This is a genomic window from Pseudomonas sp. MF4836, from assembly GCF_002018875.1.
Classification (GTDB): Bacteria; Pseudomonadota; Gammaproteobacteria; order Pseudomonadales; family Pseudomonadaceae; genus Aquipseudomonas.
In genome coordinates, this window is record NZ_MVOL01000010.1 from 170,323 (window position 1) to 283,785 (window position 113,463).

Sequence of the window (113,463 nt, forward strand, 5' to 3'; positions counted from 1 at the left end):
CCTGTCTGACGCGGCTTATCAGCCCGGGCGTACCCATTGCCTAACGCGGCATCCCGTCCTCAATCACGATTCCCTGCGCCTGCATCGCCTTGATCAGCCCGGACCGGGTGTCGGGCAGGTTAAGGATGGAGACGCTGCGGATCGCGCTGACTTCTTCGGCAGTGTAGGGCTGGACCTGTTGCGGCAGGCTGTCACCGGCCATGCCGTCGCGGGTCAGCAGCCAGTTCAGCATGTCTGCCAGTTGCACGTTGTTGAGGGCGGATTGGGAGATGCCGGGGACCCGGACCAGAAACTCCCGGCCGCCGGCGACTTTGAGAAAGTTGCCGACAAAGCCGCGCATGCGCGGCGTGTCATTGGCCGGGGAGCCCTGGCCGCTGGCCTGGTGGCAGCCGGCGCATTGCAACTGATAGTTGACCGCTGTGCTGTAGCCAGCTTCGGCGATGGGCACCTGGGGCCGTTCGTTGCCGGGCGCCGGCCGTTGCTGCGGGTCGGGAATGGCCCGGGCCAGGGCCAGCGGGGCGGCGATCAGGCACAGCAGTCCGAGCAGCAACCGGGTGCGCAAGGCGCCGCCCACCTTAGACCGCCACGCCGCGGATGACCGCGATGGTGCAGTTGTAGACGTGGGACTTGGCGCCCAGGCACCAGTTCACGTCGTTGTTGTTGAACGGGCGGTACAGCGGTTCCTCGCTGTCGTTGCGGGTGCAGGCGCACTGGGCGCAGCTGTGTTTTCCGCAGCAATCGTTGTAGGAAATGATGTAGTCCTTGCCATCCCCCGGGTTGCGGCAGGTGCCGATCCAGGTGATTTGCGAGACTTCGGCCCCCGGCGGGCAGGCGGTCACGGTGCCGCCACAGCAACTGCAGAGAAAGCCGTCGATCGAGCAGTAGCGCCAGTAGTCGCAACTGGTGGGGTCGCCCGGGTCGCCGGCTTTCGGTGCTTCGGCGGCCAGGGCCTTGGAGGTGCGGTCGATCGGCAGAAGCAGGGGCAGGGCGGCGCCCACCACCATCAGCGAGCCCAGGCGCGACAGCAGCTTGCGCCGTGAAGTGGTGTCGGCGACCCGCCGGGTGGAGCGCTCGAACAGAAGGTCGAGTAATTTCATGGGGGACTCCTTGGCTTATTGTTGTGGCGCGTGCGTGTGGACGTGGTCGCGGTGCAGGTAGTCCTGCAGTGTCGCGCTGCCCAGATGCTCGACTTCGAACAGGCTGTCCAGGTGCTCGCGGGAGTTGACCAGGCCCTTGGCGCGCAAGGTGCCGCTGCTGTCGATCAGGGCCGCGTAGGGCAACTTGCCGATCTGGTAGGTCATGCCGACTTCCGGGCCGACCACATAGCGCGCGCCTTCGAGCTTGAACTCGGTGATCAGCTTGCGCTGGGCCTCCAGGTCGCCATCGCTGACATAGATCACCTCCAGGCGCTCGGCCTGTTCCCTGGCAATGGATTTGATGGCCGGCAGCAGCGACTTGCAGATCGGGCAGGTCGGCGACAGGAAAAACAGCAGTTGGCCCTTGTCGCCGGCATAACCGAAGTTCACCGGACGCCCGTCACGGTCGGCGGCGGTGACTTTCGGCGCCGGTTCGTTGACCGCCACGCCCTTGTCCAGCATCAAGGCACCGGCCGGCGCGATGCGGCCATGCAGAATACCGATCTGCCGCACCAGCCCCATCACGGCGAACGCCAGGGCAATCAGCAGGCACCAGAGCAATACGTTGGAAACAATCAGAGCTTGCATCATTCACCTTCCAATCAATTTGAGAAGACCTGGGCTGTTGGCCAGAAGGCCATCGGCTGCGGCATAAATCAGTAACGCCACCGCGCTGGCGGCGAGCACCACGAAGGCGTCGAACAGGCCCAGCGCACGGCTCTCGGGCTGCCAGGCGGCAAGCAGTGCCACGGCGACCAGCAGGCCGTTGCGGATCAGCAGCAGCGGGCGGATCGGCTGGCGCTGGTGCGGCCCGGCGCAGCCGCAATCGATGTCCTTGCGCCCGCGCCAGAGGTTGATGGCCATCGCAGTGGCGTACAGCGCCAGCAAGGCCGCCGCCGCCATTGCGGCGCCAGTGCGGCTGAGCGGCAGCAGCAGGGCGAAGGCCAGGGCCAGTTCCAGCCATGGCAGACCGCGGGCAACCGGGCGCACCAGGGCACTGGGCAGCAGTTGATAGGCTTGCAGTTGGGCACTGAAGCGGGCCGGTGCACGGACTTTATGGGTCGCGGCGCTGGCCAGAATCACTGCCGTGCACAGGGCCCCGGTCAAGGTGAAAAGTGGATCAGGTTGCATGGGGAGCCTCCTGGAGTGGAACGCGGGTTAGTGGCTCAGGACCTGGATCGGGGTCTTGGCGATCTTGTCCATCGTCCCGTTGAACTTGCCGCTCTTGAGGTCGAAGATTTCCAGGCCGCCGCTGACGTTGGTGCCGATCAGCAGGGGCTTTTCATCCTGGGTGGCGTGCAGGCTCCAGACCGGGTTCGGTGCTTCGAGGGTGCCGATCTTCTTGCCGGTCTTCAGGTCGAACACCCAGATATAGGGGCTCGGGTCTTCCCACTTCATGGCCTGGTGATCGGCATGCATGATCGCGTACAGACGATTGAGCCTGGGCGCCACTGCCAGCAGCTGCCAGCCGCCAGGTGCCCAGCCGGCCTGTTGTTCCTTGGCGTCCACCAGGGACCAGGCGGGAAGGAACTTGGGCGTGTCGCCGGAAAAGTCCACGCCGCGCACGGTGCCGGTGGTGCTGGTGAAGTAATAGATGTCGCCTACGGCGATCCCGCGTTCGTTGAGCTTCTCTTTATTGGGGTCGAAAAACGGCGTCTGGCTGCGGGAGGCTTCCTGGCCTTGCTCATTGAGCTTGACCACCTGCAACTGCCCATCGCCACACAACGAGGCGAAGCTGCGTTTGCCCACCGGGTAGCTGAGCACACAACCGCTGATGGCGATTTCGCTGGCCACGCTCCTGCTTTGGGTGTCGACCACGGTGACCGAGGTTGCAGGGGTGAAGTTATAGACGTAGGCAAAGCGGCTATCGGAACTGACCCCAAGGGCATAGCGCTGGGTCAGGATCGACGCGCGCTTGGAGGGGATCACCACTTCCCAGTCGGGGGACAGGGTCGAGGTGTTCCAGGCCGTCAATACGTCGGTGCGGGTGCCGCGGGTGCCGCGTGAGTAGAAGGCGTCGGCGCTGTAGAGGTATTTCTGGTCCGGGCTCAGGGTGGCCGGGGCGGCAAAGCCGGTGCTGACCATGCCGAGCATGCGCTTGGCGTCCGCGTCGATCACCGTGACCCGGCCGGTGACGAAGTTTTCGAACTCCACATCCACCACGTAGGCTCGGTGCGGCTCGGGTGGCACCGCCAGGGTGACCTGGCCGATGGTGTCGGCGGGCAAATCGGCCCAGGCGGGCAACCCGCCCAGGCAGATGCCCAGGGCCAGGGTTGAGTGAAAGAGGATCCTGTTTATTCGCATCGGGGGGCTCCCTGAATTATTAGGCTGCGGATCGTGCATGCAGGGGCAGGGGTCTGCAGGCCCAGTCTGCCTTAGCCGTTCAGGGAGAGAGTTGTTGTGGCTGCCAATCACTTGTGTGCCAGTGCCACGCTGAATGGCGGGAGAAAACAGGCGAGGTTGTCGCGGAATCGGCAAACACAATATGCGGACTGAATCGCCTTTGGCGTGCTTGGCGCCGAACATCAGAAGGGCTGACAGAAAAAAGCCCGCGAGGCCGTAGCTTCGCGGGCATGAGCAGGCTGGTTGCCGAGCGCAGCCCGGGTGCGCTGTTAAGCGCAGGCGCTAATGCGGGCGACGGCGACGTCGATACAGCACGACAGATACCAGCCCCAGCAGCATCAGAGCCCCGATCAACAGCAGCGCGAGATAGGGCTGGACCCTGGCCAGTAACGGTGGTGCTCCACCGGCGCGGATCAGGGCGACTTGCTCGGCGCTGATTTGCAGGGTCGGGTCGCCAAACTCCCGGGACACGTGGTTGGCGATCAACGCGATCTGTTGATCGCTCAGGGCATTGACCGCTGACTGCGTCCCGAACCCGGGCATGAATACCTGGGTACCGCCCACGTTACGATCAACGCCAAACAGGATGGTCGCCACCAGGTTATTGGCTTCACCGTTGTGACTGCCTCCGGTAGTGCTGGAGTTGAACAGCGGCGGAAAGGCCTGGTTGTTGCTTCCACGGCCATCGGGTTGGTGGCAGCTGGAGCAGTTGCTGCTGAACAACGCGGCGCCGTTGTTGAGGCTGTCACTGGCATTGATGGCTGACAGGCCGCGTAACGTCGCCTCACTGCTGCTGGGCTGGCCGAAGCTGAAGGCGCTTTTGCGGTCCTGGGCCGAGCGGATGGGCGGGATGGTGCGCAGGTAAGACACGATGGCACTGATGTCCTCTGTCTTGAGGTATTGCAGGCTGTCTTCCACCACCTCGGCCATGCCGCCGCCGGCGCGGGCCTTGCCTTGGGCGACGCCCGTCTGCAAATAGCTCACCAGTTCGGCATCGCTCCAACCGCCAATGCCGCTGACAGGGTCGGAGGTAATGTTGGGCGCGTGCCAGCCAGCCAACGCCGCCCCGGTAAAGAGTTTGTCGTCTTGTTCGGCCATCAGCACATTGCGCGGGGTGTGACACACGCTGCAATGCGCCAGGGTCTGGCTCAGGTACGCGCCACGATTGATCGCCTCGCTATGGTCCGGGTTATCGATGAAGGGCCCTTTCTTGAGAAACAGCAGGTTCCACCCCAGCATTGAACTGCGGATATTGAAGGGAAAGGGCAATGCGGTCTGCGGCGGCACATTGTCAACCGCCACCACCCCGTGCATGAAGTAGAGGTACAGCGAGTGGATGTCCTCATCTTTTAGCTGGCTGTATGAGGTGTAGGGCATGGCCGGGTACAGATGCGCTCCATCGGCGCGGATGCCGTTGCGCAAGGCATTGGCAAACTGGGCTTCGCTGTAGTTGCCGATGCCGGCGATTTTGGAGGGGGTGATGTTGCTCGAGTAGATGACGCCCAGCGGCGAGATGATGGGGTAGCCCCCGGCAAACTCGAGGTTGCTCCCGGGGCGGGTATGACAAGCCGTGCAGTCGGCAGCCCGGGCCAGATAGTGGCCCTCTTCAATTTTTTCCGACAAGGCGAGAGCCGAGGCATCCTTGGCCTGGGCTGCGGGGAGCATGAGCCCCAGCAGCAGGAGCAGCGCGGTGCTGTTTACCCGTCGGCACAATCGCCGCAGGTCATTCGATGAGCGTATAAGGCCGGTCATCATCAGTTACCCGCCAAGGAGCTGGAAATCGAATCCGCAGCCTTCAGTCCTAAAGCCACCATGGTCAAGGTGCTGTTGACCACGCTTCCCGAAGGCATTGCAGAGCCGCCCGGCAACCAGAGGTTGGCATGGTCATGGGCACGACAGTCACCGTCGACCACCGAGGTTTTCGGGTCGTCGCCCATGATGGTCGACCCCATCAGGTGGTTGTTGCCGTTGAAGGGGCTGGTGTGAAATTCGACTCCGTTAAACAACCCGCTCAGATGCCGCAGCCGCTCACGTGCCGCCACCGCGCCGCGGCGGACATAGTCGCCGGTGTCGTAGTGGATGTCCGGGCAGGCCAGACCCAGCCCATCAAAACGGGTATTGCTCAGGGTCAGGCGGTTATTGGCGTCAGGCAGGGGCTCCATCATCACCGTGATGTAGATGCCGAATGCCACGCGCCGGCGGATTTCTTCATCCAGCTCGACGCCGACCAACCCCATGTCCAGGGCTTGCTGGGTGGCATTGGGCACCCGTGAGCGGTTATCGAAAATAAAGCTGAAGCTGGAGTGATCCGCGCGCGTCGGACTATCGCGCATGCCGACCATGCTGCTGTTTTGCTGGGGGCCGCGACCGCCCCAGATCGGTTTGTCGGCCAGGAACGAACAGTAGAACCCGGTGTGGTCCATCATGTTGCGGCCCACCTGGTCCGAGGAGTTGGCGATGCCATTGGGGTTGGCCGGGTTGGCTGCCTGTAGCAGCAGGCGAGGTGTCTCTATCGCATTGCAGGCCAGTACGAACACCGTGCCGCTGGCGCGATGTGACTGGCGCTTGGCGTCGTACCAATGCACCGCCGTGACCTTGTTGTTCTGATCGGTATCGATTTTGTAGGCCACCGACTCGGCCAGCACCAGGGCGCCATTTCGTTCGGCTTTCTGCACATGCTGAATACCGGCGTACATGGCGCCGATCGGGCAAATCGGCTGGCAGTTGTTACTGCCACAACAGGCCGGACGCCCCTCCCAGGGCGTGACACTGCGTGCTTGGGGTACGGGAACAAAGTGATAGCCGTGGGGGTTCACCACACTGGCCACATAATTGTCGGCGTAGCCCCTGGGTATCATGTCGAACAGATAGGGACGACTGCGCTGCGAGGGGGATTGCAGGGCAGGATCGTGAGGCCCCGATATTCCCATCTCTTCTTCGGCGCGACAGTAATAGGGTTCGAGTTCATCGTAGGAAATCGGCCAGTCGCGACCCACGCCGTAGGTGCTGTTCAAGACAAAGTCCACCGGCAGATGGCGCCAGTTCGAACCGGCCCAATGCCAAGTCGTGCCGCCTACGGCACGCAAGTAATATTGCTTGAAGCTATTGCTGTCGGGACCACTCAGGCTGATGTAGTTGTTGTCCGGAAAATATAAGGGCGCGAGTGCATAGGGCGTTTGCGGATAAATAGTCTGGTAGTCGGGTTTGTCAATCAGGCGGTGATCGAAGGGCAGGTTGCGAAAGTTCTCCACGACTTGAGCTCGTTCAATAATGGGGCCGGCTTCCAGGATCAATACTGAATGTCCTTGTCGTGCCAGTTGATCGGCGATCATGGCTCCCACTACTCCGGAGCCCACAATAACCACATCGGCCTCAATATCGCCGTTGGTTTTTTTAATAGGACTGTTCATTAGGCTATTTGCTCACGGCGCGTGCATAAAAGAAGGGGCAATCAGACCGGTGCTGAAACACCAACGGCCGGTGGCGGGTGAACCCAGCCCTGGGGGCCGTGCTGGCAATAACTGGGTACGTTGCAGGCATCCAGGGTGGGCCGAAACATCAAGGCGTCGTAAAAAGACACGCTGACCGCTTGCGCGTCCCGGCCGATAGTCCCGGTGTACCAGGCTGTGACAATCGTCAGCGCTGGGACGCGCAATCCCGCATCGCTGGCCGTCACCAGCAATTGCTGGGCGGATTGGTCCGGGCGCAGCAGGTTGCTCAGCGCGCCGACATGATGCTCGAAGTGGCTGTCCTGATTTTCCAGCGCAGCCAGGATCCGGGCGCTGGTGATGGGATTGAGGTCGGCATGTCCGGTCAGCGCTCGTGAAAGCTCCAAAAAGCCATTCAAGGCTGTTGCTGTGGTTCTCAGCCCGGCGGCCTGCGCGATACCTGTCGGCAAAAAGAGTGGGGCGCTGACTAACAAGCAGGCTGAACTTGCGAGCATAAAACGGCGTCGAGTAAAGGACATAGAGAGCCCGTTGAGTGATGTCAGTTAAAAGATAGTGTTGGCGTGATAGGCCTTGGTTTTTAACACGAATAAACTGCGCGTGTTGTTAAAACTACTAAAGGTTCAAATAAGAGCTTGTTTATATGTTTTGACCTTGACGTGGTCTTGCTGCATTAATGATCGTCGCCAGCGCTGTTGGATTTTTATGGTTTTGAGTTTTTGTAGGAGGATAAATGTTAGTTTGATGTCACTTGTATTTTGAGTGTGACTATATAAGTGGTGACTTGCTGGTTGCTCGTGATTTTATATGGATTAAAAGATGGCGTTATGCGGTCGGTGAGTGACGGGGAAGTTGTTAGGTGCAGTCGTTGCTGTGAAAGTATTTATAAACCTATGTGTGCTATCGCACAGACTGACTGCGTCTGTGTAGGTGTCTGTGTTCCTCAATACAACTAAAGTTTGAATAAGCGGGTCGCCGATCTGCCCAATGCTGAAGGAGGTTTAATCACGTCTCTGGAACCGAGGTGCTGGGAAGGGCTAAAACCTGCGCATAAAAAAACCGCGAAGTGACGAACTCGCGGTTTTTTGGGGTGTGGTTTGTTGGCTGCGATTCAGGTTGCTGCCAACGTCAACCGAGCTTACTTGGGCATGGCCCAGGACTGCAGTGTGTAACCTTCCTGGCTCAACTCGGCGCGGGCTTGTTTGAGCAGGTTTTCCAGTTGTGCCGGATCGGAATAGGCACTGCTGGGGATCTGTTTGCGACCAATGCGGGTATTGGTGCGGTCGATGACGGTCAGGCTCAGTTCGCCATTACCGTCTTGTGGGGCCCAGGCTACGCATTGAAATGGTTGGAATGCGCGGTCGGCGATCAAGAGTGCTTCGTTGATACGGAGCGGGGCGTTCATGGGGTCTTCTCTCTTAAGGTGCCCAATCAAATGATGTGCCGTCGGTTGGGCTTACCGTTCGGCTGGTACTTGTACTGATGCCCCACTGTGAAGACGGGTCACACATTTAATCGATAAATTTCGTGTTTCTTTCAAACAAGGGGCCCAAGTCAATAAAGTTGAAAGTTAACCGAAAGGTTGGGGATTAAGCCGAGCACACAAACCGATAAAAGCGCAGCTGGTTAGTCGGTTTGGCTATTAGCGCTATAAACAAACGGTACAAGACGCTGTCAAGTTCTTGCTAACGTTACACCCAGGTTTGCCAAAGTGTTGTTTCTAATAACTTTTCCTCTATTTGGCGCCAAGGATCAGTCATGCTCGAAGCCCCTGTGCAACGTCGACTGTTGGTGGTTGATCCGTGTGACGATTGTCATCGTCTGCTGCCCGGCTTGCGCTCTGTTGGCTGGAACGTCGACAGCTGTGGCCTGGAGGCGGCCGCCGACCGTTCCTGCGATGTTGGTCTGCTGCGGCTGCAACCCTTTCACCTGGAACGCCCCGAAGCGGTCAAGGACCTGATCAGCCGCAGCGGCACCGAGTGGATCGCGGTGCTGAGCCCCGATGTGTTGCGGTTGCAGAAGGTCGGGGACTTTGTCTGCGAGTGGTTTTTTGACTTTCACACCCTGCCGTTCGATGTCTCGCGGGTCCAGGTCACCCTGGGTCGGGCCTTCGGCATGGCGCGTCTGCGCGGGCAGGGCGCCATCCATATCGAGCAGCCCGAACATGAACTGCTGGGCGACAGCCGGCCGATCCGCGATCTGCGCAAACTCTTGAGCAAGCTGGCGCCCACCGAGTCACCGGTACTGATCCGCGGCGAAAGCGGGACCGGCAAGGAGCTGGTGGCCCGGACCCTGCACCGGCAATCCCAGCGGCACAGCAAACCCTTCGTGGCGATCAACTGCGGGGCGATTCCCGAGCACCTGATCCAGTCCGAATTGTTCGGCCATGAAAAGGGCGCCTTCACCGGGGCCCACCAGCGCAAGGTCGGGCGTATCGAGGCGGCGCACGGCGGCACGCTGTTTCTGGATGAAATCGGTGACCTGCCCCTGGAACTGCAAGCCAACCTGCTGCGCTTTCTCCAGGAAAAGCACATCGAACGGGTCGGTGGCAGCCAGCCGATCCCGGTGGATGTGCGGGTGTTGGCCGCAACCCACGTCGACCTGGAGTCGGCAATTGGCAAGGGCCGTTTTCGCGAGGACCTGTATTACCGGCTCAATGTCCTGCAAGTGGTCACCGCGCCGTTGCGCGAACGCCACGGCGACCTGGGCATGCTGGCCAACCACTTTTCCCACTTCTACAGCCAGGAAACCGGGCGCCGCCCGCGCAGCTTCAGCGAGGACGCCCTGGTGGCCATGGGCAAACATGATTGGCCGGGCAATGTCCGCGAGCTGGCCAACCGGGTGCGGCGTGGCCTGGTGTTGGCCGAGGGGCGGCAGATCGAGGCGCGGGACCTGGGCCTGCTCAGCCAGCAAGCCATCAGCGCGCCCATGGGCACCCTCGAAGACTACAAGCATCGCGCCGAGCGCCAGGCGTTGTGCGATGTGCTCAACCGCCACAGTGACAACCTCAGTGTCGCCGCCCGGGTCCTGGGCGTGTCGCGCCCGACCTTCTACCGCCTGCTGCACAAGCATCAGATTCGCTAATCACCCGCGCACTAAAAAAGCCCGCTGCGATTGATCTCGCAGCGGGCTTTTTTTTGTAGCTGGGGGGCCGTCAGAAGTAGTACGGGAATTTGAGGCTGAAGGTGAAGTCCGGGGCGTCTTCGGTCATGCCGATGGACAGGTTGGGCACGATGGTCAGGTTGTCGGTGGCAGCAATGGTCATGCCGACGTTGAAGTAGCCGGCGTTGGCATCGCTGGAGACCACCGATTGCCAGTCGCCGCCATCCTGCTTGAGCTTGCTCTTGCGTTGGATCAGGTCCGAGACCGAGAACGACATACTCATGCGTTCGTTGAGGGCAAAGGCGACACCGGCACCGATCTGGAAGCTGTCACCCAGGCTGACTTTGCCCGGAATCTTGGAGTTCATATCGGAACTGATATCGCTGAAAGACTCTTCCAGGTTGTGGGTGTAGGACAAGCTGCCGAAAAGCACCGCCGGGTCGAAGGTCTTGACCAGGGAGATGCCCGGTGTGACGGACCATACGCCGTTACCGGTCGGTAGGCTTTCAGGCACCACTAGGCTGTTGCTCTTGGGGGACTGGACGAACTTGATGCCGAAAGGGTCCTTGCCGGTAGGCGCCTTGACTCGCAGGCTGACGACCGCATCGGGCATGTAGTCGGACTCGTCGAGGAATTTGTACGCGACGCCAAAGTTGACGTCACCCAGGGTTGGGTCTCGGGTAACCGTTTGTTCCGCGGTGCCCTGTGCGTTGCCGCCATTAGCCCCACCCGACTGATAGGTGGACTCGCGGTAGACCACGGGGGCGTTGATATCGAACTGCCAACGGTTGTTCAGGTTGTAGCGGGCGGTCAGGTCCAGGGTCCAGTTATCGGATTTGATCCGATCCAGGTTGACGGTACCCAGCAGGATCGAGTCCAGGGCCAGGAAGCCATTGAGGGTCAATTGCCGCGCATCGTAGCGTGAGTAGCTGATGCCGGTTTCGACGCTGAACTTGCCGCCGCCAAAGAAGCCGCTGGCCTCATCGTAGAGGTTGCTCACGCTTTGTGCCGGTGCCGAATCATCCTTGAGTGACTGACCATAGGAACTGCCCCCGCCGGCAGCGCCTCCGGAGGCCGCGCCCGCGCCGGTGCCGGCGACCTGCTGATTGCCCTTGAGATCGGCCGGCGACTTGGCCAGGCGCTTGGGCGGTGCTGCTGCGGGCTGATCCTCGACCTGGCGGACCCTTTGCTCCAGTACGGCAAGGGCCTTCTGTTGTACTTCGTAACGTTGCTTCAACTCCAGAAGTTCTTGTTTCAGGGCCGCTACATCCGCATCTGGGGCCGCCTGCAAGGCCGCCGCAGGGAGGAGCGTGCTAAGACAAACGACTGCGCGCAATGAAACTGATCGATACATGAAAAAACCGTCCCTTGTGAACCCCAATGGTCGAGAGGAGCGTAGTTCAAGATCAGAAGTTGCGTAGGCCGTTGAGCGTACTCAAATTACAGTCCAGGGCGCCGCTGCTCGGGCCGTTGTTTCTGAGGACGACGTTGAGTTGGGTCAGGTTGTTGACCATGTTGCTGTCACCCAGCAGCCGGGTGTTTTGCAGCAGGTTGCCCTGAGCCACTTGCTGCAGGGTATTGCCCTGGTTGCTGTTGGCCAGGATGGCCATCTGAATACCGCCATTGGCGGCGGAAACCGAGACTGTGCCGGCGGCATTACTGCCGGTAATGGTTTGTCCGCTGATCAGTACCTGGCCTTGTCCGGGCACCAGGGCCGGGGCTTGGTTGGCTTCGGTGACATTGATGCTGACGTTGTTGTAGGCGCTGTTGCCGTCGCCGGCGGCGCGCACGGTCTGCGTCACGCCCTGGCCGGTGCCCAGGCCAGCGCCGCCGATCACGTTGCCGGTGCCTGAAGTGGGGGTGCTGCCGTTGCCGGTCTGGCTGATGGTGGTCACATAGAACTGGGGCGTTACCGTGGATTGCTGGATCTGCAGGGTGCTGGTGGCACCGATCAGGTCGCCACTGGCGTTGCGCCAGGTACTGCTCATGACCACGCCGAAGCTGATGATTCGCCCCGGCATCACATAGCGGCCGCGCATTTGCGACAGTTCCGAATCCTGAATTTCGATGGGCGTGAAACCAGCATGTGCTGGAAGAGCTGCTGCCAGGCAGGCGGCTGCCAGCCAGTATGAAGTTTTCATCTGCTGCTCCCGGAGCGTCCTGCCCCCTTTTTATCGTTGTGTGCGCTTCTCTAGAAGAAGTCGCTTTGTATAAAGCCGAAATCCATCAACTCCGCGTCTCGGACCGGGTAGAAACCATCGAGTTTGTTTTTCGCGGTCAGGGGGGCGGGGGGATCGAGCAAGGCGTTGGTCTTGTCGTAGCCCGGGCCGATGATGGCGAACACGATGCCATTCCAGCCTTTGACGAAGTCTTCATGGGAGTAGCGTTTGTGGCCCAGTACCGGGTCACCGATATAGACCCAGTCCTTCTGGGCCCGCTGCATCACCACGAAGTGCTTGTAGCCTCGAATTTCCATCAGTACCACCACCGGAATGGTCACCGCTTCGAGCTTTTCGGGAGGAATCCGATAGCCCCGGGCGCGCATGCCGATACTTTCCGCGTAGCGTTTCATGTCGAGCATCGAGAAGCCCTGGGTCTGGACCAGCTTCTGGTCCGAATTGACCAGCATGCCCTTGATGACTTCATCTTCGGAGACATCCATCCAGTAGGCCTGGCGCAGAATCGTCGCCAGTGCGGCGGCGCCGCAGCTGAAGTCGGTCTTCTGTTCGACGATGTCGCTGAACTTGCGCTCACGAATGCTCTGTACCTGCTTGAAAATCAGGCTGCCGCCGGGAAGCCCGGGAACCGCCATCTGTGCTGCAAACACAGGGCCGCAAAGGCACAGCAAGAGAGTGAGGATCGCAGTTCGCATGATCGTTACGCCTTGTGAGACTGTGGAAAAGCCCCGTTGCCGGGGCTTTCTTTTTCGATCGCGACTACATGCAGGCTTTGCAGCCAGCAGCGATGGACAGCGAGTTGCTTTGTTGGTTGCCCACACCTGCCGAGACGTTGGCGCCGCCGTTGCCGGAGAAGCCGTTCATCGAGCCGGTCATGCTGGCGTTGTTGACCACTGGGTTTTTCCAGCCGTCTTTGGTCAGCACTTGCTGGGTCCAGTAGCCAGCCAGTTCGATCGTGCCTTGTTCTTTGAAGGTGAGTTTTTGATCGTCGTTGCCATGGCCTTTGTTGTCGCCGTAGCCATGACCGCTGCCATGACCGTCGTCGCCTTCGATTTTGCCGCTGCCGGTACCTTTGTAGGTGCCCGAGGCTACGAAGCCACCAGTGAGGGTGTCTTTTTTGTAGGCCTGTACGCCTTTGTTATCCACGACCAGGTTGGTCGACTGCTGGTTGGCCGAAGCAGCCGCAGTCGCTACGCGACCACCGGATACGGCGATGGCCAGGTTGTTTTTCTGTTGGTTGAAGTCGCCGGCGGTGACGTTGATGCCCAGGTTGCCCGAGCCGTTGTTGCCGGAGTTGTTGAGGATTGCGTTGTTTTGAGTCGACGAGTTTTTAACGTAGTTATTGTTGTTGTACTGAGTGGCGCTGGACGCGGCCACGGCGCTGCCGAAGATGAAGTTTTCATCGGCAGTGGCCAGGGCGGCAGCGTTGTCTTGTTGGTTGCCGTCGCCGGCTGCAACGTTGGCGCCCATGTTGCCGTTGGAGTTGTTGAGCGAGTTGTCAGCCTTGCCGGTGTTCAGGGTGCCCTGGTTTTTCACCACGTTGGTGTTGCTGTTTTGCACGTCGATCACTGCCGCCCCGGCCCCGGCGGTGATTTGCAGCAGGGTGTTCAGATCCGGACCCTGATTGTGATCGTCATGGCCATTGCCATGCCCATTGCCGTTGCCTTGCCCGCCTGCTTGAGCGGCCATTGCCATAACTGCAGCCAGTGCGAAAACCAGTGGTTTGAGAGCCATTGTAGGTTTCATGGTGTTTCTCCGGTGCTTATTAGTTGGTTAAGTGTTGGTACTTTCTAATTGCACTGCGTTTGGGTCAGTCAGCGACCCGGATGCTCAGGGTGTTAGCCATTCGGTTCCCCACCCCGGCACTCTGGTTCACCTGAGTCACTCCACGGCTGCCGGTGAAGGCCTGGTCGCTGGTAACGACCTGGCGGCTGCCTTGATGAGCGTCAGTTGCTCCTGAGCTTGGTAACAGCGCCACGTTCTGTTGGGACAGGACGCTGTCGTCGATGCCTTGCGGATTGGCACTGATGCTGATCCGCATGGCGTTGACCATTTGGTTATTGGCGCCGGAGGACTGGTTGACGCCCAGTGCTCCGCTGCCATTACTGAAAGAGTTGCCGCCGATGGTGCTGCTGGCATTGATCGAGCGATCGGCTGGCGTGGTGAGTTTCTGATTGACGCTGGTGCTGGCGCTGGCATTGGTGCCGATGGCGATGGCCCGCACGTTGGTTTGTTGTTGCTGGTCGCCGGCGGCCTGGTTGATATTGAGATTGCCGGTGTAGCCCGCGCCGGAGTTCTGGATGGTCGAGGTGCTGGTCACCTGGCTGGCCGAGTCGGCCATGGCGCTTGTGCAGGTGAGCAGGGCGATAAGCAGCAGGGACCGGTTCATCTCACTGCCCTCCGATATTGCTCAAGGGCGCCATGCCGGCGCTGATCGAGCGATTGATCGAGTTGGAGATGGAGGCGCCCGAGCCGCCGCCGTGGCCGGCGGACATGCCTGGCAGGCCGTTGGGGTTGGTCACCACATTCAGCCCTGGAACGTGTCCACCGCTGGGCATGATGGTGTTGCGAATCAGCGCGCCGCTGTTGACGCCGGCAAAATCGCCGTCGGTCATTTCACTGCCACCGATGATCCCGTTGATCCGCGCCGAAGGGTTGGCGTTGACGGTGGTGGGGTACGGGTCCGGTTGCAGCGACTGGCGACCGATGGGTTGAGGGTGCACGGTGCGCTCGAGCACAATCACGCCGTCGCCGGCTGCCTGTACGGGAAGGCAATACGCCGCGCTGACGGCACAACCGATCAGCAAGAGGCGGGTCAAACCTTGATTGATATTCCCCACGGCGGCATTCCTTCTTCTGAGCGCTGGCCCTAACCAGAGCGTTGACAGGAAGAGAGCAGGAGCTGTGCCGCTTTTTAATTCTTTCGAGAATTCAAGGCCTTGGATTTTTTTGCCGAGGGTGGCGATCGCGAGTGTTTCAACCCTGAGACAGGTGGCACGACCGGCACATGGCCATAGGCGGGCCGATGCTCTAGATCAGGGGTTCGCAAGAGGCTGTATCAGTGGCTTAACAGATCCGCGGGCAATCGCGGCGAGCCTTGGCGCAGGCTGATATGGGGGCGGGCACCTGTTTCAGGAATGGACACTTGGGCCCTGTTCGGCGGGAAAATGCGCGGGTCAGGGCTTCAACCGGCGAGCAATTGGCCGACCTCAGCCAGGGCCAGTTGCCGACGTTGCTCCCAATCACCGCCCACCACCGTAAACGGCTGGCGATGTTGCACCAGCCAGTCCCGCGAAGCCTGGAAAAAGCCCAGCCGCTGCTCCAACTGCGGCTGGCAGCGCTGGCCGTCGTCAACCCAGCCCACCTGCTCCGGTGACAGCAGCAGGTGCAGGTCGTAGCGTCGGGCCAGCAGTTCCGGTTCGAGCCAGGGCGGGCAGTCGCCAAACAGGGTCTGGCTCCAGAGCATGTTGCTCAGCAAATGAGTGTCGAGGATCAACAGTTCAGGGTTGCGCGCCCGGGCGGCGTCTTCCCAGTCCAGTTGGCCCCTGGCGATCTGCGGAATATCTGCGAAGCAAGTGTCGCGGCCTTGCTGGTCGATGAAATGGCGCACGTACTCGCCGACCTGGATGCCCCCCAGGCGCGCCTGCAGCTCGTTGGCCAGCCAGCTCTTGCCGCTGGACTCGGGGCCGGTCAGCACCACCACCTTCATGCTCGGCAGACCGCAGTAGCGCACCCATCTCCCCGCCAGCTGGCGTTGGCCCTGAGCCAGGCGGCAACGGCGCCGAGCGCAACGGCAAACAGTTCAAGCCCGGGCATGGACATTCCTTGGGAAAATGGAGGAGGGCGCGGATTGTAACCAGAGTGCGGCGCTGCGCGTTAGTCCGAGCGAGGCGAAGGTGGCGGGCAGGGCCCGCCACCGCCGGGACCTAGACGCGGAACTGGCGCAACAGACCGTTGAGCTGCTCGCTGAGCTCCTTGAGGTGGCGACTGGCGGCGCTGGACTGCTCGGCCGCCATCGCCGTGCTGTGGGACAGGCCTGCGGCTTGGGTCACGTTCTGGTTGATGTCTTCGACCACATGGGCCTGCTGCAGGGTGGCACTGGCGATAGAGGCGTTGAGCCCATTGAGGTTACGCAGTGCCTGACCGATGGCATTCAGACTCTGGCCGGCCAGACCGGCCTGTTCGATGGTCATCTGCGAGGCACGGCTGCTGTCGCCAATCACCTTGACCGCGGCTTCGGAATGGTTCTGCAGGCGCTCGATCATCGACTGGATCTCGGCCGTGGATTTCTGCGTGCGTTGTGCCAGCAACCGCACCTCATCAGCCACTACCGCAAAGCCGCGACCCTGTTCGCCGGCGCGGGCCGCCTCGATGGCCGCATTCAACGCCAGCAGGTTGGTCTGCTCGGCGATCGAGCGAATCACCTCCAGCACACTGCCGATCTGAGTGCTTTCCGCGGCCAGGGTGCGAATCACCTCAACCGCCTGGTCGATGGTGCTCGACAGCCGGTCGATCTGTTGCAGGCTGCCGTCGATATTGACCTGGCCCTGTTGCGCCTGGGCCTCGGCATCGCGCATTTCACTGGCGGCATGCTCGGCGTTTTTCGCCACATCCTGCACGCCGTAGGTCACCTCGTTGATGGCGGTGGCCACCAGCTCCATCTGCTGCGATTGCTGCTGGCTGCGTTCCTGGGCCTGGCTGGCGTTGCTGCCCAGGTCTGCCGAGGACTGCTCCAGGGCACCGGCGGACACCTGCAACTGGCTGACCACCAGGCGCAACTTGGCGGTAAAGCCGTTGAAATGCCGCGCCAGTTCCGTGACCTCATCCTGGCCGTGGGTATCGAGGGTGCGGGTCAGGTCGCTTTCGCCGCTGGCGATATTGGCCATGGCATGCACCGTTTCCTGGAGGGGGCGCACGATGCTGCGGGCGATCAGCGCCACCAGCAGGCCCATCAGCAGCGCAATGCCCAGGCCGATAAACGACGCCTGACGGACCTGGGTGTAGAACTCGGCCTGCATGTCATCGATATACACCCCCGAGCCGATGATCCAGCCCCAGGGCTGGAACAACTGGACATAGGAGGTTTTCTGCACCGGCGCATCCGCCCCGGGCTTCGGCCAGCGGTAGTCGACCATGCCGGCGCCCTTGGTCTTGGCGATGTTGACCATCTCGTTGAACAGGGCAAAGCCATCCGGGTCCTTGATCGCCGAGAGGTTCTGGCCTTCAAGTTTGGGGTTGGCCGGGTGCATGACCATCACCGGCGTCAGGTCGTTGATCCAGAAGTAGTCATTCTGGTCGTAGCGCAAGCCGCGAATCACGCTCAGGGCCTGTTTCTGCGCAGCCTCGCGGCTCAGGGTTCCGGCGGTTTCGAGGCTTTGGTAATACGCCAGCACACCGTTGGCGGTCTGCACCACATGTTGGGTTTTCTGCGCCTTGGCCTGATACAGATCGTTGTGGATCTGCTTGAGCATCAACATGCCCAGGGTCAATAGCATGAGCACCGCGACTATCAGGATCAGCCACAGCCGGCGGCTGATCGATACATTGCGCAAGCTATTCATCATTGCGTCACTCCGATTTGTTGTTCTTGTCATCAATAGTCGCGAGTATTCGGGCACCTTGTCGGCCCGGGGCGCCGAGCCTGTCGGCCAGACAAGGTCGAAGCGTTATTCATGCATGTCTGATAGGATTTCGGCCCCGCAGCGGAAAACCTGAATCCGGCTTGATTTTTCACGGATTTTTCATCGGTTGTTGTTAATCCTATTGCGCGCGCACCACCGCTACGCTCATCGCAGTGAACACTAAAAAAACGATCAGGGCCTGCTGCAGCACGGCCTTATGGGGGATTGATGGATCTTTGGACCGCCGCTCAGGCGTTGATACTTGGGGTTGTCGAGGGGCTGACAGAGTTTTTGCCCATCAGCAGCACCGGCCACCAGATTATTGTGGCGGACCTGCTCGACTTTGGCGGTGAGCGCGCCATGGCGTTCAACATCATCATCCAGCTCGGGGCGATCCTGGCCGTGGTCTGGGAGTTTCGGCGCAAGATCTTCGACGTGGTGGTGGGCCTGCCCAGGCAACGCAACGCCCAGCGGTTTACCGTCAACCTGCTGATCGCGTTTTTCCCGGCCGTGGTGCTGGGGGTTATTTTTGCCGACCTGATCCATCAATACCTGTTCAACCCGATCACGGTGGCCACGGCCCTGGTGGTCGGCGGGGTGATCATGCTCTGGGCCGAGCGCCGCGAGCATGAGGTACATGCCCACAGCGTTGATGACATCACCTGGCAGGACGCGCTGAAAGTCGGTTTCGCCCAATGCCTGGCGATGATTCCCGGCACGTCGCGCTCCGGCTCGACCATCATCGGCGGCCTGCTGTTCGGCCTGTCGCGCAAGACCGCTACCGAGTTTTCGTTCTTCCTGGCCATGCCGACCATGGTCGGAGCGGCGGTGTATTCCGGCTACAAGTACCGTCATCTGTTCCAGCCCGATGACATGCCGGTGTTCGCCATCGGCTTCGTGACCGCGTTTATCTTCGCCATGATCGCGGTCAAGGGCCTGCTCAAGTTCATCGCCAGCCACAGCTACGCCGCGTTTGCCTGGTACCGGATCGTGTTCGGCCTGCTGATCCTCGCCACCTGGCAGTTTGGCTGGGTGGACTGGGCGGCGGCCAAGCCTTGAGCGAGCCACGGAGCAGTGGTCGTCCCGGGCGCAACAGCGGGACGACGGTCGCGCACCCACGCCTGAAGTGGCTGGCGTTCGCCTTGCTGTGCGGGCTGCCGTTGTTCGGCTCGCTGTCCCTATGGCAGCAGGGGGTATCGCTGCTACCCCTGGTCGGTTATGGGGTCGTCAGCGGCCTGACCTTTGCGCTCTACGGGTACGACAAGCGCCAGGCCCGCAACAACGGCCGGCGCACGCCGGAAAAGGTCCTGCACGCCCTGGAGCTGGCCGGTGGCTGGCCCGGCGCGTTGCTGGCGCAGCAAGTGTTCCGGCACAAGACGCGCAAGGTCTCGTACCAGGCGCTGTTCTGGCTGATCGTGGCGGTGCACCAAGTGTTCTGGATCGACCGGCTGTTTCTCGACGCCGGGCTGTCGAACCTGCTCTAGAGCAGCAGCCCGACCTGCAGCCGTTTCGGCAATTTGGCCACCACCAATTGATGGGAGCGCCGCAGCAGCTCTTGCAGCTCGCCGGCGACCAGCGGATAGGGCGTGTCCATGATCACCCAATGGGCTCGCGCCAAGTAAGGTGCGGGATGGATCCCCGGGCGGTCGACATGGCCGAGGAACAGCTCCTTGTCGACCTTGAACGCCAGGGAGTCGCCCCGCAGGCCTTGCAGGGCGAACATCTTGTTGCCGGCAATGGAAAACACCCGCACGCCGCCCCACTTGTAGTCTTCCCGGGCGCCGGGCAAGGCCAGGCAGAATTGCGCCACGTCGTCTTCGCTCATGGGTTTGGCTTTCACAGGGTTCGGTCTCCGCAACTCTTGAATGATTCGGTCAGGTGGTCGATCCAGGACCGTACGGCCGGCAATAACCCGCGGCGATGGGGATAAACCGCCTGCAGCCAGCCGCCCGGCAGCGACCACTGGGGCAGCAGTTGCACCAGTTGTCCAGTTTGCAGTTCTTCCTCGCAGTACATCATCGGCAGAACGGTGAAGCCCAGTCCGGACAGGGTGCAGGCCTTGCGCACGATAAAGTCGTCGATGCCCAGCCGTGCCTCCAGCGCCAAATCAAACTGGGTGCCCTGTTCGTCGAACATGCGCAAATGCACCTGGCGATCGGCTTCCAGGGCGCCGAGCACCGGTACCTGGTGCAGGTCTTGCGGGTGGCTGATGCTGCGCTCGCGCAGAAAGTCGGGGCTGGCGACCATCACCGTCTGTGCCTGGCGCAGGCGGCGAGTAACCAGCAGCGGGTCTTCATCCCCCAGTTCGCGCACACGCAGGGCCACGTCGATGCCCTCGGTCACCAGGTCGACGCGGCGATTGAGCAGCATCATTTCCAGCTGAACATGGGGGTGTTTGCCGAGGAAGGTGCTGATGACCTGTGGCAGGAACTGGTGCGCCAGGCCCACCGGGCAGGACACCCGCAAGCGCCCACGGGGCTCACTGGACATGCTGGCCACGGCTTCGTCGGCCATTTCCGCCTCCAGCAGCATGGCCTGGCAATGGCGCAAATAGCGCTCGCCGACCGCGGTCAGCTTCAATTGCCGCGTGGTGCGTTGCAGCAGGCGCGCATTGAGGCGTTCTTCAAGCTGGGCAATGCGCCTCGACAGGCGGGACTTGGGGATGCCCAGCAGGCGTCCGGCGGCGGCAAAACCACCGGCTTCCACCACCTTGGCGAAGTAATAAAGATCGTTGAGGTCTTGCATGACGGGCTCGACTGTTCCACTGATGAGACGAACTATCGCATTTATGCCGACTAATCAGCTATTGGTTTCATCTGTAGGATCACCCCCACTTGATCGCCCGGTGGCGATCCTCACTTGGAGATCCCACATGAAACTGTTGCATATCGATTCGAGCATCCTTGGCGACCACTCGGCCTCCCGTCAGTTGAGCCACAACGTGGTGGCCGCCTGGCAAGCCGCTGATCCATCGGTGGTGGTCACCTACCGCGACCTGGCCAGCGATGCCATCAGCCACTTTTCCGCCGCCACGTTGCTTGCCGCCGGCACCTCGGCCGAATTGCGCGACGCCGCGCTGCAGCACGAAGCCGAGCTTAGCGCTTCGACCCTGGCCGAGTTCCTGGCGGCTGACGCCGTAGTAATTGCTGCGCCGATGTACAACTTCAGTATTCCGACCCAGCTCAAGGCCTGGATCGACCGCATTGCAGTGGCCGGCCAGACGTTCCGTTACACCGAAGCCGGCCCTGAAGGCCTTTGCGGCAACAAGAAAGTTGTGGTGGTTTCCACCTCCGGCGGCCTGCATGTGGGCCAGGCAACCGGCGTCGGTCATGAAGATTACCTCAAGGTCATGCTGGGTTTTATCGGCATCACCGACCTGGAATTCGTTCGCGCCCACGGCCTGGCGTACGGTGAAGAAGTGCGCAGCAAGGCCTTGAGCGACGCCCAGGCGCAGATCGAAGAGCAATTCGCCGCCGCGTAATACTTGTGTAAAGACTTAATCCGAGTGCGGTAACGCGCACTAAACTCTGTATTCTGATCAGTGTCGAAAATGATCAGAGTACGGAGTTTTTTTGTTTTTGCCTTTCACGCCTTCTGGCCCAGGTTATGCAGATAGAAGTTCATCGGTCTTTTGCCTGTTCCCCTGCCAGCGTTCGCCAGATGTGTTGCAAGGCCTTGGCTGCAAGGGAGGGCAGGGGCAAAGGGTTTCTCGATCCAGCCGCAAAGGTGGGCGTCCCATGAAACGTCTCAGTGCACTGTTACTGATCTGCCTGCTCAGCAGCCTGATTTCGGTGCAGGCCGCGCCTGCACCGCACCCGCACTGGAGCGTCGGTTATCACGAGATGACCTTTCTCGACCCGCTCGACCTGCAACCCATGCGCGCCATCGCTTTTTACCCATCCACCGGTTACGAGCACAACAGCACGCTTGAGGGATACCAAGTGGCGGCGACCCAGGATGCCAAGGTCGCCATTGGTCGCTTCCCGATGCTGATGCTGTCCCATGGCAATACCGGCACCCCGCTGGCACTGCACGATCTGGCCACCTCCCTGGCCCGCAAGGGGTTCGTGGTAGTGGCGGTGATCCACCCCGGTGACAACTCCAAGGACCACAGCCGCCTCGGCACCTTGAGTAACCTCTATGGGCGGCCGATCCAGATTTCCGAAGCCATTACCGCGACCCTGGCCGACCCGATGCTGTCACCTTTCGTCAATGCCGATCAGGTGGGGGTGATCGGTTATTCCGCCGGTGGTGAAACCGCGCTGATTCTCTCGGGAGCCACCCCGGACCTGGATCGCCTGCGGCGCTATTGCCAGGAGCGTCCCGATGATCGGGATGCCTGCAATACCCAGGGTGAACTGATCGTCGATCGCGATGATTTGCAGCCGGTGGCGGATGCCCGGGTGCATGCCTTGATGCTGATGGCGCCGCTGAGCCTCAAGTTCGGTCGCCATACCCTGGCGGGCGTGCATGTACCGGTGCTGCTCTACAGTGGCGACGGCGACAAACTGGTGGCGCTGGACAAGAACGCCGCGGCCCTGGCACGCAAGCTGCCGGTGGCACCGGACTTCAAGCTGCTGGCCGGCGCCGGGCATTTCGTGTTCATGGCCCCGTGCAGCGAAGCGCAATTGGCAGCGATGCCAGCGCTGTGCACCGATGCCGATGGCGTCGACCGCGAGGACATTCACCGCAACCTGATTGCCGAGGCCGGCAAATTCTTCGCCCACACCCTGGGCAAATCCAGCCGCGCCGGGATGCAGACCGCGGATCAGTGAGTCAGGCGTTGGACCGGCGCTGCAACAGCAGCGTCAGGCCCAGCGCGGTGACGGACAGCAGCGCCGCGCAGAAGAAGATCCACGAATACCCCAGGTTCAGCGCCACCGCCCCCATCAACGGCCCGGCAATTGCCAGCGCCAGATCGAAAAACACCGCATACGCACTCAGGCCCGCACCGCGACTGCTGTTGGGCACCTGCCTGATCGCCTCGACGCCCAGCGCCGGGTACACCAGTGACAAGCCAAAACCGGTCAGCCCGGCGCCGATCAGGGCGTAGGCGGTGGAGGGCGCGAGCCACAGCAGGACCAGGCCCAGGGTCTCGATGCTCATGCAGGCGATAGCGGCCCTGAAGCCGCCGAAGCGGCTGATGGCGGAGATGAACAACAGTCGCGACACGATGAAGCACACGCCAAATACGGTCAGACAGTAGGCGGCGCCGGTCCAGCCGCGATTCAGATAAAACAGGGTAATAAAGGTGGTCAGGGTGCCGTAGCCGATGGAGGCCAGGCTCAGGCTGGCGCCATAGGGTGCGATGCGCCCGAACACCGCCCAGAACGGCAGGCGCTCGCCACGCACCACCGGCACAGAGGCTTTGTTGCGGATCAGTACCAGAGCCAGGGCTGCCAACAGTGACAAGGCGATGCCAAGGCTGGCGAAACCGTACTGGTCGACCATCACCACCCCCAGCGGTGCCCCAATCGCAATCGCCCCATAGGAGGCAATGCCGTTCCACGAGATCGAGCGAGCGGTGTGTTCGGCGCCTACCTGGCCCATGCACCAGCTGATGGTGCCAACCCCGATCAGGCCCTGGGCCACGCCCAGCAGCAGGCGCCCGCCGAGCAGGATGGTCAGGCTCAGCAGCGGCAGGCTTTGCAGCAGGGTCGAGAGCAGTGTCAGGCCACCGCTCAGGAGGATCCCGATCAACCCGTACACAATGGCGCGCTTGGTGCCGACGCTGTCCGACATGCGCCCGGCCATGGGCCGGCTGAGCAGGGTCGCCAGGTATTGCGAACCAATGGTCAGCCCGGCCACCACGGCGCTGAAGCCCAACTGTTCGTGGACATAACCCGGCAACACGGCAATCGGCAGGCCGATGCAGAGGAAGGCAATAAAGGTATAGAAAACGATGGAGACGATCTGCAGGGTGATCGTCATGGAGCTGGGAGCAGGCGGCTGTTGCGCAGACATGAGGGCTCGTTCGCGGGCGGGCGGTTGGAGAACCGCATCATGGCGTGGCTGGATAATAAAAGAAAGCAGGCTATCTATTGCTTCGAGCTGGCGTACCACCTTGCGGGAAAAACAAAAAGCCCCGTCACCAGGACAGGGCTTTTTCTTGCAGCTTGCCGCTTATCGAGGCTCTTGCCTTAGATCGCTACACCCTGGCTACGCAGGTAGTCGTCGTAGGTGCCGCTGAAGTCGGTCACACCGCTTGGGCTGAGTTCGATGATGCGGGTGGCCAGGGACGAGACGAACTCACGGTCGTGGCTGACGAAAATCAGCGTGCCCGGGTAGTTTTCCAGCGCCAGGTTCAGCGCCTCGATGGATTCCATGTCCAAGTGGTTGGTCGGTTCGTCCATGATCAGCACGTTCGGCTTTTGCAGAATCAGCTTGCCGAACAGCATGCGACCTTGCTCGCCACCGGAGATGACCTTGACCGACTTGAGGATCTCATCGTTGGAGAACAGCATGCGGCCCAGGGTGCCACGAACCATTTGTTCGCCTTCCTTGGTCCAGCGGCCCATCCAGTCGAACAGGTTGGATTCGTCTTCGAAGTCCGACGCGTGGTCCTGGGCGTAGTAGCCCAGCTCAGCGGCTTCGGTCCATTTCACGGTGCCGGCGTCCGGGGTCAGTTCGTTGACCAGGGTACGCAGCAGGGTGGTCTTGCCGATACCGTTCGGGCCGATGATCGCGACGCGCTCGCCGGCTTCGACCTGGAAGCTGAAGTCCTTGAACAGGGTTTTGCCATCGAAGCCTTTGGCCATGCGCTCGACAATCACTGCTTGGCGGTGCAGCTTTTTGGTTTGTTCGAAGCGGATGAACGGGCTCACGCGGCTCGAAGGCTTGACCTCGGCCAGTTGGATCTTGTCGATCGCCTTGGCGCGGGAAGTGGCCTGCTTGGCTTTCGAGGCGTTGGCCGAGAAGCGGCTGACGAACGATTGCAGTTCGGAAATCTGCGCTTTCTTCTTGGCGTTGTCCGACAGCAGTTGCTCGCGGGACTGGGTCGCCACGGTCATGTATTCGTCGTAGTTGCCCGGGAACAGACGCAGCTCGCCGTAGTCCAGGTCAGCCATGTGGGTGCACACGCTGTTCAGGAAGTGACGGTCGTGGGAGATGATGATCATCAGGCTGTTGCGCTGGGTCAGGATGTTTTCCAGCCAGCGGATGGTGTTGATGTCCAGGTGGTTGGTCGGTTCGTCGAGCAACAGCACTTCAGGATCGGAGAACAGCGCCTGGGCCAGCAATACCCGTAGTTTCCAGCCTGGGGAGACTTCGCTCATCGGGCCATTGTGCTGCTCGATGCCGATACCCAGGCCCAGCAGCAGTTCGCCGGCGCGGGATTCGGCGGTGTAGCCGTCCATTTCGGCGAAGTCGGTTTCCAGCTCGGCCACGGCCATGCCGTCTTCTTCGGTCATTTCCGGCAGCGAGTAGATGCGATCGCGCTCAGCCTTGACTTTCCACAGCTCTTCGTGACCCATGATCACGGTGTCGATCACGGTGAATTCTTCGTAGGCGAACTGATCCTGGCGCAGCTTACCCAGACGCACGTTCGGTTCCAGCATCACCTGGCCGCCGGATGGATCCAGGTCGCCGCCGAGGATCTTCATGAAGGTCGACTTGCCGCAACCGTTGGCACCGATCAGGCCATAACGGTTGCCGGCGCCGAATTTGACCGAAACGTTTTCGAACAACGGCTTGGCGCCGAATTGCATCGTGATGTTAGCTGTGGAGATCAATTACTTTACCTATCAATAGCTTAGAGTGCGCTTGTTTCGGCTGGGACCAATTTGGGACCGATATGGAGCGATTCGATTTCGCTCCAACCCGTACGTTGAGTTGATCCATCGCGCATAAGTCGAGAGCAGCATCTGCACGTTATGGCCGAGCTGCTGGGAGATGAATGCGGGGGTTCATGCCAGACATGGCGCGCATTGTCGCATAGGTGTGACGACAGTTGTATGGCGGTCTGCACCCTCCAGTCTCTTGACCACCCCCTGGGCCCATGAAAGCATCCGCCGTCTTTGAGCTACTACCTATCGCCACGGAACGGACTGCCAGCCATGAAAATCACCTCCCTCGCCATGACCCTGGCTGCACTCCTGCTGAGTGCGAACTTGCAAACGGCCCACGCGGCATCGGAACTGATCGGCAAGCGGGTGCAGAACACCTATGACGTGACGCTTTACCTTGACCCGGAAAAAGGCCTGGCCTACGCGATGAAGGACTGGAAGTTCCTGCGCTATCACTACAACCCCCGGCAACTGAAAATCAGCTACGCGATGCAGAACGTGGAGGCGCAGGCAACCTCCACGCCGGCGGAGCCGGTGGTGATCGAGATGGCCGTCAAGAGCGACCGTGAGCTGGCCAAGCTGAAGCTGAGTGAAGAAGACCAGTGCTACGAAGCCTTCACCGAAGTGCTGGGGCGCCTGGTCGACGCTGCGGCCGAGGCCAAGAATCTGCAGGATAAGCAGTACTTCCACCTCGCCGAGGTGATCACCCTGGACGACAAGAAGGTGCCCGGCGCACCGGGTGTGATCACCTGCAAGATCCCCGACCACGGTTCCATCTATATGTACGCCCGAGGTCAGGTCAGCGTTAAGTGACGGACCAGGCTGTGCGGCCCCTCAGGAACGGCCCCGATAAAGGAAGATGCACATGGATATTGGATTGGCCCATGAGATCGAGGCCGCAGAACGGCAGTACTTGTGTGCTCGGGTCGAGAATCTGCTGAGGATCGAGGGCAACCCCTACGGGGCAAGGGTTTTCTCCAACGGCGCCGCGGCGTGCTTTTACGTGCAGGCCACGCCGAGCCCGATGTTCAATCGCATCTACGGCGACAATCCGGGGGAGCCTCAGGCCGTGTTGAGTTTGCTCAAGGCATCGGCAGCCTATTCGACCGTCACCCCGCTGATCGGAAAAGCCCCCGCGATGCAGCCATACGCCGAGCTGGCCGGCGCATCCCTGGAGAAGTTGAAGGGCTGGACGCATTTGCAATTTGCCTGCGCCATCGACCACGGGGTCGCAAACCGTCACCCCTTTGAGATCGAAGAGGTCACGCCGCAGACGCTGGCCGAATTCGCCGAGGTTCATGCCGGCGGTTTTCGCACCAAACCGGAGCTGCGAGAGCTGTCTCAAGCCTCTTTTGCGGGGCATGGGCCGGATAAGCGCATGAAAATCTACGTGCTCAAAGCCCAAGGCCAGGTCGTGGCGGGTGCCTTGATGTACCTGGCCGACCATGGCGTGGCCTACCTGGGGACGGCCGCCACCCGCAAAACCGCCAGGGGCGCAGGCTATCACGGCGCCCTGATCTCCCATCGGATAGAGCAGGCCAGGGCCCATGGTTGCCGTGTCGTCGCCGCGACAGCGCTGGCCAACTCGCAAAGCCGGCGCAATCTGCAACGCGCCGGTCTGATGCCGTCCCATGCCCAAGCGCTGTACCGCCTGGCTGATACCTGAGGCCGGCCGCGAGTTGAAGTGGAGGGGGGCGACCGCTATTCAAGGCCTTGTCATCCCCCAGGGTCCACTCAGTGGTTGCTGATGTATTCCCTTTTCTGGCCGTCGTAGACATAGGTCACGTTGTCGGCGGCAGCCAGGGGGCGGGTGCTGTTCGGGCCATCGAAGGTGGTGCCGCTGAGCATGACCTTCACCTGCGGCATCGGGCCCTGGCCGTCGACAAAACTCAGTTCGCCCTTGCTGAAGGTGCAAGGCATCACGGCGCCCTCATCGCACGCGGCCGAGTTGTCCTCGCCGGTGCGCACCTGGCCGATAAAGGTCCAGATCCAGCCGTTGTCATCCTCGTTTTTCTTCGGATTGAACACGAACAGCGTGTAGCCGTTGAAGATGACGCCGCTGTCGAAGGTCGAGGTCGGCACGGCCAACAGCAGGCGGCCATCGGCTGTGCGGTGTTCCAGGGCAGGGCGAGCGGGGTCGACGTCCTCGGGCTTTTCCCGGGCTCCAAAGAAACCGATCTTGCGTTCGATGTAACGCAAGGTATAGGCCTGAGTCTGGCCCGGGTGAGTGCGCTCGAATGTCGCCTCTGCCAGCCTGACCTGGACCTCGGGTGCGGCGAAGTCCTCGCCCTGGCGGGCGGCGCTGTCCCGGGTATGCCAGACGAACGCGGTGTAGTAGTGCTTGCCGTCGAGGTCGAGCTCATGGCCGTACCAGAAAGTCGCAACGGCACCGTCCTCCAGTTCCCCGGTGTCGGCCTGATCTTCGAACTGGATGTTTTCCATCACGCTGAGCACTGCACCAGGGGGAATCGGCGCGTCCTTGGCCTGGACCAGTGCAGGCGCTGCCAGGGTCATTGCGGCCAAGACCCAACCGGCCACTATCTGACCCAGGCCAGCGTCCTTGCGCGACTGTGGCGCCATCTTGATTTTCATCGTTTCAACATCCTTGTAGAGCCTGTGAAAAGCCTGGGCAGCATCAGTCCCTGGACCAAAGCCGGTGCCTATTGGGTGAGGCGCGATCATATAGGCAGGGTTTTATAACCGACAAGATGCTGGCAAATGGCAATTGTGCGGTTGCTGCGGGCTGACAGGGTAGGGGCTCTAGCGGTTATCATGGAGCTAGCTAAGCAAGTTAGTTATATGCTAATTTGCTGGCCCGTTACTCTCGACCGTTGATTTCATCATGCCTATCTCGCCACGCTCATCTGCGCCATTGACCACCGAGGACCCACTCGGCCTTCGGATTGCCAGTGATCCGGTCGGGCAACAGCTGCAACAGATCGCCATCCTCACGCGCAAGGCGGCCGGCCATTTGGGCACGTCGTTGGGCATCAACCAGACCGACGTAGCGGCACTGGAGCACCTGATAACCGACGGCCCCTTGCCACCGACCGAGCTTGCAACGCGCCTTTCAGTGACCACTGCCGGCATCACCCAGGTCATCGACCGGCTGGAGCGCGCCGGACATGTGATCCGTGAGCGCCAGCTCAACGACAAGCGCCGGGTACTGGTGCGTCCGGTACCGGCCTCGGTGGCGCAGACCTATCGGCATCTCGCGCCAATGCTCGACGGCCTGGGCACGGTGCTGGGCGCGCTGGAAGGCCAGGACCGTGCAGTGGTCGAGGCGTTTCTGGGGCGAGTGATCGAGGTCTACCGCAGCACCTTGCCGGGCACTGCCCAGCCAACCCTCGATCCCCGGGAGCCGTGATGAAACCGCAAAAAATTCTTGTCACCGGTGCAAGCATCGCCGGGCCGGCATTGGCCTATTGGTTGTCCCGGCAGGGCATGGACGTCACCGTTGTCGAAAGGGCGCCGGCATTTCGCGACGGTGGGCAGACCGTCGATGTGCGTGGCGCCGGGCGCGTGGTCGTCCAGCGCATGGGCCTGGAGGATCTGATTCGGGCGAACACGACTCATGAGCAAGGCATCGCCTTCGTTGACCAGGGCAACCGGACCAAGGCATTTATTGGGGTGAACGCCTTCGACGGCGAGGGGCCGATAGCTGAGCTGGAAATTCTTCGTGGCGAACTGGCCAAGCTATTGATCCAGCGCAGCGAGGACCGGGTCAGGTACCGATTCGGCGACAGTATTCAAAGCATCGAGGACGATGGCCGACAGGTTCATGTGCGCTTCGAGCAGGGCGATGAGCAGGTTTACGATCTGGTCATCGTGGCCGAGGGCATTGGTTCAGCGACGCGCAATCGGGTGTTCGGCGATGAGGTCCGGCGCCGGCCACTGGATGTGTATACCGCCTATTTCACCGTGCCCCGGCAGCCAAGCGACGGTCAGGTCATGCGCTGGCACAACATTCCAGGTGGCCGCTGTGTCTGTTTGCGCCCGGATAACCTGGGCACCACGCGGGCTTTTCTGTCCTTTCAGCATGCCCCGAACGGGTACGAGAAACTTGCCCAGGACCAGCAGATAGCCTTGCTCAAGCAAAAGTTTGCCGACGCGGGCTGGGAGACGCCTCGCGTGCTGGCAGCACTGGATGAAACAACCGACCTTTACCTGGAAGCGGTCGGCCAAGTCAGGATGCCCCGTTGGTCCAAGGGGCGCATCGCGCTGGTGGGGGACGCGGCCTATTGCGCCTCGCCCATCAGCGGCATGGGCACCAGCCTGGGGCTGTGCGGCGCCTATGTATTGGCCGGGGAGCTGGCTCGCCACGTCGACCACACCCAGGCGTTCGCCGCCTATGAACAACGGATGCGGCCTTACGTCGCCCAGGCGCAAAGTGTGCCCAAATTCGCCCCCAGGTTGGCGTCGCCCCATTCACGGCTTGGCATCGGACTCGGCCATGCCGTGCTGAGGCTGGCAACCGCGCCTGGATTCAAGACATTGCTCGGCAAGTTCCTTTCACCCAAGGCGGACGCCATCGACTTGCCAAACTATGACGTGCAACAGCAAACATAAGTCCTTTGGTCAGCCTCGGGCCGGCCGGTGCTGCAACTGGATTGACCTCTATGCCTGATAGGTAGCAATCGATGATTGATGAAGTGTTGATAGTGGATCTCTTTGAAGCCGGCGACGCCCTGATTAACGGCGATACAGGTGCAATGGAGCGCTTGCTACCACGTCTGAAAAGAAGCGAGTCATATAACGATGTGCCCATGTTGTTTTATGTGGCTGACTCTATCGAGAGCCTTGAGTTTCTGGCGGCGAATGACGTTGATCTGTTTCAAAAAAGTGATCTGGGAGGAGGCAATCTGCTGCATCGAGTGGCGTTGGAACATGACGATCCGGTGTTTGAATGGGTACTGGCCTGGTACAGAAAACACAACAGGGTCGATCAAGCGGATGACCATGGAATAACCGTGCTCTCCATGCTTCTGAAGTTCGGCCACATCGAGCGTGTAAAACGATTGATCGACAATGGGGCCAGTCTTTCATCTGCCGCCCGCAACGGGCTGACCCCTGCACGACAAGCTGTTATTTGCATGGAGCAAGAGCGGGATGCAATGGCGGGCCTTGAATTGATCCTGAGCCATGGACTCATCCTGGGCAGTGAAGAATTGGAATATTTAGCGCAAACCGCGCGAGCTATCAGTCGGCCCACACTGGCGCGGTGGATTGAAGAAGATCTACTTCCAGCGGCGGCGCTTCAATTGCGCAAGTAGCGAGTGGAACATGCCCGAATACAGTCCTCTAATGCACCTTCGGTACTACGACTATTTGCCCGGGTGCACGCTCTTTGGTCTCGTTCGGCCTGAATACAATGGACGTCGTTAGTTGCGGCTGTAATTCTGCGATTCTACCCTTCGGGGGTGATCTTCAACGATAAGGAATCTCGGAATGCTCGGTTATTACGCGCAATACAGTCAGCATTACATCACCACCCTGATGATCGTCACTACGCTGTTTTTTGCCCTGCCGATCTTTATCGCGCCCATTGCCTGGGCCCGGGCGATGCGCTGGACCATTCCTGAACACCAGCATCTGGCCATTTATTTTGGCCGCTGCCTGGGGGCTTTTATTCTGGTGGTGGAAGTTGCCATGCTGCGTTCCGCGACCACTGGCACCAGTTTCAGTTATGCCTTCGATATTCTGTTTGTGGTCTTCGCCTTGATGTTTGTGGTGCATGTCTACGGCGCGGTGAAACGCATCCAGCCTATTACCGAAACCCTGGAAATCGGTTTCTGGATGATTCTTTTCGTGCTTAACACGCTGTTCTATCCGGCGACCTCCATTACCCTTTGAGAACCGCTGATCAAGCGTGCCTAATCGATCCGTAAGAGCAGGGGGGCACCCATCGATTTTCAGCGGTTGATACTTCAGTCCAGCGCACTTTCAACCGATTCGGTGCGTCGGCAGAACAGTTCGAAGCTGGGGGCCAGACAGCGTGCGTCCTCGAAACCCAGATTGCCCGCAGAGGCCACGAGTACAGGGTATTCGGCGTGGGGAGCGGGTTCGCGCACATCCAGCACTGCAAAGTTGCCGGCCCCATCCAGCCCCAGGGGGATCGCCTGGGGCATGTACTCGGGGAACTGGTAAGCCAGCAGGAACTCGCGAACCTCTCGGGTTCCAAAAAAACAGAATTCCATTTCGCCCTGGGTGACCAGCCCGCCATTGGACCATGCCAGAAACGCCAGCCAACTCGTTGTCGGAGACGCGCCGGGCATCGGCCAGGCGCTGGGGTCTATCGGCGTCCAGCTTGAGTGCAGGCCGTGACTCACGGGCCAGGGGTTACGCTGCGCGCCAAGGATTGAACGGCGCTCGTCGGCCTGGATCGGTCGCGCCAAGTCGGCCAGCAACTGGTCGATCTCGTCCCGCGTGGCTGCGGGCTCGCGCTTGATGTTGGGCAATAGCGAGTGCCAATTGATGTCCATCGCGAAAACTCCTGGGGGCGGCCTGGGAATTGGCCAGTCACTGAATCCGTCTGCGGCACCGCCCGTCGAGCGTACCCATCGGAGCGAATGAATCCGGGTATTGAACATGACAACCCACCGAAAGTTCGCGGCGCTATCGTCGGCGGCTGGTTTCCGTGGCTGATCCGTGAGCAGCACCAGAGCCTGATGGCGGCTGAGGAGGGGGAGAGCGCTCAACCCGCAGCGGGGAGCAGGGCCTGGGCCTTCTTTTCAACCAGGCCAGCGCCCATGACCAGCATCTGGGGGAGATCGAGCTGGTCCTGTGCTGATGCGGGTCCCAGATGCTCATCCCCCTGCCACAACTCGGTGGCAACGATTCTGCGATCCAGGCCGCGTTGGGTGGCGGTGAGTACCTGGTTGCCGACCTGCAGCCAACGCTGGGTCCGGATGGGGGCTTTGGAGGTGTACAGGGTCAGGCCGAAGCCGTCCGGCAGGTCCGCGGGCATCTGTGCTGCGCTGAGGGTCGTGGCGTAAAGCCCAAGCAGGATGGTGTCTTTATAGCGCTGCGACACATACAGGACTTTGGCCGGCCGAAAGCCCTGAGCCAGGGGAATCAAGACAATGTCACCGACTGCGGTTTTTCCGGGCTTCATCAAGCAATCTCTTCAAGCAGGTGGCGCAATGGGCGGGTTCAGGACACCGATTGCAGAAAGCGCGTCAGGTGCTGCGCCGCTGGGTCCGGGGCAGCCTGCAACAGGCAATGGGGGCCGTCGAGGGTCACGATCTGCGCATCCGGCCGCAGGCTTGCCACCGTTTCGCTGGCGCTGGCCGGCACCAGAAAATCCTGGCTGGCCCGCAGGTACAGCACAGGGACGCGACTGGCAGCCAGTGCCTGACTGACATCCACCGCCACCACCGCCCTGAGCCGGGCCTGCATCACCCGCGGCGTGACCTGGGCGACTGCCTGGGACAGCGCCTGATGCAGGGCCGGCGTCGCGTAGCTGCCGAGCAGAACTCTGCTGATCGGCCCCAGCGGTGCCCGGGCCAACGGCAGCAGCTTGAGCAGGAAACTCAGGCGTCCCAGGCGCGGCCTTGGGTTGCGCACGAAGGTGCAGCACAGCACCAGGCCCTTGAGCAGTGGCGTGTTCGTGGCGGCAATGGCCACGGCGATCGGGCCGGAAAACGACTCGCCGAGCACTACAAACGGTCGCGTCTGGGGCAGGGCCTGGCGCACCAGGGATTCGAGGGCCGGGTAGTCCAGGGGCTGATCACTCGGATAGCGCAGCACGATCAGCTCGAAGCGCCCACCCAGGGCGGCAATCAGCGGCTGAAAAAGCTCTCCGGTGCCGTCCATGCCGGGCAGCAGGATCAGCGCCGGCGCGAGGGGGTCAGTCATGGGTATCGCGGTCCTTTGCGGGCGGTCGTTGCGGGCGCTCGCGGGTAGGCGTCGAGCGCGCGCAGCATAACAGGCTGAAAACCTCCTCGGGCAAGGCGCGCGCTATGCATCGACGATCGCGCCCGGAGCCTTGGGGACGCTGCACAAGCGGGTGACCGATGGGGTGGCGGCAAGCGCAGTTTTTCACAATTTTGAGTTAACTTTTGGTTACAGAATGTGGCTAAATTGCCAACCAATGGCCAGATGCCAATGAGTGAGGCGGTTCAGTAACCTGCCTGCAGACTGCGCTTTTTTTAATTCAGACGCTGCAATTTGCCCTTCAACCATCGGTTTGCAGGGGCGCGGCATATTCTTTTCTGACGTGTGACGATTTCTCGTGAAACTCATTATTGCTGCTGTTTATGTTCTCTCTATCGCCTACGTCCACCTGCGCGGTCGTGTGCGCCATAAGCTGGGCCGCCAACTGAGTGATCACTCAAGCTTCCTGGCTCCGATCAACTGCTTCCTCTACCTGTTTTCGAAGAACCCCAACCGTCCCTACCTGGACCCGGCCCAATTCCCCGAATTACAGCCGTTGCAGGAGCACTGGGAAGAAATTCGCGCCGAAGGTCAGAACCTGCTCAGGGCAGGGGAGATCAAGCGCTCGGACACTTATAACGACCTGGGCTTCAACTCCTTTTTCAAAAGTGGCTGGAAGCGCTTCTACCTCAAGTGGTATGGCGACAGTCACCCGTCGGCGATGAAACTCTGCCCGCGCACCACCGAACTGGTACAAGGCATCGGCTCGATCAAGGCAGCGATGTTTGCCGAGTTGCCGCCAGGCTCCAAGCTGGTGCGCCACCGCGACCCCTACGCCGGTTCCTATCGTTACCACTTGGGCCTGGACACGCCGAACGATGATGGCTGCTACATCAATGTGGACGGCGAGAGCTATTCCTGGCGTGACGGCGAAGCGGTGGTGTTCGACGAGACCTACATCCACTACGCGGAAAACACCACCCCGCACAATCGCATCATCCTGTTCTGTGACGTCGAGCGGCCGATGAAGTACCGCTGGGTTGCGGCCTTCAATGCCTGGTTCAGCCGCACGGTGATGGCCGCTGCCGGTTCGCCCAACGATGCCGGGGACAAGACCGGTGGCCTGAATCGCGCCTTCAACAAGCTGTACAAGATCCGCTTGCGCGGCAAAGAGTTGAAGAAGCGCAACCGTACGCGTTATTACCTGGAAAAGTGGGCCATCTTCGGCGGCCTGCTGTTGCTGTTCATCCTGATCTGACCCCGCCCCCGGGCGCCTGCACCCTCGCTGCAGGCGCCGCTGCCGCCCCTCGTCTCAGGGTGGACTGGCCCCCAGTTGCTGCCACATTTTTGCGCTGATCCGCTGCCGATGGGCATAGCCGGTCCAGGGGTCGCCCTTGAGGGTTTCCAGGCGTTGCCAGAGGGTGCGGATGTCCCATTGCTGGGCGCTGCGCAACCCTGGCAGTTCATCGCGGCTGATGGGCACCGACACCGGCAGGCCAGGCCTGGCCCTGACCGAATAGGCCGCCACGGTGCTGGCGCCACGGGCATTACGCAGGTAGTCGACGAATATTTTCCCGACGCGGTTCTTCGGGCCCATGGTGGCGCTGATCCGCTCCGGCAACTGCTGCGCCATAAAGTGCGCGATGGCCTTGGCGAAGGCCTTGACCGTGGTCCAGTCATGGACCCGTGCCAGCGGCACGATCAGGTGCATGCCCTTGCCGCCACTGGTTTTCAGAAACGCCTGCAGCCCCAGTTCGTCGAGCACTGAAAGGGTCAGCTGGGTCGCTTCGAGCATGGTTTTCCAGGGCAGGGCCGGGTCCGGGTCGAGGTCCAGGACAAACTGGTCCGGGGTGTCGATGTGCTCGGTGGTGGCGCCCCAGGTGTGCAACTCGACCGTGCCCATCTGCGCCGCGCCGATCAGCGCCGGCAGGCTGTCGATTTCCATCAGGCGTGCATGGCCGGGGTCCAGGGCCGGGTCCAGGTGCTTGATGTGGGGGATGGCCAGGTGCTCGGCGTGTTTCTGGAAGAATTGCTCGCCCTCGACCCCTTCGGGCGCGCGCAGCAAGGACACCGGGCGCCGACGCAGGTGGGGCAGGATCCAGTCGCCGATGCTTTGGTAGAACTGGGCCAGCTCAAGCTTGGTGGTGCCACTGCGGGCATCGATGACCCGTTCCGGGTGACTGATGCGCACCCCGGCGACACTGTCCGGGGGCTGGCTCGGGCTGTGTTTCTCCGCTGGCGTTTGATGCTCCCTGGGCGCTGGTGCCTGCTCGCGAACCACCTGGGTCGCCGGTTTGTCGCTGCGCAGGGCAATAAAGGCGGCCTGACGCACCAGGTCTTCACGGGTCCACTCGGCAAACTCCACTTCGCCCACCAACTGCGGTTCGATCCAGTGCACGCCCCGGGCCTGGGCCGTCGTCAGTGGCTTGGCCAGGGGCGAGGCGGGGCGTTCCAGTGGCTGCATCTGGCCATGCAGCTGTTTCAGCATGGCCTGGTTGAACCCGGTGCCCACGCGCCCGGCGTAGACCAGCCCGGACGTGGCGTACACCCCCAGCAGCAACGCACCAAAGCCGCTGCGCGAGCCTTGCGGTCGGGTGTAGCCGATGATCACGAACTCCTGGCGCAGGCGGCATTTGAGCTTGATCCAGTCCGGGCTGCGCCGCGACACATAGGGGCTGCCGGCGCGCTTGCCGATCACGCCTTCCAGGGACAGGGCGCAGGCGCTCTCGAAAATATCCTGATGGTGGGCGGCGAAGGCCTCGGAGAAGCGCAGCACCTTGCTGTTCTTGCGCCCCAGGGCCTGCTTGAGCAGGGCTCGGCGCTCTTCCAGCGGCGTCTGGCGCAGGTCGGCGCCTTGCAGGAACGGGGCGTCGAACAGGTAGTAAATGATGTCCAGGCTGCGGCCGATGTCGAAGGCGCTCTGCAAGGCCTGGAAGTCTGGCAGGCCCTTGTCGTTGAGCACCACCACCTCGCCATCCAGCCAGCTGTCGCGCAACTTCAGCGCCGCCAGGGCCTTGGCCTGCAACGGCAGGCGCGGGGTCCAGTCATGGCCGTTGCGGGTCAGCAGGCGCACCTGGCCTTTTTCGATCCGGGCCATGATTCGGTAGCCGTCGAATTTGATCTCGTAGCGCCAGTCACCGTTGGGCGGCTGTTCGGCCAGGGTCGCCAACTGCGGTGCCAGGCGTTCTGGCAGGGCCGTGGCGGCTGCTGTGGCGCGCGTGGACTTTTTGTCTTTGGGCGGGGATTTTGGCTTACTCCGGCCGGCACCGACCGTGGCCTGGCTGATCACGCTTTTAGGCAGGTCTTCGAGGACGTCGTATTCATCGGCGGAACGGGCTTGCGGGTCGTTTTCCTTGATCAACAGCCACTGCTGCTTGTCGCCACTGCCGCGTAAATGGGTGCGGACCAGGGTCCAGTCACCTGCCAGCTTTTCGCCGATCAGGCGGAACTTGAGCTTCCCAGCCTCGTAGCCGGCCTGCGGATCGCCATGGGGCTGCCACACGCCATGGTCCCAGACGATCACATCGCCGGCGCCATATTGGCCGGCAGGGATGCTGCCCTCGAAATCGCGGTAACTCAGGGGGTGGTCTTCGACATGCACGGCCAGGCGTTTCTGAGTCGGGTCCAGGCTCGGGCCCTTGGGCACCGCCCAGCTTTTCAGGGTGCCGCCCAGCTCCAGGCGAAAGTCGTAATGCAGGTTGCGTGCATCGTGTTTCTGGATCACGAAACGCAAGGCCGAGGCCCCCGGCCTGTCCTTGGCCGACGGCGTGTCCGAGGGCTCGGAGGTGATGTCGAAATTGCGTTTGCGGCTGTATTCACTCAGGGGTCTGGCCATGACGGACTACCTTGTGCTGCGCGCCCATGCGAGGTTCAGGCGCGGGTCTTGTGCGTGGACTTCTTGCTGGGGGCTTTTTTGCTGGCGGGTTTGGCAGGCGCGCGTCGGGTGGCCGGTTTGGCGGATTTGGCCGGGGCCTTGGCGCTGGGGCGCGAGCCGAGGCTGCGCTTGAGCATTTCGGTGAGGTCGATAATGTCGGCGCTTTTGCGTTGCTCCTCGCCAGCCTGGGTCTCGACGTCCTCGATCTTGCCGGCGCGGGCTTTCTTCTCCACCAGGGCGTGAATCTTGTCCTCGAAGCTGTCGCGGTACTGCTCGGGCTCCCAGTCGGCGCTCATGTCTTCCACCAGGCGCTTGGCCATTTGCAGCTCACCCTTGGCCAACTGCGGCTGGGTGACTTCGGCCCCCAGTTCGAGTTCGTCGAGGCTGCGCACCTCGGCCGGCCAGCGCAGCATCACCAGCACCAGCGCCGACTCCAGGGGCATCAGTGCCGCCAGGTGCTGGCGGGTGTGCAGCACCACGTGGGCGAGGGCGACCTTGTCGGTGCTGGTCAGGGTCTCGCGCAGCAGCGCGTAGACCTTGCCGCCGCGTTTGTCCGGAGCGAGGAAGTACGGGGTGTCGACGTTTTGCAGGGGGATCTGCTGGCTGTCGACGAAGGCAAAGATATCGATGGTCTGGGTCGACAGCGGGTGCGCCGAGCGGATTTCCTCTTCGCTGAGCACCACATAGCGGCCTTTCTCGTATTCCACGCCCTTGACGATGTGTTCCTTGGTGACTTCCTTGCCGGTGACTTTGTTCACGCGCTTATAGCCCACCGGGTCCATGCTGCGCTGATCCAGCCAGTCGAAGTCGACGCCGTGGGACGCCGTGGCCGACACCAGGGCCACCGGGATATGCACCAGACCGAAACTGATCGCGCCCTTCCAGATTGCCCGTGCCATGGTCGTCGCCTCTGCAGTGTGAGTCTTCAGGTGACCTGCGGCGTTCGGCAAAAGTTTCGCCCATTAACGCGCGGCGATTCCCTGACGATTCCCGGACCAGGCCGGCTGCGGATATTCGGTGTTACATGTTCTTAAGGATTATTTAATTAACAAAGGCGAACCCCGGGCGTAGCGTGGACTCGAAACTGATATCTGCTTGCTATCAACGAGGGCCCTATGAACAGACTGATGGGACGCCTGGCCGCGCTCGCCCTGGCCGCATGTGCCAGTGCCGTGGTGCAGGCCGCTCCACAGGCCGGTACTGGCGAAGCGAAATTATTGCTGGCGCAGAGCCTGCCCAATAGCGGCAACGACAACCCCTACAACAGCCCGACGCGCCGGGCCAACCCCAATAGCATGCAGGGCACCCAACCCAGCGCCCCGGCCATTCGCGGGCCGAATACCGCTCCGGTGCCGCGTCCGCCGACCCTGGAAAACGGCGGCATCGGCAACGGCTATCCACGCACCGGCAGCCCGCCCAGAGCCAATCCGCAGCCCCAACCCGGTAGCCGTGACCCTCAATCGAATGACAGACGCTGAGCGCTGCCGAGGACGTTGACGGTCCTTGGCCCGCCGGACTTTCAAGCAACGGAAGGAATAGTGCATGTTGCGTAAAACTCTCCTGGCCACGTTCTGCGCCAGTGTTTTCCTGACCACCGTACCCGCCGCCTCGGCTGCCACCGCGCAGCAATATGCCAGCGAGCAGGGCACCCTCAGCGTCACCCCGATCACCCAGAACCTCGATCATCCCTGGGCCCTGGCCTTCCTTCCGGACAGCCAGGGCATGCTGGTGACCGAGCGCCCCGGCCACCTGCGGCTGGTCAACGCCGACGGCCGGATATCGGCGCCACTGACCGGTGTGCCGCAGGTCTGGGCCAAGGGCCAGGGCGGCCTTTTGGACGTGGTGCTGTCACCGGACTTCAAGCAGGACCGCATGGTCTACCTGTCGTACGCCGAGGGTGGTGGCGAAGGCGGCACTGCCGGGACGGCGGTGGGTCGTGGCCGGCTGTCCAGTGACCTGAAGAGCCTGGAAGGTTTCCAGGTGATCTTCCGCCAGGAACCCAAACTCTCCACGGGCAATCACTTCGGCTCGCGGCTGGTGTTCGACCGTGACGGCTACCTGTTTATCACCCTCGGCGAAAACAACGATCGGCCGACGGCCCAGGACCTGGACAAGCTGCAAGGCAAAGTCGTGCGCCTCTTCGCTGACGGCAAGGTGCCGGACGACAACCCCTTCGTCGGCCAAAGCGGCGTGCGTCCGGAAATCTGGTCCTACGGCCACCGCAATCCCCAGGGCGCGGCCCTCAATCCTTGGAGCGGCACCTTGTGGGAGAACGAGCACGGGCCCAAGGGCGGCGATGAAATCAACATCATCGAGCGCGGCAAGAACTACGGCTGGCCCCTGGCGACCCACGGCATCAATTACTCCGGCCAGCCGATCCCTGAAGCTCAGGGGCAGAGCGCACCAGGCACCGTGGCCCCGCACCATGTCTGGGAGAAGTCTCCGGGCATCAGCGGCATGGCGTTCTATGACGGTGACCGCTTCAAGGCCTGGCAGCACAACGTGTTTATCGGCGCACTGGCCTCGCAGGAGTTGATTCGCCTGCAATTCGACGGTGAGCAGGTGGTGCATGAAGAGCGCCTGCTCGGCGAACTCAAGGCGCGCATCCGCGATGTGCGCCAGGGGCCGGACGGTTACCTCTATGTCTTGACCGACGAGGACAAGGGCGGGCTGTACCGCGTAGGCCTGAACTGATTGCCGGCGGCGCCGGGGCCAGGGTCACCGTTGGCATCCGGCACCTGTGCCGGGGGGGCGTACAGCACCACCGCCGCCCGCAACTTGCTGCTGCCGAAGCTGCACATCTTGGCGAACTCGGCGTGGCTCACCGGCAAGTGCTGGCAGTCCACGGCCTGGCGATGCTGGCTGTGGTCGACGTCCGGGTCGTGCAGGTAGACAAAATCCGGGTCACAGTCAGTGACCATCACCCAATGCGGCGCCTTGGAGCGGGTCAGGCGATAACTGCTGATCAGCACCAGGGGCTGCCCACCGTCGTGCAGCAGGCGCGACAGGTCCAGCGGTCCGCCCAGCACCTGCTGCACCGAACTCTGGGCCAGTTGCGCGCAGAACTCTTCGTGCACCAGGCGCATGACGTCCTTTTTACGCTCGTCCCGCACGCCATTGAGAAACAGCGGGCCCACGGTATTGACCTGTAACCGCACCCGAAAACCTCGCTGCCAGGCCGCCAGTGCCAAACCCTGGGGGCTGCAGCCGCCATGGCCTGCGGTCATGAACACGGTGGTGGCTTCACGCCAGATCTGCAGCTCTTCGCGGCGCTCCAGTAGCCGGCCGGGTTGCAGGGCGCCCATGGCCATCAACAGGCAGGCCGGGCCGCAGGTGAAGTCGGTGGTCTGGGGGTAGTAGGGTACGCGGATGCTGCGGGTCTCGCGGTGCTGCAGGATGCGTTTTTCCAGGCGCAGGGCATCGGCGTGGTCCTGGTAATAGTCGTGGATCAGGGCAAAGCGCCGATAGCCGTTGCGCTCATAGAGGGCAATCGCCGACGGGTTGTCGCTGCGTACCTCCAGGCGCAGGTAGGCGCAGTCATGCGCCAGGGCCCGTGCCTCGATCTCTTGCAGCAGGCGCTGCCCCAGGCCCTGGCCCCGTGCCTGCACGGCGATGGCGATCGAATACAAGCGCGCCAACGAAGTGCCACGGTGAAACAGCACCAGGGCATAGCCCTGAATGCCTCCCTGGTGTTCGGCGACGACCAACTGCCCATGGGCCCGGCTGATCATCCATTGGAAGCTGCGCGGCGTCAGCCGGTCGCTGGTGAAACATTGCTGTTCCAGCGCCAGCAGACTGGGCAGGTCGTCGAGGGTTGCAGTGCGAAAGACAAGATCCATATAACCGCCGTAAAAGTTGCGTAATGAAACGGGACTTTTAAAAAACTTCATGCTTAATAGAAACGGTCTTGTTCTTCAGCGGATCAATCACTATGTCAGCGGTACAGGGTCAATGGCGTGAAGTATCCGAGCAAAGTTTGCCGGAAACAATAACGACAACTGCTTATTTTTCCGAGGTGGCTAGAACTTCCAGCCAGCTGGTTATTATTGTCGAACGCAAGGAGGACTGGGCGTCCTACTTCCCCAGCGAAGACGTGGTCACGGCTCAGGAATACCTTGAGCAAACCCGTGGTAATGAGCCGGGCAAGCGGGTCCAGGTGATCAACCTGTGCCGCAGCTACAAGTACCTGGGCCATGGCTACTACTGCTCGTTGCTGGCCGAGGCGCGGGGCCATCGGGTGATTCCTTCGGTGCGGACCATCAGCGAGCTGACCCGTAAGTCGCTGTATGGCCTGGCCTTGGATGACCTGGATAAAACCCTGGAAAAGGCCCTGAATAATCATGCTTACAGTGACACTGAAGCCTTTACTCTGACCTTGTACTTCGGCAAAAGTAGTATCGAGCCGTTGCAGGATCTGGCGCGTCAGTTATTCGAGTTGTTTCCCTGTCCCATACTGTTAGTTGACTTCAAGAGAACTAACGGCTGGCACATTGAAGGGGTCAAGTCCGGCACGTTGCATAAAGTGCGCGATGATCAGGAAGATCAATTCGCCAATGCCCTGGACAGTTTCAGCCGCAAGATCTGGCGCCTGCCACGCTCGCGGCGCATGGCCCGTTATGACCTGGCGATCCTGCATGACCCGCAGGAAGCCTTGCCGCCGTCCAACGCCCTGGCCCTGGAGCGTTTTATCCGGGTCGGCAAGGGGCTGGGCATCGATGTCGAACTGATCGAGAAAAAGGATTACTCACGCCTGGCCGAATACGACGCCTTGTTGATCCGCGAAACCACCAGTGTCGACAACCACACCTACCGCTTCGCGAAAAAGGCCGAGAGCGAGGGGCTGGTGGTGATGGATGATCCGGCGTCGATTCTGCGCTGTACCAACAAGGTGTACCTGACCGACCTGCTCAAGAGCCATCAATTGGGCATGCCGGCCACCGAGATTCTGTACAAGGAGCGACCGCAGGACTTCGAGCGCGTGGGCGAGCGCCTGGGGTTCCCGCTGGTGCTGAAGATCCCCGACGGCTGTTTCTCCCGTGGGGTGATCAAGGTCGAAAGCCAGCAGGCGCTGCTGGAGGCGACGGCCGAGCTGTTCGAGCATTCGGTGCTGTTGCTGGCCCAGGAGTTTTTCTACACCGAGTACGACTGGCGCATCGGCGTGCTCAACCGCAAACCGATCTTTGCCTGCCAGTACTTTATGTCCAAGGGCCACTGGCAGATCTACAACCACAAAGCCAAGGGCCAGGACATCAACGGCGAGTGCCGGACCCTGGCGGTGCACGAGGCGCCGCGAGCAGTGGTGGAACTGGCGGTGAAGACCGCCAACCTGATCGGCGACGGCCTGTATGGGGTCGACCTCAAGCAGTCCGGCGACAAGGTGGTGGTGATCGAGGTCAACGACAACCCGAACATGGACGCCGGCATCGAAGACGCCTACTTGCAGGACGACCTGTATTCCCTGGTGCTTGAGGAGTTTGTCCGACGCCTGGAGCTCAAGCGTCGCGGCCAGGCCTGGTGAGGCCGCCGCGATGATCCAGAGCTACCGCTTGGCCCAGGGGCGCCTGCTGCCGGTGCAGCGGCTGGACGCCGAAGTGATGTTGTTCTGCAACCCCGACCTGGGGGAGCGCGACCTGCTGCACAGCGCGTTCAAGCTCGATGAGCATGCCCTGGCCTCCGCCCTGGACCCGGACGAGGTGTCGCGCATCGAGTTTCATCCCGACAACCTGTTCCTGATCTGGAAGCGCCCGGAAAACTACTCCGGCGGCGGCAGCCTGGCGTTCGAGGTGTCGTCCTGCGGGTTGCTGTTTTCGCCGGATCGCCTGCTGGTGATCGCCACCGACGACGGCCAACTCGACGGCCTGGGCCAGCGCCAGGCCCTACACACGCCGTTGGATGTACTGCTGGACCTGCTGCTGGGCAATATTCACCACTACCTGGGGCACCTGAAGGTGATCAAGATGGTCGCCCGGGAGTTGCAGCAGCAGTTCAACGCCTCCATGGAAAACCGCCACCTGGTGCAGATGTTCAACCTCAGCGAGAGCCTGATCTATTACATCAATGCGATTCACAGCAACGGTGCGGTCCTGACCCGGTTGCGCAACCATGCCGAGAAGGAGCATTTCAGCCCGCAGGCGGTGGGCCTGATCGACGATCTGATCATCGAAAACAACCAGTGCTACAAGCAGGCGGAGATCTACTCCACGGTGTTCTCCGGGCTGATCGATGCCCGCGGCAACCTGATGAACAACAACATGAACAGCCTGTTGCGCAAGCTGACGCTGATCAACGTGGTGTTTCTGCCGCTCAACCTGCTGGCCAGCATCGGCGGCATGTCGGAGTTCAGCATGATGACGGCCGGCACGCCCTGGTGGGTGTCGTACCCGTTGTTTCTCAGCGCCATGGGCCTGGGGGCGGGGGCCATGGTGCTGGGGCTGAAGCGGCTGGCGAAAAGCCCTTGAGCATGGATCTATCCAGGGGTTACTTCAGATAAAGCGCGGCTTGGTGGCGAAATGTCCATTGACGGGTCAGCCTTTTGCCGGGTAATTTCCGTGCATGACTTCCCCAGCATTCCGTTCCCAGCCAAGCATTATTACCGCCATTCCTTATTGGCGGGCTTGCTGACGACTGCACCCAACCCGCCCTGGAGGCGGGTTTTTTCTCTCTGTCTTCCGGGCTTCGAACACCACCCAGGAGACCTCCCATGACCCGCGCCAACCGCCAGGACCCGCAACTCGGGCTGCTTGAAGGCTATGTGAAGAAAATCCTCGCGGCGCCGGTCTATGACCTGGCGGTGCGCACGCCGCTGCAATTGGCGCCGGCCCTATCCCAAGCACTGGGCAATCAGATCCTGCTCAAGCGCGAAGACCTGCAACCGACCTTTTCCTTCAAGATTCGCGGCGCCTACAACAAGTTGTCACAGCTCAGCGAGGCGCAGCGTCAGCGTGGGGTGATTACCGCCTCGGCGGGCAATCACGCCCAGGGTGTAGCCCTGGCGGCGCGGGAGCTGGGTATCGAGGCAACCATCGTCATGCCCACCCACACCCCGGAGCTGAAGGTGATCGGGGTGCGCAGCCGTGGGGCCGAGGCGGTGCTGCACGGGCCGAGCTTTCCGTTTGCCCTGGCCTACGCCCTGGAGCTTGCGGCGCAGACCGGGCGCACCTTTGTCTCACCGTTCGACGACCCGGATGTGATCGCCGGGCAGGGCACCGTGGGCATGGAGATCCTGCGCCAGCAGCCCGGGGCGCTGGATGCGATCTTTGTACCGGTGGGTGGGGGCGGGTTGATCGCCGGGATTGCCGCCTACGTCAAGTACCTGCGCCCTGAGGTGCGCATCGTGGGCGTGGAGTCCGAGCACTCCAATTGCTTGCAAATGGCGCTCAAGGCCGGGGAGCGGGTGGTTCTGCCCAGCGTCGGTACCTTCGCCGATGGGGTCGCGGTGGCCCAGGTCGGCGCCCATGGGTTCGAGATCTGCCGCCACTATGTGGATGAGGTCTTGACCGTGAGCAATGATGAACTCTGCGCCGCAATCAAGGACATCTACGACGATACCCGCTCGATCACCGAACCTTCTGGCGCCCTGGCCGTGGCCGGGATCAAGCGCTACGTGGCGCAGCGGCAAGTGCGCGGGCAAACCCTGGTCGCCATCGACTCGGGGGCCAATATCAACTTCGACAGCCTGGGCGGCATTGCCCAGCGCGTGGCCCTGGGCAATGCCGTACCGGCCTGATCAGGCCAGCAACGGACGCATGAAGCTGCGTTCGTAGCTGAGGATGAATTTCTTCTCCAGCAGCGAATCCACCAGGGCCACGCTTTGCGGGTCGGTGAGGGCGATATGGCGGTAGCTTTCGTAGTCGGCCAGGGATGGGAAGCTGAACAGGCAGTAGGCGATATTGCTGGCGCCTTCGGACGGCAGGAAATAGCCGTGGTGGGTGCCACCGAGGCGCTCGACCACCTCGATCCAGGTCTTGGCGTAGGCCTCGAATTCGGCGAGTTGGTAAGGGTCGATCACGTATTTGACATGGCAGGTAATCATGTTCGGCAATCCTTGGAATTCGACGAGGACCTGAATCGGTCAGGGGTGATGCAGCGCCGGCAGCCGACTTACTCGACGCGGGCGCTGTCGATTTTTTTCCCGGCGCTCCAGATCCGGTAGCGCACTTCGACGTCCTTGGGGGCGTAGATCACGATGGGCAGCTTGCTGTTGTAGCGCAGCATGAAACCGTCACCGATCACCGGGACGAACGCGCGATGGCTCTTGCCATCGGGGCAGGCCATCAGGGTGGTCATGGGCCCCGTCACCTGCTCCAGGCGGTAGTACGAATAGCCCCAGCCCTCGAGGGTTTGCTCCTGCAGGTTGCCGCCCAGGCGTTGCTGGTTGCAATCCACGGTCAGGGTCTTGCCCGCCAGGATCTCGACCTTGTAGTCCTGTTCCTGGGTTTTTTTCTGAAGCTGGATGACTTGCCGGTTGAAGCCGGATTCGGCCTTGGGGTAGGGGGCAACGTCTTCAAGTTTGGCGGCGTTCGCCGTTGAGGAAATACCCCACAGCAACAGGGCAATGCCGGCGGAATGGATGGATGTCGAGCGCATGACGCCTCCTTGCGGATAAAAAGAAAGACCCACTCATTTGCGTGGATCAGGGCCGGGGCCCGGGTCGGGCATTCTTACCGCCTGCGCTGGGTCAATGCAAACCGTCCGTCTGCGGTCTGGCAATTTGCAGGGCGCAATGCGGCCTTTGTTGCAGATTGCATGATGTCGGAATGACATTTATGGCCCAAGCCCTTGATTGTCCTAGGCATGCCCGGTGGTCGCCATGGGCATGTTCTGTGCTTCTCATACCCTCAAGCCTGATCTCTTTGTCACACCCGGAAACAGCCTGTGGCGGGGCCATCCCTCCAAATGGATCGATGCCTGCAATCTTGGGTAAAAAGCTTGGAGCTCAGAGCTAAATAGAATTTAGCGGGAGCGGGAAAGCGGCCTAGTCTAGGAGTTGGTCCTGTCTTCATGGAAGGTCAAGGCACGGCCCGGATCGCACCCGAACACGGAAGTCACTGCAGCCCTGCTGTTTTGTCCATTGATTGGCAGTCTCAAATAAAGGAGAGAGTCGCCATGTTTTTATCTGCCCTGGAACTACGCAACATTATTGAAAGCAGTTTTCTGCCCAAACGCTGCCAATGCACCTTGAGCCCGGACTTGTCCATGACGGTGAAAGTCTTTGGCGACCATGAAACCGACCGCGTGGACCTGGTCGTGACCGGCATCGATGCCTCGGGCCTCAATGGTTGCCGGGAAATCAACGAGCTGATCGCCGAATTGCGCTATGACCTGGCCCACAATCCAGGTCAGCAGAGCCTGCCCCAACGAGCCCGTGCCTACTAGTCAAGCAGTGGGGCACCGGGGTTTGTCACCATACGCCTGGCTTGGGTGAACCCCAGGCCCGGGCTGGTTTTTTGCCATGCAATGCGGCGCCGAGCCGGTTTCCCGGTCAGGCGCTGCGTTCAGGTCATTTCCCTTATTTCATTCAGCCGATTCGATAGCGCCCAAGGTGAAGCCGCGCCTCAGGGTATTTCGTGGGCGCATCTGATAACGCCCGGCGAACGGGGCCGGGAGGCAGCGACTGAATCAGGCGCTGTGGCCGGGGTCAGGTGGCAGGGTTGCTGCGCCTGACCCCGGGGCTGTTTCAGTTCTGATCGCTGCAGGCTTCGGACAGTTTGCTGTAGCTGATGTCTTCAAGCTTGCCGGCGTTGTCGATGAACTTCATGTCAGCCGTCACCACCTTGCATTCCAGGGTTGTAGGCTCGGTCATCGACACCACTTTGGCCACGTGCAAGGGCATGCCGTAGTGATAGGGCACGGGGTGTGTGGTGGTGGTATCGGCCTGGGCCAGCCCGGTAACGCCAGTCAGGGCCAGGGCTGCGCCGATCAACAGGATGCGCGCGTTCATAATGAATCTCCGATGCAGACATTAGGTCGCTCAGCGCCGGATGGCCGCTGAACCTGCCGCGGAGGGCATCAGAAGTATCTGAGCTAGCGCGGTCCAGTACAGCTTTGGACCGCGGGATTAACCAATGATTAAGTAGGGAGCTAAGCAGTTGTAGAAAAAAGCCAATCAGTATTCGCGGCCTTGGGGTTGCGGACTCTGCCCCGAGAGCTCCAGTGCCGGCGCCGGCGGCACACAGCCGGGCCGGTAATAGGCGTGAAACCACTCGACGAAATGTCCCAGCCCCTGGGCCAGCGGCGTCTGTGGTCCGAACCCGGTGAGGTTTTCCAGGGCGCTGATGGGTTCCGGCCCTGGGGGCAGGTCATTACCCGGCAAGCTCAGGTATTCAAAGCGGGCCTTGCGGCCCAGCAACTGTTCCAGGGTGGCCACGTAATCCTTGAGTTGCACCAGGCGCTGCCCACCGATATTGAACAGGCGCCGGGGCAGGGTGCTGTCGAGCCAGGCCGGCGATTCGTCCTGCAGTTGGGTGTGGCCCGAGGGCGGCTTGTGCAGCAGGCGGACCAGGGAGTGGACCACATCGTCGATGTAACTGAAGTCGCGCTGATGCAGGCCGTGGTTGAACAGTTTCAGCGGCAACTCCTCGCAAATCGCCCGCGCGAACAGATGGGGCGCCATGTCTGGCCGCCCCCAGGGTCCATACACCGTCAGAAAGCGCAGCGCGGTGGACGGTATACCTTGCAGGCGGCCGTCACTGTCCACCTGCAAGGCACTGCCTGCTTTGCAGGTGCAATGGCTTTCGGGAGCGGCGTAGATCAGGTGTTCAACGGTATGACGTTGGCAGGGGGCCAGGATCGGCTGCAAACCCGCTTGGCTGCAATCAGGCTGCCCATGGGCGTTCGCTTGGGTACAGCGTCCACCGGGCTGAGTGGCAAGGTGGATCACCACCTGCGGGCGGACTTCGGCAAATAGCCGCCCCAGGGCCGGAGCGTCGTTCAGGTCCAGCTGTCGTAGGGGGAATTGGCCCACCTGCTCGGCGACCCAACGCACCCGGTCCTGCTTGAGCTGCGGGTCGTAATGGGCATTGAAGTTATCCAACCCGGTCACCTGATGCCCATCCTTGAGCAGACGCAGTGCCGTATGGGCGCCAATGAACCCGGCTGCCCCGGTGATGAGTATGTTCATGTGTGGCAGCCCCCGTGTTGCGCGACCCCTGAAAGAACGGACGGTGCGCGAGCATACGGCTTGCCTGCAGGATTGCCGGCTAAAGCTCTGATATCCAAGGGAACGACCTCGTCCGTGATGAGCATGATGGGGGTTATTGGCCAGACAGCTGGCGCACGCCGAAAAAACAGCCTTTCCGTATTTTTGACGCTATCACATGCTAAAGACGGTTAATTGACGCGAAGCCGTGTTGTATAAATGACGAGGGTGTAATAAATAAAAAACTAATTCAATATTTACCTTAACTATCAATTAGTTGAAGTGATTTTCTAATCTGATGTATGACTAAGAGAAAGCTGCATCTCCTGTAGGAGAATGCCGACGAGCGGTCATGAATTCGGATCCAAACTTCATGTTGTTTCTCCGTACCGACCCTGGCTACCCGCTGAACCGGGCGACACCGTCAGACTAAGGTCGGGTTTGGTGTCATAAAGCCATCTGCGATGATTGCCGCTCCTCATTGATTCAATCAATTTTGCCCCTACATCCGAATTTGTCGGGTGGATGGGGTCGCTTGTTTTTATCGCTGTATCGATTGGCTGTTGGAGTTTTTTTCATGTGCTGCCCATTTTCTTTGTCCCCTGCGCGCCCGGTCCTGGGCTTCGGCGCTGCCTTGCTCTGCGCCGGTTTTGCCGGCCCGGTGCGGGCTGAAGGTTTTTTCGAAGACAGCAGCGCGCGGCTGGAGTCACGCACGGTGTACTTCAACCGTGATTTTCGTGACGGCCATACCAGTGCCGCACAAGGGGCCTCCAAGCGTGAGGAGTCGGCCCAGGGTTTTATCCTCAATCTGCAATCGGGGTACACCCGGGGCACCTTTGGCTTTGGCCTCGATGCGCTGGGCATGCTCGGGCTCAAGCTCGATTCCAGCCCGGGTCGCAGCAACAGCGGGCTGTTGCCGTCCCACGGCCAGGACCCCAGGGGTTCCGAGGATCAATACGCCAAGCTGGGCCTGACGGCCAAGGTGCGCTTCTCCCGCAGCGAGCTCAGATACGGCGCGTTGCTGCCGGACCTGCCATTGCTCAAGTACAACGACGGTCGCCTGTTGCCAACCCTGTTCAACGGAGCCCTGCTGACTTCCCGGGAGCTTCAGGACCTGACCTTTACCGCCGCCCGCCTGGATCGCTACACCGCCCGTGATTCCACCGATGCCCAGGACATCCGCGTGCATTGCAAGAACAAGCGCTATGCCTGCAACACCACGGCTGATCACTTCGACAGTTACGGGGTCGACTACCGCTTCAATGAGCGCCTGAGCGCCCAGTACCACTACGCGCAGCTGGATGACGTCTATCGCCAGCACTTTATCGGCCTGCTGGCCAATCAGCCCCTGGGCAGCGGCGTACTCAAGGCCGACCTGCGCCTGTTCAAGAGTGCCGACAGCGGCGCCCAGCGTGCGGGCTCGATCGATAACCGCGCCCTGAGCGGCATGCTGGGCTACGCCATCAGCGGCCATACCTTCAGTGCCGGCTGGCAGCGCATGAATGGCGCCAACTCGATGCCGTATCTGGATGGCAGCAACCCGTACCTGGTGAACTACGTCCAGGTCAACGATTTCGCCGCCGCCCAGGAGCGTTCCTGGCAGTTGCGTTATGACTACGACTTCAAGGCCCTGGGCCTCAATGGCCTGAGCTTCCTCACCCGTTATGTCAACGGCGACCACATCAACGTGCCGGGCAGCGCCCAGGCGGGTCGAGAGTGGGAGCGCGACAGCGAGCTCAAGTACGTGGTGCAGCAGGGCGATTTCAAGGGCCTGAACCTGCGCCTGCGCAATGCCACGTACCGCAGCAACTACGAGAAGTTTGCCCGGGATACCGACGAAACCCGGCTGATCCTGAGCTACAACTTCTCGATCCTGTAGCCGCCCGAGTTTCAGGCCAGTTGCTGCCGATAAGGCAGGTCCGGCCCGGTGCGGGTGCAGGTCAGGGCGGCGGCGCCGACCGCAAAGTCGAGCAGGGCGTCGACCTGGGCTTTGCTCAGTTGTGCCAGGCCCGCTGGTGAATCCAGCTGCTGCTCGGTCAGCCAGGCAATCAGGGCAGCCTGGAAGGTATCGCCGGCACCCACGGTGTCGGCAATTGTCACTGGCCGCGCCGGCACCGACCAACTGCCGTGGGCCCGGCTGAAGACCGTTGCGCCCTGGCCGCCGCGGGTCAGGAAGGCCAATTGGCAGCGCTGCTGCAGCCAGCCCTGGATCACTTCGGCAGGGTCCCGGTCGGGGTAGAGCAGGTTCAGGTCCTCGTCGCTGACCTTGATCAGGTCGGCATGCGGCACCAGGCTGCCGATACGCTGGCGCCACAGGCCGATATCAGGCTGCGGATTGAGCCGGACATTGGGGTCGAGGCTGATCAGGCGCTGACCGCTTTCGCGTTGCACCAGCGCTTGCAGGGTGTCGCCAATGGGCTGCACCACCAGGGAAAACGAGCCGATATGCAAGCCGCGTACATCATTGCCCAACAACGGCAGATGGCTCGGTTGCAGCTGGCGGTCGGCGCAGCCTTCGCCGCGAAAGCTGTACTGGGGTGAGCCGTCAGCCCCCACGGCCACCATGGCCAGGGTGGTCGGCGCCTCGAACTGCACCAGGAAATCGGTGCGCACGCCTTCCTCCTGCAACACCTGATGCAGCCGGCGCCCGAGGAAGTCACTGGACAGGCCGGCCAGCAGGCCGACATCGACCCCGAGCCGCCGCAGTCCCACGGCCACGTTGAACGGCGAGCCACCGGCAATGGCCTGGTAATTCACCTTCGAGGTCAGGCCGCTGGCGTCGTCTTTGCTGAAGAAATCGAACAGCGCTTCGCCGCAAACAAGGTACATAAGTCATTACTCATCAATAGGTTACGTGTTTTTATTAAAGCTTCTTCTTGGGTATGTGACCGAATCCCAGGGAATCCATGGCCCAAGGCGCTCCGGCAAGGCGTTTTCTGCAAGCAGAAAGCCCGATTTCATTGGATAAATTCGATGTAAATCAAATAGATAAGACATAATTGTGATGTCGTTTGTACAGTTCGTGATAGGCGCTCACATTCGCCGCAATCGGCAGTGTTTCACTGCCCGGGTCCAGCGTGACACAGCGTTCGCACAATTCGCCCAGGGGGGTGTCGAGCCCGCTCTGGCGCGCCTGGCACCAGGCGGCCTGGATTGCCGCGCCCAGGGCTGCGGCTTCGCTCTGCTGGGTGCAGACCACCGGGGTGTCCATGATGTCGGCGACTATCTGCCGCCATACCGGGCTTTTCGAGCCGCCGCCGATCAGGCGGATGCTGCGGCTTTGCAGGCCATTGTTGCGCAGCAGGTCCAGGCCATAGCGCAGCCCGAAGGTGGTGCCTTCCACCACGGCGCGGCACAGATTGGCCTGGGTCAGGTTGTCCATGGTCAGCCCCAGCAGGCTGCCGGTGGCGTGGGGCAAGGCGGGCACCCGTTCGCCATTGAGGAACGGCAGCATGCACACGCCCTGGGCGCCGATCGGTGCTTGCTGTACCCGCTGGTTGAAGGTTTCCAGGTCCAGGCCCAGCAGTTCGCGCACCGCGCCGGTGGCATTGGTCAGGTTCATGGTGCAGATCAACGGCAGCCAGCCGCCGCTGGATGAACAGAAGCTCGCGACCGAGGCATCGCGGCTGACCTGGGGCTGGTCGGCATAGGCATACACGGTGCCGGACGAGCCGAGGCTGATGGTGATCGCCCCCGGCTGGATATTGCCGGTGCCAATGGCGCCCATCATGTTGTCGCCGCCGCCACTGGAAACCAGGGCGGCAGGGTTGAGCCCCAGGTGCCGGGCGATGTCCGGGAGGATGGTGCCCACCGCCTGCGCGGACTCGATCAGCGGCGGCAGTGCCGCCTGCAAGCGCCTGCTGGGGTCGATATGGGCCAGCAGTTCCAGGTCCCACTGGCGGCTGCGCACATCGAAGTAGCCGGTGCCCGAGGCATCGCCGTATTCGCTGCAGGCGCGCCCGGTGAGCCAGAAGTTCAGGTAATCGTGGGGCAGCAGGATCCGCGCGATACGGGAGAACAGCTGCGGATGGTGCTCCTTGGTCCAGAGCAGCTTGGACACTGTGTAGCCCGGGGCTATCACCAGGCCCAGGCGTTCCAGCGAACCGGACTCGCCCCCCAGCCATTCCAGTAATCGGTCGTTTTCCGCGGTGGATTCGGTGTCGCACCACAGTTTGGCCGCACGCAACACCTGGCCCTGGTCGTCGAGCAGCACCAGGCCGTGCTGCTGCCCTGAAACGCCGATGCCGAGGATCTGCTGGCCATCGACTCCGGCCGCCTGCAAGGCCTGTGCGGCGGCGTGGCTGAAGGCTTGCAGCCACTGCTGGGGGTCTTGTTCACGCCGACCGTTGTCGCCGCTGATCAGGCTGTGGGGGGCCGCGCCCAGGCCCAGCACCTGACCGCTGTGGGTGTCGAGAATAATCGCCTTGGTGCCCTGGGTGCCGCAGTCGATCCCCAGAAACAGCTGCTGTGTGGTCATGAATCACCCTGCGCAAACTATGAAATCCAGCGTTTTCAGCCGTGGCTGGCCAGCACCCGCTCCAGGGTCTTGCTCACGCCGTGCTCGCGCAGGCTGGCCAGGCAGCGTTCGAAGGCTGCGACAAAGGCCGGCGAGCGGGCAAGGGCGCTGCCGAAGATTTCCTCGACCCCCAGCAGGCGCTGGGTCAGCAGGGCATCGTCGGCCACCAGGCTCTGGCAGAACTCGGCGCGCGGGTCGGGAATGCTGTAGCGCGTGCCGTTCTCGTCGACGCCCTTGAGGTACAGGGCCCAGGCCGCCACCACCAGGGCCGCGCGCTCGGTGTCGCGGCCGTCGGCAAGCAGGCGGTTGAGGGTAGGCACGGTGAACTTGGGAAACTTCGATGAACCGTCGGAACAGACCCGCTCCAACTGGTCGGCAATGGCCCGGTTGGAGAAGCGCGCCACCAGGGTGTCCTTGTAGTCGGCGAGGTCGATGCCTGGCACCGGCGCCAGTTGCGGGGTCACGTCCAGGTCCATATAGGCGCGCATGTAGGCGACGAACAGCGGGTCGGCCATGGTCTCGTGGACAAAACGGTAGCCCTTGAGGAACCCCAGGTAGGTCAGGGCCAGGTGGCTGCCATTGAGCAGCTTGATTTTCATCTCTTCGTAGGGCGTGACGTCGTCGGTGAACTGCACACCGACCTGTTCCCAGGCCGGGCGTCCATTGACGAACTTGTCCTCCAGTACCCACTGCACAAAGGGTTCGCAGACCACCGGCCAGGCGTCGTCCACCGCGTGCTGGTCGTGCAGCTGCAAGCGGTGGGCGGTGCTGGTCATGGGCGTGATGCGATCGACCATGGCGTTGGGAAAGCTGACGTTGGCGGCAATCCAGTCGTGGAGGTCGGCGTCGCGCAGGGCGGCAAACGCCAGCAGCGCCTTGCGGGTCACCGCGCCGTTGTGCGGCAGGTTATCGCACGACATCAGGGTAAAGGCCGGGGTGCCGGCGGCCCGGCGTCTGGCCAGGGCCGCGCAGAGAAAGCCGAACACGGTTTTCGGCTGGGTCGGGTGGGCCAGGTCGTGCTGGATCTGCGGCAGGTGGGCCATGAACTCGCCGCTGCTGTCGTCGATGCAGTAGCCGCCCTCGGTGATGGTCAGGGACACGATGCGGATCTCGGGGCTGGCCAGTTTCTCGATCAGGGCCTGGGCGCCGTCCTCGGCCAGCAGCATGTCGCGGATCGCGCCGATGACCCGGACCTCGGTGTCGTCGCCATCGCCCAGCTCGAACAGGGTGAACAGGTAGTCCTGTTCCTTCAGGTCATCCCGCGCGCGGCGGTCTTCGGCGCGCAGCCCGATGCCGCAGATGGCCCAGTCCAGGCCGCTGCCGGTGTTCATCAGGGCGTCGGTGTAATACGCCTGGTGCGCGCGGTGGAAACCGCCAACGCCAATATGGGCGATGCCATGGCGCGTGTCGTCCAGGGCGTAGGCGGGCAGTTGCACTTCAGAGGCGAGGCGGTGCAGGTTGGCGTGGTTGAGTTTCATCGCAGGTTCTCGGCTATCAGGCGGCGGCGCGCAGCGGGCGGGTCAGCGCCACGCCGTCGGCATCGAATAAATGGCAGTGTTCGGCGTCCAGGTGCAGGCTCAGGGTTTCGCCGTAGCGGCTGGCCAGGTCGCCGCGCACGCGCATGGTCAGGGCTTCGCCGGAAGCGGTCAGCACGTGGCAGAAGGTGTCGCTGCCCAGGCGTTCGCTGACGTCGGCCGTGACCTGCAGGGTGCAATCGCCGGGTTGGGCCAGGTTCAGGTGTTCCGGGCGGATGCCCAGGGTCACGGCGCCGCCGACGCTCAGCTTGGCGCCGCTCAGGGGCAGGCTGATGCGGGTGCCGGCATCCAGCAGCACTTCGCAGCCCTGGCTGTCGATCCGGGTCACCTGGCCCTTGAGAAAACCCATCTTCGGCGTGCCCAGGAACCCCGCGACAAACAGGTTGGCCGGCTGATGGTAGAGCTCCAGGGGCGAACCGACCTGCTCCACGCGGCCGCTGTTGAGCACCACCACCTTGTCCGCCAGGGTCATGGCTTCGACCTGGTCGTGGGTCACGTAGATCATGGTCGCCTGCAGTTCCTTGTGCAGGCGCGCCAGCTCCAGGCGCATCTGTACCCGCAGCGCGGCGTCGAGGTTGGACAAAGGCTCGTCGAACAGGAATATTTTCGGGTTGCGCACAATCGCCCGGCCAATGGCCACGCGCTGGCGCTGGCCGCCGGACAGCTGCTTGGGCTTGCGTTCGAGCATCGGCCCCAGTTCGAGGATCCGCGCCGCTTCATTGACCTTCTTCTCGACCTCGGCCTTGGCCACCCCGGCCAGGTCCAGGGCGAACGACATGTTCTTGCGCACGCTCATGTGCGGGTACAGGGCATAGGTCTGGAACACCATGGCCAGGTCGCGCTTGGCCGGGCTGACCTCGGTGATGTCGCGCCCGTCGAGCTCGATGGTGCCGCCGCTGACTTCCTCCAGCCCGGCAATCAGTCGCAGCAGGGTCGACTTGCCGCAGCCCGACGGGCCGACGAATACCACGAACTCCTTGTCGTTCACCTCCAGGTCGATGCCCTTGATGATGGAGAACCCTTCGAAACCTTTTTGCAGATTGTTGATTTTCAGGTGGGCCATGATGGGCCTCCGCTTCTAAATTCGTTGTTGTTTGAAGGTGCGGTTACTTCACAGCGCCGAAGGACAGGCCCCGGACCAGTTGTTTCTGGCTGATCCAGCCAAAGATCAGGATCGGCGCACAGGCCAGGGTCGACACCGCGGACAACTTGGCCCAGAACAAGCCTTCGGGGCTGGAGTAGGAGGCGATCAACGCGGTCAACGGCGCGGCATTGGAGGAGGTCAGGTTCAGCGACCAGAAGGCCTCGTTCCAGCACAGGATCAGCGACAGCAGCACAGTTGAAGCCAGGCCGCCCTTGGCGATCGGCAGCAGTACCCGGACCATTTCCTGCAACAGGGTGGCGCCGTCCAGGCGCGCGGCCTCGAGGATGTCCCGGGGGATGTCCTTGAAGTAGGTGTAAATCATCCAGACCACGATCGGCAGGTTGATCAGGGTGTAGATGATGATCAGCGCTATCCGCGTATCCAGCAGGCCGAAGCTCTTGGCCAGCAGGTAGATCGGCATCAGTACCCCCACCGGCGGCAGCATCTTGGTCGACAGCATCCACAGCAGCGTGCTCTTGGTGCGCTGGGTTTCGTAGAAGGCCATGGAGTAGGCCGCCGGCACCGCAATCAACATCGCCAGGGCCGTGGCGCTGAAGGAAATCACCACCGAGTTCCAGGCAAAGGCGAAGTAATTGCTGCGCTCGTTGATGTGCAGGTAGTTCTCCAGGGTCGGCGTGAAGATGAACTGCGGCGGCGTGGCAAAGGCGTCGATTTCGGTCTTGAAGCTGGTCAGCACCATCCAGAAGATCGGGAAGAAGATCAGGATCGCGATGGCCCAGGCCAGGGTGCCGAGCAGCAGGCTTTGCAGGCGGCGGGATTGTTGAAGCGTCATGGCGCGGCCCTCAAGGCTTGTCAGTCAGGTTTTTGCCGAGCATGCGGACCAGGATGATCGCCGCGATATTGGCGATCACCACCGCGATCAGGCCGCCGGCAGAGGCCATGCCCACGTCGAACTGCACCAGCGCCTGGTTGTAGATCAGGTAGGCGAGGTTGGTCGAGGCGTAGCCGGGGCCGCCGTTGGTGGTGGTGAAGATTTCGGCGAACACCGAGAGCAGGAAGATGGTTTCGATCATCACCACCACGGCGATGGGGCGCGCCAGGTGGGGCAGGGTCAGGTGCCAGAAAATCGCAATCGGCCCGGCACCGTCCAGGCGCGCGGCTTCCTTCTGTTCCTGGTCCAGGGACTGCATGGCGGTCATCAGGATCAGGATGGCAAAGGGCAGCCACTGCCAGGACACAATGATGATGATCGACAGCAGCGGGTAGTGCGCCAGCCAGTCCACGGGCTCGGCGCCGAACAGCTTCCACAGGGCCGCGAGAATCCCCGACACCGGGTGGAAAATCAGGTTCTTCCAGATCAGCGCACCAACCGTGGGCATGATGAAAAACGGCGAGATCAGCAGCACCCGCACCAGGCCGCGGCCGAAAAACTCGCTGGCCTCCAGCAGGGCACTGATCAACACCCCGAACACCACACTGATCAGCAGCACGCTGCCCACCAGCAGCAGGGTGTTGGTGGCGCCGGGCAGGAAGCCCGAATCGGTGATGAAGTAGGTGAAGTTTTCCAGGCCGACGAATTGGTTTTCGCCGGGGTAGAGCAGGTTGTAGCGAATCAGCGAGAAGTACAGGGTCATGCCCAGGGGCACGATCATCCACAGCAGCAACAAGGCCACCGAAGGGCTGACGAGGAACCAGCCGGGGTTGATCAAGCGGCTTTTACGCGGCTTGTCCGGGGTCGCGGTTTGCACGGGGGCAGTGGTGGTATTCATGGCGATCACAGGCTCGTTAGGCGGCGGGGCCTTGCGCCGAGGGGCAGGCTCCCGCGGCGCAGTGGGGGCATCTACAGACTATTTGGGGTAACCGGCGCGCTTCATTTCGCGCTCGGTGAAGGTCTGTGAATCCGCCAGGGCTTTTTCCACGGTCGAGCCGCCGGTCAGTGCGCTGGAGAAGAACTTGCCGACCTGGGTACCAATGGCCTGGAATTCAGGAATGGTCACCAACTGGATGCCCACATACGGCACCGGCTTGGCCGATGGGTCTTTGGGGTCGGCGACTTTCAGCGATTCGAGCGTCACCTTGGCAAAGGGCGCCGCCTTCATGTACTCGTCGCTGTAGGTCGAGGTGCGGGTGCCTGGCGGTACGTTGGCAATCCCATCGGTCTTGGCGACCAACTGGCTGTATTCCTTGGACGTGGCCCAGGTGGTGAAGACCTTGGCGGCGTCCTTGGCTTTGGAACTGGTCGGAATCCCCAGGGACCAGGAGTACAGCCACGAAGCACCTTTTTCGGTTTTCTCGTGGGGGGCAAAGGTGAAGCCGACGTGGTCAGCCACCTTGCTCTGAGTCTTGTCGGTCACGAACGAGCCGGCGACGCTGGCATCGACCCAGATCGCGCACTTGCCGCTGTTGAACAGGGCGAGGTTTTCGTTGAAACCGTTGCTGGAGGCCCCCGGTGGGCCGGATTTCTTCATGTTGTCGACGTAGAAGTTCAGCGCGTCTTTCCATTCCGGCCCGTTGAATTCGGGTTGCCACTTCTCATCGAACCAGCGCGCACCGTAGCCGTTGGCCAGGGTGGTGATCAGCGCCATGTTCTCGCCCCAGCCGGCCTTGCCACGCAGGCACAGGCCGTATTGCTCTTTGCTCTTGTCGGTGAGTTTTGCCGCGAACTCGCCGATCTGGGTCCAGGTCGGGTGCTCGGGCATGGTCAGCCCGGCGTCCTTGAACAGGTCGGTGCGGTAGTAGGTGATCGAGCTTTCGGCGTAGAACGGCAGGGCGTACAGCGCGCCCTTGACGGAAAGGCCGTCGCGTACGGAAGGGAAGACATCCTCCAGGTCGTAGTTCGCCGGCAGGTCTTTCATCGGCTCCAGCCAGCCCTTGGCGCCCCAGAGTGCGGCTTCGTACATGCCGATGGTCAGCACGTCGAACTGTCCGCCCTGGGTGGCGATGTCGGTCGTCAGGCGTTGGCGCAGTACGTTTTCTTCGAGCACCACCCAGTTGAGCTTGATGTCCGGGTGTTCGCTCTCGAAGGTTTTCGAGAGTTTTTGCATGCGAATCATGTCGCTGTTGTTGACGGTGGCGATGGTGACGGTCTGTGCCGCGAAGGTGACGCCGCTGAGGGTCATGCAGGTGGTGACGAGCAGAGCTTTTACCGAAGGTTTCATCGTGCACTCCTCTTCCGGGCCCAGGGGGCGACAGAAGGACGGTTATTGTTTTTGTGTCTTCCGCAGACCAGGAAGATGTGCGCTGATTACAGCCCTCAAAACCCTCGCTGACAAATCATCCCTGACACTTTAATCGATACTTTTTTGCACTCGGTGCCAACAGCCATATCCCCAGCGATCGCTGTTTGAGCGGGCCCGGGCTCAATGGGCGCTGCAAGAAAGGCGCAAAAAGCGTATTGGTTTTGGTGTGGGCACGGGCCTCTCAGCCAAAAGGCCACTGGCTTTTTAGCCGCCACTGCCTAAGATGGCCGACCCATCCCCCCTGTACAGGAAGCTGTTAAGCGCGATGTCGGAAAAAGACACCATTTCCATTCACCTGGTGCGTGAAGCGCTGTTGCAGAGCTGTGCCCGTGGTGCGGCCAGCGTTGAAGCCCTGAATAAGGTCGGCATCGACCCGCAGTTGCTCGATGACCCCGCCGCCCGAGTTCCGGCCACGGCCTATGCGCGCCTGTGGCGCTTGCTGGCGCGGCGCCTGGACGATGAGTTTTTTGGCATGGACCCGCGCAAGCTCAGGTCCGGCAGCCTGGCGTTTCTGTGTCGTTCGTCCATGGCCCAGCTCAACCTGGCGGCGGGTCTGGAGTCGGGGCTGGGGTTTCTGTCGCTGATGCTCGAACGCCTGCCGGCGCAACTGGTGCGCCAGCAGAGCCTGGCAGAAATCGTGCTGCTGGAGGACGATCCGCAGCCGGGTCGCGCCTTCACTTACTTCACCTACTGGATGATCGTGCACGGCGTGGCCTGCTGGCTGGCCGGGCGGCGGATCCCGATCCTGGCCATAGAGCTGCGGTGCCCAGAGCCGGACTTCTGCGACGACTACAAGGTGATGTTTTCCGAAAACCTGCGTTTCGACCGGCCGCGCACGCGGATGATCTTTGCCGCCGACTGCCTGGACCTGCCGATCAAGCGCAGCTTCGAAGAACTCAAGCGCTTTTTGGCCCATGCCCCGGCCAATATCCTGGTCAAGTACCGCGACCCGCAGAGCCTGGCCAGCCGCATCAAGCACGACTTGCGCCAGCTTGCGGCCGAGCAGTGGCCGGAGACCGAGAGCCTGGCCCTGAGCCTGTGCATGTCAGCCTCGACCCTGCGCCGGCGTCTGGCGGAAGAGGGCCAGACCTACCAGGGCCTCAAGGACAGCGTGCGCAAGGAGCTGGCGATCATCTGGCTGGCCGAGCCGCAGATCAGCTTTGCCGAAATCGCCAGCCGCCTCGGGTTCGCCGATGCCAGCTCGTTCTACAAGGCCTTTCGCAAATGGTCCGGTTCCAACCCCGGGCATTACCGCAGCCTGATTCTCAACGAAGCCCACTGACCCCGCGCAGCGGTCAGGCCGAGCGCACTTGGCGGCGCGCGGCCTCTTCGCGCACGGCGGGGAGGATCCAGCGCCCGTAGTCGACGGTGTCGTACAGCGGGTCGTAACCGCGGTTGAGGAAGGTGGTGACCCCCAGGTCGACGTAGTCCAGCAGGGCCTGGGCCACGGTTTCCGGGGTGCCGACCAGGGCGGTGGTGTCGCCATAGGCGCCGACGGCGGTGGCGGTGGGCATCCACAGCGCGCGGTCATGGCGGTCGCTCCGGGCGGCGGCGGCCAGCAGGCGTTCCGAGCCGGTGCCCTTGATCCGTTTCTGCCAGGGGCTGCCGGCGGCGAACTGCGGGTTGGCCTTGATCTGCGCCAGGATCTGCTCGGCGCGTTGCCAGGCCAGTTCCTCGGTGGCCCCCAGGATCAGCCGGACCGAAAGGCTGACCCGGGGTGCCGCGACTCCAGCGGCCTGGGCGGCGGCCTTGAGTTTGGCGATCTGCTCGGCGACCCCGCTCAGGGGCTCGCCCCACAGCGCATACAGGTCCGCATGCTTGACCGCGATCTGGTAGGCGATGTCCGAGGACCCGCCGAAGGAAATCGGAATGTGCGGCTGTTGCAGCGGCTTGACCGGAGAAAACGCGCCCTTGATGTTGAAGTACTGCCCCTCGAAATCGAATGGTTCCTCGGCGGTCCAGGTACGGCGCACGATCTCCAGGTACTCGTCGGTGCGTTTGTAGCGCTCGCTCTTGTCCAGCAGGGTGTCACCTTCCTGGGGTTCGGCGGTGATGCCGGTGATGGCATGCAGGCGAATTCGCCCGCCGCCGGTGGTGTGGTCCAGGGTGGCGAAGGCCCGGGCAGCGACGGTCGGCGCCGTGAGGGCCGGGCGGTGGGCAATCATGAAGCCCAGGCGCTCGGTGTGGGCGGCGGCATAGGCGGCGATCTGCAAGCTGTCGGCACTGCCCGGGCCGCTGGCGATCAGCACCCGGTCAAAGCCGGCGTGCTCATGGGCGCGGGCGTGGTGGCGAATGAACTCCAGATCAAAATCCGGGCTGCGCATGCCCCGGGTCTCGGACCATTGGCGAGGGAAAATCATGCCGACAAATTCAATGCTCATCTTGGGTTTCCTGAGGGTGTGATTAATCAATCCGTAGCGGCTCTGTAGCCGCTGCCGCTACAGCTGTTAAAACTGGTAATCCACCTGGGCCAGCAGGGTGCGGCCGGGCATGGGTTGCAAGAAGGTGTTGGTGGAGCCGGCGAGGCCGCTGACGAAGTTCAGTTCGTTGGTCAGGTTGAGCACGCGCAAGGTGGTGCTCCACTGGGGCTGGCGGTAGTACAGGGCCAGGTCGAGGTTGTATTCGTCGGGAATCTTCACGGTCTTGCTCAGGTTCAGGTACCAGCTGCTGGTCCACCAGCCGGAAAGCTCGGCGCCAAAACCTGAGTCGAAGCGGTAGTCGACATAGCCACTGGCGGTGTATTCCGGGATTTGCACCGCGTCGAAGCGCCCGGAAGGCCGCTGGTTGAGGCTGTTGTTGTCGCCGAACACGGTGCCGTTGTCGGCGACGAAACCGGCCGAGGCAAAGCCTGCCTGGGAGGTGAACTCGTTGTAGGCGTTGAGCTTGGACAGATTCAGGCCGCTGCGCAGGTGGTCGCTGGGTTGGTAGCGCAGGGTGGATTCCACGCCCTTGATCACCAGCCGCGCGATGTTGTTATTGCTGTCCGGGGCCTGGTCGCGGGCCTGCTTGAACGCGGCCAGGGTCATGAACAACTGGTCGGGCACGGCTTCGACCTTCAGCCCGACTTCATGCAGCACGCTCAGGCTCTGGAAGGCCAGGGGGTTGAGTTGGTTGGCGCCAGCGCCGCTGCCCCAGCCCAGGCCGTTGGAGAAGAACCCGGTATTGACCGCCAGGGAGCGGTCGAAGGTGTAGTACAGGGTGCTGTTTTCGGTCGGCTTGACGTAGGGGCTGACCTGGAACGAGAACAGCCGGTAGTTGTTGCTGTCCTTGCGCGGGTTGCCGCCGGCGAGGACGAAGGGGTTTTCGATCTCGGCATCGATCCAGCTGCGGCTGGCGCCGATGTTCAGGCCCAGGCGCTCGCCGAAGTGCAGGTTGTGCTGGCTGAACAGGGTGCGGGTGGTCCAGGTGCTTTCGGCGGTGTAGGGCGCCACGGATTCGGCGTACAGGCCGTGGCCGGCGGGGTACATGGCACCCAGGTTGAGCCAGCCGTAGTAGCTGGAGTACTGGGGCACCCCGGGCTGGCCGATCCAGGCGCCATTGCCGCCGGCAGGGTTGCTGCCGGTGAGCCCCAGCAGGTCGCCGGGGTTCTTGCCCGATGGGTCCTGAGTCAGGTCGTAGGCGTTGATGGTGTTGCCGAAGTTGTTGTTGGCGGCAATCGACTGGTTGAACTCGCGGCGGTAGATCAGCCCGCTGTTGCTGTCGTCGCGCAGGGTCCAGTCGCCGAGTCGGGTTTCATTGCGCGAGCGGAACTCGAAACGGTTGTCGAACAGGTTGTCCCTGGACTGCACCTGGAACGAACCTACGGCGTCGGTCAGGTCCCTGGAGCGCTGGTAGAAGGTGCTGTTGGCCAGGGTGATGCTTGGCGACAGGTCAGCTTCGACCCGCAGCTGGGTGGTGAAACGCCGCGAGCTGTTTTCGTCCTCCTTGCGCTGCCCGGTCTGCGACGACAGCGAGGTCAGGCCGTTGCCCGCCAGGGTCGGGTCATAGACCCAGCCGCGCAGGCTGCCGGGGCTGGCCTGGGTGTTGGGCGAGGCGGTCTGGAAGCTGCCGTCCACCACTGCGTACTGGCCCTGGGCGTTGCGCTGGCGCTGGACCCAGCCCAGGGTCGGTGCATCGGCGGCCCCCGAGGCCAGGACCGGCGACCACAGGGTGTTGCCGTTCTGGATGATCGGCGTGGCGCGCCCGGCATAGTACTGGCCGCTGTCCACCAGTTGCTGGGTGGCGCGGTTCCAGCCGTGGGTGATGTTGTAGTCGTAGTAATTGTCGTAGCTGGCGTTCCAGTCGACCCGCACGCTGTCGTTGCGCCAGGCCAGGGCACCGTAGAAGGCGTCGAAGTTATTGTCGACGTTGTCGTAGAAGTCCTGCTGGCGCTGCTTGGTGATGCTCATGCGGTACGCCAGGTTGTCGCTCAACGGCCCGGTGTTATCGATGCTGAATTTGCTCGAGTCCCGGGACTCGCCATCGGGAATCCACGACCCCAGCTCGCCGCTGAGCTTGGTCTTGAACTCGTTGAAATTGGGTTTCTTGCTCAGGTAGTTGACGTAGCCACCGCTGCCGGACACCGAGCCGTAGGTCACGGAAGAGGGCCCGGCGACGATATCGGCACCCTCGTAGGCGTTGAAGTTGGCCGGGTGGCGCACGCCATAGGCGCGCTGACCGTCCTGGAACACTTCCGAGCCCTGGGCCCGGAACTGCGGGGCGATGCCGGCGTTCTGCCCGCCACCGCGGGTGATGCCGGGGGCGTACTTGACCAGGTCATCGGCGCTGCGGATCGAGTCGTTGGCCAACTGCTCGGCGTTGACCTGGGTCACCGAGCGCGGGGTGTCGAGCACTTTGCCCTCAAGGCCACCGTAGACCGAGGTCGGCGGGCGGGTGGGCAGGGCGTCGTCCTCGGACTCGCTGGCGCTGGCCTGGACCGTGACGGTTTGCAGCTGGGTATCGGCGGCAAACGCCTGGATCGGCAGGCTTGCAGCCAGCAGCAGAGGTAAACGCAAGGCGATAGCGTGCATGGCAGAAATGCCCCTTGAAAAATGGGAGATCGATGTCGAGTCGCGAGTGGGGCGAGACAGCAGGCTGCCTCGCCACCCTGTCAGGCGGTGTCTTTGAGCCAGAGCTTTTCAAAACGCCAGGTGCTGAACAGCGACTGCTCCGCTTCGGCGCCGCCGACCCGGGTGGCCACGCTGTCCAGCAGATCGGCGTAGCCCCAGATCAGCATGCCGCCGCGCTCGTACTGGATCTGCTGCACCTGGTGCACCAGGGCCTTGCGTTTCTCCAGGTCGGGCTGGGCCATGGCCGCCAGGAACAGCTCGCTGAAATGCGCGTCGCTGAAGTGAGTCTTGTTGGCCACGGCAAAGGGCGCATCGGTGTGAATCGCGCTGGCCAGAAATGGTGCGCCGATGCTGCCACCGGTGCTCAGGGTCCAGTCGTTGCGCAGCGGGCCCTGGAAGGTCGCGAGATCCACCTGCTTGACCTTGAGGGTCACGCCAATACGCTTGGCCTGTTCCGCCAGCACCAGGGCCGAGGTCAGCCCCGGGCCGGGGGTGGTCACCAGTTCCAGCTCCAGGTGTTCCTGGCCGGCTTCCTTGAGCAGTTGCGCTGCGCGCTGCGGGTCGTGGGCCCGTGGCCCGAGGCTGTGGTTGAAGGTCGGGTCGCTCGGCGCATACAGGTCGTTGGCCACCCGGCCCTGGCCGTTGAGGGCGCGGCGCACCAGCTCCTCGCGGTCCGCCAGGAGGCGAAACGCCTCGCGTACCCGTGGGTCGTTGAAGGGTGGCTTGTCCAGGTTCATGTCGAAAGACAGCCAGTTGCCGGTCACCGACTTCAGCACCTTGAGCCGCGGGTCGCGCTGCAACACCTCCAGTTGTTCGGTGGGCATGACGTTGGCCATGTCGATCTGGCCGGAGCGCAGGGCCGCCAGGCGCGACACCTGGTCCTTGAAGTCGATGATCTCCAGCTCATCGGCGTAGGGCTTGCCGTCTTTGTAGTAATTCTCGAAACGGGTGAACAGCGAGCGCTGGCCGGGGGTGAAACTCTTCAGCTTGTAGGGGCCGGCACCCACCGGGTTGGTCACCGGGTGGTAGTCCACCGGGACGATGCCGCCAAAGTTGACCCAGGTTTCCGCCAGGGGCATGTAGCTGCGGCCCTCGCGAAAGCTCAGGCGCACCGTGCGCTCGTCGAGTTTGACCAGGTTGTCGCGGTCCACCCAGTGCAGCAGCGCGGCGTAGGGCGAGGCCAGTTGCGGGTCGGTCAAGCGGCGGATGGAGAAGATCAGGTCATCGGCGTCGATGGTCTTGCCGTGGTGGAACTCCAGGTCCGGGCGCAGGCGCAGAGTCCAGCTGCTCGCGTCGGCATTGGGCTCGGCAAACTCGGCCAGGGCCAGGCGCGGCTGCATCTGTTCGTCCCATTCCCAGAGCTTGCTGTACAGCGCAAAGCCGCGAACGATGCCGCTGCCGATGGGCTTGTGGGCATCCAGGTTGCCGCTCTGGTTACCGTCGAGGATGCCCAGGCGCAGGCGCCCGCCGTAACGCGGCGTGTCGTCGTTGAGGGCCCCGACGCCGGCCGCTGCGGGCGGGTCGCTGCGTTGATCGCAACCGGCCAGCAGGCTGCCGCCCAGCAGCAGGCCGCCGCCGAGGGCGACACTGTGGCCGATAAAGTCCCGCCGACTGATTAACAACCGATGATCCTGGCTCATGGCATCAGGCTCCGGCCGGGCCGTTGGCGGAGCGCAGCTCCAGCGGCGCTTCCTGGGGCCGGCTGAGCTCGGCCCGTTCGCCGCGAAAGTGCGGCAGGATGTGCTCGCCCAGACGGTAGGCCTCTTCCAGGTGCGGGTAGCCGGCCAGGAAGAACAGATCAATGCCCAGGGTGTTGTACTCACGGATCCGCGCCACCACGTTTTCATAGCTGCCGACCAGGGCGCAGCCCGGCGGGATACCGATGTAGCCGAAGCCGGTCCAGACATTGGGGTGGATGAAAAAGTCGTCGAAGCCCTGGGTCTCGTTCTTCTGCGCGAATTCGGTTTCGTAGCTGAGCTTGCGCGCGGTGCGCAACCCGGCGTGGGCGGCCACCGCCTTGACCGCACCACGGGCAATGCCTTCGTCGAAGAAACGCTTGGCTTCCGTGCGTGCCAGCTCTTCGGTCTCGCGGGTGATGACGTCGATCGACAGGCCGAAGCGGATATCCGTGCGCCCGTATTTCAGGGCGCGCTGGCGAATGTCGGCAATCAGCGCGGCGATCTCGTCCGGGTGCTCGGCGCGCATCAGGTAGAAGTCCGCATGCTTGGCGGCGAACTCCCGGGCCGGAATCGACGAGCCGGCGGTGCAGATCAGCGGCAACTCGGCCTTTTTCAGCGGCCCGCGCAGGCCGCCGCCTTCGGCCCGGTAGAAGCGACCCTCGTAGTGGAAATTCTCGTTGTGCCAATAGCCTTTGACCACGTCCATGAACTCGATGGCGCGCGCATAACGCTCGTCGTGGTCGCTGAAGTCGCCGACCTGGCGCTGAATCGCATCCGAGCCGCCGTTGATGATGTTCCACACCAGGCGGTTGCCGGTGGCGCGCTGGTAGGTCGCCGCCTGCTGCACCGCGACCCAGGGCGTGTAGTGATAGGGCTGGAAGGCGGTGACAAACTTCAGGCTGCGGGTTTCCCGGGCCAGCAGCGAGCACACGGTCCAGGGCTCTTCGCCGGTCGGCGCGTTGACCATCAGCGCGCCGCCGAAGCCGTTGATTTCCGCCGCCCGGGCGATCTGCCCCAGGTAGTCGATGTAGGTGAAGTGGTCGCCAACGCTGAACCCCGAGACCGCACCGGTGCTGGGGCCGCCGCGGTGCCAATCGCCACGGTTGCGCGGGTCGCCGGGGAGGAACTGGGTTTCGCCGTGCAGTGGCAGGCGGGTAAAGAATTCAATGCTCATGGGCGGGTCTCCGGCTTACTGCACGCTGGGGTTGCAGATGGGGGTGATGGGCTGGTCGTTGATCACCTTGTGGGCAAAGGGCACCGAGTCCTTGAGCGAGGCGTTGACCGTCTCGCTATGGCCCAGGCCCTTGTACAGGTGGCCTTCGACCACCGAACCGGTCTTGCAGGCGTCCTGCATCAACGCCACCTGGGTCGAGGCGGCAGGGGTTTTGTCCTCGGCGCCGGTGCCGATAAAGATCGGCTGCGCCAGCTTCAAGGTCGGGTAGGAGACCTGCTTCTGCCAGGCGGCCAGTTGATTGCCCTGGTAGTCCTTCTTGGCGTTGGCCGGAGTCAGGCCGACGCCGACCACATCACTGACCAGCGCTGCCAGGCAACTGGTGCGGGCCTGTTCGAACAGCGGCAGGGCCTTGTCGGTGTAGAAATCCCGGGGGTCGATGCTCGGGTCGTACTGCTGAGCGGCCAGCAGGGTGTAGAAGCCGTAGGCCAGGGAGGCGTCGACCTTGTTCGGGTCCTGTTCGCCGACGTTTTTCGCGCCCACGGTGTAGATCACTCCGGTGCCGATGCTGCCCTTGACCCCCAGTGTAGGGCCGTAGGTTGGGGCATAGGCGGCCGAGGCGAAGGCGCCGGCGCCGCCCTGGGACTGGCCGATGATCAGCACCTTGTTGGCCAGCCCGGGAACCCCGGCGACCACCGCCTTGGCGGCGTCGAGGATGCCGTAGGCGGCCATGCGGTTATTCAGCAGCGGGTGCCCGCCCGGGACGCCGAGGCCCTGGTAGTCGCTGGCGACAATCGCGTAGCCCTCATCCAGCCAGCGGCTCAGGTACTGCACGTCGCGGTAGGAGCGGCCTTGCCAGGAGGGCGCGCAGACATCCGCCACGCCCACCGTGCCATGGCCCCAGCTGGCCACCGGCCAACCGCCGGCCGGCGCCTTGCCCTTGGGCAGGAACAGCGTGCCGGAGACCACGATCGGGGTCTTGTTGTCGATGCCGTCGGTGGAGCTGTAGAGAATCCGCTGGGCGCTGGCGGCATTGGGCAGGCTCAGGGTCTTCTCCAGCGGTTCGCTGCGCAGCAGTTTGCCCGGGGTGGCGGGGATTGCCTGCTGCCAGGTGTAGAAGGCCGAGACGCGGCCGTCGCCTTGCAACGGGTCAGGTTTCGGGGCGTGGGTCTCGGCAGCCAGGGCACTGAGGGACAGCGTCAGGATGCTCAGGCCGAAGGCCAGTCTTGGGGCGAGTTTCATCGGGATTTCCCTATCAAGGTTGGGTCGTGACCGGGCCACGCAGGGCCGGCCAGTAGTCGGTGAGGTTGAGGTCGATCAGGGCCTGGCGGGTGTAGCCGGTGGCCAGGGCCGGGCCGATGTCGTAGTTGTCGCGAATCAGTTGGTTGGCCAGGGCATAGACGGTCAGCGCCTGGTAGTGCGCCTTGAGCTGGGCATCGCTTTTGGGCGCCCAGCGTTGTTTCCAGGCCACCGGGTCGTTCTGGTCGTCGCGGCGCAGCACGCTTTCGGCGGTGCCGGCGCGGGACGACAACTGGTAGTAGGCGTCCTGGTTCTGTTCCTGGGATATCCACCAGGCCGCCTTGACCCAGGCCGTGGCCAGCAACTGGGTCAGGTCCGGGTGCTGCTCGATAAAACGGTCGGTGCCCCAGAGGTCGGAGACCAGGCGCCAGTCGTTGTCGCCTTGCTTGGTCGACCAGATGATCTTGCCCACACCTTTGTCTTCCAGGGCATAGGCCTCATTGAGCAGTACCGCGGCATCGACCTTGCCGGCGGCGACGGCTGCGGCGCCGACCTGCGGGTTGAGGTTGGCGATCTTGAAGTCATCGAGCTTCAGGCCCTTGCTGGCCAGAAAATTGCTGAAGGCGAATTCCCAGGGCCGGCCGCGATGCAGGGCCAGGCGCTTGCCCTTGAGGTCCTCGATGGTATTGGCCGTGGAGCTGGCGGGTACCACCAGGTAGATGTTGTTGCCACTGCCGCCGGGCACGATCAATTTGCCGGGCACGCCGCCTGCACCGGCGATCACCGACGGCAGGTCGCCGCGTACCGCGAAGTCGATGCTGTTGTTGCTGAAGCCTTCGTTGATCTGCGGGCCGGCGCCGGCATGGGGCAGGGCGATCCACTCCAGCTTGACCCCACGTTGCTTGAGCTGTTGTTCGAGCCAGCCATCCTCGATGACCCGCCCGGCGATGCCGCCGAATACCGGTTTGCCGCCCTGGGTAAAGGCGACGATGGCGATCTTCACCGACGCCGGAGCCTGCGCCGTTTCGGCCAGGGCCGTGACACTCACCAGCAGCGCGGCCGCGGCGGCCAGGCTGTTGCGCCAGAAACCTTTCATTGCAATCCCCTTAATGGCTGGCCGACGCCAGTGCGTCGGTCATCAAGTTGCCGAACCCGCAGGTTGGCTGTCGCAAGGGAGAGAGCAGATTGCATGCCAGCGCCTGGAAAAAGCCCTGCAGGCCTTGTGCGCCAAGGCTTTGGGCGTGCGACCAGGTGCACGGGCGGTGGCCGCGTTGCTGATCTGTGAACAGTGCGGCTGCTGGCGGGTTGCTGCTCCAGCAGCAATGAGTGTGCGGCTGGCAAGTATATCTCTTTATGGAATATACAAATACGAATTGATAATTTTTTGGTCTAGCTTTCTTCGTGCACTATTGAGCCCGCGCTTTTACTGCCAGGAATGCATCATGTCGCTGATCACCCATCCCCACGCTCGCGAATTGACCAAGTCGGTGCGGGCCACCGTCCTGGTGTTCAAGGACCCGCGCTCCCAGGAATTGCTCAGCCGCATCGAGCGCCTGGCCCCCAGTGAGGCCAATACCCTGATCATTGGCGAGACCGGTACCGGCAAGGAGCTGGTGGCCCGACATATCCATCACCTGAGCCGCCGCGGACGCGAGCCCTTTGTCGCCGTGAACTGCGGCGCGTTCGCCGAGAGCCTGGTGGAGAGTGAGCTGTTCGGCCACGAAAAGGGCGCCTTTACCGGCGCCACCACCCACAAGGCCGGCTGGTTCGAGGCGGCCAATGGCGGCACGCTGTTTCTCGATGAGATCGGCGATTTGCCGCTGAACATGCAGGTCAAGCTGCTGCGGGTGTTGCAGGAGCGGGAAGTGGTGCGCCTGGGGTCACGCACGCCGATCCCGATCAATGTGCGACTGGTGGCGGCGACCAACGTCAACCTGGCGGACGCGGTGGTGGCCGGGCATTTCCGCGAAGACCTGTTCTACCGCCTGCACGTCGCCACCATCCGCCTGCCGCCGCTGCGCGAGCGCCCGGGGGACATTCTGCCCCTGGCGGAGTTTTTCCTCGAGGAGCACTGCCAGCGCCTGGGTTACAACCGCGCCACGCTGACCATCGAGGCTGAGCGCAAGCTGCTGGAGCACAGCTGGCCAGGCAACATCCGTGAATTGGAAAACGCCATTCACCATGCCTTGCTGGTGTGCCGCAACCAACGGGTGGCGCCAGCCGACCTGCACCTGGTGGACATGCGTTCATCCGGCATTCGCCAGGATCAGGCGGCCCAGGCCGTGCACGCCATCGCCGGCCCGGTGGACCTCGAAAGCGCGCTCAATGCCCTGTTCGAGCAGAATATTCCGGACCTCTACGAGCACATCGAAGAAACCATCTTTCGCGCCGCCTACCGCTACTGCCACGGCAACCAACTGCAAACCGGGCGCCTGCTCAACATCAGCCGCAATATCGTGCGTGCGCGCCTGGAGAAAATCGGCGAACTGAGTCGCCCGGCCTCGGGCGAATAACCAACGACCTGCCCGATGCCCGGCCTGGACGCCAGGCCGAGGCAGGGCGGTTTTTTTTTTACCCGCAATGATTGACGGCTGGGGAGGCTTGCTCTAGTTTGTGGAACGTTCATTCCAGTACAGGTGATTACCGTGCGCCCCAAGGAGTTCGACCCCGAGCAGATTGCCGATGCCGCGATGCAGGTGTTCTGGCAGCGCGGTTATGCCGCGACCTCGATCCAGGATCTGGTGGAAGGCACTGGCCTGAGCCGCAGCAGCCTGTACAACGCGTTTGACAGCAAGCACGGGTTGTACACCTGCGCCCTCAAACGCTATCAGGAACGGAGCAACGCCAATATCGCCCTGTTGGCCCAGGACGCACCGGCAAAGGAGCTGGTGCGCCAGTTGCTGCTGCGCATCGTCGACGATGAACTTGACGACACGCAGCGCCTGGGATGCCTGGCGGCCAATGCCGCGCTGGAGGTGGCGGGGCAGGATCCGGTGGTGGCCGAACTTGTAGCGCAGAACTTTCGTCGGGTCGAAGCCGCGCTGGAACGGGTGTTACGCCGAGGGCAGGAACAGGGCGATATCGATCCCGATAAAAACCCTCGGGCCCTGGCCAGTTTTGTGGTCTGTACCGTCCAGGGCCTGCGGGTGTTGGGCAAGGGCAGTGCAGCCGATGAACGTCGTGAGCGGTTGTCGAATGTGCTTGAGATTGTTCTGAAAAGTCTTTGATTATTAAGTAAATAAAACTTTATACGGGATGAAGCCTGGGCTTCGCCGTGAAAAATTTTGCCCTGTTCTGGAATGATAATTCCATAAAATGCATGGCCCTTCGCCGAGGCTCATCGAGCCTGGCGATCGGTCCTTTATCACCCAAAAAAGGAGAGTCTTCGATGCCTACCCCTAACCCCGGGTTGCCGATCTGGCGCCTGCTGGCATTCACCGTAGCCGGCTTTATCACCATCATGACCGAGACCATGCCCGCCGGCCTGCTGCCTCAGATCAGCCAAGGACTGGGTATTTCCCAGGCCATGGCCGGGCAGTTGATCAGCCTGTATGCCCTGGGTTCGGTGGCGGCGGCGATCCCCCTGGTGGCGGCGACTCGCAGCTGGCGCAGAAGGCCGCTGCTGTTGCTGGCGATCGCCGGCTTGCTGCTGTTCAACAGCCTGACCGCACTGTCGACCTATTACCCGCTGACCCTGGCCGCGCGGTTTATTGCCGGGATGGCCGCGGGGCTGATCTGGGGCCTGCTGGCCGGTTATGCCCGGCGCATGGTGCCGGAGTCGTTGCAAGGCCGGGCCCTGGCGGTGGTTGGGGTCGGTCAGCCGCTGGCCCTGTGCCTGGGGGTGCCACTGGGGGCCTGGCTGGGCAGCATGATCGAGTGGCGCAGCATTTTCTGGATCATGTCGGCGCTGGCAGCGCTGCTGTTGCTCTGGGTGCGCGTGGCAGTGCCGGATTATGCCGGCCAGGCGGCGACGCGGCGCCAGCCGGTGGCGCGGATCTTCCTCACCCGGGGCATTCCTTCGGCGCTGTTGGTGATCTTTGTCTGGATGCTCGCCCACAACATTTTGTACACCTACATCGCGCCATTCCTGGCCACGGTGGGGCTGGGCGAGCATCTGGATCGGGTGTTGCTGCTGTTCGGCCTGGCATCGATTGTCGGCATCTGGCTGACCGGCCTGCTGGTCGACCGCTGGCTGCGGGTCCTGACCCTGTGCAGCCTGGCGGGATTTGCCCTGGCCGCGCTGGTACTGGGCATCGGCGCTGGCCAGCCGCTGGTGATCTACCTCGGGGTAGCGGCCTGGGGCCTGACCTTCGGCGGTGCCCCGACCCTGCTGCAAACCGCCGTGGCAGACGCTGCGGGTGACGGCGCGGACGTGGCGCAGTCGATGCTGGTGACCATCTTCAACCTGGCAATCGCCGGTGGTGGCGTGGTCGGTGGCCTGTTGTTGAACAGTGCCGGCGCCCAGGCCTTCCCCTGGACCATGGCCGCCCTGGCTGTGGTCGGCCTGGCCACGGTGTGGGTCGCCAGCAGCCACGCCTTCAAGCCCGGGCAGCGCCTGGCGGGCTGCGGCTGATACCACGCCGAGGCCCGCCGCCGGTTATTGGCTGCCGGCCCCGGCCTTGGTCAGGGCGATGGCGTCGACCAGGCCATCGATGCCCTGCAGCAGCTCGCGGTTGTCGTGGTCCCAGGGGTGAAAGCCCGGTTTGAAGAACTGCAACCAGGGCAGGGCGATATTCGGGAACACGCCGCGCCGGCCATACAAGTACTTGATCACCCGCCACAGGCCGCGCAGATGGCCGCCACGCTTGCGGTCGGCGATCAGCATGCGCAGGTGAAAATCAAACACCACCAGCCAGAACATCAGGGTGGTGAACAGCATGCTCGAGGTGCGGATCAGGTAGCGCTTGGGCCCGGGCTTGAGCACGGTGTTCCAGACGTCGTAGGACACTGCCTTGTGTTCGGTTTCCTCCAGCGCGTGCCACATCCACATCTGCCGGTAGCCTTCGACCGAGTTGCCGAAGCGCGTCGGGTCGCGCAGCAACAGGTCGGCGAGGATCGCCGTGTAATGCTCCAGGGCCACGGTCACCGCCAGGTTGAACGAGGCCGGGAAGTGTTTTTTCTGGAAGTCGAGGATTGCCCGCAGGCGTCGGTCGAGCTTGTGTGCCGGCAGCCCGGCCGCCTGCAACAGGTCGTTGTAGCGCAGGTGCTCGCGGCTGTGCATGGCTTCCTGGCCGATAAAACCCTGGATCTGCTGTTTCAACAGCGGGTCGTGAATCTGCCCGCGGTAATGGCGCACGCTGTCCATGAAAAACAGCTCTCCGGCGGGAAACAGCAATGAAAGCGCATTGAAGAATTGGGTGACGTGGCTGCCTTGTTCATGCCAGTCGCAGGCGCGGTCGGCGGGCAGTTCAGGCTGGATGTCGCGGCGGATGGGCAGCATGGCTGGCGCTCCTCTAGACAGTAAGGGTCGGGCGGCTCACAGGCCGCGTTCGTTATTGGCCTGGTAGACCTGGTGCTTGCGTCGGTGCGCCACCAGGCGCCGGGTGGCGAACACCAGCAACGCCTGATAGGCGCTGGGCAGCAGGCGCACGAACAGGTCGAGAAAACGCGCGTCGCGGCCGATCAGCACCCGGCGCCTGTTCTTGCGCACCCCGTGCAGAATCACCTTGGCCGCCTGCTCGGCAGAGGTGATGAAGAGTTTTTCGAAGTCCTCCCGGGCCTGCTGCTCGCTGTCGATCAGAAAACCTTTGAGGTTGTCGGTGATCCGGCTGGAACGGGCGATATCGGTGCGGATCCCGCCGGGGTAGACGCAGGTGGCGGACACGCCGTTGGCCTGCATGTCTAGCTCCTGGCGCAGGGATTCGGTGAAGCCGCGCACCGCGAACTTGGTGGCGTTGTAGGCGCTCATCCCCGGCTGGGAAAACAACCCGAAGACGCTGGAGGTGTTGACGATGTGGCCTTCGCCGGCCTGCTTGAGGTAGGGCAGAAAGGCCTGGGTGCCATGCACCACGCCCCAGAAATTGACGTCGACGATCCACTCCAGGTCGGCCAGGCTCGACCCTTCCACCGTGCTCGACAGCGCCACCCCGGCGTTGTTGAACACCAGGTGCACCTGCCCATGCTCGGCGGCGCTGTGGGCGGCCCAGGCGAACATCGCCGCACGGTCGCCGACGTCCAGTTCCTGGGCCGTGATGCGCAGCGGCAACAGGGTGGCGGCTCGGGCCAGCTCCACGGTGTGGGCCAGGCCCTGGGCATTTTTATCCGACAGCGCCAGGTGGCAGCCTTCACGAGCCAGGTTGATCGCCAATGCGCGGCCCATACCGGACGCGGCCCCAGTGATGGCGGCGACTTTGCCGTTAAAGTTTTTCATCGGTGGCGGCCTCGTGCAGGTGGGAGTGGCTGGGCGCGTGCTGGGGTGCCGGGTGGGCGTCGTGCCGGGCGCCGGCGTTCAGGTAGTCCTTGAGTTCGAAGCTGGCGGTGGCCTGGCGAAAGCGCCAGGTCGACCCCGGCCACAGCGTGGTGTTGTGGCCGGTGCGCGGGTCCAGGTACCAGCTGCGGCAGCCGCCGGTGGACCAGATCGCGCCCTTGAGTTGCTGCTGCAAGCGCGCGTTGTAGAGGCTCTCGACCCCGGCCTTGACCTCCAGCGTGGCCAGGCTCTGGCTGCGCATCTGCGCCAGGGCCTTGAGGATGTACTCGACCTGGGCCTCGATCATCAGAATCATCGAGTTGTGCCCCAGCCCGGTATTGGGCCCGATGATCATGAACAGATTGGGGAACTGCGGCACGCAGGTGCCGAGGTAGGCGTGGGCGCCATTGGCCCAGCTGTCCATGATGTCGACCCCGCCACGGCCGATCAGCAAGCCGCGGGGCAGGGGCTCGGTGGCCTGGAAACCGGTGCCGAAGATGATGCAGTCGGCCGGGTGTTTGACCCCGTCGGCGGTCACCACGCCATCGGCTTCGACCCGGGCAATGTCCTGGGTCACCACCTGCACGTTGCGGCGTGACAGCGCCGGGTAATAGTCGTTGGAGATCAGGATGCGCTTGCAACCGATGGTGTAGTCGGGCGTCAGGCTGCGGCGCAGGGCCGGGTCGGCAACCTGGCGTCGCAGATGGCGCAGGGCCATGCGCTGCACCAGGCGCATCAGCCTGGGGCGATGGGCGAAGGCAATGACCCGGCTTTCCAGGGCCCAGTAGATGGCCGAACGCACCAGTTTCTGGGTCCACGGCAGGTGCTTGAATGCCCAGCGTTCGGCGGGCGACAGCGTGCGATCAGGCTTGGGCAGGATCCACGGCGGGGTGCGCTGGAACAACGCGAGCTGCGCCACCTGCGGCGCAATCTGCGGCACGAACTGAATGGCGCTGGCCCCGGTGCCGATCACCGCCACACGCTTGCCCTGCAGCGGGTACTGGTGGTCCCAGTGCTGGGAGTGAAAGCGCTGGCCCTGGAATGACTCCAGGCCCGGGATCTGTGGGATGGCCGGGCGCGACAGGCCACCCATGCCCGACACCAGCACCCGCGCACTGACCCGGCGGCCGTTGCTGAAGTGCAGCGCCCAGCGCTGGCGCTGTTCATCGAAGGTGGCGCGCTGCAAACCCATGCCCAGCCGCAGGTGCGGGGTCAGGCCAAAGCGCTGCGCGCAGTCTTCGAGGTAGGCGCGGATTTCCGCCTGGGGCGCGAACTGGCGGCTCCAGTTCGGGTTGGGCGCAAAGGAAAACGAATAGACATGGGACTGCACGTCGCAGGCGCAGCCCGGGTAGTGATTGTCGCGCCAGGTGCCCCCGAGGGCGTCGGCCTGTTCGGCAATAAAGAAGTCGGCAAGGCCTGCCTGCTTGAGTTTGATGGCCATGCACAGCCCGGCGAATCCGGAGCCGATGATCGCGATGTCAACGGTTTCCCAATCCTGGGGCGGCGAGTACGCATTCATGGTGTGTACCTCGATTGTGGTGACGCCTGAGGGTGACTTTCGTCGGTGGATGAAATCTCAGCATTGCATAATTAAAATTTATGTTTTAAAAAATAATTTAAATAATGTACCTGAAAAATTCACCGACGCCAGTGGCCTGTACCCAGCAAGGGATTCATCGCAGCGGCTGCGATGGCCTGAAATCGGACAGCAGGCCCGGGGCAGGGGGATCGCCGTCATCAGGATCAATTCCGGTCCGGGGGCATGGCGCAGGGAAGCCGAGGGGGCGCACGTTATGGAATGGCTTGTGGCTGTTGTGCTGCTGGGGGCGGTGAGTGTCGGGCTGTGGGTGATCAGTTTTCGCATCACCCGCCGAATCGAGACCGCGGTGCCGATCGACGGGCGCTTTCTGGAGGTCGGTGGCGAGCGCCTGCATTACGTGGATGAAGGCAAGGGCCCGGCGCTGCTGATGATCCACGGGCTTTCAGGTTGTGGTCGCAACCTGACCCATTCACTGTCGCCGCGGCTGCGGGAGCAGTTCCGGGTGATCACCATCGATCGCCCGGGCTCGGGCTACTCGACCCGCGGCCGGGGCGCGGCCGCCGATCTGCCGGCCCAGGCCAGCCTGATTGCCAAATTCATTCGCGCCCTGGACCTCGGACAGCCGCTGATCCTCGGCCATTCCCTGGGCGGCGCGGTGGCCCTGGCACTGGCCCAGGACCATCCGCAATCCGTGTCCGGGCTGGTACTGGTGGCGCCCTTGACCCATCCGCAGCGGATGCTGCCCCTGGTGTTTCTGTCATTGGCGGTACGCCCGGGCTTTGTGCGGCGCTGGGTCTCGCTGACCCTGGCCACACCCCTGGCGATGCTCACGCGCCATAGCCTGGTCAAGGCAGTGTTCGCCCCTGATGCGCCACCGGCGGATTTCGCCGAGCGCGGCGGCGGGCTGCTGGGCATGCGCCCGGACAACTTTTATGCCGCCTCCAGCGAGATTGCCCTGGTCAACCGCTCGTTGCCCAACATGCTCAAGCATTACCCGAGCCTCGACCTGCCGGTGGGGCTGGTCTATGGATCCGCCGATCAGGTACTGGATTACCGCAAGCATGGCCAGGCCATGGCAGGCCGGGTGCCGGGAATCATGATCGATATTGTCGAAGGCGCCGGGCACATGTTGCCGATCACGGCGGTGGAGCGCGTTGCAGCCATGGTGCATCGGGTCGCAGCCCAAGCCAGGCCGCAACGGAAGGCGACGCTGCTGCATCCGCCCTTTGCCATGAACCAGGCAGGCTAGGGTGGTTCGGGGTGGTTTACGCCCCGGACGGCCTTGGCGGCACGCTGCACATTCGCAGCGTTGGCAACATTCAAAATGGATCCAAGAAAATAGTTGACGAGCTAATGAACCCGGGCTATTTTTTTAAAAAAATGTTTTGAATGTTTTTTTTGAAAGTGCAATTGAGCGATTAAAATAATGAAAATAACGCCTTTTGACGCATCTTGTATTTCTCGCTGCACCGCTGTCCACGGCGCCTGTGCGTCGATCCTCCGTTCGCCCCGCGCGGCCCTGACCCTGCGGAGGCTGCCATGAATTCCACTGTAGCAGCACCTGGCGTCTGGACTGACAGCAAGCGCCATCTGTGGTGGCTCGGCATCATGCCCCTGGCAACCCCTCTGCTTTCTGGATCCCTGGCGATTGTCAGCGGCGTGCAGGAACTGTGGTGGGTGGGCGTGTTGGTGATCTTCGGCCTGATCCCGCTGATCGACGGCCTGCTCGGCGAAGACGTCAGTAACCCACCGGAGTCGGCCGTCGGCGGCCTGGAAGCACAAAGCTATTACCGCTGGATCGTCTACACCGGGGTGCTGTTGGTGATTTCCTCAGTGGTGATCACCGGCTGGCTGGCGGCGGGGGGCATCGATTGGATCATCGCCGGGGGCCTGTTGCAGGCCACGGCGTCACTGGCACCGGACAGCTTCCTGGCCAGCGCGGCGGGTTACCTCACCGAGCGCGTGCAGGTCCATGGCGCGGTCAGCTGGTTCACCTACCTGGGCATGGCCATGTCCACCGGCGCCGCCACCGGCATCGCCATCAACACGGCCCATGAGCTGGGGCACAAGCCGCGTCTGCTGGAGGTGGTGCTGGCCAAGATCACCCTGGCGCCGACCTTCTACGGCCACTTCTATACCGAACATAACCGGGGGCATCACGTGCGGGTCGCCACCCCCGAAGATCCGGCCAGTTCGCGCCTGGGGGAGAGCTTCTGGTCCTTCCTGCCGCGCTCGGTATGGTTCAGTGCCCGCTCGGCCTGGCACCTGGAACGGGAACGCCTGAGCAAGCAGGGCCTATCGGTGTGGCACTGGAAGAACGGCGTGCTCAGTGCCTGGTGCTACAGCCTGGTGTTGTGGGGCGCGATGATCGCCTGGCTGGGGTGGGCGGTGCTGCCATTCCTGATTATCCAGGGCATCTACGGCTTCTCGCTGTTGGAAGTGGTCAACTATGTCGAGCATTACGGCCTGCAACGCCAGAAGTTGCCCAACGGTCGTTATGAGCGCTGTTCGCCGCGCCACTCCTGGAACAGCAATCGGATTGTCACCAACATCTTTCTGTTCCAACTCCAGCGCCACTCCGATCACCACGCCAACCCGACCCGCAGTTACCAATCCCTGCGCCACTTCGATGAGTCGCCGCAACTGCCCTATGGCTACGCGAGCATGATCGTCTGGGCCTACGTGCCTTACCTGTGGCGCCGGCGCATGGATCATCGGGTGCTCAAGCACTACGGCGGCGATGTGCTGCTGGCCAATATCCAGCCCTCCAAACGCTCGAAAATACTCGCCAGGTACGGCAACAGCAGCACCTTTTAAGTGAATTGAACGGTTGTTACGGACACTCGGGATCAACGTATCGCGCAGGTTTTCATCGCCCCGGATTCGTCGATTTCGAGCGCCCTGAAGTTTGAAGAAAGTGGCTTGCCCTCAACAACAATAAATAAAGGGAAGGACCTCATCATGCTGATCACCGCCAAATTGGCTGCCCCTCTGGTACTGGCCGCGTTCGGCCTGGTTGCCTACAGCCAGGCGCAAGCCGCGCGGATCGAACCCGCCGGCAGCGATTTCACGGCCAAGGGCCCCATCAGTTTCGCTAAAAGCATCATCAACGCCGATTGCACCATTGAAGTCAGCGGCAAGGTCAGCCCCGACGGCGCCTTTGCCAGCGTGGAGAAGGTCGGCTTCAGCGGCGGTTTCAAGTGCGGCCAGGTCGAGGCCACCCATCTGCCCTGGAAGCTGGTGGCCAAGGATGAGACCAGCGGCGCCATGTCCGGGATCCAGGTCACCGTCAATGCGCCCCTGGTGGGCGGCGATTGCGGCCCGACCACCGCCGAAGGCAGCTGGAACAACAGCAGCGGCAAGCTCCAGGCGTCCCAGGTGGCGCTGGACGGCGGCTGCACCATCAAGACCGTGTCGATCCAGATGCCGCCGACCTTTCGCGTCGTGCCCTGAACACTGACCCACAGAATTTGAGATTTGGCTGAAAGGGAAGCTCGGTCGCTGTCGTTGTACTCCGTGTTGTCTCACCCGAGGCCATTAACCCGGCGAAATGAATCGCCATACATGTGAGGAAAAATAACAATGAAAGGCATCAAAACCCTCGTTTCTGCTGCTGCTATCGCTGTTTGCCTGGGCGCTGCATCCATGGCCAGTGCCGCGAGCATCATCATCAAGGATCCAGACGCTCCAACCGGTCCGGTGGACGGTCCATTCTCGACTTCGGCCGGGCAGATCGTGGTCAAGTCGCCATCGTCGCTGCAAGCCCCTGTCACCTGCGGCATCACCTTTACCGGCAACGTGTCGGGCGGGATTGCCACCATCAACGGCGCGAGCCTGACCGGTGGCGGCCTCTGTGCATTGCCTGTGCTGAAAAACATTCCGTCGCCGGGCTGGGTGCTGACTGCCTCGTCGCTGACCAACGGCACCGTGACCAACGTGGGTTACACCATCGCGTCGTTCCCTTCCACCAACTGCGGGCCTAACACCATCGCGGTGACCTGGAATGAGAGCACCAAGACCCTTTCCGGAAGCAATATCGGCCTGACCGGCAACTGCACAATCGTGTCGCTGTCGGCCACTGCGCCGAAGTTGAGTGTCACCAACCCGTAAGCATTCGATTGATCAATGTTGCAAGGCAAACGCCCGTAACCGGGCGTTTGTCCAGGTCGGATAAGCAGTGCTCAAGAATAATAAGGAGTGGGGCATGAATAATAAGAAACAACAGGCACAGGCGCTTTTGGGGCTGGCCTTGGTAGCGGGTTGCATGGCAGTCGGCAGTCAGGCTCAGGCCGGCGGCTTTTCTACCCCCACTTACGGTGCACCGGGATGGGGTCGCGCCTTCGGCGGCGGCTCCCTGTTCAAGAATGACCCCAGTGCCGCCTTCAACAACCCGGCGGCCATGGCGTTCATCGACCACAACGTGGCGCAGATGACGGTGGACTACGCGCGGATCAATCTCAAATACAAAGGCGATGCCTACGACTATCTAGGCAACCCGGCATCCACTGCGCCGGTAGACGACTTTGGCAACTCGACGCCTCTCTCGGGTGACGGCGGCGAGGGCGGGTTTACGGCCTGGCTGCCGACGGGCTTCCTGGTGATGCCAATCAACGATCGCTTTGCGTTCGGTCTCAGCCAGGTTGTGCCGCTGGGTATGCGCAGCACCTGGGATGAAGGCTGGAAGGGCCGCGACTTCGCGGTCGACACCAAAATCGAGACGGTGGGTTTGACCGGGTCCTTGTCATTCAAGGTCAACGATCAGTTCTCCCTCGGCCTGGGCGCCATCGTCCAGCACAGCAAGGGCTTCGTCAGCCAGAACCTCAACGTCTCTGGCGCGGCGGGGATGTCGATTCTGCCCGGGGCACCTTCCGGCGTGGGCGCCAACCTGATGCGAGTCAAGGTGGACAACACCTCGGTTGGCTGGTTTACCGGCGTTACCTGGAAGCCCACCGAGCAAGACACCCTCGGCCTGAATTACCACGCCAAGATCAAGAACAAGATGGAGGGTAAGTACAACATCCGAGCCGATGCGATCGGCCGCAGCTTCATGACCGATACCGACAACAACGGCAACACGCTGATCGAGCTGGCCTATCCGGGGCTCAAGTTGTATCCGGACGGTGCCAATGCCGAAACCCAGCTGGATGTACCGGCTACCGCCGGCCTGGACTGGGTGCACGTGTTCAACGATCGCCTGACCCTGGGCGCCAGTGCGACCTGGACCCAGTGGTCGTCGTTCAAGGACCTGACGCTCAAGTCCAACGGCGCCACCATCATCGCGATCCCCTACAACTACAAAGACAGCATGATGTACTCCCTGGGGGGCGACTACCGGTTCACCGACCAACTGACCTTGCGTGCCGGTGTGGCATTCGATGAGACCCCGACCCGCAATTCTACCCGCGACCCACGTATTCCCGACAACGATCGCTGGTTCACGTCCCTGGGGTTTGGTTATGACATCAAGGCGATTCCGGGGCTGGTGATCGATGGCGCGTACTCGCGGCAATTCGTCAAGGAAGCCCGGATCAAAACCGTGAATCAGGACCGCCTTGGCGGCTCGCGGCTCGACGGCAAGGTGGACGCGAAGGGTGAAGTGGTCAGCGTGTCTGCCACCTACAACTTCTGATCGCCACTCTCTGATCCACCCCGGTGCATGGGCATGCGGCGGTACAGGGTTGCCTGTATTGCCGTAGCCTGAAAAGGCACTGGCGACCCATTTCTGATCAACTCTTTGCAAGCCCGAGGCTGACGTTGTTCGGCCGTTATCATTTCGCCAAAACACTAAATAAATATTTAAAAATAAAATTTGAAACGTCTATCTATCCTTTGTAGGGTGATCTTCGAGAAGCCGGCACAACGCCCAGGTTTCCACGGGTTGTCTGCACGAACCAAGAGAGGTATTCCATGATTGTCTGGTTATTGGTGGGACTCGCTGCGGCGCTCACACTGGCCTATCGGCAGGCGGCTGCGGCCATGTGGCTGGGTGCTGGCCTGGTCTGGCTGGCGGCCGGTTATCTGTTTGACCTGGCGGCTTCGCTGGGCCTGATCCTGGGGGCGCTGCTGGTGGTCGTGCCGGCGGCGATCCTCAGCCTCAAACCCCTGCGCCGCACCCTGCTGACGCGCAAGGCCCTGGGCCTGTTCCGGCAGATCATGCCGGCGATGTCCGAGACCGAGCGTGCGGCCATCGAGTCCGGCAGTGTCTGGTGGGATGCCGAGCTGTTCAGCGGTACGCCGCGCTGGGAGCGCCTGCTGCAGGCCGCACCGGCGGCGCTGAGTGTCGAGGAGCAGGCGTTCCTCGACACCGAAGTGGAGAAGCTGTGCGACATCGCCAACGACTGGGAGACCACCCAGATCTGGCAGGACCTGTCGCCCCAGGCCTGGCAATACACCAAGGACGCCGGCTTCCTGGGGATGATCATTCCCAAGCAATACGGCGGCAAGGGCTTCTCCCATTACGCCCATTCCCAGGTGGTGATGAAGCTTTCGACCCGTTGCTCGGCGGCGGCGATCTCGGTGATGGTGCCCAACTCCCTGGGCCCCGCCGAATTGCTGCTGCACTACGGCACCGAAGCCCAGCGCCAGCACTACCTGCCGCGCCTGGCCCGGGGCGAAGACATCCCGTGCTTTGCCCTGACCAGCCCCTACGCCGGTTCCGATGCCGGGGCGATTCCCGATCTGGGGATCGTCTGCAAGGGCCTGCATGAAGGCCAGGAAGTCCTGGGTTTCAGCGTCACCTGGGACAAGCGCTACATCACCCTGGGACCGATTGCCACGGTGCTGGGCCTGGCCTTCCGCGCCGAAGACCCGGACGGCCTGCTGGGCAAGAAGGGCAGCCTGGGCATTACCTGCGCGCTGATCCCTACCAGTCACCCCGGGGTGCAGAGCGGGCGTCGGCACTGGCCGTTGAACGCGGTGTTCCAGAACGGCCCGACCCAGGGCAAGGATGTGTTTATCCCCCTGGAATGGGTGATCGGCGGCGCCGACCAGGTCGGCAACGGCTGGCGCATGTTGATGGAGTGCCTGGCGGCCGGGCGGGCGATTTCCCTGCCATCGGCCAACGTCGGCCTGGGCAAGGTCGCGGTGCGCGGCACCACCGCCTATGCGGCGATGCGCAAGCAGTTCGGCCTGCCCATCGGCAAGTTCGAAGGGGTGCAGGCGCCGCTGGCACGCATGGCCGGGCATCTGTATGCCTGCGATGCGGTGCGCAAGGTCTCGGTGGCGTCCCTGGATGCCGGGGAAAAACCCTCGGTGATCTCGGCCATCGCCAAGTACCACGTCACTGAGCGCGCACGAATCATCGTCAACGACGGTATGGACATCGTCGCCGGCAAGGGCATTTGCATGGGGCCCAATAACTTCCTGGCCCGCGCCTACCAGCAGAGCCCGATTGCGATCACCGTGGAAGGCGCGAACATCATGACCCGCTGCTTGATCATCTATGGCCAGGGCCTGATCCGTTGCCATCCCTATGTGTTCCGTGAAATGGAAGCTGCCCGGGATCCCGGTCGCCAAGGGCTGGAAGCCTTCGACAGCGCGATGTTCGGCCACATCAGCTTCTTTATCGCCAACAGCGTGCGCGCCGGTGTGCACGGCTTGACCGGCGGGCGCCTGCTCAAGGCACCGGGCAATACCGACAAGGCCCTGGCCCCTTACTACCGGCAGATCAATCGGCTGTCGGTGGTGCTGGCCCTGGCCTCGGATATTTCCATGGGCGTGCTGGGTGGCGCCCTCAAGCGCAAGGAAAGCATCACCGGCCGCCTGGGGGACATTCTTTCCCAGTTGTACATCTTGTCCTGCGTCTTGAAGCGCTTCGAGGACGATGGCCGGCCCCAGGCCGACCTGCCGCTGGTGCATTGGGCGGCCCAGGATGCCTTGCTCCGGGCCCATGAAGCCCTGGCCGAGGTGCTCGACAATTACCCGTCCAAGGCTGCGGCCCGGGTGATTAGGGGCTTGAGCTTTCCGTTGGGGATTCCCCAGCGCAAACCGTCTGACCGGCTGCTGGCCCAGGTTGCCGAGCTGGTGCAGATCCCGGGGGCAACCCGCGACCGCCTGCTGGCCGACTCCTACATTCCCCAGGCCGATATCGACAAGCTGGCCTACGGCGAACTGGCGTTCCGCTTGCAACCCCAAGTCGACCTGATCGAGGCCCGGCTCAAGCCGCTGATCAAGCAGGGCAGCCTGGCGCCGCTGCCGATCTCCCGTGAGGCGTTTGTCATCTGGCGTGCCAAGGCCCTGGAGGCGCAACTGATCAGCAGCGACGAGGACGAACTGCTCGGGCGCTATGTCGAGTACGGCGACCATGCGATCCAGGTCGATGACTTCCCGCAGGACTTCGGTCTGCTCGAAGCCTTGCAGCAGCGCCAGGCGCACTTCGACCAGGCCGGCAAGGCCACGTCCCGGCGTCGGGTGGCCAGCAGTGAAGATTCGGCGGTGTCGAGCGACGCGCTCTCTTGAGGTTTTTCGGCTTTTTAACGGGGTTTCTCCATGTCTGACGGTTATCTTTCGTTCGTCAATTCCCCTTGGGGGCGCCGGCTCGCGCAAACCGCGGGCCTGCCGCAACCCTTGGCCCTGCAACGCCAGCGCGAGGGGCAGGGCGGCAATCTGGTCAACCCGGTGATTCTCGCTAGCGGGTCCGAGGGCCGGTTGCTGGGCGAGCTGCAACGGATCTTCGCCGCCACCGATACCGTGGCGGCCCAGGCGGCGAGCATCAAGGCGCCGTCCACGGTCAAGGTCCAGGGCGCGGTATTCGATGCCAGCGGCCTGCGCGATATCGCCCAGCTGGATGAGCTGTATCGCTTCTTCCATGCCAATGTGCGGCGCCTTGGCGCCCATGGCCGGGTGCTGGTGCTGGGCACGCCGCCCGAGCAGTGCAAGGAACTGGCGCAGGCCGTGGTGCAACGGGCCTTGGAAGGTTTTGTGCGTTCCCTGGGCAAGGAGCTGCGCCGGGCGATTACTGTGCAGTTGCTGTATGTGGAACCGGGGGCTGAGGCCGAGCTGGACAGCAGCCTGCGGTTCTTTTTGTCGCGACGTTCGGCCTACGTTTCGGGGCAGGTGGTGCGGATCGCCGAACCGGTGGACGTGCCCAAGCCCATCGCCTGGGACCAGCCCCTGGCCGGACGCCGGGCGCTGGTGACCGGAGCCAGTCGCGGCATTGGCCTGGCCATCGCCCAGGTGCTGGCAGGCGAGGGCGCGCACGTGGTGTGCCTGGATATCCCGCAGAACGCAGCAGCCTTGCAGCAGGCGGCAACCGCGGTGGAGGGCAGCGCGCTGGCCCTGGACATCACCGCCGCCGAGGCCGGCAGCCAGTTGCTGGGGTTTGTCGGTGAGCATGGGGCGTTCGACATCGTGGTGCACAACGCCGGCATCACCCAGGACAAGACCCTGGCCAAGATGACCGAGGCGGCCTGGCGCCAGGTGCTGGCGGTCAATCTGGAGGCGCCGCTGCTGCTGAGCCAGGCGCTGCTGGAGGGCCAGGGCCTGAACCCGGGGGGGCGGATTGTCTGTGTGTCGTCGATCTCCGGGATCGCCGGCAACCTCGGGCAGACCAACTACGCCACGTCCAAGGCCGGGGTGATTGGCCTGGTGCAAAGCCTGGCGCCTTTGGCGGCGCGGCAGCAGGTCACGGTCAATGGCGTGGCGCCGGGGTTTATCGAGACCCAGATGACCGCCAAGATCCCGTTGCTGATCCGCGAGGCCGGGCGCCGCATGAACTCACTGTCCCAGGGTGGGCAAGCGGTGGATGTGGCACAGACCATCGCCTGGCTGGCCCATCCGGCCTCGGGCGGGATCAATGGGCAGGTGGTCCGTGTCTGCGGCCAAAGCCTGCTGGGAGCCTGAGCCATGACTGTCGACTCTGCCATTCGTATCATCGAGCCGCTGCCGTCCCGGGGCCAATTGCTCTACGACGGTCTGCGCAGCCTGCGCAAACCCAAGCCGGACGCTGCGCCGCCGTTGCCCGCCGAGCGCCTGGTACGCCCGGCGGTGGAGCTGCAGGCCGCAGAGGTGGCGCGCTACGCCCAGGCCTGCGGCTTTCGTCGCGAGCATGGGGTGCCGCTGTCGTTTCCCCACACCCTGGCCTTTCCCCTGCACCTGTTGCTGCTGACCCGCCCGAGCTTTGCCTACCCGGCCAGCGGCATGGTGCACCTGGCCAATCGCATTCGGCAGTACCAGCCCCTGGAAGAAGGCCAGGCCCTGCGCCTGGAAGTCTTCGCCGAACGCTGGCTGGCGCACCCCAAGGGCCAGGCACTGTCCATCGCCACCCGTGGCTACAGCAACGGCAGCCTGGTCTGGGAGGGCGACAGCCTGTACCTGCGCCGCGGGGTGGTGGCGCCGGTGGGCGAGCCCTGGCAAGGCGCCCTGGCACTGGCGCCGGAAGCATTGCGCCGCACTCAGCGCTGGACATTGCCGGCGGACCTGGGGCGGCGCTTCGCCAAGGTCAGCGGTGACTTCAACCCGATCCACACCTCCTGGCTGGGGGCACGCCTGTTCGGTTTTCGGCGGCCCATCGCCCATGGCATGTGGACCCTGGGTCGGGCCCTGGCAGCGCAGCAACCGCCCCAGGCACTGGAGGCGGCACAGCTGGAGTGCGAGTTCAAGCTGCCGATTTTCCTGCCGGCGGCGGTGACCTTGTGGAACGCGCCGCCAAGCGGATCGCGGCATGAGTTTGAAGTGCGCAACCAGGCGGGCGACAAGCCGCACATGCGCGGGCTGTTTATTTGGGGAGCGGGGCAATGAGTGAATACAGTTTCAACCCGGCGCCGGTGCGTCGGGTGGCGATCCTGGGAGGCAATCGGATTCCATTCGCCCGTTCGAACACGGTGTACGCCGACGACAGCAACCAGGACCTGCTGGTAGCAGCCCTGCAGGGCCTGGTGGATCGCTACGGCCTGCAAGGGCAGCGCCTGGGGGAGTTCGCCGCGGGGGCGGTGATCAAGCATTCCCGGGACTTCAACCTGGCGCGCGAGACCCTGCTGTCCACCACTCTGTCCGCGCAAACCCCGGCCTACGACGTGCAGCAGGCCTGTGGCACCGGGCTGGAGGCGGCGTTGCTGGTGGCCAACAAGATCGCCCTGGGGCAGATCGAAGTCGGGGTCGCCGGCGGTGCCGATACCACCTCCGATGCGCCGATCGGGATCAATGAATCCATGCGCCGCACGCTGCTCCAGGCCAATCGGGCCAAGGGCGCTGGCAACAAGCTGCGGACCCTGCTCAAGGTGCGGCCGGCGATGTTTTTCAAACCCCTGCTGCCGCGCAATGGCGAACCGCGCACCGGGCTGTCCATGGGCGAGCACTGCGAAGAAATGGCCAAGCGCTGGCAGATCAAGCGCCTGGCCCAGGACGAACTGACCCTGAACAGCCATCGGCAGCTGGAGGCGGCCTATCAGCGTGGTTTCTTCAATGACCTGATCACCCCCTACCGTGGCCTGGCCCGGGACAATAACCTGCGGGCCGATGCCAGCCTGGAAAAGCTTGCCGGCCTGAGCCCGGCCTACGACCGCCAGAACGGCACCCTGACCGCCGGCAATTCGACGCCCCTGACCGATGGCGCCTCGGTGGTGCTGCTGGCCAGTGAAGCGTGGGCGGCGGCGCACAACCTGCCGGTGCTGGCCTACCTGCGCACCGGGGAGACGGCGGCGGTGAACTTTGTCGACGGCTCCGAGGGCTTGCTGATGGCCCCGGCCTATGCCGTGCCGCGCATGCTGGCCCGGGAAGGCCTGAGCCTGCAGGACTTTGATTTCTACGAGATTCACGAAGCCTTCGCGGCCCAGGTGCTGTGCACCCTCAAGGCCTGGGAAGACCCCGACTATTGCCGTGACCAGCTCGGGCTGGAGGCGCCCCTGGGCAGCATCGAGCGCAGCAAGCTCAACGTCAACGGCGGCTCCCTGGGTTGCGGTCATCCGTTTGCCGCCACCGGTGGGCGACAACTGGCGACCCTGGCCAAGGCCATCGCCGAGCGCGGTGGCGGCCGAGGCCTGATATCCATCTGTGCAGCAGGCGGGCTGGGTGTTACCGCCATCGTCGAAAAATAACAACAAGGAGACTGCCATGAGTGTCGTAAGCCTGCACCCCGCTGAACGCATCTGGTTGAACGCTTATCTGCCGGGCGTGCCGACCGATATCGAAGCCGAGATCGACCGCTACCCATCGCTGCGGGAAGTGTTCCTGGAGCATGTGGAGAAATACCGCCAGCGCGTGGCTTACGTCAGCATCGGCACCGAGATGGGCTATGACCAGTGGGAGAAACGGGTCTTTGCCTTCGCCGCCTGGCTGCAATCGAAGGGGGTGAAGAAGGGCGACCGGGTGGCGCTGATGATGCCCAACTGCCTGCAATACCCGATCTGCCTGTTCGGCACCCTGTTGGTCGGGGCGGTGGTGGTCAACGTCAACCCGCTGTACACCGCCCATGAACTCCGGCACCTGCTCAAAGACAGCGGCGCCGAGACCGTGGTCATCTTTGAAAACTTCGCCCACACCCTGGAGCAGGCGCTGCCCGGCAGCCGCCTGAAAAACATCGTGGTTGCCGCCATTGGCGACCTGCTGGGCACCTTCAAGGGCGCGGCGCTGAACTTTGCCCTGCGCCACGTGCAAAAACAGGTGCCGCGCTTCAACCTGCCGGGGTCGATCCGCTTCCCGCAGCTGATGAAACTGGCCAGCGTGCTCAGCCATCAACCGGTTGCGCTCAAGCACGACGACATCGCCTTTTTGCAGTACACCGGCGGCACCACCGGCGATGCCAAGGGCGCGATGCTGACCCATCGCAATATCCTGGCCAACCTGATGCAGGCCAAGGCCTGGGTCGGCAATCAGTTGGACGAGAACCAGCAGGAAACCAACGTCACCCTGTTGCCGCTGTACCACGTGCTGTCGCTGACGGTGAACTGCCTGATGTTCATGTGCCTGGGCGGGCGCAATATCCTGATCGCCAACCCCCGGGACGTGAAGCGGGTGCAGATGATCCTGCGCAAAGAGAAGTTCAGCGGCATTGTCGGGGTCAACACCCTGTTCAACGGTCTGCTGGAAAACGAGGAGTTTCGCGGCCGGGATTTTTCCGGGCTGAAACTGGCAATCGCCGGCGGCATGGCGACCCATACGGCGGTGGCCCGGCGCTGGAAAGAGGTGACCGGGGTGCCGATCATCGAAGGTTACGGCCTGACCGAGTGTTCGCCGGTGGTGAGCATCAGCCCGATCGACATTGCGCGCATGCGCGAGGGGGATTTCACCGGCACCATCGGCGTACCGCTGCCGTCGACCTGGGTGCGGTTCGTGCGTGAAGACGGTGAACTGGCGGACCTTGGCGAGGAGGGCGAATTGCAGGTGCGCGGGCCCCAGGTGATGAAGGGCTACTGGCAGCGCCCGGATGAAACCGCCAAAGTCCTGGACCGCCATGGCTGGCTGTCCACCGGTGACATCGGGGTGATGAACGAGCAGGGGTTCATCCGCCTGGTGGACCGCAAGAAAGACATGATTCTGGTCTCGGGTTTCAACGTCTACCCCAACGAGATCGAAGACGTGGTGGCCCTGCACCCGGGAGTGGCCGAAGTGGCGGCGATCGGCGTCGAGGACGGGGTAAGCGGCGAGAAGGTGAAGATCTTCGTGGTGCGCAAAGACCCCAACCTGACCCAGGAACAGCTGCTGGCCCACTGCCGCGAATACCTCACGGGCTACAAGGTGCCGCGTTTCGTCGAGTTCCGCACCGAAGAGTTGCCCAAGACCACGGTGGGCAAGGTGCTGCGTAGAGCCCTGCGCTAGGGGGGGGCGCTGTTGCAGGCTCGGGCCGCGTTCGGACGCTGGCCCTCAAGACCGCCGCAAGGCACCAGGTGTGCCTGCGGCGTCCCCCATGACCCGCTCAATCGTCGGTTTTGCGGCGCCCCACCAGTTTCATCACCACCACAAAGAACACTGGCACGAAGATCACCGCCAGGGTCGCGGTGATCATGCCGCCGATCACCCCGGTGCCGATGGCTTGCTGGCTTGCCGAGCTGGCGCCGGTGGCGATGGCCAGGGGCACCACGCCGAGGATAAACGCCAGGGAGGTCATGACAATCGGCCGCAGCCGCAGGCGCGCCGCTTGCACCGTGGCATCCACCAGGTCGTGGCCTTCGTCGTACAGGCTCTTGGCGAACTCGATGATCAGGATCGCGTTCTTCGCCGACAGGCCAATGATGGTGATCAGCCCGACCTTGAAGAACACATCGTTGGGCATGCCGCGCAAGGACACCGCCAACACCGCGCCCAGCACCCCCAGTGGCACCACCAGCAGCACCGACGTCGGGATCGACCAGCTTTCATACAGCGCCGCCAGGCACAGGAACACGATCAACAGCGACAGCCCCAGGAGCATCGGCGCCTGGCTGCCCGACAGGCGTTCCTGCAGCGACAGCCCGGTCCACTCTTGGCCCAGCCCGGTCGGCAGTTGCGCCACCAGGCGCTGTACTTCGGCCATGGCTTCGCCGGTGCTGTGGCCCGGGGCCGGTTCGCCGGAAATGCTGATCGCCGGGTAGCCGTTGTAGCGGGTCAGCTGCGCCGGGCCCTGGACCCAGTGCGCGCGGACGAAGGCCGACAGCGGCACCATCTTCCCGGCGTTGTTGCGCACGTGGATCTTCATCAGGTCGGCAACCTGGCTGCGCTGATCGCCTTCGGCCTGGACCACCACCCGCTGCATGCGGCCCTGGTTGGGGAAGTCATTGATATAGGCCGAACCAATGGCCGTGGACAGCACGTTGCCGATATCGGCAAAGGAAATGCCCAGGGCGTTGGCCTGCTTGCGGTCCACCTCCAATTGCACCTGAGGCGCTTCGGCCAGGGCGCTTTCGCGGACGTTGGTCAGGATCGGGCTTTTTTCCGCCGCCGCCAGCAACTCGCTGCGCGCTGCCATCAACGCCGCATGCCCCAGGCCGCCGCGGTCCTGCAAGCGGAACTCGAAGCCGCTGGAGGTGCCCAGGCCGTCGATGGGCGGCGGCAACACGGCGTAGGCCACCGCGTCCTTGATCTCGCTGAGGGCCGCGTTGGCCCGATCGGCAATCGACATCGCCGAATCGTCGCTGCCCCGGGACGACCAGTCCTTGAGGGTGGTAAAGGCCAGCGCCGCGTTCTGCCCGCTGCCGGAGAAGCTGAAGCCAAGGATCACCGTGCTGTCGCCAACCCCGGGTTCACCGGCGTTGTGCGCTTCGATCTGTTCCACCACCTGCACCGTGCGGTTCTTGCTGGCACCGGGTGGCAACTGGATATCGGTGATGGTGTAGCCCTGGTCTTCCACCGGCAGGAACGAGGAGGGCAGGCGGCTGAACAGCAGTCCCAGGCCCACCAGTAGCACGCCATACACCAGCAGGTAGCGTCCGCTGCGTTTCAGCGCGTGCACCACCCAGCTCTGGTAACCCTCGCTCAGGCGTTCAAAGCGGCGGTTGAACCAGCCGAAGAAACCACGTTTTTCGTGGTGCTCGCCCTTGGCCAGGGGCTTGAGCAGGGTCGCGCATAGCGCCGGGGTCAGGGTCAGGGCGAGAAAGGCCGAGAACAGGATCGAGGTCGCCATCGACAGCGAGAACTGCTGATAGATCACCCCCACCGAACCCGGCATGAACGCCATGGGGATAAACACTGCCACCAGCACCAGGGTGATGCCGACAATGGCCCCGGTGATCTGCTGCATGGCCTTGCGCGTGGCCTCCTTGGGCGACAGGCCCTCGTTGGCCATGATCCGTTCGACGTTCTCCACCACCACAATGGCGTCATCCACCAGGATGCCGATGGCCAGCACCATGCCGAACATGGTCAGCACGTTGATCGAGAAACCCAGCAGCAACATGGTGGCAAAGGTGCCCATCAGCGCCACGGGCACTACCAAGGTCGGGATCAGGGTGTAGCGGATGTTCTGCAGGAACAGGAACATCACCGCGAACACCAGCACCATGGCTTCGACCAGGGTGTAGACCACTTTGGTGATCGAGACCTTGACGAAGGGCGAGGTGTCATAGGGGATCTTGTATTCCACACCGGCCGGGAAGTAGCGCGCCAGTTCGTCCATTTTCGCCCGCACCCGGGTCGCGGTGCTCAGGGCATTGGCCCCGGGAGTCAGCTGCACGCTGACCGCAGTCGACGGCTTGCCGTTCAGGCGCGTGGAAAACTGATACTCCTGGCTGCCGATCTCGACCCGTGCCACATCGCCGATGCGCACGGTAGAACCGTCCTGATTGGCCCGCAGCACGATGTCGGCGAACTCTTGGGGCGTCGACAGCTGGCCCTTGACCAGGATCGAGGCGGTGATTTCCTGGGTCGAGCGGGTCGGCAGGTCACCAATGCTGCCGGCCGAGACCTGGGCATTCTGCGCGGCGATGGCGGCGCTGACATCGGCCGGGGTCAGGTTGAAGCCGATCAGTTTCTGCGGGTCGACCCAGATGCGCATCGCCCGTTCGGACCCATAAAGCTGCGCCTTGCCGACGCCATCCAGGCGGCGGATCTCGTTCATCACGTTGCGCGCCAGGTAGTCGCTCAGGGCCACGTCATCCAGGCGTCCGTCGCTGGAGGTCAGGGTGATCAGCAGCAGAAAGCCCGCCGAAACCTTTTCCACCTGCAGGCCTTGCTGGGTCACGGCCTGGGGCAGGCGTGGCTCGACCGCCTTGAGCCGGTTCTGCACGTCGACCTGGGCCATCTCCGGGTTGGTCCCGGGCTGGAAGGTGGCGGTGATGGTGGCGCTGCCGAGACTGCTCTGGGATTCGAAATACAGCAGGTGATCGGCGCCGTTGAGTTCCTGTTCGATCAGGCTGACCACGCTTTCGTCCAGGGTCTGGGCCGAGGCGCCGGGGTAGGTGGCGTAAATTTCCACCTGCGGCGGGGCGACGTTGGGGTATTGCGCCACCGGCAATTGCGGAATGGCCAGGGCACCGGCCAGCAGGATGAACATCGCGACCACCCAGGCGAATACCGGACGGTCGATAAAGAATTGCGGCATGGGGGTTCCTACCTACTGAGCAGCCTGGGCGAGGGGGAGAGGGCTGTCGTCGATCTGTACCTGCTCGCCGGGGCGGGCGTGTTGCAGGCCTTCAACCACAATGCGGTCACCGGGTTTCAAGCCCTGGGTGACGATCCAGCGGTCCTGCTGCACCTGGCCCAGTTGCACCGGGTGCTGGCTGACGCGCAGGTCGCTGTCCACCAGCAGCACCTGGGCGATGCCGGCGCTGTCGCGCAGGATGGCCCGCTGCGGCACGCTGATGCCTTGCTGGTTCACCGCCTGTTCCAGGCGCACCCGGACAAAGCTGCCGGGCAGCAGGTCAAGGTCAGGGTTGGGGAATTCGCTGCGCAGGATAATCTGCCCGGTGCTGGGGTCGACGCTGATATCGGCGAACAACAGCTTGCCCGGCAGCGGGTAGAGGCTGCCGTCGTCCTGGATCAGGGTAGCCTTGGCCTGGTCCTGGCCGACCTGCTGCAACTGCCCGGCACGGAAGGCCCGGCGCAGGTCATTGAGTTCGCGGGTCGACTGGGTCAGGTCGGCATGGATCGGGTCCAGCTGCTGGATCAGCGCCAGGGGCGTGGTTTCGTTCTGCCCGACCAGTGCGCCTTCAGTCACCAGGGCGCGGCCGACGCGGCCGGAAATCGGCGCAGTGACGGTGGCGTAGCCCAGGTTGAGCCGGGCCCGCTGTACCGCCGCCTGATTGGCCGCGACCTCAGCGGCGGTCTGGCGGGCATTGGCCCGGGCGTTGTCGTACTCCTGGCCGCTGATGGCCTGGTCGTCGACCAGTTGGGCGTAGCGCTGTTCCTGCAAGCGTGCCTGGAACGCATTGGCTTCAGCCTTGCGCAGGCTGGCCAGGGCGCTGTCGAGGTCGGCCTTGAACGGCGCCGGGTCGATGCGGAACAGCACCTGGCCCTGCTTGACGTCACTGCCCTCGCGGAAGGTGCGTTGCAGCACCACGCCGGCCACCCGGGCGCGGACCTCGGCGATGCGCGGCGCGGCAATCCGCCCGCTCAGCTCACTGCTGATCGACAGCGGCCGGGCCTCGATGGTTTCAACCCGGACTTTGGCCGCTGGCGGTTGTTGTTCACTGTCGGCGGAAGGGCCACAGGCGCTCAGGGTCACGGCCAGGGCGACCAGGCCAAGTTGCGCAAACAGGTTTTTCGACATGCTGATACCCCAATAATGACCCCGGCATGCTAAGGGCAAGGGTCAAGGGGCGCTGTGAAGCTCTGTAGGTGCTGTGTGAAAAAGTGTGAAGCGGGCACGCGCTGGGGCCCGAGGTTGTATATCCTTTGTGCCCCTCGTGAACTTTCGCCGCATGCTCGTCGGCAATTTCTGGACGTCCCCATGCCCAATATCCTTCTGGTCGAAGACGACACCGCGCTGTCGGAGTTGATCGCCAGCTACCTGGAGCGCAACGGCTACCAGGTCAACGTGATCAGCCGCGGTGACCAGGTGCGCGAACGGGCGCGGGTCAGCCCGCCGGACCTGGTGATTCTCGACCTGATGCTGCCCGGGCTCGACGGCTTGCAGGTGTGTCGCCTGTTGCGCTCCGACTCGGCGACCCTGCCGATCCTGATGCTCACCGCCCGTGACGACAGCCACGACCAGGTGCTGGGCCTGGAAATGGGCGCCGACGACTACGTGACCAAACCGTGCGAACCCCGGGTCCTGCTGGCCCGGGTACGTACCCTGTTGCGCCGCAGCAGCCTCAGCGAACCTCAGAGCGCCAGCGATCGGATCCTGATGGGCAACCTGTGCATCGACCTTTCGGAGCGCAGCGTGACCTGGCGCGAGCAGCCGGTGGAGCTGTCCAGCGGTGAATACAACCTGCTGGTGGTGCTGGCGCGGCATGCCGGCGAAGTCCTGAGCCGCGACCAGATCCTGCAACGCTTGCGCGGCATCGAGTTCAACGGCACCGACCGCTCGGTGGACGTGGCGATTTCCAAGCTGCGGCGCAAATTCGACGACCACGCCGGCGAGGCGCGCAAGATCAAGACCGTATGGGGCAAGGGCTACCTGTTCAGCCGCTCCGAGTGGGAATACTGAGTCCATGCTGCGGATCCTGATCCGGCTGTACCTGATCACCATCGTCACCTTCAGTGCCGCCATCTACCTGATCCCCGACCTGGTGGTCAGGGTGTTTCACGATCGTTTCCTGAATTACAACCTGGACCAGTCCCGGGGCCTGCAAAACCTCATCATCAAGCAGTTTCACGCAGTGCCGGCCGAGCAGTGGCTGAGCCTGGCGGCGCAGATGGACCAGGAGTTCCAGCCGCTGCACGTGGCCCTGGTGCGTATCGATGACCCCGACTTCAGCCTGTATGAGCGCGAGCGCCTGGAGCGCGGGGAAAATGTCGTGCGTGTCGGCGACTGGGGCTGGCGGACCCTGGCGGTGGCGCCGCTGGATGGCCAGCAGGCGGTAAAGCTGGTAGTGCCGCCGGACCCGCTGGACGTCAACCTGCTGTACTGGAGCATCAACGTGCTGATTGGCGCGGCGTTGCTGGCGTGCCTGCTGTTCTGGCTGCGCCCGCACTGGCGCGACCTGGAGCGGCTCAAGCGCACGGCCGAACGCTTCGGCAAGGGCCACCTGGGCGAACGCACGCACATCGCCGCCAGTTCCAACATCGGCAGCCTGGCCCATGTCTTCGACACCATGGCCGGGGATATCGAAAACCTCCTCAACCAGCAACGGGACTTGCTCAATGCGGTGTCCCACGAGCTGCGCACGCCCCTGACCCGGCTCGACTTCGGCCTGGCCCTGGCGCTGTCCGACGACCTGCCGGCGCCGAGCCGCGAGCGCCTGCAGGGCCTGGTGGCCTATATCCGGGAACTGGATGAACTGGTGCTGGAACTGCTGTCCTACAGCCGGCTGCAAAACCCGGCGCGCCTGCCGGAGCAGGTCGAGGTGGCACTGGACGAGTTCATCGACAGCATCCTGGGCAGTGTCGACGATGAGCTGGAATCACCGGACATCGTCATCGATGTGCTGCTCAACGGCTCCCTGGAGCGGTTCACCCTCGACCCGCGCCTGACTGCGCGGGCGATCCAGAACCTCCTGCGCAACGCCACGCGCTATTGCGAGAAGCGCATCCAGATCGGGGTCCAGGTCAGTGCCGAGGGCTGCGAGATCTGGGTCGATGACGATGGCATCGGAATCCCCGAGGCCGAGCGCGAACGGGTGTTCGAACCTTTCTACCGTCTCGACCGCAGCCGCGACCGTGCCACCGGTGGTTTCGGCCTGGGCCTGGCCATCAGCCGGCGGGCCCTGCAAGCCCAGGACGGCACGCTCACCGTCGAGGCCTCGCCGTTGGGCGGAGCGCGTTTTCGCCTGTGGCTGCCCAACCCCTAGGCGGGGTTCCCGGTGCTGGCATCGGGCTGAAACTGACATTTTCTTCATGGGCCGCCAGGGGCGGGCAGGGCTAAGCTGAGCGCCATCGGCGATCCATCAGGAGCAGCGGACCATGAGCGAATCAAAGCCAGCCATTCACCATTCGGCAGCCGACGGCTACAAAGGCGCGGCGGACACCTATGTGCGCGGCCGGCCGGATTACCCGCCGCAACTCGAGCAATGGCTGCGTCACACCCTGGGCCTGGGCCCTGGCCAAGTGGTGCTGGACCTGGGCGCGGGCACCGGCAAGTTTACCGGCCGGCTGCTGGCCACCGGCGCGAAGGTGATCGCGGTGGAACCGGTGGCGCAGATGCGCGCCAAGCTGGCGGCGGCCCATCCTGCGGCCGAGGCGCTGGAAGGCAGCGCCCTGGCAATCCCTCTGGCTGATCAGTCACTGGACGCGCTGGTCTGCGCCCAGGCCTTCCACTGGTTTGCCAGCCGCGAGGCGCTGAACGAGATGCAGCGCGTGCTCAAGCCTGGCGGCCGGCTGGGCCTGGTGTGGAACCTGCGCGATGCCCGGGTGCCGTGGGTCGAGCGCCTGGACAGGATCGTCAACGCCCTGCAGGGCGATACCCCGCGCTACTACACCGGGGCCTGGCGCGCAGCCTTTCCCCATCCTGGCTTTACGCCCTTGCAGGAACAGCACTTCAGTCACGGCCACAGCGGCGCGGTGCAGGACGTGTTGTTCAATCGGGTGCGCTCCACCAGTTTTATCGCAGCCCTGGGTGAGACGGAGCGGGCGCTGATCGATCGCCAGATCCAGGTCCTGATCGACAGCGAGCCTGAGTTGCGAGGCAAGTCGCAGCTCACGGTGCCCTACGAAACCGCGGCCTTTTGCGCGATAAAACGTTGATTCGGCAGGGCGCATAGCGGCCTGGACCGGGCCGCCAGGGCGCTGCCAGTCCCGCTTTTGGCCGATGCGCTGCCTTACTGCGTGGCGGCCGTGCTTGCTATAGTTCGGCCCTCATTTTCTGCCCAGTAAAGGATCACTGCCATGTCCGAATATCAAGCCTTTCGCGTCGAACTTGCCGACAACATCGCCCATGTGCAGATCAACCGCCCGGGAAAGATCAACGCCATGAACGCCGCGTTCTGGAGCGAGATCGTCGACATCTTCCGCTGGATCGACGACACCGACGCCGTGCGCGTGGTGGTGCTCAGCGGCGCCGGCAAGCATTTTTCCTCGGGCATCGACCTGATGATGCTGGCCGGGGTGGCCAACGAACTGGGCAAGGACGTTGGGCGTAACGCCCGTCTGCTGCGGCGCAAGATCCTCAATCTGCAAGCCTCGTTCAATGCCGTGGACAATTGCCGCAAGCCGGTGCTGGCGGCGATCCAGGGTTACTGCCTGGGCGGTGCCATCGACCTGATCGCCGCCTGCGACATGCGCTATGCCGCCGAGGATGCGCAGTTCTCGATCAAGGAAATCGACATCGGCATGGCCGCCGATGTCGGCACTTTGCAACGTTTGCCGCGTATCATCGGCGACGGCATGTTGCGTGAACTGGCTTACACTGGCCGCACCTTCGGTGCCGAGGAAGCGCGCGGCATGGGCCTGGTCAATCGCACCTACAGCGACGCCGCCAGCCTGCTTGACGGGGTGATGGGCATTGCCCGCGAGATCGCCGGCAAGTCGCCGATCGCCATCACCGGCACCAAGGAAATGATCAGCTACATGCGTGACCATCGCATCGACGATGGCCTGGAATACATCGCCACCTGGAACGCCGCCATGCTGCAATCCACTGACTTGCGCGTGGCCATGGCCGCCCATATGAGCAAACAGAAACCCGAATTTCTGGATTGAGTGACTATGACTTCACGCTGGACCACAGCAGTACTGGATATCGACCTCCCCGGCGGCTGGGCCGTGGCCCGCAGCCGGGATGGTTTTCTGTTCGACGACAATGGCGCGCTGTTTCCCCGGGAATGGCTCAAGCGCCAGGACCTGTCGATTCTCACCGAGCACGGCATCGGGCATCTGGATGGCGAGCCGGTGTACCTGCTGGAGCTGAGCCATTCCAGTGAAGTACCGGGCTGCAGCTGGAAAGGCTTGCGGGCATTCATGCTCGAAGGCGACCACACCCTGTACAAGGTCCTGGGTTATGCCGCGCAGATCGGCACCTGGGCCCGCGAGCACCGCTTCTGCGGCAACTGCGGGCAGCCGACGCTTCAAGTACCCCGGGAGCGGGCGATGTACTGCGAGCCCTGCGACTTGCGCAGTTACCCGCGGATTTCGCCGAGCATGATCGTGCTGATTACCCGTGGTGACGACGTGCTGCTGGCGCGCTCGCCGCGTTTTGTGACGGGGGTCTACAGCACCCTGGCCGGTTTCGCCGAGCCGGGGGAGTCGGCGGAGGAATGCCTGATTCGCGAAGTGCGCGAAGAAGTGCAGGTCGAGGTGCAGAACATCCAGTACGTCGGCAGCCAATGCTGGCCGTTTCCCCATTCGATGATGCTGGGCTTTCACGCCGAGTACGCCGGTGGCGAGATCGTGCCCCAGGCCGATGAGATCGAAGACGCGCAGTGGTTCAACATCCGCAACCTGCCGCCATTGCCCGCCTCGCGCTCGATCGCCCGTTACCTGATCGACCTCTATGTCGCCCAGCGCCTGGGCCAACCCGAGCCCATCCTCCCCACCTGAGCAGAGCGCCTGTAGCCGCTGCCGCAGGCTGTGCTGGCCACCCGCGACACACAACACTTCAGGACTAACGCTGGCGCCCACATCGGCCAGCGCAGCCTTGCGCTGGCCATCCGCAACAACGCATCGCTTCAGGAATCACGCAAGCTCGCTCAGCGGCGACAAAGGGCTGTCAGGCGACGCTGAACCAGTGTTGCCAGGCCAGGCGTACGGTCAGGCCCAGGACCACGGTGATGAACACCGGGCGAATGAATTTGGCGCCGCCACTGATGGCGGTGCGAGCACCGAAGAAGGCGCCGACCATCACCGAGAGGCCCATGCACAGGCCGATGATCCAGTCCACCTGCCCGGAAAACACAAACACCGACAACGCCGCGGCGTTGCTGACGAAGTTCATGCTGCGCGCCACACCGCTGGCCTTGACCAGGTCGATGGGGTAGAGCAGCAGGCTGCTGACGGTCCAGAAGGCACCGGTGCCTGGACCTGCAATGCCGTCGTAGAAGCCCAGGCTGAAGCCCTGGGTCGATTGCCATTTCTTCTTGATCGGAGCATCGCTGTCCAGCGGCGCCTTGGGCGTGCCACCAAACAACAGGTACAGGCCGCAGGCAAAAACAATCACCGGCAGCATCTTGTTCAGCCACTCGGCGGGCAGGTAATGGGCGACCACCGCACCCACCAGTCCGCCCACCAGGGTGCCGACGATGGCGTGGGTCCACTGCCGTGGATGGAACAGCTTGCGGCGATAGAAGGTAAAGCTGGCGGTGGCCGAGCCGAAGGTCGAGCTGAGCTTGTTGGTGCCCAGCACCAGGTGGGGCGGCAATCCGGCGGTGAGCAGTGCCGGGGTGGTGAGCAGGCCGCCACCGCCGGCAATGGCGTCGATGAAGCCGGCGATAAAGGCTACGAAGGTGAGAATGGCGAGGGTGGTCAGGTCTACGCTGAGTTCGAAAGGCATGGGTTCGGCTTATTTCGGCGGGAAGCGCAAAGGGGGCTGCGCGAAAGACCGACATATTACCTGCAACCCAGGTCGCCACGCGACCGTGACCGACGCTATTGCACACTGGCCGCAGCCAGGGCCCCTTCGCCAAAGGGACCCGGCTGCAGTGGCCTAGGCCTTCTGCGGCCCGTTGCCGATCTGCCAGACAAAGGGTGGTTCGTTGCCGTTGACCACCCAGTCGCCGATGATCCGCGCCTTGTAGATCACCGGGTTGTGCGAGGACACGGTACGGGCATTGCGCCAATGGCGGTCGAGGGCCTTGCCCTGGCGGATGTCCGACGCCCCCAGAGCGTTGAACAACTGGGTGGTGGCCCGCTGGATCAGTTCGCTGACCACCACCTGGGCGGTGGCCGATTCGATTTCCGCGGCGACATTGGCTTCACGCTCCAGCGCCTCATCCCCGGCAAAGCGTGCCAGGTAGGCACGTTGCGCGGGCTCTGCGGCGCGCACGGCGCTGGCTTCGGCGGCGTACACCCAGGCGGCGACTTCGCCGACCACCTGCTGCACCTGGGGGTCTTCGCTGACCCGCGGCGCATTGCCGTGGCTGTAGATGCGCTTGCGGCTGCGTACTTCATGGGCCACGTCGCGCAGCGCGGCGCGCCCGATCCCGGCCAGGGTGGCCAGCAGCACCAGTTGATAGAAGGCGGTCTGGTACTTGAAGCGGGTGGCGAAGTCGATGACGTTCTCGGCGTCGACCGCGGCATCGCGAAAGCGCGAAGTGCCGCTGCCCGTGGTGCGCTGGCCGAAGCCGTCCCAGTCATCGCTGTGCTCGATGCCCGGTTGGCGCGCACGCACGGCCGCGATTACATCGCCGCCGGTGTCGCTGCGCTGGGCGTAGACGTCGATCCAGTCAGAGAAAATGCTGCCGGTGCTGTAGAACTTCTCGCCATTGAGCTTCCAGGCGTCGCCGTCGGGCGAGACTTTGGTGACCACATCGCCAATCGCCACGTTGCCGATCTCGGTCCAGGCGCAACCGACGAGGTCGCCCTCGACGAAACGCTTGAACCACAGGTCCCGTCCCGGACCCGGGGCGGCGTTGAGGCGGTCCTCGGCAAAGGCGAAGTGCCCGCGCAGGGCCTGCGGCACATTGGAATCGGCTTCAGCCAGCTCGATCAGCAGTTGGAACAGTTGCGGCAGGGACGCGCCACCGCCACCGTACTCCACCGGCACCCGGACTGCGCCGAACCCGGCCTGCTTCAGCCACTGGATCGGTTCATGGGGCAGGCTGCGGTTTTGCTCACGCTGTACCGCGCCGTCGGCGATTTGCTTGAAGATCGGGCGAAAGCGCGCGGCCAGGGCCTCGTAGTCGACGCCAATGGACAGCGGGTTGATTACCTGGTGTTCAGTCATGGGACGGTTCCTTGAATCGGCAGTTGAAGAGCAGGTGTCTGCCCAGACGTTTGCACACTCCATGCCGCAGTTGCAGGCCCCGGTTTTTCTGGGGCTGGCGCTGGCTGTCGGGCTGGTAACTGTTGCTCGGCCAACAGCGCTTCAACAAATCGCTGTCTTTCATGGGAAGTGGCCGGGGTTTGGCGCGGCATCCGTCGGGCCGCGAATGCCCCTCGCAAAACAGCGCCCGATGGCTGTACTCCGCCCGCTGCAGGCCATGCAGCCCGGGCCTGCAGGCGCAGCCCTGGCAACTGGCACGCTTGCTGCTCTGCTAGCCATACCTTCTCTAGTCCCGAGGACAAGCCAATGAGTCAGCAAGCCGTCAAATTTGCCTACTGGGTGCCCAACGTCAGCGGTGGGCTGGTGGTCAGCAAGATCGAACAACGCACCGACTGGGGCATCGACTACAACCGCAAGCTGGCGCAACTGGCCGAAGCCGCCGGCTTTGAATACGCCTTGACCCAGATCCGCTTCACTGCCGGTTACGGTGCCGAGTTCCAGCATGAATCCGTGGCATTCAGCCATGCGCTGCTGGCCGCCACCAGCACGCTCAAAGTGATCGCGGCGATCCTGCCCGGGCCATGGAAGCCGGCGCTGGCGGCCAAGCAATTGGCGACTATCGACCAACTGACCAATGGCCGCATCGCGGTCAACATCGTCAGCGGCTGGTTCAAGGGTGAATTCCAGGCCATCGGCGAGCACTGGCTGGAACACGATGAGCGTTATCGCCGTTCCGAAGAGTTCATCCGCTCGCTGAAGGGCATCTGGTCCCAGGACAACTTCACCTTCAAGGGCGACTTCTACCGGTTCGACAACTACAGCCTCAAGCCCAAGCCCCTGGGCCAGCCGGAGGTCTTTCAGGGCGGCAGTTCACGGGCGGCGCGCGACATGGCGGCGCGGGTGTCGGACTGGTACTTCACCAACGGCAACACGCCGCAGGGGATCAAGGCCCAGGTCGACGACATCCGGGCCAAGGCCGCGCTGAACAACCATTCGGTAAAAGTCGGGGTCAATGCCTTTGTCATTGCCCGGGATACCGAGGAAGAGGCCCGCGCAGTACTGGCGCAGATCATCGACCAGGCCGACCCCGAGGCCGTCAACGCCTTTGGCGATGCGGCAAAGCAGGCCGGCAAGGCCTCACCGGAAGGCGAAGGCAACTGGGCCAAATCCACCTTCGAAGACCTGGTGCAGTACAACGACGGTTTCAAGACCAACCTGATCGGCACCCCGCAGCAGATCGCCGAGCGCATCGTCGAACTCAAGTCGGTGGGGGTGGACCTGGTGCTGGCGGGCTTCCTGCACTTCCAGGAAGAGGTGGAGTACTTCGGCAAGCGGGTGTTGCCACTGGTGCGCGAGCTGGAAGCCAAGGCCGCGGCGCAACGCGAACAGGCCGCCTGATTCGCCGCGCGGGGCCGGCAGCGCCCCGCGCAGGCCTCGGTTACAACCCCAGCTCGCTGAGGCCCGGATGATCGTCCGGGCGCCGGCCCAAAGGCCAGTGGAACAGCCGTTCGCTGGCCTTGATTGGCAGGTCGTTGATGCAGGCGTAACGCTTGGCCATCAGGCCGTGCTCGTCGAACTCCCAGTTTTCATTGCCGTAGGAACGGAACCAGTTGCCGGAGTCGTCATGCCATTCGTAGGCATAGCGCACGGCGATGCGGTTATCGGCAAAGGCCCAGAGCTCCTTGATCAATCGGTAGTCCAGCTCCTTGGCCCATTTGCGGGTCAGGAAGGCCTTGGCCTGGGCGCGGTCATGGATGAACTCGGCGCGGTTGCGCCATTGGGTGTCCAGGGTATAGGCCAGGGACACGCGCTCGGGGTCGCGGGAGTTCCAGCCGTCTTCGGCCAGGCGAACCTTGTGCAGCGCCGACTCGCGGCTGAACGGGGGCAGGGGCGGACGAACTTCTGGGGCAGATGACATCGGGCGTCTCCAGTCATGGTTGCGTGCAGGGAGTGTTTACACCCTTGTCGCGCTGGCGCCAACTGCCGGCCCGCCGCCATGGGTCGTCGGCAGCATCGATAGCGGCCGTGACGACCGCCACAAGACCCGAGCGGTCGCTTGGTGTAAGCTCGTCGGCTCTTTGGATTTCGAGCCACTGCGAGCCCTATGCCGTCGCTTTTCAAACGCTCCCTGCTGCCCAAACTGCGCAGCTTTCCGTTGACCGCCGATGCCGTCACCATTCTTTCCGGCGCCGCCGAGTTCCGCCGCTGCTTGCTGGAACAGATCGCCCAGGCTACCCAGCGCATCTATATCGTCGCGCTGTACCTGCAACAGGACGAAGCCGGGCAGGAAATCATGGATGCCCTGCACGCCGCCAAGGCTGCCCGTCCCGAGCTGGACGTGGTGGTGGTGGTTGATTGGCTCAGGGCCCAGCGCGGCCTGATCGGCGCCGGCAAGCAGCCGGGCAACTCGGCCTGGTATCAGGACATGACCCGTACCCACGCCAGCGAAGTGCCGGTGTACGGGGTGCCGGTGCAAACCCGCGAGCTGTTCGGCGTGTTGCACCTCAAGGGTTTTGTGATAGACGACTGCGTGATCTACAGCGGCGCCAGCCTGAACAACGTCTACCTGCACAAATTCGACAAATACCGTTTCGACCGTTACCACCTGTTGCGCAACCAGGCCCTGGCCGACTCCATGCAGCACCTGGTGCAGCACGGCCTGGTGGCCTCGCGTGCGGTGCATCGCCTGGACCTGCCCGGCCTGCCGACCACCCGCAGCCTGCGCAACGACATCGGCGACCTGCGCAGCCGCCTCAAGCATGCGGCCTATGACACCAGCGCCGGGAGCGTGACCAAGGGTGAATTGTCGGTCAGCCCGTTGCTCGGCGTGGGCAAAAACAACCCGCTGAGCCGGGTGATCTGCGAACTGATCGCCAGCGCCCAGCAGCAGCTGACCATCTGCACCCCGTATTTCAACCTGCCGTTGGCGGTCACCCGCGAGATCAACCGGGCCCTGGCCCGTGGGGTGAAGATCGACATCATCGTCGGCGACAAGACCGCCAACGACTTCTACATCCCGCCGAGCGAGCCGTTCAAGGTCATCGCCGCGCTGCCTTACCTCTACGAGATCAGCCTGCGCCGCTTTGCCAAGCGTCATCAGCGCGCGATCGACAGCGGCCAGCTCAACCTGCACCTGTGGCGCGACGGCGATAACACCTACCACCTCAAGGGCATGTGGATCGACCAGCGCTACACCTTGCTGACTGGCAACAACCTCAATCCGCGGGCCTTCCGTCTTGACCTGGAAAACGCCTTGCTGCTGGACGACCCCAAAGGCGAGCTGCTGGAACCGCGCCGAGTCGAACTGGAGGAAATCTTCCGTCACACCCGGCGCATCGAGCACTTCCAGAACCTGGAAAGCCTGGTCGACTACCCGGCGGCGGTGGGCAAGTTCCTGCGCCGGGTCAGCCGGGTACGGATCGAACGCCTGCTCTATCGCATCCTCTGAACCGGCCGGCGCCCGTGACCACAGCCTTGGGCTGCGGTCACGGGCGCTGCCCGGTCAAGCGGGCCGGGGCGGGATCTTGCTGTCCGGCCACAGGGCCACCAGGATCAGCAGCAGCGCTGCCATCAGGTACGGCAGCCGTGGCTCGACGGCATAGATCAGGGCGCCCGTCAGCGGTCCGATCACCGCCCCGAAACCTTGCGCCGCGCCAATCGAGCCGGCAGTAGCCCCTTGCTCCGACGCCTCCACGGCATTGGCGGCGAGAGCCGAGAACGAGGGGAAGATGCCGCCCATGCCCGCCGCCGCTACAAAATACGCCAGCCACAGGCCCCAGGCGCTGTCCACCAGCATGCTCCCGGCATAACCGCAGGCGGCGATCAGGGCGCCGACGCGGATCATCCGCAACGGCGGCCATTCCAGCTTGCGCACCACCAATTGCGCGCAAATCAGCGCCACCCCGACCATGGCCAGGGCAATGCCGGCGGCTTGCGCAGCGTCGGCCGGGTTCAGGCCGAGACGGTCAAGGGCATAAAAGCTGACGGTGATCTGCGACACCGACACACACAGCATCGCCACGAACGCCACCGCCATTGGCTGGCGCAGGCGTGGATCGGACAGGCGCACCGAACGTGGCGGCTGCTTGAGGTGCAGCTCCTGGCGCGGCAGCTTGAACAGCAGCACCAGGAAGGCGATCAGCGGCAACAGGGCCATGGCATACAGCGGCAGGCTCAGGCTGACCCTGGCCAGCATCGCGGCAAACGCCGGCCCCAGGACCAGGCCCACGGCATTGGCGGCACCCAGGGTGGCCATGGCGCGGGCACGGTGCTCGGGTTCGACGTTATCGGCGATCAGGGCGAAACCGCCCACCGGCACCGCGGCATAAAACACCCCGACCAGACCACGCCCGAGCATCAGCCCGAGAAAGGCCAGCCACATGCTTGGCAGCACCCGCAGGGAGACGTCGATAAACAGGCACAAGGCCCAGTAGGCGAGGGTGAAGCCGGCCGTGCCGACCAACAGCACCCGACGCCGGCCAAAGCGATCGCTGGCCGCGCCCCAGGGCCGGGCCAGAAGCACCCAGATCACCCCGGACACGGTCACGGCGGCGCCGGCCTGCCAGGTGGCCAGTGCCAGCTCGCGCGACAGTGGGCCGACCAGGGAGACGAACGCCATCATCGACATGGTGCAGGCCATGTACGCGATCATCAGTGGGAACAGTTTGAACGGGGTGGCGGTCAGCGGCTGAGTGGTGGTGGCCGTTGAACTGGGCATAAAAAATCATCCATGAGGGGCGGGCGTTTCGCGACCTTATACAAGCAGCGGGCGAAGGCTCAGGGTTATTGGCGCGGCTGATGGTAGCCCGACAGGGCGCGGGCGGGTACAGGCGAGTGTGTGCAGATGCTTGGCAATGGCGCGGGCAAAGCCGCCGCCGCAGGCATGGGCTGCCTGCGCGACAGGGGCCGCAGAGCCCGGGGCAGGGCCTGCGGCAGCGACAGCCGGGGTCAGTTCAGGCCCAGTTTGCCGCGCAGGGTCGACAGGTCCTCAGCCAGGGTGTTGACCGGGCCGACCAGCGCCTTGCGATCGTTTTCCTTGACCTTGTCATAGGTCTGGAAGCCACCGTCGGCGGTTTTGTACTTGGCCAGGATCTTGTTCACCGTGGCGAAGTTCTTGTCGACCTTGGCCACGAAGGCCTTGTCCTGCTTCTCTATCTGCGGACGGAACAGGTCGACGATTTTCTTCGCGCCGTCGATGTTGCCCTGGAAGTCATACAGGTCGGTGTGGCTGTAGCGGTCTTCTTCACCCGAGATCTTGGTCGCGGCCACTTCTTCAAGCAGGGCGGCGGCGCCACCCACGACTTTTTCCGGAGGGAAGGTCAGGCCGGCGACGCGGGTCTGCAGGTCCTTGACGTCCTTGTTCAGGCCGTCGGCCAGCTCATCCAGGCCCTGGGTGCTGTTTTCCGAGAACAGTGAGTACTCCAGGCGGTGGAAGCCGGTGAAGTCCTCGGCCTTGACGCCTTTCTCGTGGTCGTCGACCCGGGAGTCGATGGACGCATCGAGGTCACTGAACAACTCGGCAATCGGCTCGATCGACTCGTAGTACACGCGGGTCGGGGCATAGAGTTTCTTGGCGGTGGCCAGGTCGCCTTTTTTCACCGCGTCGGTGAATTGCTGGGTGTGGCTGGCGAGCTCGTCGAGCTGCTCGGTGACGTAGATCTTGTAGTCGGAAATCGGCCCCACCAGTTCCAGCGGCGACGTGGCGGCAAAAGCCGAAAGCGGAACATGGAGCAAGCCAAGGGTCAGCAACACAGCAAGAGGCGACTTTTTCATGGGACGTTTCCGTGGGGGGTGGGTTGTTTCAAGCAGAGGTTTTGGGTTGGGTGGCGTTGAGCAATGTGCGACCGATAAAGTCCTGGTCGCCGGTCACACCCGGCAGGGTGAAGAAATAACCGCCGCCGACCGGCTTGAGGTATTCCTCCAGGGGCTCGCCGTTGAGCCGGGTCTGGACCGCAATGAAGCCTTGCTCCAGGTCAGCCTGGTAGCAGATGAACAGCAGCCCCATATCCAGCTGACCGTTCTTGTTGACGCCGTTGGAGTAGTTGAACGGGCGGCGCAGGATCAGGTTCTTTTCGGTTTGCGCGGTGCGCGGATTGGCCAGGCGAATGTGTGCATCGAGCTTGGTCAACTTGCCGTGGGGGTCCTGCTGGTAGTCGGGGACCTGGGTTTCGTGCTGGCCGCCCATGGGCGCGCCGGTGGTCTTGATCCGGCCGATGATGCTTTCCTGCTCCTGCAGCGGCGTGCGGTCCCAGCGCTCGACAAAGTTGCGGATGATGCGCACCGCCTGATAGCTGCCGTGGGCGGCCCAGGCCGGCTCGTCGCTGCCCGGCTGGACCCACACCAGCCGCGTCATGGCGCTCTGGTCGTTGGAGTCGGGGTTGGCCGAACCGTCGCGAAAGCCCAGAAAATTGCGGGCGCTCTGCGCCGGTTCGCCGGCACGGACCGGGGCCTGGGGTGGCACGCTGCCTTCCTGTTTCCAACGCACCAGCAACAGGTCCGGCAGGTTTTTCACGATGTCGCGCAGGGCGTGAATGTTGGTGTCGGTGGTGTTGGAGCAGAACTGCAGGCTCAAGTCGCCATGGCAGCAGTCGGCTTCCAGGGCGTCGTTGGGAAAGCCGACCATGCGGATCAGGCGCTTGGGCTTGGCGTCGCCCAGGCCGAAGCGCTCATCGAACAGCGACTCGCCGACCGAGACGGTGATGGTCAGGTTGTCCGGGGTCACCACCGGGCCCAGGATGCCGGAGTCGGGCGGTGGCAGTTTCGGGTCGATCTCGGCCACCGGGCCGCCACGCATCAGGAAGCTGATGCGTTCGTTGAGAGTACGGAACAGGCGCTCCAGGTCTTCGCGGTCGCTGGCCAGGACGTCGAACGACACCAGCATGCCGGCTGCCGGGCGCGGGGTGACGATGCCGCTCTGGTGCTGACCGTGGAAGTCGTGGCGGTCCTGGGTCTTGTCGCTGCTCGGCGCCTCGGTGACCTGAGCCGGTGTGCTGGCGGCCATCGCCGGGCAGCTCAGGGCCGAGCCGGCCAGGGCGACGCCGGCGGCGCCCATGCCCAGCAGCACGCGGCGACGCTGAGCGGAAAATGACGGTTGCTGCTGATCTGAATCGTTCATTTCACAAAGTCTTCTGCTTACAGGCCGGACAGGCCAAGGGCGGGATCGATGGCATCCAGTGCGTCGGCCAGTTGCTTGGCCTGGTCGGCAATCTGCTGGCGCTGAGTGGCATTGACGCTGTCGTAGGTGCGGTAGCCGTCGCCTGCGCGCAAGGCGGCGAACTGGGCCTCCAGGCCGCTGATGGCGGTGTCGATTGGCGGCAACAGCTCGGCGGCGGCCTTGCTCAACAAGGGCCGCAATAGGTCGATGACCTTGCGCGTGGTTTGCAGGTTGCTGGCAAAGCCATTGAGGTCGCTGTGGCTGTAGCGTTCCTCTTCACCGCTGACCGCGCGCACTTCAGCCAGGCTGCGCACGTTGCGGGCGACCACGCTGACCAGTTGCTCAGGTGGCAATGACTGGGCCAGCACTTGCTGCTTGAGGCTGCTGACATCGTCGAGCAGGCGCTGGGCCACGGGTGCCATGCCGCTCAGGTCGCGTTGCTGGAACAGGGCGTATTCGAGGCGGTGGAAGCCCTGGAATTGCGGGTCCTGCTCGCGCTTTTCAAAGTAGTCGGCGCGGGCATTGATCGCGTTGTCCAACTCGGCCAGGCGTTGCGCGGCCGGGGCCAGGCGCTGGTAGGCCGCACGGGCCGGCAGGTACAAGGCCTGGGCCTGTTGCAGGTCGCCTGCGGCCACGGCTTGCTGCAGGGCGGCGACCGCCTTGATCAGGGCACTGCTCTGGCTGCTGAGGTAGACCCGGAACTCCGACAGCGGGCCGATAAAGGCCACCATCGACGGGCGCGCCTTGGCATTGGCGTCGGACTCCGCCGTCGGCGTCACGTGCAGGGTGCCGCGCGGGTTGCTCAGCAGGCCGCAGGTGATGGCGTAGTCGCCGGGCAGCAGGTTGGCGTTGATCACCTGGCTCAGGCCCGGGGCGATGTTCTCGCGCTCTTCGACCACCAGCACGCCGTCGAGGATTTCCCATTCCACGGCACGTTCGGAGCGGTTGACGATCCGGAAGCTCGCTCGCCCGGCCGGCACGCTCAGGGCGTTGGGCTCGCAGCTGTGGGGGTGGATGGTGACAGTGATTTCACCCTGGTTCTGGTTGCTCTGGCGCTTGCTGGCCGCGAGCTGCGAGGCGTAGTAGAACAACCCGCCGGCGGCGATCATCACGATTACCGAACCGGCTACCGCCCAACGCAGAGCGCGGGGGGGCGAGGCCTGTGGGGATGCTTGCTGGGTCATGGAGAGCCTTACTGACTGGAAACGGAAGACGAGGAACTGGCCGGTTTGGCGGGCGGGGCGCTGGGTAGGAAGAACAGCACCAGGGTCACCACCAGGTACAGCAGGTAGGCGCCCAGGGTGCTGATGGTCGGCGCATCCTGGTAGCCGAACATGCCGGCCAGGACCGAGCCCAGCGGGCCGTCCATCGGCAGGCTGGCGCTGAAGTCGAAGAGCACGGTTTGCAGGTGGTTCCAGACGCCTGCTTCATGCAGGGCCTGCACCGAGTTGGCGAGGATCCCGGCGGCGACCACCAGGATAAACAGCCCGGTCCAGCGGAAGAACGCGCCGAGGTTCAGGCGCATGCTGCCGGTGTAGATCAGGAAGCCGACGATGATCGCCAGGATCAGGCCGAGCAGGGCGCCTATGGGGGCGGCAGGGCCTTCGCTCTGCTGGAACACTGCGAGCAGGAAGAACACAGTCTCCAGGCCTTCGCGGGCCACGGCGAAAAACACCATGGCGATCAGCGCGGTGACCTGGTGCTTGGAGCCCGCCAGAGCGTGGTCCAGGGACACATGCAGCGAATGCTTGATGGAGCGCGCCACCTTGCGCATCCAGAACACCATGGAACTGAGGATGCCTACCGCCACCAGCCCGACCACGCCTTCGAACAGTTCCTGCTGCTTTTGCGGGAATTCCGCGCTCATCAACTCCAGGCCGCCGCCGACCAGCAAGGCCAGGGCCGCGGCGAGGAAGACGCCGATCCACACTGCGGGCATCCACTGGCCACGGCCGGTCTGCTTCAGGTAGCTGGCGATGATGCCAACGATAAGCGCGGCTTCAATGCCTTCGCGCAGCATGATCAAAAAGGGAACGAGCATTCAGCACCGGCGGGGAAGGAGTCAGGGGTTCAATTTGTAACATAATGATACTCATTGCTGAATGACTATTATTGCCATCTCCTGAACATGGGCTGAACGGGACTCGTTTACAAACAGCCAGGCCCCGCCTATGACGGCGTGGCGTTGAATCTGAATGAAATTGCCGTTCGTCGCCCACAACGCGCCCGGGTTCCGGGCGCGGCAGGCGAGGCGTGGATTGATCGCGGGGGAGGATGCAGAAGGCCGGTTTAGAGCGCCAGGAATGGTCTAGCCGAGGTTCTGCTCGGTCAGCCGTTGCACCGCCAGTCGGCGGTAGTGGGACGGGGTCATGCCCTTGAGCTGCTGGAAACGCCGATTGAAGTTGGAGATGTTGTTGAAGCCGGATTCGAAACACACATCGGTCACCGGCTTGTCGCCGTCGGCCAGCAACTCGCAGGATTTGCTGATCCGCAGGCGATTGACGAACTCGACGAAGCAACGCCCGGTGGCCTGCTTGAACACCCGGGAGAAATAGGTGGGTTTCATGCCCAGGTAGTCGGCGACTTCTTCCAGCGGCAGTTCCCGGGCGTAGTGAGTAAAGATGTAGTCCACCGCGCGGTTGGTGCGATCCACATTGTGTTCGTCGGCCAGTTGCACGTTGGTTGCGCCGGACAGCAACTGAAAGTCGTCACTGGCCGCCAGCAGCTCCAGCAGAATGAAAAAGTGCCCCAGGCGCGTGACGCCGCTGGAGTCGGCGATGCGCTGCATCAGGTTCATGGCTTGGGCAATGGTGCGCTTGCAGCGGAACTCGATGCCGTATTGCGCGCGCTCCAGCAGCGGTGCGAGGTTTTTCAGCTCGGCGAAAACCTGGTAGCCGCTTTCGAACAACTCGTCGGTGAAGTTCACCAGCATGTCGCGCTTGGGCACCACTTCATCCTCGGCCACCTGGCTGATCCAGTTATGGGGCAGGTTGGGACCGGTGAGGAACAGGGATTCGGGGTAGAAGTTGCCGATGTAGTCGCCGATGAACACCTTGCCCGAGCTGGCGACGATCAGGTGCAGCTCGTATTCCTTGTGAAAGTGCCAGCGCACCAGGGGGCAGGGAAAACCGTGCTGGCGATAGATGACCGACAGGCCGTTGTGGTCGTCCATCAACTCGTAGGAAGGGTCGGTGATTTTCGCGGATCGGCTCATGGCGCAGGGCTTTTCTTGTTGTTGGCTCGACGGATAATGCCCTCTGCCATCTCCTGGCACCAGTGCCTGCGGCAGCGGCTACTGAGTCGGGATGCGATTTTTGGCTTCGATCCACTGGGCCATGTACTGGGTACTTTTATGGTGATGGTGGCGCAGCATGGCGCCGGTAAAGTTGTCGCGGCGCAGTTGGGCCAGGTTGGCCCGGCATTCGGCCAGGCGCTGGATCAGGGCCGGGCCGTGCACTGGCTGGCGGTAGCGGGCGGCGAGCAGTTGCTGGCCCCGTTGCTGGGCCTGGTGCCAGGCTGCCGGGTCTTGGTACAGGCTGACTGCCGCCGCTGCCAGGGCCGTGGCCGATTGCGCGATGGCTCCCGGCCAGGGTTCGTCGGCGTGCATGGCTTCGGCGCCGACCGGGGTGGTAATGCTCGGCGTACCGCAGAGCATCGCATCCACCAGCTTGCCCTTGATCCCGGCCCCGAACCGCAGGGGCGCCAGGCAGATGCGCGCGGCACTCATCACCTGCAACGCGTCCTCGGCCCAGTTCATGATGTGAAAGCCTTGCCCCGGGTTATGCAGCGCCGCCGCCTTGGGCGGGGTGTAGGCGCCATATAGATGCAGCTGGGCGCCGGGCAATTGCTGGCGGATCAGCGGCCACAGGCTGTTCTTCATCCACAGCACCGCATCCCAGTTCGGCGCGTGGCGAAAGTTGCCGATGCTGAGAAAGTGCGCGCGCTCCTCATAAGGCACAAAACGCTCCGGCATCTGCTCCAGCATCAGCGGGCACCAGTGCAGCAGGGCCGGCGGCAACTTGAAGTGCTCGACCAGCAACTGGATCTCAAACTCGGAAATCATCAGGTTCAGGTCGCAGCGATAGATCGCGGCAATCTCGCGCTTGGCCAGGTCGGTCTCGGCCATATTCTCGAATTCTTCCCGCAGCGCCGGGGCGAACAGGGCGCTGAAATCGTCGCTGTCAGTGCTGTCTTTCAGGCGCTGTTTGAGCCGGTCGTGGCGCGCGTGGCGCAGGCTCTGCAGGTCGGAGGTCTCCAGTACGCGCAAGGCGTTCGGGCAATGCTGCTCAACGCGCCAGCCGAACTGCTCCTCCATCATGAACTGATCGAACAGCACGATATCCGGCGCCAGCTCGGCGACAAAACGGTCGAAGCTGCTATTGTTGAGCTCGATCGGGCATTCGCGAATGCCCAGGGCCGCCAGGTTTTCCTTGTGTTCACCTTCATTGGCCGGGCTGCTGAAGGTGATGTCCCAGCCCTGTTCGAGGAAGGTCTGGAGGATCTGCATCATGTGTCCGCCCGCAGCGGAGGAACGGGGCTCAGGCCAGACGTAACCAATGATCAGGACTTTGGTTGCGGCGGTCGGACTCATGAGCGGGTATTCCTGGCAGGCGTGGGGGGAAATCGGGGCGCAATTAAACCACAGCTGGGCGTCAGCGCCGCGATCAACGCAGCGCCGTCAGCTTGGCTCGGGCGGGAAGGGCAGGGTCAGCCCGGGTCGGCAGGCGCAGGCATCAGGCGAGGATGGAACGCACCTTGTCACGCAATTGGTCGATGGAGAACGGCTTGCCGATAACCGACATGCCGGGCGGCACTTCGATGTTTTCGGCATAACCGCTGGCAAACAGAATCGGCAGGCTCGGGCGCAGTTCCCGGGCGCGTGCGGCCAATTGCTTGCCGTCCATGCCGGGCAGGCCGACGTCGGTCATCAGCAGGTCGATGGTCAGGCTGGTGTCTTCGAGCAGTACCAGAGCG

General features: G+C 63.1%; 100 protein-coding genes and 2 pseudogenes (1 of these 102 only partly in view). 40 read left to right on the forward strand and 62 right to left on the reverse strand.

Annotated features, from left to right (window positions below; genetic code table 11):
- Nucleotides 1-40 precede the first annotated feature (40 nt).
- From MF4836_RS22895 to MF4836_RS22935, 9 genes are all read right to left on the reverse strand, one after another.
- Nucleotides 41-562 (reverse strand): cytochrome C, encoded by a 522-nt coding sequence (locus MF4836_RS22895; protein ID WP_078472285.1) that lies wholly within the window; start codon nt 560-562, stop codon nt 41-43.
- 13 nt (nt 563-575) lie between these two features.
- Nucleotides 576-1,097 carry a methylamine dehydrogenase light chain gene (locus MF4836_RS22900; protein WP_020298098.1) on the reverse strand — a complete coding sequence of 174 codons (522 nt, stop codon included), beginning with the start codon at nt 1,095-1,097 and terminating at the stop codon, nt 576-578.
- Nucleotides 1,098-1,112: 15 nt separating this feature from the next.
- A complete protein-coding gene (gene mauD, locus MF4836_RS22905) occupies nt 1,113-1,724 on the reverse strand; it encodes a methylamine dehydrogenase accessory protein MauD (protein WP_078472286.1) in 612 nt (203 codons plus the stop codon).
- Between the two features lie 3 nt (nt 1,725-1,727).
- Nucleotides 1,728-2,267 (reverse strand): MauE/DoxX family redox-associated membrane protein, encoded by a 540-nt coding sequence (locus MF4836_RS22910; RefSeq protein ID WP_078472187.1) that lies wholly within the window; start codon nt 2,265-2,267, stop codon nt 1,728-1,730.
- Nucleotides 2,268-2,294: 27 nt separating this feature from the next.
- A complete protein-coding gene (locus MF4836_RS22915) occupies nt 2,295-3,440 on the reverse strand; it encodes an amine dehydrogenase large subunit (RefSeq protein WP_078472188.1) in 1,146 nt (381 codons plus the stop codon).
- A 321-nt stretch (nt 3,441-3,761) separates the two neighbouring features.
- Nucleotides 3,762-5,144 (reverse strand): cytochrome c, encoded by a 1,383-nt coding sequence (locus MF4836_RS22920; RefSeq protein WP_238596177.1) that lies wholly within the window; start codon nt 5,142-5,144, stop codon nt 3,762-3,764.
- 89 nt (nt 5,145-5,233) lie between these two features.
- On the reverse strand, nt 5,234-6,889 hold the full coding sequence (locus MF4836_RS22925) for a GMC family oxidoreductase (RefSeq protein ID WP_078472190.1): 1,656 nt from the start codon (nt 6,887-6,889) through the stop codon (nt 5,234-5,236).
- 41 nt (nt 6,890-6,930) lie between these two features.
- A complete protein-coding gene (locus tag MF4836_RS22930; RefSeq protein ID WP_078472191.1) occupies nt 6,931-7,446 on the reverse strand; it encodes a sugar dehydrogenase complex small subunit in 516 nt (171 codons plus the stop codon).
- Nucleotides 7,447-8,063: 617 nt separating this feature from the next.
- Nucleotides 8,064-8,330, reverse strand: coding sequence for a hypothetical protein (locus tag MF4836_RS22935; protein ID WP_020298094.1), 267 nt, complete (start codon nt 8,328-8,330; stop codon nt 8,064-8,066).
- Between the two features lie 353 nt (nt 8,331-8,683).
- Between MF4836_RS22935 and MF4836_RS22940 the strand changes: the two genes are divergently transcribed.
- Nucleotides 8,684-10,009: a sigma-54 dependent transcriptional regulator gene (locus tag MF4836_RS22940; protein ID WP_078472192.1), complete on the forward strand. Its 1,326-nt coding sequence runs from the start codon at nt 8,684-8,686 to the stop codon at nt 10,007-10,009.
- 70 nt (nt 10,010-10,079) lie between these two features.
- Here MF4836_RS22940 and MF4836_RS22945 read toward each other — a convergent pair whose 3' ends face one another.
- From MF4836_RS22945 to MF4836_RS22980, 8 genes are all read right to left on the reverse strand, one after another.
- Nucleotides 10,080-11,381 carry a hypothetical protein gene (locus tag MF4836_RS22945; protein ID WP_078472193.1) on the reverse strand — a complete coding sequence of 434 codons (1,302 nt, stop codon included), beginning with the start codon at nt 11,379-11,381 and terminating at the stop codon, nt 10,080-10,082.
- Nucleotides 11,382-11,433: 52 nt separating this feature from the next.
- Nucleotides 11,434-12,168 carry a hypothetical protein gene (locus MF4836_RS22950; protein ID WP_078472194.1) on the reverse strand — a complete coding sequence of 245 codons (735 nt, stop codon included), beginning with the start codon at nt 12,166-12,168 and terminating at the stop codon, nt 11,434-11,436.
- 50 nt (nt 12,169-12,218) lie between these two features.
- On the reverse strand, nt 12,219-12,899 hold the full coding sequence (locus MF4836_RS22955) for a C39 family peptidase (protein WP_078472195.1): 681 nt from the start codon (nt 12,897-12,899) through the stop codon (nt 12,219-12,221).
- Nucleotides 12,900-12,963: 64 nt separating this feature from the next.
- Nucleotides 12,964-13,950 (reverse strand): heme utilization protein, encoded by a 987-nt coding sequence (locus MF4836_RS22960; protein ID WP_078472196.1) that lies wholly within the window; start codon nt 13,948-13,950, stop codon nt 12,964-12,966.
- Nucleotides 13,951-14,014: 64 nt separating this feature from the next.
- Complete coding sequence (locus MF4836_RS22965) at nt 14,015-14,593, reverse strand: adhesin (RefSeq protein ID WP_078472197.1); 579 nt, start codon at nt 14,591-14,593, stop codon at nt 14,015-14,017.
- Nucleotide 14,594: 1 nt separating this feature from the next.
- Entirely contained in the window at nt 14,595-15,044 is a 450-nt protein-coding gene (locus MF4836_RS22970) for a hypothetical protein (RefSeq protein WP_078472198.1), read from the reverse strand.
- A gap of 344 nt (nt 15,045-15,388) precedes the next feature.
- A complete protein-coding gene (locus tag MF4836_RS22975; RefSeq protein WP_078472199.1) occupies nt 15,389-15,913 on the reverse strand; it encodes an AAA family ATPase in 525 nt (174 codons plus the stop codon).
- Between the two features lie 217 nt (nt 15,914-16,130).
- On the reverse strand, nt 16,131-17,765 hold the full coding sequence (locus MF4836_RS22980) for a methyl-accepting chemotaxis protein (protein WP_043229803.1): 1,635 nt from the start codon (nt 17,763-17,765) through the stop codon (nt 16,131-16,133).
- Between the two features lie 288 nt (nt 17,766-18,053).
- Here MF4836_RS22980 and MF4836_RS22985 point away from each other — a divergent pair, with 288 nt between their 5' ends.
- Both MF4836_RS22985 and MF4836_RS22990 read left to right on the forward strand, forming a co-directional pair.
- Nucleotides 18,054-18,884, forward strand: coding sequence for an undecaprenyl-diphosphate phosphatase (locus MF4836_RS22985; RefSeq protein ID WP_078472200.1), 831 nt, complete (start codon nt 18,054-18,056; stop codon nt 18,882-18,884).
- Nucleotides 18,881-19,309 (forward strand): DUF1294 domain-containing protein, encoded by a 429-nt coding sequence (locus MF4836_RS22990; RefSeq protein ID WP_078472201.1) that lies wholly within the window; start codon nt 18,881-18,883, stop codon nt 19,307-19,309. The genes MF4836_RS22985 and MF4836_RS22990 overlap by 4 nt, the downstream gene beginning before the upstream one ends.
- On the opposite strand, the gene MF4836_RS22995 is transcribed toward MF4836_RS22990, so the two are convergent.
- Together MF4836_RS22995 and MF4836_RS23000 are read right to left on the reverse strand one after the other, a co-directional pair.
- Entirely contained in the window at nt 19,306-19,650 is a 345-nt protein-coding gene (locus MF4836_RS22995) for an MmcQ/YjbR family DNA-binding protein (protein ID WP_078472202.1), read from the reverse strand. The two genes, MF4836_RS22990 and MF4836_RS22995, sit on opposite strands and share 4 nt — an antisense overlap.
- Before the next feature lie 11 nt (nt 19,651-19,661).
- On the reverse strand, nt 19,662-20,570 hold the full coding sequence (locus tag MF4836_RS23000) for a LysR substrate-binding domain-containing protein (RefSeq protein ID WP_078472203.1): 909 nt from the start codon (nt 20,568-20,570) through the stop codon (nt 19,662-19,664).
- A 127-nt stretch (nt 20,571-20,697) separates the two neighbouring features.
- Between MF4836_RS23000 and MF4836_RS23005 the strand changes: the two genes are divergently transcribed.
- Both MF4836_RS23005 and MF4836_RS23010 read left to right on the forward strand, forming a co-directional pair.
- On the forward strand, nt 20,698-21,306 hold the full coding sequence (locus tag MF4836_RS23005; protein ID WP_078472204.1) for an FMN-dependent NADH-azoreductase: 609 nt from the start codon (nt 20,698-20,700) through the stop codon (nt 21,304-21,306).
- A 256-nt stretch (nt 21,307-21,562) separates the two neighbouring features.
- On the forward strand, nt 21,563-22,600 hold the full coding sequence (locus tag MF4836_RS23010; protein ID WP_020298078.1) for an alpha/beta hydrolase family protein: 1,038 nt from the start codon (nt 21,563-21,565) through the stop codon (nt 22,598-22,600).
- Nucleotide 22,601: 1 nt separating this feature from the next.
- Here the strand turns inward: MF4836_RS23010 and MF4836_RS23015 are convergent, their stop codons facing one another.
- The 3 genes and pseudogenes from MF4836_RS23015 to MF4836_RS35870 all read right to left on the reverse strand — a co-directional run.
- A complete protein-coding gene (locus MF4836_RS23015) occupies nt 22,602-23,789 on the reverse strand; it encodes an MFS transporter (RefSeq protein ID WP_078472205.1) in 1,188 nt (395 codons plus the stop codon).
- Nucleotides 23,790-23,965: 176 nt separating this feature from the next.
- Nucleotides 23,966-25,555, reverse strand: coding sequence for an ABC-F family ATPase (locus MF4836_RS23020; protein ID WP_078472206.1), 1,590 nt, complete (start codon nt 25,553-25,555; stop codon nt 23,966-23,968).
- Between the two features lie 20 nt (nt 25,556-25,575).
- Nucleotides 25,576-25,787, reverse strand: a pseudogene (locus MF4836_RS35870) (hypothetical protein); the annotation flags it as partial.
- A gap of 92 nt (nt 25,788-25,879) precedes the next feature.
- Between MF4836_RS35870 and MF4836_RS23030 the strand changes: the two are divergent.
- Complete coding sequence (locus tag MF4836_RS23030) at nt 25,880-26,422, forward strand: hypothetical protein (protein WP_078472207.1); 543 nt, start codon at nt 25,880-25,882, stop codon at nt 26,420-26,422.
- 52 nt (nt 26,423-26,474) lie between these two features.
- On the forward strand, nt 26,475-27,275 hold the full coding sequence (locus tag MF4836_RS23035; protein ID WP_078472208.1) for a GNAT family N-acetyltransferase: 801 nt from the start codon (nt 26,475-26,477) through the stop codon (nt 27,273-27,275).
- A 68-nt stretch (nt 27,276-27,343) separates the two neighbouring features.
- Here the strand turns inward: MF4836_RS23035 and MF4836_RS23040 are convergent, their stop codons facing one another.
- Nucleotides 27,344-28,201 (reverse strand): hypothetical protein, encoded by an 858-nt coding sequence (locus MF4836_RS23040; RefSeq protein ID WP_078472209.1) that lies wholly within the window; start codon nt 28,199-28,201, stop codon nt 27,344-27,346.
- Between the two features lie 250 nt (nt 28,202-28,451).
- Between MF4836_RS23040 and MF4836_RS23045 the strand changes: the two genes are divergently transcribed.
- From MF4836_RS23045 to MF4836_RS23060, 4 genes are all read left to right on the forward strand, one after another.
- The gene (locus MF4836_RS23045) at nt 28,452-28,976 is read left to right on the forward strand and encodes a MarR family winged helix-turn-helix transcriptional regulator (RefSeq protein WP_078472210.1); all 525 of its coding nucleotides are present in this window, start codon (nt 28,452-28,454) and stop codon (nt 28,974-28,976) included.
- A complete protein-coding gene (locus tag MF4836_RS23050) occupies nt 28,976-30,178 on the forward strand; it encodes an FAD-dependent monooxygenase (RefSeq protein WP_078472211.1) in 1,203 nt (400 codons plus the stop codon). Before MF4836_RS23045 ends, MF4836_RS23050 begins: the two co-directional genes overlap by 1 nt.
- Nucleotides 30,179-30,249: 71 nt before the next feature.
- On the forward strand, nt 30,250-30,882 hold the full coding sequence (locus MF4836_RS23055; RefSeq protein ID WP_078472212.1) for an ankyrin repeat domain-containing protein: 633 nt from the start codon (nt 30,250-30,252) through the stop codon (nt 30,880-30,882).
- 175 nt (nt 30,883-31,057) lie between these two features.
- Complete coding sequence (locus MF4836_RS23060; protein WP_078472213.1) at nt 31,058-31,462, forward strand: hypothetical protein; 405 nt, start codon at nt 31,058-31,060, stop codon at nt 31,460-31,462.
- Nucleotides 31,463-31,536: 74 nt separating this feature from the next.
- On the opposite strand, the gene MF4836_RS23065 is transcribed toward MF4836_RS23060, so the two are convergent.
- The 3 genes from MF4836_RS23065 to MF4836_RS23075 form a co-directional block, all read right to left on the reverse strand.
- A complete protein-coding gene (locus MF4836_RS23065) occupies nt 31,537-32,091 on the reverse strand; it encodes an SMI1/KNR4 family protein (protein ID WP_078472214.1) in 555 nt (184 codons plus the stop codon).
- Nucleotides 32,092-32,303: 212 nt separating this feature from the next.
- The gene (locus tag MF4836_RS23070; protein ID WP_078472215.1) at nt 32,304-32,723 is read right to left on the reverse strand and encodes a hypothetical protein; all 420 of its coding nucleotides are present in this window, start codon (nt 32,721-32,723) and stop codon (nt 32,304-32,306) included.
- A 38-nt stretch (nt 32,724-32,761) separates the two neighbouring features.
- Entirely contained in the window at nt 32,762-33,466 is a 705-nt protein-coding gene (locus MF4836_RS23075) for an alpha/beta fold hydrolase (RefSeq protein ID WP_078472216.1), read from the reverse strand.
- Between the two features lie 376 nt (nt 33,467-33,842).
- Between MF4836_RS23075 and lpxO the strand changes: the two genes are divergently transcribed.
- Nucleotides 33,843-34,742, forward strand: a complete 900-nt coding sequence (gene lpxO, locus MF4836_RS23080; protein ID WP_078472217.1) for a lipid A hydroxylase LpxO — start codon at nt 33,843-33,845, stop codon at nt 34,740-34,742.
- 54 nt (nt 34,743-34,796) lie between these two features.
- Here lpxO and ligD read toward each other — a convergent pair whose 3' ends face one another.
- Together ligD and ku are read right to left on the reverse strand one after the other, a co-directional pair.
- Nucleotides 34,797-37,319 (reverse strand): DNA ligase D, encoded by a 2,523-nt coding sequence (gene ligD, locus MF4836_RS23085; protein ID WP_078472218.1) that lies wholly within the window; start codon nt 37,317-37,319, stop codon nt 34,797-34,799.
- A 35-nt stretch (nt 37,320-37,354) separates the two neighbouring features.
- A complete protein-coding gene (gene ku, locus MF4836_RS23090) occupies nt 37,355-38,257 on the reverse strand; it encodes a non-homologous end joining protein Ku (RefSeq protein WP_078472219.1) in 903 nt (300 codons plus the stop codon).
- 216 nt (nt 38,258-38,473) lie between these two features.
- Here ku and MF4836_RS23095 point away from each other — a divergent pair, with 216 nt between their 5' ends.
- Complete coding sequence (locus tag MF4836_RS23095) at nt 38,474-38,836, forward strand: hypothetical protein (protein WP_078472220.1); 363 nt, start codon at nt 38,474-38,476, stop codon at nt 38,834-38,836.
- Between the two features lie 64 nt (nt 38,837-38,900).
- Nucleotides 38,901-40,052 (forward strand): PQQ-dependent sugar dehydrogenase, encoded by a 1,152-nt coding sequence (locus MF4836_RS23100; RefSeq protein WP_078472221.1) that lies wholly within the window; start codon nt 38,901-38,903, stop codon nt 40,050-40,052.
- Between the two features lie 56 nt (nt 40,053-40,108).
- On the opposite strand, the pseudogene MF4836_RS23105 reads toward MF4836_RS23100, so the two are convergent.
- A pseudogene (locus tag MF4836_RS23105) lies at nt 40,109-41,197 on the reverse strand (peptidase C39 family protein); the annotation flags it as partial.
- Nucleotides 41,198-41,289: 92 nt separating this feature from the next.
- Here MF4836_RS23105 and MF4836_RS23110 point away from each other — a divergent pair.
- The 3 genes from MF4836_RS23110 (at nt 41,290) to ilvA (ending at nt 45,084) form a co-directional block, all read left to right on the forward strand.
- Nucleotides 41,290-42,876: a RimK family protein gene (locus MF4836_RS23110; protein WP_078472222.1), complete on the forward strand. Its 1,587-nt coding sequence runs from the start codon at nt 41,290-41,292 to the stop codon at nt 42,874-42,876.
- A gap of 10 nt (nt 42,877-42,886) precedes the next feature.
- Nucleotides 42,887-43,816 (forward strand): magnesium transporter CorA family protein, encoded by a 930-nt coding sequence (locus tag MF4836_RS23115; RefSeq protein ID WP_078472223.1) that lies wholly within the window; start codon nt 42,887-42,889, stop codon nt 43,814-43,816.
- A 242-nt stretch (nt 43,817-44,058) separates the two neighbouring features.
- The gene (ilvA, locus tag MF4836_RS23120; protein ID WP_078472224.1) at nt 44,059-45,084 is read left to right on the forward strand and encodes a threonine ammonia-lyase, biosynthetic; all 1,026 of its coding nucleotides are present in this window, start codon (nt 44,059-44,061) and stop codon (nt 45,082-45,084) included.
- Here ilvA and MF4836_RS23125 read toward each other — a convergent pair whose 3' ends face one another.
- Both MF4836_RS23125 and eco read right to left on the reverse strand, forming a co-directional pair.
- Nucleotides 45,085-45,390, reverse strand: a complete 306-nt coding sequence (locus MF4836_RS23125) for an NIPSNAP family protein (RefSeq protein ID WP_020298058.1) — start codon at nt 45,388-45,390, stop codon at nt 45,085-45,087.
- A 68-nt stretch (nt 45,391-45,458) separates the two neighbouring features.
- Nucleotides 45,459-45,944 (reverse strand): serine protease inhibitor ecotin, encoded by a 486-nt coding sequence (gene eco / locus MF4836_RS23130; protein ID WP_078472225.1) that lies wholly within the window; start codon nt 45,942-45,944, stop codon nt 45,459-45,461.
- Nucleotides 45,945-46,463: 519 nt separating this feature from the next.
- On the opposite strand from eco, the gene MF4836_RS23135 reads away from it, so the two are divergent.
- Entirely contained in the window at nt 46,464-46,733 is a 270-nt protein-coding gene (locus tag MF4836_RS23135; RefSeq protein WP_020298056.1) for a DUF1652 domain-containing protein, read from the forward strand.
- Nucleotides 46,734-47,034: 301 nt separating this feature from the next.
- Here MF4836_RS23135 and MF4836_RS23140 read toward each other — a convergent pair whose 3' ends face one another.
- On the reverse strand, nt 47,035-47,298 hold the full coding sequence (locus MF4836_RS23140; protein WP_078472226.1) for a DUF2790 domain-containing protein: 264 nt from the start codon (nt 47,296-47,298) through the stop codon (nt 47,035-47,037).
- A 165-nt stretch (nt 47,299-47,463) separates the two neighbouring features.
- On the reverse strand, nt 47,464-48,477 hold the full coding sequence (locus MF4836_RS23145) for an NAD-dependent epimerase/dehydratase family protein (protein WP_078472227.1): 1,014 nt from the start codon (nt 48,475-48,477) through the stop codon (nt 47,464-47,466).
- Between the two features lie 595 nt (nt 48,478-49,072).
- Between MF4836_RS23145 and MF4836_RS23150 the strand changes: the two genes are divergently transcribed.
- Nucleotides 49,073-50,374, forward strand: a complete 1,302-nt coding sequence (locus MF4836_RS23150; protein ID WP_078472228.1) for an OprD family porin — start codon at nt 49,073-49,075, stop codon at nt 50,372-50,374.
- Nucleotides 50,375-50,385: 11 nt separating this feature from the next.
- Here the strand turns inward: MF4836_RS23150 and MF4836_RS23155 are convergent, their stop codons facing one another.
- The 7 genes from MF4836_RS23155 to MF4836_RS23185 all read right to left on the reverse strand — a co-directional run bounded on the left by MF4836_RS23155 (nt 50,386) and on the right by MF4836_RS23185 (nt 58,809).
- Nucleotides 50,386-51,324 (reverse strand): carbohydrate kinase family protein, encoded by a 939-nt coding sequence (locus MF4836_RS23155; RefSeq protein WP_078472229.1) that lies wholly within the window; start codon nt 51,322-51,324, stop codon nt 50,386-50,388.
- Between the two features lie 151 nt (nt 51,325-51,475).
- The gene (gene xylB, locus MF4836_RS23160) at nt 51,476-52,972 is read right to left on the reverse strand and encodes a xylulokinase (RefSeq protein ID WP_078472230.1); all 1,497 of its coding nucleotides are present in this window, start codon (nt 52,970-52,972) and stop codon (nt 51,476-51,478) included.
- A 35-nt stretch (nt 52,973-53,007) separates the two neighbouring features.
- Nucleotides 53,008-54,489 carry a mannitol dehydrogenase family protein gene (locus MF4836_RS23165; protein ID WP_078472231.1) on the reverse strand — a complete coding sequence of 494 codons (1,482 nt, stop codon included), beginning with the start codon at nt 54,487-54,489 and terminating at the stop codon, nt 53,008-53,010.
- Between the two features lie 16 nt (nt 54,490-54,505).
- Complete coding sequence (locus MF4836_RS23170) at nt 54,506-55,609, reverse strand: ABC transporter ATP-binding protein (protein WP_078472232.1); 1,104 nt, start codon at nt 55,607-55,609, stop codon at nt 54,506-54,508.
- A 43-nt stretch (nt 55,610-55,652) separates the two neighbouring features.
- On the reverse strand, nt 55,653-56,483 hold the full coding sequence (locus MF4836_RS23175; RefSeq protein ID WP_078472233.1) for a carbohydrate ABC transporter permease: 831 nt from the start codon (nt 56,481-56,483) through the stop codon (nt 55,653-55,655).
- A 10-nt stretch (nt 56,484-56,493) separates the two neighbouring features.
- Entirely contained in the window at nt 56,494-57,420 is a 927-nt protein-coding gene (locus MF4836_RS23180; protein ID WP_078472234.1) for a carbohydrate ABC transporter permease, read from the reverse strand.
- A 78-nt stretch (nt 57,421-57,498) separates the two neighbouring features.
- Entirely contained in the window at nt 57,499-58,809 is a 1,311-nt protein-coding gene (locus MF4836_RS23185; protein ID WP_078472235.1) for an ABC transporter substrate-binding protein, read from the reverse strand.
- 346 nt (nt 58,810-59,155) lie between these two features.
- Here MF4836_RS23185 and MF4836_RS23190 point away from each other — a divergent pair, with 346 nt between their 5' ends.
- The gene (locus MF4836_RS23190) at nt 59,156-60,172 is read left to right on the forward strand and encodes an AraC family transcriptional regulator (RefSeq protein WP_078472236.1); all 1,017 of its coding nucleotides are present in this window, start codon (nt 59,156-59,158) and stop codon (nt 60,170-60,172) included.
- A 13-nt stretch (nt 60,173-60,185) separates the two neighbouring features.
- Here the strand turns inward: MF4836_RS23190 and MF4836_RS23195 are convergent, their stop codons facing one another.
- The 6 genes from MF4836_RS23195 to MF4836_RS23220 form a co-directional block, all read right to left on the reverse strand.
- On the reverse strand, nt 60,186-61,271 hold the full coding sequence (locus MF4836_RS23195) for an LLM class flavin-dependent oxidoreductase (RefSeq protein WP_078472237.1): 1,086 nt from the start codon (nt 61,269-61,271) through the stop codon (nt 60,186-60,188).
- Between the two features lie 66 nt (nt 61,272-61,337).
- A complete protein-coding gene (locus MF4836_RS23200; protein ID WP_078472238.1) occupies nt 61,338-63,899 on the reverse strand; it encodes a TonB-dependent receptor plug domain-containing protein in 2,562 nt (853 codons plus the stop codon).
- Between the two features lie 80 nt (nt 63,900-63,979).
- Nucleotides 63,980-65,578: an ABC transporter substrate-binding protein gene (locus MF4836_RS23205; RefSeq protein WP_078472239.1), complete on the reverse strand. Its 1,599-nt coding sequence runs from the start codon at nt 65,576-65,578 to the stop codon at nt 63,980-63,982.
- A 4-nt stretch (nt 65,579-65,582) separates the two neighbouring features.
- A complete protein-coding gene (locus MF4836_RS23210; RefSeq protein WP_078472240.1) occupies nt 65,583-66,791 on the reverse strand; it encodes an LLM class flavin-dependent oxidoreductase in 1,209 nt (402 codons plus the stop codon).
- Between the two features lie 15 nt (nt 66,792-66,806).
- Nucleotides 66,807-68,030 carry a lipase family protein gene (locus MF4836_RS23215; RefSeq protein WP_078472241.1) on the reverse strand — a complete coding sequence of 408 codons (1,224 nt, stop codon included), beginning with the start codon at nt 68,028-68,030 and terminating at the stop codon, nt 66,807-66,809.
- 13 nt (nt 68,031-68,043) lie between these two features.
- The gene (locus MF4836_RS23220) at nt 68,044-69,123 is read right to left on the reverse strand and encodes an ABC transporter substrate-binding protein (RefSeq protein WP_078472242.1); all 1,080 of its coding nucleotides are present in this window, start codon (nt 69,121-69,123) and stop codon (nt 68,044-68,046) included.
- A 346-nt stretch (nt 69,124-69,469) separates the two neighbouring features.
- On the opposite strand from MF4836_RS23220, the gene MF4836_RS23225 reads away from it, so the two are divergent.
- From MF4836_RS23225 to MF4836_RS23235, 3 genes are all read left to right on the forward strand, one after another.
- Complete coding sequence (locus tag MF4836_RS23225; protein WP_078472243.1) at nt 69,470-70,540, forward strand: sigma-54 interaction domain-containing protein; 1,071 nt, start codon at nt 69,470-69,472, stop codon at nt 70,538-70,540.
- Nucleotides 70,541-70,672: 132 nt separating this feature from the next.
- A complete protein-coding gene (locus MF4836_RS23230) occupies nt 70,673-71,254 on the forward strand; it encodes a TetR/AcrR family transcriptional regulator (RefSeq protein ID WP_078472287.1) in 582 nt (193 codons plus the stop codon).
- A gap of 161 nt (nt 71,255-71,415) precedes the next feature.
- Nucleotides 71,416-72,600, forward strand: a complete 1,185-nt coding sequence (locus MF4836_RS23235; protein WP_078472244.1) for an MFS transporter — start codon at nt 71,416-71,418, stop codon at nt 72,598-72,600.
- 24 nt (nt 72,601-72,624) lie between these two features.
- Here the strand turns inward: MF4836_RS23235 and MF4836_RS23240 are convergent, their stop codons facing one another.
- The 3 genes from MF4836_RS23240 to MF4836_RS23250 are packed head-to-tail and all read right to left on the reverse strand — an operon-like array spanning nt 72,625 to nt 75,952.
- Nucleotides 72,625-73,467 carry a metal-dependent hydrolase gene (locus tag MF4836_RS23240; protein ID WP_078472245.1) on the reverse strand — a complete coding sequence of 281 codons (843 nt, stop codon included), beginning with the start codon at nt 73,465-73,467 and terminating at the stop codon, nt 72,625-72,627.
- 36 nt (nt 73,468-73,503) lie between these two features.
- Entirely contained in the window at nt 73,504-74,397 is an 894-nt protein-coding gene (locus tag MF4836_RS23245) for an SDR family NAD(P)-dependent oxidoreductase (RefSeq protein WP_078472246.1), read from the reverse strand.
- On the reverse strand, nt 74,384-75,952 hold the full coding sequence (locus tag MF4836_RS23250) for a flavin-containing monooxygenase (protein WP_078472247.1): 1,569 nt from the start codon (nt 75,950-75,952) through the stop codon (nt 74,384-74,386). Before MF4836_RS23250 ends, MF4836_RS23245 begins: the two co-directional genes overlap by 14 nt.
- 274 nt (nt 75,953-76,226) lie before the next feature.
- On the opposite strand from MF4836_RS23250, the gene MF4836_RS23255 reads away from it, so the two are divergent.
- The 10 genes from MF4836_RS23255 to MF4836_RS23300 all read left to right on the forward strand — a co-directional run bounded on the left by MF4836_RS23255 (nt 76,227) and on the right by MF4836_RS23300 (nt 89,725).
- Nucleotides 76,227-77,222 carry an alpha/beta fold hydrolase gene (locus tag MF4836_RS23255; RefSeq protein WP_078472248.1) on the forward strand — a complete coding sequence of 332 codons (996 nt, stop codon included), beginning with the start codon at nt 76,227-76,229 and terminating at the stop codon, nt 77,220-77,222.
- 290 nt (nt 77,223-77,512) lie between these two features.
- Nucleotides 77,513-78,790, forward strand: coding sequence for an alkane 1-monooxygenase (locus tag MF4836_RS23260; RefSeq protein WP_078472249.1), 1,278 nt, complete (start codon nt 77,513-77,515; stop codon nt 78,788-78,790).
- Nucleotides 78,791-78,934: 144 nt separating this feature from the next.
- Nucleotides 78,935-79,426, forward strand: coding sequence for an alkane oxidation protein activator PraA (gene praA / locus MF4836_RS23265; RefSeq protein WP_078472250.1), 492 nt, complete (start codon nt 78,935-78,937; stop codon nt 79,424-79,426).
- A 129-nt stretch (nt 79,427-79,555) separates the two neighbouring features.
- Nucleotides 79,556-80,083, forward strand: coding sequence for an alkane oxidation protein activator PraB (gene praB / locus MF4836_RS23270; RefSeq protein ID WP_020298029.1), 528 nt, complete (start codon nt 79,556-79,558; stop codon nt 80,081-80,083).
- A 94-nt stretch (nt 80,084-80,177) separates the two neighbouring features.
- Nucleotides 80,178-81,602, forward strand: a complete 1,425-nt coding sequence (locus tag MF4836_RS23275) for an outer membrane protein transport protein (protein WP_078472251.1) — start codon at nt 80,178-80,180, stop codon at nt 81,600-81,602.
- 278 nt (nt 81,603-81,880) lie between these two features.
- Nucleotides 81,881-84,430 carry an acyl-CoA dehydrogenase gene (locus MF4836_RS23280; protein WP_078472252.1) on the forward strand — a complete coding sequence of 850 codons (2,550 nt, stop codon included), beginning with the start codon at nt 81,881-81,883 and terminating at the stop codon, nt 84,428-84,430.
- Nucleotides 84,431-84,460: 30 nt separating this feature from the next.
- A complete protein-coding gene (locus MF4836_RS23285) occupies nt 84,461-85,813 on the forward strand; it encodes a 3-oxoacyl-ACP reductase (protein ID WP_078472253.1) in 1,353 nt (450 codons plus the stop codon).
- 3 nt (nt 85,814-85,816) lie between these two features.
- On the forward strand, nt 85,817-86,710 hold the full coding sequence (locus MF4836_RS23290) for a MaoC family dehydratase (protein WP_078472254.1): 894 nt from the start codon (nt 85,817-85,819) through the stop codon (nt 86,708-86,710).
- A complete protein-coding gene (locus MF4836_RS23295) occupies nt 86,707-88,005 on the forward strand; it encodes an acetyl-CoA C-acetyltransferase (protein ID WP_078472255.1) in 1,299 nt (432 codons plus the stop codon). The genes MF4836_RS23290 and MF4836_RS23295 overlap by 4 nt, the downstream gene beginning before the upstream one ends.
- Nucleotides 88,006-88,021: 16 nt before the next feature.
- A complete protein-coding gene (locus MF4836_RS23300) occupies nt 88,022-89,725 on the forward strand; it encodes an AMP-binding protein (protein ID WP_078472256.1) in 1,704 nt (567 codons plus the stop codon).
- 97 nt (nt 89,726-89,822) lie between these two features.
- On the opposite strand, the gene MF4836_RS23305 is transcribed toward MF4836_RS23300, so the two are convergent.
- Both MF4836_RS23305 and MF4836_RS23310 read right to left on the reverse strand, forming a co-directional pair.
- The gene (locus MF4836_RS23305; protein ID WP_078472257.1) at nt 89,823-92,921 is read right to left on the reverse strand and encodes an efflux RND transporter permease subunit; all 3,099 of its coding nucleotides are present in this window, start codon (nt 92,919-92,921) and stop codon (nt 89,823-89,825) included.
- Between the two features lie 12 nt (nt 92,922-92,933).
- Nucleotides 92,934-94,088, reverse strand: a complete 1,155-nt coding sequence (locus MF4836_RS23310; RefSeq protein ID WP_078472258.1) for an efflux RND transporter periplasmic adaptor subunit — start codon at nt 94,086-94,088, stop codon at nt 92,934-92,936.
- Nucleotides 94,089-94,268: 180 nt separating this feature from the next.
- Between MF4836_RS23310 and MF4836_RS23315 the strand changes: the two genes are divergently transcribed.
- The 5 genes from MF4836_RS23315 to nudC all read left to right on the forward strand — a co-directional run bounded on the left by MF4836_RS23315 (nt 94,269) and on the right by nudC (nt 98,956).
- Nucleotides 94,269-94,970 (forward strand): response regulator transcription factor, encoded by a 702-nt coding sequence (locus tag MF4836_RS23315; protein WP_020298020.1) that lies wholly within the window; start codon nt 94,269-94,271, stop codon nt 94,968-94,970.
- A gap of 4 nt (nt 94,971-94,974) precedes the next feature.
- Complete coding sequence (locus MF4836_RS23320) at nt 94,975-96,273, forward strand: ATP-binding protein (RefSeq protein ID WP_078472259.1); 1,299 nt, start codon at nt 94,975-94,977, stop codon at nt 96,271-96,273.
- A 112-nt stretch (nt 96,274-96,385) separates the two neighbouring features.
- On the forward strand, nt 96,386-97,165 hold the full coding sequence (locus MF4836_RS23325) for a class I SAM-dependent methyltransferase (protein ID WP_078472260.1): 780 nt from the start codon (nt 96,386-96,388) through the stop codon (nt 97,163-97,165).
- A gap of 141 nt (nt 97,166-97,306) precedes the next feature.
- A complete protein-coding gene (locus MF4836_RS23330; protein ID WP_078472261.1) occupies nt 97,307-98,119 on the forward strand; it encodes a crotonase/enoyl-CoA hydratase family protein in 813 nt (270 codons plus the stop codon).
- A gap of 6 nt (nt 98,120-98,125) precedes the next feature.
- Nucleotides 98,126-98,956, forward strand: a complete 831-nt coding sequence (nudC, locus tag MF4836_RS23335; protein WP_078472262.1) for an NAD(+) diphosphatase — start codon at nt 98,126-98,128, stop codon at nt 98,954-98,956.
- 169 nt (nt 98,957-99,125) lie between these two features.
- On the opposite strand, the gene MF4836_RS23340 is transcribed toward nudC, so the two are convergent.
- Together MF4836_RS23340 and MF4836_RS23345 are read right to left on the reverse strand one after the other, a co-directional pair.
- Nucleotides 99,126-99,905, reverse strand: a complete 780-nt coding sequence (locus MF4836_RS23340) for a TSUP family transporter (RefSeq protein ID WP_078472263.1) — start codon at nt 99,903-99,905, stop codon at nt 99,126-99,128.
- 153 nt (nt 99,906-100,058) lie between these two features.
- Nucleotides 100,059-101,297: an acyl-CoA dehydrogenase family protein gene (locus tag MF4836_RS23345; protein ID WP_078472264.1), complete on the reverse strand. Its 1,239-nt coding sequence runs from the start codon at nt 101,295-101,297 to the stop codon at nt 100,059-100,061.
- A gap of 345 nt (nt 101,298-101,642) precedes the next feature.
- On the opposite strand from MF4836_RS23345, the gene sfnG reads away from it, so the two are divergent.
- A complete protein-coding gene (gene sfnG / locus MF4836_RS23350) occupies nt 101,643-102,734 on the forward strand; it encodes a dimethylsulfone monooxygenase SfnG (protein WP_078472265.1) in 1,092 nt (363 codons plus the stop codon).
- A gap of 40 nt (nt 102,735-102,774) precedes the next feature.
- Here sfnG and MF4836_RS23355 read toward each other — a convergent pair whose 3' ends face one another.
- Nucleotides 102,775-103,254 carry a nuclear transport factor 2 family protein gene (locus MF4836_RS23355; RefSeq protein WP_078472266.1) on the reverse strand — a complete coding sequence of 160 codons (480 nt, stop codon included), beginning with the start codon at nt 103,252-103,254 and terminating at the stop codon, nt 102,775-102,777.
- 186 nt (nt 103,255-103,440) lie between these two features.
- Between MF4836_RS23355 and pssA the strand changes: the two genes are divergently transcribed.
- Complete coding sequence (gene pssA, locus MF4836_RS23360) at nt 103,441-104,784, forward strand: CDP-diacylglycerol--serine O-phosphatidyltransferase (protein WP_078472267.1); 1,344 nt, start codon at nt 103,441-103,443, stop codon at nt 104,782-104,784.
- Between the two features lie 54 nt (nt 104,785-104,838).
- Here the strand turns inward: pssA and MF4836_RS23365 are convergent, their stop codons facing one another.
- The 8 genes from MF4836_RS23365 to MF4836_RS23400 form a co-directional block, all read right to left on the reverse strand.
- Nucleotides 104,839-106,053 carry an MFS transporter gene (locus MF4836_RS23365; RefSeq protein ID WP_078472268.1) on the reverse strand — a complete coding sequence of 405 codons (1,215 nt, stop codon included), beginning with the start codon at nt 106,051-106,053 and terminating at the stop codon, nt 104,839-104,841.
- Nucleotides 106,054-106,283: 230 nt separating this feature from the next.
- Nucleotides 106,284-107,108, reverse strand: coding sequence for an iron uptake system protein EfeO (efeO, locus tag MF4836_RS23370; protein ID WP_078472269.1), 825 nt, complete (start codon nt 107,106-107,108; stop codon nt 106,284-106,286).
- Between the two features lie 28 nt (nt 107,109-107,136).
- Nucleotides 107,137-108,450, reverse strand: coding sequence for an iron uptake transporter deferrochelatase/peroxidase subunit (gene efeB, locus MF4836_RS23375; protein WP_078472270.1), 1,314 nt, complete (start codon nt 108,448-108,450; stop codon nt 107,137-107,139).
- Nucleotides 108,451-108,467: 17 nt separating this feature from the next.
- Nucleotides 108,468-109,673 (reverse strand): iron uptake system protein EfeO, encoded by a 1,206-nt coding sequence (efeO, locus tag MF4836_RS23380; protein ID WP_078472271.1) that lies wholly within the window; start codon nt 109,671-109,673, stop codon nt 108,468-108,470.
- 8 nt (nt 109,674-109,681) lie between these two features.
- Nucleotides 109,682-110,530 carry an iron uptake transporter permease EfeU gene (gene efeU / locus MF4836_RS23385; RefSeq protein ID WP_078472272.1) on the reverse strand — a complete coding sequence of 283 codons (849 nt, stop codon included), beginning with the start codon at nt 110,528-110,530 and terminating at the stop codon, nt 109,682-109,684.
- A 267-nt stretch (nt 110,531-110,797) separates the two neighbouring features.
- A complete protein-coding gene (locus MF4836_RS23390) occupies nt 110,798-111,703 on the reverse strand; it encodes an AraC family transcriptional regulator (RefSeq protein ID WP_078472273.1) in 906 nt (301 codons plus the stop codon).
- 78 nt (nt 111,704-111,781) lie between these two features.
- Nucleotides 111,782-113,080: a glycosyltransferase gene (locus MF4836_RS23395; protein WP_078472274.1), complete on the reverse strand. Its 1,299-nt coding sequence runs from the start codon at nt 113,078-113,080 to the stop codon at nt 111,782-111,784.
- Nucleotides 113,081-113,222: 142 nt separating this feature from the next.
- On the reverse strand, nt 113,223-113,463 hold the 3' portion of the coding sequence (locus tag MF4836_RS23400) for a response regulator (protein WP_078472275.1). Its footprint extends 119 nt past the window's final position; 241 of the gene's 360 nt are visible here — the last part of the coding sequence; the start codon falls outside the window, past its right edge; it ends in the stop codon at nt 113,223-113,225.

Bases quoted from the DNA above. Each gene is read 5' to 3' on its own strand.
- MF4836_RS22900 (WP_020298098.1), bottom strand. From the start codon at position 1,097: ATGAAATTACTCGACCTTCTGTTCGAGCGCTCCACCCGGCGGGTCGCC.
- mauD (WP_078472286.1), bottom strand. From the start codon at position 1,724: ATGCAAGCTCTGATTGTTTCCAACGTATTGCTCTGGTGCCTGCTGATT.
- MF4836_RS22910 (WP_078472187.1), bottom strand. From the start codon at position 2,267: ATGCAACCTGATCCACTTTTCACCTTGACCGGGGCCCTGTGCACGGCA.
- MF4836_RS22915 (WP_078472188.1), bottom strand. From the start codon at position 3,440: ATGCGAATAAACAGGATCCTCTTTCACTCAACCCTGGCCCTGGGCATC.
- MF4836_RS22920 (WP_238596177.1), bottom strand. From the start codon at position 5,144: ATGCTCCCCGCAGCCCAGGCCAAGGATGCCTCGGCTCTCGCCTTGTCG.
- MF4836_RS22925 (WP_078472190.1), bottom strand. From the start codon at position 6,889: ATGAACAGTCCTATTAAAAAAACCAACGGCGATATTGAGGCCGATGTG.
- MF4836_RS22930 (WP_078472191.1), bottom strand. From the start codon at position 7,446: ATGTCCTTTACTCGACGCCGTTTTATGCTCGCAAGTTCAGCCTGCTTG.
- MF4836_RS22935 (WP_020298094.1), bottom strand. From the start codon at position 8,330: ATGAACGCCCCGCTCCGTATCAACGAAGCACTCTTGATCGCCGACCGC.
- MF4836_RS22940 (WP_078472192.1), top strand. From the start codon at position 8,684: ATGCTCGAAGCCCCTGTGCAACGTCGACTGTTGGTGGTTGATCCGTGT.
- MF4836_RS22945 (WP_078472193.1), bottom strand. From the start codon at position 11,381: ATGTATCGATCAGTTTCATTGCGCGCAGTCGTTTGTCTTAGCACGCTC.
- MF4836_RS22950 (WP_078472194.1), bottom strand. From the start codon at position 12,168: ATGAAAACTTCATACTGGCTGGCAGCCGCCTGCCTGGCAGCAGCTCTT.
- MF4836_RS22955 (WP_078472195.1), bottom strand. From the start codon at position 12,899: ATGCGAACTGCGATCCTCACTCTCTTGCTGTGCCTTTGCGGCCCTGTG.
- MF4836_RS22960 (WP_078472196.1), bottom strand. From the start codon at position 13,950: ATGAAACCTACAATGGCTCTCAAACCACTGGTTTTCGCACTGGCTGCA.
- MF4836_RS22965 (WP_078472197.1), bottom strand. From the start codon at position 14,593: ATGAACCGGTCCCTGCTGCTTATCGCCCTGCTCACCTGCACAAGCGCC.
- MF4836_RS22975 (WP_078472199.1), bottom strand. From the start codon at position 15,913: ATGAAGGTGGTGGTGCTGACCGGCCCCGAGTCCAGCGGCAAGAGCTGG.
- MF4836_RS22980 (WP_043229803.1), bottom strand. From the start codon at position 17,765: ATGAATAGCTTGCGCAATGTATCGATCAGCCGCCGGCTGTGGCTGATC.
- MF4836_RS22985 (WP_078472200.1), top strand. From the start codon at position 18,054: ATGGATCTTTGGACCGCCGCTCAGGCGTTGATACTTGGGGTTGTCGAG.
- MF4836_RS22995 (WP_078472202.1), bottom strand. From the start codon at position 19,650: ATGAGCGAAGACGACGTGGCGCAATTCTGCCTGGCCTTGCCCGGCGCC.
- MF4836_RS23000 (WP_078472203.1), bottom strand. From the start codon at position 20,570: ATGCAAGACCTCAACGATCTTTATTACTTCGCCAAGGTGGTGGAAGCC.
- MF4836_RS23005 (WP_078472204.1), top strand. From the start codon at position 20,698: ATGAAACTGTTGCATATCGATTCGAGCATCCTTGGCGACCACTCGGCC.
- MF4836_RS23010 (WP_020298078.1), top strand. From the start codon at position 21,563: ATGAAACGTCTCAGTGCACTGTTACTGATCTGCCTGCTCAGCAGCCTG.
- MF4836_RS23015 (WP_078472205.1), bottom strand. From the start codon at position 23,789: ATGTCTGCGCAACAGCCGCCTGCTCCCAGCTCCATGACGATCACCCTG.
- MF4836_RS23030 (WP_078472207.1), top strand. From the start codon at position 25,880: ATGAAAATCACCTCCCTCGCCATGACCCTGGCTGCACTCCTGCTGAGT.
- MF4836_RS23035 (WP_078472208.1), top strand. From the start codon at position 26,475: ATGGATATTGGATTGGCCCATGAGATCGAGGCCGCAGAACGGCAGTAC.
- MF4836_RS23040 (WP_078472209.1), bottom strand. From the start codon at position 28,201: ATGAAAATCAAGATGGCGCCACAGTCGCGCAAGGACGCTGGCCTGGGT.
- MF4836_RS23045 (WP_078472210.1), top strand. From the start codon at position 28,452: ATGCCTATCTCGCCACGCTCATCTGCGCCATTGACCACCGAGGACCCA.
- MF4836_RS23050 (WP_078472211.1), top strand. From the start codon at position 28,976: ATGAAACCGCAAAAAATTCTTGTCACCGGTGCAAGCATCGCCGGGCCG.
- MF4836_RS23055 (WP_078472212.1), top strand. From the start codon at position 30,250: ATGATTGATGAAGTGTTGATAGTGGATCTCTTTGAAGCCGGCGACGCC.
- MF4836_RS23060 (WP_078472213.1), top strand. From the start codon at position 31,058: ATGCTCGGTTATTACGCGCAATACAGTCAGCATTACATCACCACCCTG.
- MF4836_RS23065 (WP_078472214.1), bottom strand. From the start codon at position 32,091: ATGGACATCAATTGGCACTCGCTATTGCCCAACATCAAGCGCGAGCCC.
- MF4836_RS23070 (WP_078472215.1), bottom strand. From the start codon at position 32,723: ATGAAGCCCGGAAAAACCGCAGTCGGTGACATTGTCTTGATTCCCCTG.
- MF4836_RS23075 (WP_078472216.1), bottom strand. From the start codon at position 33,466: ATGACTGACCCCCTCGCGCCGGCGCTGATCCTGCTGCCCGGCATGGAC.
- ligD (WP_078472218.1), bottom strand. From the start codon at position 37,319: ATGGCCAGACCCCTGAGTGAATACAGCCGCAAACGCAATTTCGACATC.
- ku (WP_078472219.1), bottom strand. From the start codon at position 38,257: ATGGCACGGGCAATCTGGAAGGGCGCGATCAGTTTCGGTCTGGTGCAT.
- MF4836_RS23095 (WP_078472220.1), top strand. From the start codon at position 38,474: ATGAACAGACTGATGGGACGCCTGGCCGCGCTCGCCCTGGCCGCATGT.
- MF4836_RS23100 (WP_078472221.1), top strand. From the start codon at position 38,901: ATGTTGCGTAAAACTCTCCTGGCCACGTTCTGCGCCAGTGTTTTCCTG.
- MF4836_RS23110 (WP_078472222.1), top strand. From the start codon at position 41,290: ATGTCAGCGGTACAGGGTCAATGGCGTGAAGTATCCGAGCAAAGTTTG.
- MF4836_RS23115 (WP_078472223.1), top strand. From the start codon at position 42,887: ATGATCCAGAGCTACCGCTTGGCCCAGGGGCGCCTGCTGCCGGTGCAG.
- ilvA (WP_078472224.1), top strand. From the start codon at position 44,059: ATGACCCGCGCCAACCGCCAGGACCCGCAACTCGGGCTGCTTGAAGGC.
- MF4836_RS23125 (WP_020298058.1), bottom strand. From the start codon at position 45,390: ATGATTACCTGCCATGTCAAATACGTGATCGACCCTTACCAACTCGCC.
- eco (WP_078472225.1), bottom strand. From the start codon at position 45,944: ATGCGCTCGACATCCATCCATTCCGCCGGCATTGCCCTGTTGCTGTGG.
- MF4836_RS23135 (WP_020298056.1), top strand. From the start codon at position 46,464: ATGTTTTTATCTGCCCTGGAACTACGCAACATTATTGAAAGCAGTTTT.
- MF4836_RS23140 (WP_078472226.1), bottom strand. From the start codon at position 47,298: ATGAACGCGCGCATCCTGTTGATCGGCGCAGCCCTGGCCCTGACTGGC.
- MF4836_RS23145 (WP_078472227.1), bottom strand. From the start codon at position 48,477: ATGAACATACTCATCACCGGGGCAGCCGGGTTCATTGGCGCCCATACG.
- MF4836_RS23150 (WP_078472228.1), top strand. From the start codon at position 49,073: ATGTGCTGCCCATTTTCTTTGTCCCCTGCGCGCCCGGTCCTGGGCTTC.
- MF4836_RS23155 (WP_078472229.1), bottom strand. From the start codon at position 51,324: ATGTACCTTGTTTGCGGCGAAGCGCTGTTCGATTTCTTCAGCAAAGAC.
- xylB (WP_078472230.1), bottom strand. From the start codon at position 52,972: ATGACCACACAGCAGCTGTTTCTGGGGATCGACTGCGGCACCCAGGGC.
- MF4836_RS23165 (WP_078472231.1), bottom strand. From the start codon at position 54,489: ATGAAACTCAACCACGCCAACCTGCACCGCCTCGCCTCTGAAGTGCAA.
- MF4836_RS23170 (WP_078472232.1), bottom strand. From the start codon at position 55,609: ATGGCCCACCTGAAAATCAACAATCTGCAAAAAGGTTTCGAAGGGTTC.
- MF4836_RS23175 (WP_078472233.1), bottom strand. From the start codon at position 56,483: ATGACGCTTCAACAATCCCGCCGCCTGCAAAGCCTGCTGCTCGGCACC.
- MF4836_RS23180 (WP_078472234.1), bottom strand. From the start codon at position 57,420: ATGAATACCACCACTGCCCCCGTGCAAACCGCGACCCCGGACAAGCCG.
- MF4836_RS23185 (WP_078472235.1), bottom strand. From the start codon at position 58,809: ATGAAACCTTCGGTAAAAGCTCTGCTCGTCACCACCTGCATGACCCTC.
- MF4836_RS23190 (WP_078472236.1), top strand. From the start codon at position 59,156: ATGTCGGAAAAAGACACCATTTCCATTCACCTGGTGCGTGAAGCGCTG.
- MF4836_RS23195 (WP_078472237.1), bottom strand. From the start codon at position 61,271: ATGAGCATTGAATTTGTCGGCATGATTTTCCCTCGCCAATGGTCCGAG.
- MF4836_RS23200 (WP_078472238.1), bottom strand. From the start codon at position 63,899: ATGCACGCTATCGCCTTGCGTTTACCTCTGCTGCTGGCTGCAAGCCTG.
- MF4836_RS23205 (WP_078472239.1), bottom strand. From the start codon at position 65,578: ATGAGCCAGGATCATCGGTTGTTAATCAGTCGGCGGGACTTTATCGGC.
- MF4836_RS23210 (WP_078472240.1), bottom strand. From the start codon at position 66,791: ATGAGCATTGAATTCTTTACCCGCCTGCCACTGCACGGCGAAACCCAG.
- MF4836_RS23215 (WP_078472241.1), bottom strand. From the start codon at position 68,030: ATGAAACTCGCCCCAAGACTGGCCTTCGGCCTGAGCATCCTGACGCTG.
- MF4836_RS23220 (WP_078472242.1), bottom strand. From the start codon at position 69,123: ATGAAAGGTTTCTGGCGCAACAGCCTGGCCGCCGCGGCCGCGCTGCTG.
- MF4836_RS23225 (WP_078472243.1), top strand. From the start codon at position 69,470: ATGTCGCTGATCACCCATCCCCACGCTCGCGAATTGACCAAGTCGGTG.
- MF4836_RS23235 (WP_078472244.1), top strand. From the start codon at position 71,416: ATGCCTACCCCTAACCCCGGGTTGCCGATCTGGCGCCTGCTGGCATTC.
- MF4836_RS23240 (WP_078472245.1), bottom strand. From the start codon at position 73,467: ATGCTGCCCATCCGCCGCGACATCCAGCCTGAACTGCCCGCCGACCGC.
- MF4836_RS23245 (WP_078472246.1), bottom strand. From the start codon at position 74,397: ATGAAAAACTTTAACGGCAAAGTCGCCGCCATCACTGGGGCCGCGTCC.
- MF4836_RS23250 (WP_078472247.1), bottom strand. From the start codon at position 75,952: ATGAATGCGTACTCGCCGCCCCAGGATTGGGAAACCGTTGACATCGCG.
- MF4836_RS23255 (WP_078472248.1), top strand. From the start codon at position 76,227: ATGGAATGGCTTGTGGCTGTTGTGCTGCTGGGGGCGGTGAGTGTCGGG.
- MF4836_RS23260 (WP_078472249.1), top strand. From the start codon at position 77,513: ATGAATTCCACTGTAGCAGCACCTGGCGTCTGGACTGACAGCAAGCGC.
- praA (WP_078472250.1), top strand. From the start codon at position 78,935: ATGCTGATCACCGCCAAATTGGCTGCCCCTCTGGTACTGGCCGCGTTC.
- praB (WP_020298029.1), top strand. From the start codon at position 79,556: ATGAAAGGCATCAAAACCCTCGTTTCTGCTGCTGCTATCGCTGTTTGC.
- MF4836_RS23275 (WP_078472251.1), top strand. From the start codon at position 80,178: ATGAATAATAAGAAACAACAGGCACAGGCGCTTTTGGGGCTGGCCTTG.
- MF4836_RS23280 (WP_078472252.1), top strand. From the start codon at position 81,881: ATGATTGTCTGGTTATTGGTGGGACTCGCTGCGGCGCTCACACTGGCC.
- MF4836_RS23285 (WP_078472253.1), top strand. From the start codon at position 84,461: ATGTCTGACGGTTATCTTTCGTTCGTCAATTCCCCTTGGGGGCGCCGG.
- MF4836_RS23290 (WP_078472254.1), top strand. From the start codon at position 85,817: ATGACTGTCGACTCTGCCATTCGTATCATCGAGCCGCTGCCGTCCCGG.
- MF4836_RS23295 (WP_078472255.1), top strand. From the start codon at position 86,707: ATGAGTGAATACAGTTTCAACCCGGCGCCGGTGCGTCGGGTGGCGATC.
- MF4836_RS23300 (WP_078472256.1), top strand. From the start codon at position 88,022: ATGAGTGTCGTAAGCCTGCACCCCGCTGAACGCATCTGGTTGAACGCT.
- MF4836_RS23305 (WP_078472257.1), bottom strand. From the start codon at position 92,921: ATGCCGCAATTCTTTATCGACCGTCCGGTATTCGCCTGGGTGGTCGCG.
- MF4836_RS23310 (WP_078472258.1), bottom strand. From the start codon at position 94,088: ATGTCGAAAAACCTGTTTGCGCAACTTGGCCTGGTCGCCCTGGCCGTG.
- MF4836_RS23315 (WP_020298020.1), top strand. From the start codon at position 94,269: ATGCCCAATATCCTTCTGGTCGAAGACGACACCGCGCTGTCGGAGTTG.
- MF4836_RS23320 (WP_078472259.1), top strand. From the start codon at position 94,975: ATGCTGCGGATCCTGATCCGGCTGTACCTGATCACCATCGTCACCTTC.
- MF4836_RS23325 (WP_078472260.1), top strand. From the start codon at position 96,386: ATGAGCGAATCAAAGCCAGCCATTCACCATTCGGCAGCCGACGGCTAC.
- MF4836_RS23330 (WP_078472261.1), top strand. From the start codon at position 97,307: ATGTCCGAATATCAAGCCTTTCGCGTCGAACTTGCCGACAACATCGCC.
- nudC (WP_078472262.1), top strand. From the start codon at position 98,126: ATGACTTCACGCTGGACCACAGCAGTACTGGATATCGACCTCCCCGGC.
- MF4836_RS23340 (WP_078472263.1), bottom strand. From the start codon at position 99,905: ATGCCTTTCGAACTCAGCGTAGACCTGACCACCCTCGCCATTCTCACC.
- MF4836_RS23345 (WP_078472264.1), bottom strand. From the start codon at position 101,297: ATGACTGAACACCAGGTAATCAACCCGCTGTCCATTGGCGTCGACTAC.
- sfnG (WP_078472265.1), top strand. From the start codon at position 101,643: ATGAGTCAGCAAGCCGTCAAATTTGCCTACTGGGTGCCCAACGTCAGC.
- MF4836_RS23355 (WP_078472266.1), bottom strand. From the start codon at position 103,254: ATGTCATCTGCCCCAGAAGTTCGTCCGCCCCTGCCCCCGTTCAGCCGC.
- pssA (WP_078472267.1), top strand. From the start codon at position 103,441: ATGCCGTCGCTTTTCAAACGCTCCCTGCTGCCCAAACTGCGCAGCTTT.
- MF4836_RS23365 (WP_078472268.1), bottom strand. From the start codon at position 106,053: ATGCCCAGTTCAACGGCCACCACCACTCAGCCGCTGACCGCCACCCCG.
- efeO (WP_078472269.1), bottom strand. From the start codon at position 107,108: ATGAAAAAGTCGCCTCTTGCTGTGTTGCTGACCCTTGGCTTGCTCCAT.
- efeB (WP_078472270.1), bottom strand. From the start codon at position 108,450: ATGAACGATTCAGATCAGCAGCAACCGTCATTTTCCGCTCAGCGTCGC.
- efeO (WP_078472271.1), bottom strand. From the start codon at position 109,673: ATGACCCAGCAAGCATCCCCACAGGCCTCGCCCCCCCGCGCTCTGCGT.
- efeU (WP_078472272.1), bottom strand. From the start codon at position 110,530: ATGCTCGTTCCCTTTTTGATCATGCTGCGCGAAGGCATTGAAGCCGCG.
- MF4836_RS23390 (WP_078472273.1), bottom strand. From the start codon at position 111,703: ATGAGCCGATCCGCGAAAATCACCGACCCTTCCTACGAGTTGATGGAC.
- MF4836_RS23395 (WP_078472274.1), bottom strand. From the start codon at position 113,080: ATGAGTCCGACCGCCGCAACCAAAGTCCTGATCATTGGTTACGTCTGG.